At 71.2% G+C, this 112,840-nt stretch carries 111 protein-coding genes, 4 tRNA genes, 2 pseudogenes and 1 riboswitch (1 of these 118 cut by a window edge); of the genes and pseudogenes, 40 read left to right on the top strand and 77 right to left on the bottom strand.

The window, feature by feature from the left end; genetic code table 11:
* The 3 genes from SZ60_RS01055 to SZ60_RS01065 all read left to right on the top strand — a co-directional run.
* Window positions 1-365: YbaK/EbsC family protein (locus SZ60_RS01055; protein WP_043592896.1), on the top strand; the 365-nt coding region annotated here is incomplete at its 5' end.
* Window positions 366-415: 50 nt separating this feature from the next.
* Window positions 416-796: an RNA-binding S4 domain-containing protein gene (locus tag SZ60_RS01060; protein WP_043592898.1), complete on the top strand. Its 381-nt coding sequence runs from the start codon at window positions 416-418 to the stop codon at window positions 794-796.
* Window positions 797-954: 158 nt separating this feature from the next.
* A complete protein-coding gene (locus SZ60_RS01065) occupies window positions 955-1,593 on the top strand; it encodes a hypothetical protein (RefSeq protein ID WP_043592900.1) in 639 nt (212 codons plus the stop codon).
* Window positions 1,594-1,630: 37 nt separating this feature from the next.
* Here SZ60_RS01065 and SZ60_RS01070 read toward each other — a convergent pair whose 3' ends face one another.
* From SZ60_RS01070 to SZ60_RS01080, 3 genes are all read right to left on the bottom strand, one after another.
* Window positions 1,631-3,553: a helicase HerA-like domain-containing protein gene (locus SZ60_RS01070; protein WP_043592902.1), complete on the bottom strand. Its 1,923-nt coding sequence runs from the start codon at window positions 3,551-3,553 to the stop codon at window positions 1,631-1,633.
* A gap of 133 nt (window positions 3,554-3,686) precedes the next feature.
* On the bottom strand, window positions 3,687-4,397 hold the full coding sequence (locus tag SZ60_RS01075) for a phosphatase PAP2 family protein (RefSeq protein WP_043593041.1): 711 nt from the start codon (window positions 4,395-4,397) through the stop codon (window positions 3,687-3,689).
* Between the two features lie 92 nt (window positions 4,398-4,489).
* The gene (locus tag SZ60_RS01080) at window positions 4,490-5,719 is read right to left on the bottom strand and encodes a multidrug effflux MFS transporter (RefSeq protein ID WP_043592904.1); all 1,230 of its coding nucleotides are present in this window, start codon (window positions 5,717-5,719) and stop codon (window positions 4,490-4,492) included.
* A gap of 360 nt (window positions 5,720-6,079) precedes the next feature.
* Here SZ60_RS01080 and SZ60_RS01085 point away from each other — a divergent pair, with 360 nt between their 5' ends.
* Window positions 6,080-6,646 (top strand): TetR/AcrR family transcriptional regulator, encoded by a 567-nt coding sequence (locus tag SZ60_RS01085; protein ID WP_043592905.1) that lies wholly within the window; start codon window positions 6,080-6,082, stop codon window positions 6,644-6,646.
* A 46-nt stretch (window positions 6,647-6,692) separates the two neighbouring features.
* On the opposite strand, the gene SZ60_RS01090 is transcribed toward SZ60_RS01085, so the two are convergent.
* The 8 genes from SZ60_RS01090 to SZ60_RS01125 form a co-directional block, all read right to left on the bottom strand.
* Window positions 6,693-7,250 (bottom strand): MOSC domain-containing protein, encoded by a 558-nt coding sequence (locus SZ60_RS01090; RefSeq protein WP_043592907.1) that lies wholly within the window; start codon window positions 7,248-7,250, stop codon window positions 6,693-6,695.
* A 92-nt stretch (window positions 7,251-7,342) separates the two neighbouring features.
* Window positions 7,343-8,440, bottom strand: coding sequence for a sugar-binding protein (locus SZ60_RS01095; RefSeq protein ID WP_043592909.1), 1,098 nt, complete (start codon window positions 8,438-8,440; stop codon window positions 7,343-7,345).
* A gap of 110 nt (window positions 8,441-8,550) precedes the next feature.
* Window positions 8,551-9,918, bottom strand: coding sequence for a multiple monosaccharide ABC transporter permease (gene mmsB, locus SZ60_RS01100; RefSeq protein WP_043592911.1), 1,368 nt, complete (start codon window positions 9,916-9,918; stop codon window positions 8,551-8,553).
* A complete protein-coding gene (gene mmsA, locus SZ60_RS01105) occupies window positions 9,915-11,465 on the bottom strand; it encodes a multiple monosaccharide ABC transporter ATP-binding protein (protein WP_043592912.1) in 1,551 nt (516 codons plus the stop codon). The genes mmsB and mmsA overlap by 4 nt, the downstream gene beginning before the upstream one ends.
* Before the next feature lie 333 nt (window positions 11,466-11,798).
* The gene (locus SZ60_RS01110; RefSeq protein ID WP_231567019.1) at window positions 11,799-12,818 is read right to left on the bottom strand and encodes a LacI family DNA-binding transcriptional regulator; all 1,020 of its coding nucleotides are present in this window, start codon (window positions 12,816-12,818) and stop codon (window positions 11,799-11,801) included.
* A 166-nt stretch (window positions 12,819-12,984) separates the two neighbouring features.
* Entirely contained in the window at window positions 12,985-14,364 is a 1,380-nt protein-coding gene (locus SZ60_RS01115) for an MFS transporter (protein ID WP_043592913.1), read from the bottom strand.
* A gap of 122 nt (window positions 14,365-14,486) precedes the next feature.
* Window positions 14,487-15,641: a cystathionine gamma-synthase gene (locus SZ60_RS01120; RefSeq protein WP_043592914.1), complete on the bottom strand. Its 1,155-nt coding sequence runs from the start codon at window positions 15,639-15,641 to the stop codon at window positions 14,487-14,489.
* Window positions 15,642-15,735: 94 nt separating this feature from the next.
* Entirely contained in the window at window positions 15,736-17,100 is a 1,365-nt protein-coding gene (locus tag SZ60_RS01125) for a cystathionine beta-synthase (protein WP_043592916.1), read from the bottom strand.
* Between the two features lie 248 nt (window positions 17,101-17,348).
* On the opposite strand from SZ60_RS01125, the gene SZ60_RS01130 reads away from it, so the two are divergent.
* Window positions 17,349-18,008 (top strand): DUF3105 domain-containing protein, encoded by a 660-nt coding sequence (locus SZ60_RS01130; protein WP_052505067.1) that lies wholly within the window; start codon window positions 17,349-17,351, stop codon window positions 18,006-18,008.
* Window positions 18,005-18,742, top strand: a complete 738-nt coding sequence (locus SZ60_RS01135) for a DUF305 domain-containing protein (protein ID WP_052505068.1) — start codon at window positions 18,005-18,007, stop codon at window positions 18,740-18,742. The genes SZ60_RS01130 and SZ60_RS01135 overlap by 4 nt, the downstream gene beginning before the upstream one ends.
* 22 nt (window positions 18,743-18,764) lie before the next feature.
* Here the strand turns inward: SZ60_RS01135 and SZ60_RS01140 are convergent, their stop codons facing one another.
* The gene (locus SZ60_RS01140; protein WP_043592918.1) at window positions 18,765-20,639 is read right to left on the bottom strand and encodes an ABC transporter ATP-binding protein; all 1,875 of its coding nucleotides are present in this window, start codon (window positions 20,637-20,639) and stop codon (window positions 18,765-18,767) included.
* A gap of 290 nt (window positions 20,640-20,929) precedes the next feature.
* Between SZ60_RS01140 and SZ60_RS01145 the strand changes: the two genes are divergently transcribed.
* Together SZ60_RS01145 and SZ60_RS01150 are read left to right on the top strand one after the other, a co-directional pair.
* The gene (locus tag SZ60_RS01145) at window positions 20,930-22,525 is read left to right on the top strand and encodes a LuxR C-terminal-related transcriptional regulator (RefSeq protein WP_043592920.1); all 1,596 of its coding nucleotides are present in this window, start codon (window positions 20,930-20,932) and stop codon (window positions 22,523-22,525) included.
* A gap of 78 nt (window positions 22,526-22,603) precedes the next feature.
* A complete protein-coding gene (locus SZ60_RS01150) occupies window positions 22,604-24,046 on the top strand; it encodes an APC family permease (RefSeq protein WP_043592922.1) in 1,443 nt (480 codons plus the stop codon).
* Window positions 24,047-24,175: 129 nt separating this feature from the next.
* On the opposite strand, the gene rplL is transcribed toward SZ60_RS01150, so the two are convergent.
* From rplL to SZ60_RS01210, 12 genes are all read right to left on the bottom strand, one after another.
* Complete coding sequence (gene rplL / locus SZ60_RS01155; protein ID WP_043592924.1) at window positions 24,176-24,559, bottom strand: 50S ribosomal protein L7/L12; 384 nt, start codon at window positions 24,557-24,559, stop codon at window positions 24,176-24,178.
* A gap of 49 nt (window positions 24,560-24,608) precedes the next feature.
* Window positions 24,609-25,124, bottom strand: a complete 516-nt coding sequence (gene rplJ, locus SZ60_RS01160) for a 50S ribosomal protein L10 (protein WP_043592926.1) — start codon at window positions 25,122-25,124, stop codon at window positions 24,609-24,611.
* Window positions 25,125-25,370: 246 nt separating this feature from the next.
* Complete coding sequence (locus tag SZ60_RS01165) at window positions 25,371-26,978, bottom strand: HAMP domain-containing sensor histidine kinase (RefSeq protein WP_082059754.1); 1,608 nt, start codon at window positions 26,976-26,978, stop codon at window positions 25,371-25,373.
* Window positions 26,975-27,733, bottom strand: coding sequence for a response regulator transcription factor (locus SZ60_RS01170; RefSeq protein WP_056046521.1), 759 nt, complete (start codon window positions 27,731-27,733; stop codon window positions 26,975-26,977). Before SZ60_RS01170 ends, SZ60_RS01165 begins: the two co-directional genes overlap by 4 nt.
* Window positions 27,734-27,844: 111 nt before the next feature.
* On the bottom strand, window positions 27,845-28,810 hold the full coding sequence (locus tag SZ60_RS01175; RefSeq protein WP_043592929.1) for a PD40 domain-containing protein: 966 nt from the start codon (window positions 28,808-28,810) through the stop codon (window positions 27,845-27,847).
* A 15-nt stretch (window positions 28,811-28,825) separates the two neighbouring features.
* Window positions 28,826-29,839, bottom strand: a complete 1,014-nt coding sequence (locus tag SZ60_RS01180; protein WP_043592931.1) for a sugar phosphate isomerase/epimerase — start codon at window positions 29,837-29,839, stop codon at window positions 28,826-28,828.
* Window positions 29,840-29,916: 77 nt separating this feature from the next.
* Entirely contained in the window at window positions 29,917-31,089 is a 1,173-nt protein-coding gene (locus tag SZ60_RS01185) for a Gfo/Idh/MocA family protein (protein WP_369700676.1), read from the bottom strand.
* Window positions 31,086-31,925, bottom strand: coding sequence for a carbohydrate ABC transporter permease (locus SZ60_RS01190; protein ID WP_043592933.1), 840 nt, complete (start codon window positions 31,923-31,925; stop codon window positions 31,086-31,088). Before SZ60_RS01190 ends, SZ60_RS01185 begins: the two co-directional genes overlap by 4 nt.
* The gene (locus SZ60_RS01195) at window positions 31,918-32,913 is read right to left on the bottom strand and encodes a carbohydrate ABC transporter permease (protein WP_082059755.1); all 996 of its coding nucleotides are present in this window, start codon (window positions 32,911-32,913) and stop codon (window positions 31,918-31,920) included. The genes SZ60_RS01190 and SZ60_RS01195 overlap by 8 nt, the downstream gene beginning before the upstream one ends.
* A gap of 78 nt (window positions 32,914-32,991) precedes the next feature.
* Window positions 32,992-34,317 (bottom strand): sugar ABC transporter substrate-binding protein, encoded by a 1,326-nt coding sequence (locus SZ60_RS01200; RefSeq protein WP_043592934.1) that lies wholly within the window; start codon window positions 34,315-34,317, stop codon window positions 32,992-32,994.
* Window positions 34,318-34,506: 189 nt separating this feature from the next.
* Complete coding sequence (locus SZ60_RS01205) at window positions 34,507-35,655, bottom strand: Gfo/Idh/MocA family protein (protein WP_043592936.1); 1,149 nt, start codon at window positions 35,653-35,655, stop codon at window positions 34,507-34,509.
* Window positions 35,652-36,395 carry a sugar phosphate isomerase/epimerase gene (locus SZ60_RS01210; RefSeq protein WP_156155436.1) on the bottom strand — a complete coding sequence of 248 codons (744 nt, stop codon included), beginning with the start codon at window positions 36,393-36,395 and terminating at the stop codon, window positions 35,652-35,654. Before SZ60_RS01210 ends, SZ60_RS01205 begins: the two co-directional genes overlap by 4 nt.
* A 217-nt stretch (window positions 36,396-36,612) precedes the next feature.
* On the opposite strand from SZ60_RS01210, the gene SZ60_RS01215 reads away from it, so the two are divergent.
* Window positions 36,613-37,803: an ROK family transcriptional regulator gene (locus tag SZ60_RS01215; protein WP_043592938.1), complete on the top strand. Its 1,191-nt coding sequence runs from the start codon at window positions 36,613-36,615 to the stop codon at window positions 37,801-37,803.
* Between the two features lie 89 nt (window positions 37,804-37,892).
* Window positions 37,893-38,633, top strand: coding sequence for a YqaJ viral recombinase family protein (locus SZ60_RS01220; RefSeq protein WP_369700677.1), 741 nt, complete (start codon window positions 37,893-37,895; stop codon window positions 38,631-38,633).
* Here the strand turns inward: SZ60_RS01220 and SZ60_RS01225 are convergent.
* Window positions 38,615-39,256, bottom strand: coding sequence for a Pr6Pr family membrane protein (locus tag SZ60_RS01225; RefSeq protein ID WP_043593057.1), 642 nt, complete (start codon window positions 39,254-39,256; stop codon window positions 38,615-38,617). The genes SZ60_RS01220 and SZ60_RS01225 overlap by 19 nt on opposite strands.
* A 129-nt stretch (window positions 39,257-39,385) precedes the next feature.
* On the opposite strand from SZ60_RS01225, the gene SZ60_RS01230 reads away from it, so the two are divergent.
* The gene (locus SZ60_RS01230) at window positions 39,386-40,372 is read left to right on the top strand and encodes an NADP-dependent oxidoreductase (protein ID WP_043592940.1); all 987 of its coding nucleotides are present in this window, start codon (window positions 39,386-39,388) and stop codon (window positions 40,370-40,372) included.
* A 42-nt stretch (window positions 40,373-40,414) separates the two neighbouring features.
* Here SZ60_RS01230 and SZ60_RS01235 read toward each other — a convergent pair whose 3' ends face one another.
* From SZ60_RS01235 to SZ60_RS01260, 6 genes are all read right to left on the bottom strand, one after another.
* Window positions 40,415-40,951: a GNAT family N-acetyltransferase gene (locus tag SZ60_RS01235; RefSeq protein ID WP_043592942.1), complete on the bottom strand. Its 537-nt coding sequence runs from the start codon at window positions 40,949-40,951 to the stop codon at window positions 40,415-40,417.
* Window positions 40,952-41,075: 124 nt separating this feature from the next.
* On the bottom strand, window positions 41,076-41,765 hold the full coding sequence (gene rplA / locus SZ60_RS01240; RefSeq protein ID WP_043592944.1) for a 50S ribosomal protein L1: 690 nt from the start codon (window positions 41,763-41,765) through the stop codon (window positions 41,076-41,078).
* A 100-nt stretch (window positions 41,766-41,865) separates the two neighbouring features.
* Window positions 41,866-42,297 (bottom strand): 50S ribosomal protein L11, encoded by a 432-nt coding sequence (gene rplK / locus SZ60_RS01245; protein ID WP_043592945.1) that lies wholly within the window; start codon window positions 42,295-42,297, stop codon window positions 41,866-41,868.
* Window positions 42,298-42,406: 109 nt separating this feature from the next.
* Entirely contained in the window at window positions 42,407-43,501 is a 1,095-nt protein-coding gene (gene nusG / locus SZ60_RS01250; RefSeq protein WP_043592947.1) for a transcription termination/antitermination protein NusG, read from the bottom strand.
* 95 nt (window positions 43,502-43,596) lie between these two features.
* Window positions 43,597-43,878, bottom strand: coding sequence for a preprotein translocase subunit SecE (secE, locus tag SZ60_RS01255; RefSeq protein ID WP_043592949.1), 282 nt, complete (start codon window positions 43,876-43,878; stop codon window positions 43,597-43,599).
* An 84-nt stretch (window positions 43,879-43,962) separates the two neighbouring features.
* A tRNA-Trp gene (locus tag SZ60_RS01260) sits at window positions 43,963-44,035 on the bottom strand.
* A 230-nt stretch (window positions 44,036-44,265) separates the two neighbouring features.
* On the opposite strand from SZ60_RS01260, the gene SZ60_RS01265 reads away from it, so the two are divergent.
* The 5 genes from SZ60_RS01265 to SZ60_RS01285 all read left to right on the top strand — a co-directional run bounded on the left by SZ60_RS01265 (window position 44,266) and on the right by SZ60_RS01285 (window position 49,294).
* The gene (locus tag SZ60_RS01265) at window positions 44,266-45,468 is read left to right on the top strand and encodes a pyridoxal phosphate-dependent aminotransferase (RefSeq protein WP_197073472.1); all 1,203 of its coding nucleotides are present in this window, start codon (window positions 44,266-44,268) and stop codon (window positions 45,466-45,468) included.
* A gap of 100 nt (window positions 45,469-45,568) precedes the next feature.
* A complete protein-coding gene (locus SZ60_RS01270; RefSeq protein WP_043593060.1) occupies window positions 45,569-46,489 on the top strand; it encodes an ABC transporter ATP-binding protein in 921 nt (306 codons plus the stop codon).
* Window positions 46,486-47,295: an ABC transporter permease gene (locus tag SZ60_RS01275; RefSeq protein ID WP_043592951.1), complete on the top strand. Its 810-nt coding sequence runs from the start codon at window positions 46,486-46,488 to the stop codon at window positions 47,293-47,295. The genes SZ60_RS01270 and SZ60_RS01275 overlap by 4 nt, the downstream gene beginning before the upstream one ends.
* Window positions 47,296-47,369: 74 nt before the next feature.
* Window positions 47,370-48,587: a sensor histidine kinase gene (locus SZ60_RS01280; RefSeq protein WP_052505070.1), complete on the top strand. Its 1,218-nt coding sequence runs from the start codon at window positions 47,370-47,372 to the stop codon at window positions 48,585-48,587.
* Window positions 48,588-48,667: 80 nt separating this feature from the next.
* Window positions 48,668-49,294 carry a response regulator transcription factor gene (locus tag SZ60_RS01285; protein WP_043593064.1) on the top strand — a complete coding sequence of 209 codons (627 nt, stop codon included), beginning with the start codon at window positions 48,668-48,670 and terminating at the stop codon, window positions 49,292-49,294.
* A gap of 22 nt (window positions 49,295-49,316) precedes the next feature.
* Here the strand turns inward: SZ60_RS01285 and SZ60_RS01290 are convergent, their stop codons facing one another.
* From SZ60_RS01290 to SZ60_RS01300, 3 genes are read right to left on the bottom strand one after another with little or no spacing between them, the layout of a single operon-like run.
* The gene (locus tag SZ60_RS01290; RefSeq protein WP_255349697.1) at window positions 49,317-50,408 is read right to left on the bottom strand and encodes a UDP-N-acetylmuramate dehydrogenase; all 1,092 of its coding nucleotides are present in this window, start codon (window positions 50,406-50,408) and stop codon (window positions 49,317-49,319) included.
* Complete coding sequence (locus SZ60_RS01295) at window positions 50,405-50,836, bottom strand: MaoC/PaaZ C-terminal domain-containing protein (protein ID WP_043592953.1); 432 nt, start codon at window positions 50,834-50,836, stop codon at window positions 50,405-50,407. The genes SZ60_RS01290 and SZ60_RS01295 overlap by 4 nt, the downstream gene beginning before the upstream one ends.
* Window positions 50,833-51,291: a MaoC family dehydratase N-terminal domain-containing protein gene (locus SZ60_RS01300; protein ID WP_043592955.1), complete on the bottom strand. Its 459-nt coding sequence runs from the start codon at window positions 51,289-51,291 to the stop codon at window positions 50,833-50,835. Before SZ60_RS01300 ends, SZ60_RS01295 begins: the two co-directional genes overlap by 4 nt.
* A 218-nt stretch (window positions 51,292-51,509) precedes the next feature.
* Here SZ60_RS01300 and SZ60_RS17640 point away from each other — a divergent pair.
* Window positions 51,510-51,725: pseudogene (locus SZ60_RS17640) on the top strand (DUF3072 domain-containing protein); the annotation flags it as partial.
* A 309-nt stretch (window positions 51,726-52,034) separates the two neighbouring features.
* Complete coding sequence (locus SZ60_RS01310; protein WP_082059758.1) at window positions 52,035-52,937, top strand: UbiA family prenyltransferase; 903 nt, start codon at window positions 52,035-52,037, stop codon at window positions 52,935-52,937.
* An 83-nt stretch (window positions 52,938-53,020) separates the two neighbouring features.
* On the opposite strand, the gene SZ60_RS01315 is transcribed toward SZ60_RS01310, so the two are convergent.
* From SZ60_RS01315 to SZ60_RS01335, 5 genes are all read right to left on the bottom strand, one after another.
* Window positions 53,021-54,184 carry an NAD(P)/FAD-dependent oxidoreductase gene (locus SZ60_RS01315; protein ID WP_156155437.1) on the bottom strand — a complete coding sequence of 388 codons (1,164 nt, stop codon included), beginning with the start codon at window positions 54,182-54,184 and terminating at the stop codon, window positions 53,021-53,023.
* Window positions 54,171-54,953 carry a class I SAM-dependent methyltransferase gene (locus SZ60_RS17030; RefSeq protein ID WP_231567020.1) on the bottom strand — a complete coding sequence of 261 codons (783 nt, stop codon included), beginning with the start codon at window positions 54,951-54,953 and terminating at the stop codon, window positions 54,171-54,173. The genes SZ60_RS01315 and SZ60_RS17030 overlap by 14 nt, the downstream gene beginning before the upstream one ends.
* Window positions 54,950-56,068 (bottom strand): type III polyketide synthase, encoded by a 1,119-nt coding sequence (locus SZ60_RS17035; protein ID WP_043592957.1) that lies wholly within the window; start codon window positions 56,066-56,068, stop codon window positions 54,950-54,952. The genes SZ60_RS17030 and SZ60_RS17035 overlap by 4 nt, the downstream gene beginning before the upstream one ends.
* A gap of 129 nt (window positions 56,069-56,197) precedes the next feature.
* Window positions 56,198-56,271 (bottom strand) — tRNA-Met (locus SZ60_RS01330).
* 52 nt (window positions 56,272-56,323) lie between these two features.
* A tRNA-Thr gene (locus SZ60_RS01335) sits at window positions 56,324-56,395 on the bottom strand.
* Between the two features lie 126 nt (window positions 56,396-56,521).
* Here SZ60_RS01335 and SZ60_RS01340 point away from each other — a divergent pair.
* Window positions 56,522-57,124, top strand: coding sequence for a 2'-5' RNA ligase family protein (locus SZ60_RS01340; RefSeq protein ID WP_052505071.1), 603 nt, complete (start codon window positions 56,522-56,524; stop codon window positions 57,122-57,124).
* Here the strand turns inward: SZ60_RS01340 and SZ60_RS01345 are convergent.
* Window positions 57,092-57,940: an aldo/keto reductase gene (locus SZ60_RS01345; RefSeq protein WP_231567021.1), complete on the bottom strand. Its 849-nt coding sequence runs from the start codon at window positions 57,938-57,940 to the stop codon at window positions 57,092-57,094. The two genes, SZ60_RS01340 and SZ60_RS01345, sit on opposite strands and share 33 nt — an antisense overlap.
* 225 nt (window positions 57,941-58,165) lie before the next feature.
* Here SZ60_RS01345 and SZ60_RS01350 point away from each other — a divergent pair, with 225 nt between their 5' ends.
* Window positions 58,166-59,890, top strand: a complete 1,725-nt coding sequence (locus SZ60_RS01350) for a glycoside hydrolase family 13 protein (RefSeq protein WP_082059760.1) — start codon at window positions 58,166-58,168, stop codon at window positions 59,888-59,890.
* A gap of 79 nt (window positions 59,891-59,969) precedes the next feature.
* On the opposite strand, the gene SZ60_RS16230 is transcribed toward SZ60_RS01350, so the two are convergent.
* The 3 genes from SZ60_RS16230 to SZ60_RS01365 form a co-directional block, all read right to left on the bottom strand.
* Window positions 59,970-61,130 carry a M23 family metallopeptidase gene (locus SZ60_RS16230; RefSeq protein ID WP_156155438.1) on the bottom strand — a complete coding sequence of 387 codons (1,161 nt, stop codon included), beginning with the start codon at window positions 61,128-61,130 and terminating at the stop codon, window positions 59,970-59,972.
* A gap of 272 nt (window positions 61,131-61,402) precedes the next feature.
* Window positions 61,403-62,215, bottom strand: coding sequence for an inositol monophosphatase family protein (locus tag SZ60_RS01360; protein ID WP_043592959.1), 813 nt, complete (start codon window positions 62,213-62,215; stop codon window positions 61,403-61,405).
* Between the two features lie 76 nt (window positions 62,216-62,291).
* Window positions 62,292-62,373 (bottom strand) — tRNA-Tyr (locus SZ60_RS01365).
* Between the two features lie 353 nt (window positions 62,374-62,726).
* Between SZ60_RS01365 and SZ60_RS01370 the strand changes: the two genes are divergently transcribed.
* A complete protein-coding gene (locus SZ60_RS01370) occupies window positions 62,727-63,596 on the top strand; it encodes a hypothetical protein (protein WP_043592961.1) in 870 nt (289 codons plus the stop codon).
* A gap of 333 nt (window positions 63,597-63,929) precedes the next feature.
* Here the strand turns inward: SZ60_RS01370 and cls are convergent, their stop codons facing one another.
* From cls to ubiE, 5 genes are all read right to left on the bottom strand, one after another.
* Window positions 63,930-65,396, bottom strand: coding sequence for a cardiolipin synthase (gene cls / locus SZ60_RS01375; RefSeq protein ID WP_043592963.1), 1,467 nt, complete (start codon window positions 65,394-65,396; stop codon window positions 63,930-63,932).
* Window positions 65,397-65,429: 33 nt separating this feature from the next.
* Window positions 65,430-65,918: a YajQ family cyclic di-GMP-binding protein gene (locus tag SZ60_RS01380; RefSeq protein ID WP_043592964.1), complete on the bottom strand. Its 489-nt coding sequence runs from the start codon at window positions 65,916-65,918 to the stop codon at window positions 65,430-65,432.
* A gap of 105 nt (window positions 65,919-66,023) precedes the next feature.
* Window positions 66,024-67,406, bottom strand: a complete 1,383-nt coding sequence (locus SZ60_RS01385; protein WP_043592966.1) for an FAD-dependent oxidoreductase — start codon at window positions 67,404-67,406, stop codon at window positions 66,024-66,026.
* Window positions 67,407-67,497: 91 nt separating this feature from the next.
* Complete coding sequence (locus tag SZ60_RS01390; RefSeq protein ID WP_043592968.1) at window positions 67,498-68,637, bottom strand: polyprenyl synthetase family protein; 1,140 nt, start codon at window positions 68,635-68,637, stop codon at window positions 67,498-67,500.
* Window positions 68,634-69,374 carry a bifunctional demethylmenaquinone methyltransferase/2-methoxy-6-polyprenyl-1,4-benzoquinol methylase UbiE gene (gene ubiE, locus SZ60_RS01395; RefSeq protein WP_231567022.1) on the bottom strand — a complete coding sequence of 247 codons (741 nt, stop codon included), beginning with the start codon at window positions 69,372-69,374 and terminating at the stop codon, window positions 68,634-68,636. The genes SZ60_RS01390 and ubiE overlap by 4 nt, the downstream gene beginning before the upstream one ends.
* A 52-nt stretch (window positions 69,375-69,426) precedes the next feature.
* Between ubiE and SZ60_RS01400 the strand changes: the two genes are divergently transcribed.
* Both SZ60_RS01400 and SZ60_RS01405 read left to right on the top strand, forming a co-directional pair.
* On the top strand, window positions 69,427-70,659 hold the full coding sequence (locus SZ60_RS01400; protein ID WP_043592970.1) for an isochorismate synthase MenF: 1,233 nt from the start codon (window positions 69,427-69,429) through the stop codon (window positions 70,657-70,659).
* A complete protein-coding gene (locus SZ60_RS01405) occupies window positions 70,656-72,065 on the top strand; it encodes an MFS transporter (protein WP_043592971.1) in 1,410 nt (469 codons plus the stop codon). Before SZ60_RS01400 ends, SZ60_RS01405 begins: the two co-directional genes overlap by 4 nt.
* A gap of 29 nt (window positions 72,066-72,094) precedes the next feature.
* On the opposite strand, the gene SZ60_RS01410 is transcribed toward SZ60_RS01405, so the two are convergent.
* Genes SZ60_RS01410 through SZ60_RS01420 form a run of 3 tightly spaced genes read right to left on the bottom strand, consistent with a single transcriptional unit; the run spans window position 72,095 to window position 75,108 of the window.
* Window positions 72,095-72,946: a phosphate--nucleotide phosphotransferase gene (locus SZ60_RS01410; RefSeq protein WP_043592973.1), complete on the bottom strand. Its 852-nt coding sequence runs from the start codon at window positions 72,944-72,946 to the stop codon at window positions 72,095-72,097.
* Between the two features lie 53 nt (window positions 72,947-72,999).
* The gene (menD, locus tag SZ60_RS01415) at window positions 73,000-74,748 is read right to left on the bottom strand and encodes a 2-succinyl-5-enolpyruvyl-6-hydroxy-3-cyclohexene-1-carboxylic-acid synthase (protein ID WP_043592974.1); all 1,749 of its coding nucleotides are present in this window, start codon (window positions 74,746-74,748) and stop codon (window positions 73,000-73,002) included.
* Complete coding sequence (locus tag SZ60_RS01420; RefSeq protein ID WP_043592976.1) at window positions 74,749-75,108, bottom strand: PLD nuclease N-terminal domain-containing protein; 360 nt, start codon at window positions 75,106-75,108, stop codon at window positions 74,749-74,751.
* A gap of 175 nt (window positions 75,109-75,283) precedes the next feature.
* Between SZ60_RS01420 and SZ60_RS01425 the strand changes: the two genes are divergently transcribed.
* On the top strand, window positions 75,284-75,577 hold the full coding sequence (locus SZ60_RS01425; protein WP_043592978.1) for a DUF4229 domain-containing protein: 294 nt from the start codon (window positions 75,284-75,286) through the stop codon (window positions 75,575-75,577).
* A gap of 46 nt (window positions 75,578-75,623) precedes the next feature.
* On the opposite strand, the gene SZ60_RS01430 is transcribed toward SZ60_RS01425, so the two are convergent.
* The 4 genes from SZ60_RS01430 to SZ60_RS01445 all read right to left on the bottom strand — a co-directional run bounded on the left by SZ60_RS01430 (window position 75,624) and on the right by SZ60_RS01445 (window position 79,278).
* Window positions 75,624-76,580 carry a 1,4-dihydroxy-2-naphthoate polyprenyltransferase gene (locus tag SZ60_RS01430; protein ID WP_156155439.1) on the bottom strand — a complete coding sequence of 319 codons (957 nt, stop codon included), beginning with the start codon at window positions 76,578-76,580 and terminating at the stop codon, window positions 75,624-75,626.
* A gap of 28 nt (window positions 76,581-76,608) precedes the next feature.
* Window positions 76,609-77,799 carry an AMP-binding protein gene (locus tag SZ60_RS01435; protein ID WP_043592982.1) on the bottom strand — a complete coding sequence of 397 codons (1,191 nt, stop codon included), beginning with the start codon at window positions 77,797-77,799 and terminating at the stop codon, window positions 76,609-76,611.
* An 82-nt stretch (window positions 77,800-77,881) separates the two neighbouring features.
* On the bottom strand, window positions 77,882-78,790 hold the full coding sequence (locus SZ60_RS01440; protein WP_043592984.1) for a 1,4-dihydroxy-2-naphthoyl-CoA synthase: 909 nt from the start codon (window positions 78,788-78,790) through the stop codon (window positions 77,882-77,884).
* Window positions 78,791-78,843: 53 nt separating this feature from the next.
* Window positions 78,844-79,278, bottom strand: coding sequence for a hypothetical protein (locus tag SZ60_RS01445; RefSeq protein WP_043592986.1), 435 nt, complete (start codon window positions 79,276-79,278; stop codon window positions 78,844-78,846).
* A gap of 42 nt (window positions 79,279-79,320) precedes the next feature.
* Between SZ60_RS01445 and SZ60_RS01450 the strand changes: the two genes are divergently transcribed.
* Window positions 79,321-80,337: an o-succinylbenzoate synthase gene (locus tag SZ60_RS01450; protein ID WP_043592988.1), complete on the top strand. Its 1,017-nt coding sequence runs from the start codon at window positions 79,321-79,323 to the stop codon at window positions 80,335-80,337.
* Window positions 80,338-80,382: 45 nt separating this feature from the next.
* Here SZ60_RS01450 and ccsB read toward each other — a convergent pair whose 3' ends face one another.
* Genes ccsB through SZ60_RS01475 form a run of 5 tightly spaced genes read right to left on the bottom strand, consistent with a single transcriptional unit; the run spans window position 80,383 to window position 85,250 of the window.
* Window positions 80,383-81,396, bottom strand: a complete 1,014-nt coding sequence (ccsB, locus tag SZ60_RS01455) for a c-type cytochrome biogenesis protein CcsB (protein WP_043592990.1) — start codon at window positions 81,394-81,396, stop codon at window positions 80,383-80,385.
* On the bottom strand, window positions 81,396-83,234 hold the full coding sequence (locus SZ60_RS01460) for a cytochrome c biogenesis protein ResB (RefSeq protein WP_082059761.1): 1,839 nt from the start codon (window positions 83,232-83,234) through the stop codon (window positions 81,396-81,398). The genes ccsB and SZ60_RS01460 overlap by 1 nt, the downstream gene beginning before the upstream one ends.
* Window positions 83,218-83,982 carry a cytochrome c biogenesis CcdA family protein gene (locus tag SZ60_RS01465; protein ID WP_043592991.1) on the bottom strand — a complete coding sequence of 255 codons (765 nt, stop codon included), beginning with the start codon at window positions 83,980-83,982 and terminating at the stop codon, window positions 83,218-83,220. The genes SZ60_RS01460 and SZ60_RS01465 overlap by 17 nt, the downstream gene beginning before the upstream one ends.
* Window positions 83,983-84,606 carry a TlpA disulfide reductase family protein gene (locus SZ60_RS01470; RefSeq protein WP_231567023.1) on the bottom strand — a complete coding sequence of 208 codons (624 nt, stop codon included), beginning with the start codon at window positions 84,604-84,606 and terminating at the stop codon, window positions 83,983-83,985.
* On the bottom strand, window positions 84,603-85,250 hold the full coding sequence (locus tag SZ60_RS01475; RefSeq protein WP_043592993.1) for a histidine phosphatase family protein: 648 nt from the start codon (window positions 85,248-85,250) through the stop codon (window positions 84,603-84,605). The genes SZ60_RS01470 and SZ60_RS01475 overlap by 4 nt, the downstream gene beginning before the upstream one ends.
* A 120-nt stretch (window positions 85,251-85,370) precedes the next feature.
* Between SZ60_RS01475 and aspS the strand changes: the two genes are divergently transcribed.
* A complete protein-coding gene (aspS, locus tag SZ60_RS01480; protein WP_043592995.1) occupies window positions 85,371-86,705 on the top strand; it encodes an aspartate--tRNA(Asn) ligase in 1,335 nt (444 codons plus the stop codon).
* Between the two features lie 65 nt (window positions 86,706-86,770).
* Here aspS and SZ60_RS01485 read toward each other — a convergent pair whose 3' ends face one another.
* The 6 genes from SZ60_RS01485 to SZ60_RS01505 form a co-directional block, all read right to left on the bottom strand.
* Complete coding sequence (locus tag SZ60_RS01485) at window positions 86,771-87,118, bottom strand: hypothetical protein (RefSeq protein WP_137847623.1); 348 nt, start codon at window positions 87,116-87,118, stop codon at window positions 86,771-86,773.
* 77 nt (window positions 87,119-87,195) lie between these two features.
* Window positions 87,196-88,047 carry a hypothetical protein gene (locus tag SZ60_RS01490; protein WP_156155440.1) on the bottom strand — a complete coding sequence of 284 codons (852 nt, stop codon included), beginning with the start codon at window positions 88,045-88,047 and terminating at the stop codon, window positions 87,196-87,198.
* A gap of 4 nt (window positions 88,048-88,051) precedes the next feature.
* Complete coding sequence (locus SZ60_RS01495; RefSeq protein ID WP_043593000.1) at window positions 88,052-88,318, bottom strand: glutaredoxin family protein; 267 nt, start codon at window positions 88,316-88,318, stop codon at window positions 88,052-88,054.
* A gap of 89 nt (window positions 88,319-88,407) precedes the next feature.
* Window positions 88,408-88,506 (bottom strand): 30S ribosomal protein bS22, encoded by a 99-nt coding sequence (locus tag SZ60_RS16730; RefSeq protein ID WP_003792170.1) that lies wholly within the window; start codon window positions 88,504-88,506, stop codon window positions 88,408-88,410.
* Between the two features lie 107 nt (window positions 88,507-88,613).
* Window positions 88,614-88,808: a helix-turn-helix domain-containing protein gene (locus SZ60_RS01500; RefSeq protein ID WP_043593002.1), complete on the bottom strand. Its 195-nt coding sequence runs from the start codon at window positions 88,806-88,808 to the stop codon at window positions 88,614-88,616.
* Window positions 88,809-88,922: 114 nt separating this feature from the next.
* A complete protein-coding gene (locus SZ60_RS01505) occupies window positions 88,923-89,459 on the bottom strand; it encodes a helix-turn-helix transcriptional regulator (RefSeq protein WP_082059762.1) in 537 nt (178 codons plus the stop codon).
* A gap of 27 nt (window positions 89,460-89,486) precedes the next feature.
* Between SZ60_RS01505 and SZ60_RS01510 the strand changes: the two genes are divergently transcribed.
* On the top strand, window positions 89,487-90,944 hold the full coding sequence (locus tag SZ60_RS01510; protein ID WP_043593003.1) for a TrkH family potassium uptake protein: 1,458 nt from the start codon (window positions 89,487-89,489) through the stop codon (window positions 90,942-90,944).
* Window positions 90,937-91,608, top strand: a complete 672-nt coding sequence (locus SZ60_RS01515) for a TrkA family potassium uptake protein (protein ID WP_043593005.1) — start codon at window positions 90,937-90,939, stop codon at window positions 91,606-91,608. Before SZ60_RS01510 ends, SZ60_RS01515 begins: the two co-directional genes overlap by 8 nt.
* Window positions 91,609-91,614: 6 nt before the next feature.
* Here the strand turns inward: SZ60_RS01515 and proC are convergent, their stop codons facing one another.
* Window positions 91,615-92,466, bottom strand: a complete 852-nt coding sequence (gene proC / locus SZ60_RS01520) for a pyrroline-5-carboxylate reductase (RefSeq protein WP_043593007.1) — start codon at window positions 92,464-92,466, stop codon at window positions 91,615-91,617.
* 47 nt (window positions 92,467-92,513) lie between these two features.
* Between proC and SZ60_RS01525 the strand changes: the two genes are divergently transcribed.
* Window positions 92,514-93,476 carry a cation diffusion facilitator family transporter gene (locus SZ60_RS01525; RefSeq protein WP_043593009.1) on the top strand — a complete coding sequence of 321 codons (963 nt, stop codon included), beginning with the start codon at window positions 92,514-92,516 and terminating at the stop codon, window positions 93,474-93,476.
* Window positions 93,477-93,515: 39 nt separating this feature from the next.
* On the opposite strand, the gene SZ60_RS01530 is transcribed toward SZ60_RS01525, so the two are convergent.
* Window positions 93,516-93,947, bottom strand: a complete 432-nt coding sequence (locus SZ60_RS01530; RefSeq protein ID WP_043593089.1) for a nucleoside deaminase — start codon at window positions 93,945-93,947, stop codon at window positions 93,516-93,518.
* 93 nt (window positions 93,948-94,040) lie between these two features.
* Between SZ60_RS01530 and upp the strand changes: the two genes are divergently transcribed.
* From upp to SZ60_RS01555, 5 genes are all read left to right on the top strand, one after another.
* Window positions 94,041-94,673 carry a uracil phosphoribosyltransferase gene (upp, locus tag SZ60_RS01535; protein ID WP_043593011.1) on the top strand — a complete coding sequence of 211 codons (633 nt, stop codon included), beginning with the start codon at window positions 94,041-94,043 and terminating at the stop codon, window positions 94,671-94,673.
* Window positions 94,674-95,171: 498 nt separating this feature from the next.
* Entirely contained in the window at window positions 95,172-95,939 is a 768-nt protein-coding gene (locus tag SZ60_RS01540; protein WP_082059763.1) for a winged helix-turn-helix domain-containing protein, read from the top strand.
* Between the two features lie 333 nt (window positions 95,940-96,272).
* The gene (locus tag SZ60_RS01545; protein ID WP_043593012.1) at window positions 96,273-96,725 is read left to right on the top strand and encodes a MarR family winged helix-turn-helix transcriptional regulator; all 453 of its coding nucleotides are present in this window, start codon (window positions 96,273-96,275) and stop codon (window positions 96,723-96,725) included.
* Window positions 96,722-98,095 (top strand): deoxyribodipyrimidine photo-lyase, encoded by a 1,374-nt coding sequence (locus SZ60_RS01550; RefSeq protein ID WP_043593014.1) that lies wholly within the window; start codon window positions 96,722-96,724, stop codon window positions 98,093-98,095. Before SZ60_RS01545 ends, SZ60_RS01550 begins: the two co-directional genes overlap by 4 nt.
* 26 nt (window positions 98,096-98,121) lie before the next feature.
* Window positions 98,122-99,552 (top strand): serine hydrolase, encoded by a 1,431-nt coding sequence (locus SZ60_RS01555; protein ID WP_197073474.1) that lies wholly within the window; start codon window positions 98,122-98,124, stop codon window positions 99,550-99,552.
* Between the two features lie 37 nt (window positions 99,553-99,589).
* Here SZ60_RS01555 and SZ60_RS01560 read toward each other — a convergent pair whose 3' ends face one another.
* Entirely contained in the window at window positions 99,590-100,522 is a 933-nt protein-coding gene (locus SZ60_RS01560; protein WP_156155441.1) for a carbohydrate kinase family protein, read from the bottom strand.
* A 120-nt stretch (window positions 100,523-100,642) separates the two neighbouring features.
* Complete coding sequence (locus tag SZ60_RS01565) at window positions 100,643-101,092, bottom strand: DoxX family protein (RefSeq protein WP_043593016.1); 450 nt, start codon at window positions 101,090-101,092, stop codon at window positions 100,643-100,645.
* A 279-nt stretch (window positions 101,093-101,371) separates the two neighbouring features.
* On the opposite strand from SZ60_RS01565, the gene SZ60_RS01570 reads away from it, so the two are divergent.
* The gene (locus tag SZ60_RS01570) at window positions 101,372-102,157 is read left to right on the top strand and encodes an NAD(P)-dependent oxidoreductase (RefSeq protein ID WP_043593017.1); all 786 of its coding nucleotides are present in this window, start codon (window positions 101,372-101,374) and stop codon (window positions 102,155-102,157) included.
* A 52-nt stretch (window positions 102,158-102,209) separates the two neighbouring features.
* The gene (locus tag SZ60_RS01575; protein WP_043593019.1) at window positions 102,210-102,659 is read left to right on the top strand and encodes a GNAT family N-acetyltransferase; all 450 of its coding nucleotides are present in this window, start codon (window positions 102,210-102,212) and stop codon (window positions 102,657-102,659) included.
* Window positions 102,660-102,705: 46 nt separating this feature from the next.
* Here the strand turns inward: SZ60_RS01575 and SZ60_RS01580 are convergent, their stop codons facing one another.
* Entirely contained in the window at window positions 102,706-103,176 is a 471-nt protein-coding gene (locus tag SZ60_RS01580; protein ID WP_043593020.1) for an Lrp/AsnC family transcriptional regulator, read from the bottom strand.
* Between the two features lie 169 nt (window positions 103,177-103,345).
* On the opposite strand from SZ60_RS01580, the gene ald reads away from it, so the two are divergent.
* The 3 genes from ald to SZ60_RS01595 all read left to right on the top strand — a co-directional run bounded on the left by ald (window position 103,346) and on the right by SZ60_RS01595 (window position 106,012).
* The gene (gene ald / locus SZ60_RS01585; RefSeq protein ID WP_043593022.1) at window positions 103,346-104,455 is read left to right on the top strand and encodes an alanine dehydrogenase; all 1,110 of its coding nucleotides are present in this window, start codon (window positions 103,346-103,348) and stop codon (window positions 104,453-104,455) included.
* A 117-nt stretch (window positions 104,456-104,572) separates the two neighbouring features.
* Window positions 104,573-105,136, top strand: coding sequence for a TetR family transcriptional regulator (locus SZ60_RS01590; RefSeq protein ID WP_043593023.1), 564 nt, complete (start codon window positions 104,573-104,575; stop codon window positions 105,134-105,136).
* A 78-nt stretch (window positions 105,137-105,214) separates the two neighbouring features.
* Window positions 105,215-106,012, top strand: coding sequence for a dienelactone hydrolase family protein (locus SZ60_RS01595; protein ID WP_043593025.1), 798 nt, complete (start codon window positions 105,215-105,217; stop codon window positions 106,010-106,012).
* A 202-nt stretch (window positions 106,013-106,214) separates the two neighbouring features.
* On the opposite strand, the gene ribH is transcribed toward SZ60_RS01595, so the two are convergent.
* The 6 genes and pseudogenes from ribH to SZ60_RS01625 form a co-directional block, all read right to left on the bottom strand.
* Window positions 106,215-106,715, bottom strand: a complete 501-nt coding sequence (ribH, locus tag SZ60_RS01600) for a 6,7-dimethyl-8-ribityllumazine synthase (protein WP_043593026.1) — start codon at window positions 106,713-106,715, stop codon at window positions 106,215-106,217.
* Between the two features lie 41 nt (window positions 106,716-106,756).
* A pseudogene (gene ribB / locus SZ60_RS01605) lies at window positions 106,757-107,431 on the bottom strand (3,4-dihydroxy-2-butanone-4-phosphate synthase); the annotation flags it as partial.
* Window positions 107,432-107,433: 2 nt separating this feature from the next.
* Entirely contained in the window at window positions 107,434-108,123 is a 690-nt protein-coding gene (locus tag SZ60_RS01610; protein ID WP_043593028.1) for a riboflavin synthase, read from the bottom strand.
* 182 nt (window positions 108,124-108,305) lie between these two features.
* A riboswitch (FMN riboswitch) is annotated at window positions 108,306-108,441 on the bottom strand.
* A gap of 90 nt (window positions 108,442-108,531) precedes the next feature.
* Window positions 108,532-109,224, bottom strand: coding sequence for a pentapeptide repeat-containing protein (locus SZ60_RS01615; RefSeq protein ID WP_043593030.1), 693 nt, complete (start codon window positions 109,222-109,224; stop codon window positions 108,532-108,534).
* 68 nt (window positions 109,225-109,292) lie between these two features.
* Window positions 109,293-110,717: an L-serine ammonia-lyase gene (locus SZ60_RS01620; RefSeq protein WP_043593032.1), complete on the bottom strand. Its 1,425-nt coding sequence runs from the start codon at window positions 110,715-110,717 to the stop codon at window positions 109,293-109,295.
* Window positions 110,718-110,804: 87 nt separating this feature from the next.
* Window positions 110,805-111,320, bottom strand: a complete 516-nt coding sequence (locus SZ60_RS01625) for a MarR family winged helix-turn-helix transcriptional regulator (RefSeq protein WP_052505075.1) — start codon at window positions 111,318-111,320, stop codon at window positions 110,805-110,807.
* A gap of 88 nt (window positions 111,321-111,408) precedes the next feature.
* Between SZ60_RS01625 and SZ60_RS01630 the strand changes: the two genes are divergently transcribed.
* Window positions 111,409-112,840: the 5' portion of an MMPL family transporter gene (locus tag SZ60_RS01630; RefSeq protein ID WP_082059766.1), read on the top strand. The gene runs 782 nt beyond the window's last position; only the first 1,432 of its 2,214 coding nucleotides appear in the window; the start codon lies at window positions 111,409-111,411; its stop codon lies beyond the right edge, outside the window.

The raw sequence follows: 112,840 nt of genomic DNA on the forward strand, positions 1-112,840 counted from the left end.
ATGGTCTGCGTGACGGCGCCATCGCCAGCAGCCTGGTGTTCCGCACGGGCGACGAGGCCCTGCTCGTCCTCACGAGCGGGGCCCACCGCGTCGACACCGACCTGGTGGCGTCGACCCTCGGCCACGGTCCGATCATGCGGGCCAACGCCGACCAGGTGAAGCGCGCGACCGGCCAGGTGATCGGCGGCGTCGCCCCGGTGGGCCATCCCAGCCCGGTGCGGACACTCGTCGACACCGCACTGCGGGCCCACGACGTGCTCTGGGCGAGCGCCGGCACCGCCGACACGGTCTTCGCCACCACCTTCGACGAGCTCGTGCGCGTGACCGGCGGCACCCCGGTGCGCGTCGCCGCCGACGACCTCTGAGCCCGGCCCCCACGGTCGTCGACGTCGGCGGCCACCCGTAGCATCGACGCATGCCGCCCCTCACGTCCGCTCGCGTCGACGCCTGGCTCTGGGCCGTCCGGCTCTACAAGACCCGCTCGGCCGCCAACGCCGCCTGCCGCGCCGGTCACGTACGGGTCAACGGCGAGCGTGTGAAGGCCGCCCAGGCCGTGCGTCCCGGTGACGAGGTCCGGGCACGCATCGCGGGCTTCGAGCGCATCGTCGTCGTCAAGACCTGCCTCGTGAAGCGCGTCGGCGCACCGGCCGCGGCCGAGGCGCTGACCGACCTCACTCCCCCGCCACCGCCGCGCGAAGAGGTCGCTGCCGTGCCGGTCCGCGATCGCGGCGCCGGCCGTCCGACCAAGCGCGATCGCCGCGAGATCGAGCGCCTCCGGGACCGCGCCGAGAGCTGACACTCGCTCGACCCACCCGATCGCGGGCTCCCCGCACTGGGGTGGACCGGTCCGGTATCTGTGCGAACGCATCGTCTACGCTGAGGGCACGGCGCTGCCCCGACAGCAGCAGCCTCGGGTCGGGGGACTCGGGGTCACGCCGACCCCAGGGGGACGACATGAACACGACCGACGCGGCGATGCCGACCGAGCGGGGCACCGTGACGGTGCGACCACGGCGCGAACTCGCCCGGGGCGCCACGCTCACCGGCGTCTTCAGCCTGTCACCCGTGCTGATCGCGGTGCTGTGGCTGACCCTGCCGACCGGCCACCAGTGCGGCGTGCTGGCCGTCGCCTGCGGCGTCGTGGTCATGGGACTGCTCATGTACTGGCGCTACCGCCTGTCATACGCGGCGGTCACCCGCACCGAGTTCGTCAAGCGGGGCTGGCTGCCCGGCTTCGTGCGACTGCGCCGCGACGAGATCGACTCGCTCGTGCTCGTCCGCACCTACCGCGACCACTCGACCGAGACCTCCACGCAGTTGCTCGCCCTCGACGGCACGGGTCGCCGCCTGTTCCGCATGCGGGGCACCTACTGGTCCGAGACGTCGGTGGACGCCGTCGTCGACGCGCTCGGCATCCCCACGACCGTCCTGCCCCGCCCGCTGACCCGGCGCGAGTTCTTCGCGGCCTACCCGGACAGCCCGTACTGGTACGAGAGCCGCCCGTGGATCGGCGCCACGATCGCGGGAATCCTCTTCGCCCTGGGCACCGGCACCCTCGTGGTGCTCTTCCGGGTGTTCGGCAGCGGCGCCTGACCTCGTCCACCGGACGCGGGCCCGACCGGCTCGTGATTCAGCGCCGGCGCAGCGTGCCGAAGATGCCCTTCACGACCTCGCGCACGACCGCCTTGCCGGCGCTCGACCCGAGGACCTCGCCGAGCAACCCCCCGGTCGACCCGGCCCGCGACGAGCGGGACCCCGAGGAGGCGCGGGTCGTCGCCCCCCGCCCGGCACGGGCCTTCGCGGCCACCCGCTCGGCCCGCTCGAACTCCTTCTGCTGACGTTCGTACTCGGCCTGCGCGGCCTTCCGCTCGCGTTCGGCGGCGGTGACGGCCTTCGCATCCGCCCTCTCGCGGGCCGCGGCCTCCTTCAGCTGGGCGTCGATCGTGGCCTGCCGCGCCGCGGCGTCGGTTCGCTCCCGCTCGTCGAGCGCGGCGGCCTCGAGCTTGCGGGCCAGCATCTCGCGGGCCGAGTCACGGTCGATCGACGCCCCGTAGGCGGCGGTGAGCGGCGACGCGGCGACCGCAGCCGTCATGACGTCGACGGGCGTCGGCGCCATCGAGCCGCGCGGGGCGCGGAGGCGCGTCCACGCGACCGGGCTGGGAGCCCCCTTCTCGTTCATGACCGTCACCACCGCCTCCCCGGTGGCGAGGCCGGTGAGCACCGCGGCGAGGTCGTAGTCGCTCGTCGGGTACGTCGACACCGTCGCCCGCAGCGCCTTCGCGTCGTCGGGCGTGAAGGCGCGGAGCTGGTGTTGGACGCGCGAGCCGAGCTGGGCGAGCACCTCGCCCGGGACGTCCTTGGGGGTCTGGGTGACGAAGACGATGCCCACGCCCTTGGACCGGATGAGCCGGACGGTCTGCGTGATCTGCGCCAGGAACTCCTTCGAGGCGTCGGCGAACAGCAGATGGGCTTCGTCGAAGAAGAAGACGAGCTTCGGTTTGTCGAGGTCGCCCACCTCGGGCAGGTCGTTGTAGAGGTCGGCGAGCAGCCACATCAGGAACGTCGAGAACAGGGCCGGCTGGTCGTGCACCCCGGGCACCTCGAGGAGGCTCACGACGCCCCGACCGTCCTCGGCCGTGCGGAGGAACTCGGCCGTGTCGATCTCGGGCTCGCCGAAGAACGCGTCGGCCCCGCGGTCGGCGAAGGTGATCAGCTCGCGCAGGATGACCCCGACGGTCTGCTTGCTCAACCCGCCGAGTCCCTCGAGTTCACCCTTGCCCTCGTCGCTGGTCAACCAGGTCAGCACGGCCCGCAGGTCGGAGAGGTCGAGCAGCGGCAGCCCGGCCTGCTCGGCGTAGTGGAACACCAGGCCGAGGCTGCTCTCCTGCGTGTCGTTGAGGCCGAGCACCTTGCTGAGCAGCAGCGACCCGAAACCGCTCACCGTGGCGCGGACCGGCACGCCGGTGCCCTTGCCGCCCAGGGCGAAGTACTCGGTCGGTGCGGCCTGCGGCGACCAGTCCTGGCCGATGCCCCGCGTGCGGGCCAGCAGCTTCTCGTTCGCCTCGCCCGGCGTCGCGATGCCCGAGAGGTCGCCCTTGACGTCGTCCGCGAACACCGGCACCCCGGCCGCCGAGAGCTGCTCGGCGAGCACCTGAAGGGTCTTGGTCTTGCCCGTGCCGGTCGCCCCGGCCACGAGGCCGTGCCGGTTCAGCATCGCGAGCGGGATGCGCACGGGCACGTCCACCCGCGCCTCGCCGTTCACGAGGGCACCGAGCTCGAGGGCGGGACCGTCGAAGCCGTAGCCCGCGCGGATCACGTCGACCGCCGCCTCGTCGAGCGGCCCGCCGAGCGGGGTGGGGAGGCCCTCGACCGGGGCACCCGCGACCGGCTCGGGTTCGGTGAGCCCGGCGTCGGCCGCGGCGTCGGCGACGTCCGCCTCGGCGGCGAGCTGCTCTGCCCGCGCGAGTGCCGCCTCCGCGTCCTGCTTCGCCTTCTCGGCGGCGGCGACCGCTGCGGCGGCCTCCGCCCTGGCCTGCTCGAGCGCGTCCGTCATGCGGCCAGCCTAGGCACCCTGCGCGCTGCGGTCCGGGCGAGTTCGGCGACACCGGGCGACGCCGAACGCCCGCCTCGCACGGACTCGACCGGGATCGACGGCGCGAGCGGGACCGACCGGGCGAGCGACACCGTCAGGCCGGACGACCCTGCCAGATCCAGCCGCGACCGCGCACGCGCTCCTGCTCGTCGAGCAAGCGATGCGCGACCGGGGCCCAGAGCACCACCGCGACCCCGGCGCCGATCAGCAGCCCGCCGATCGTGTCGGTCAGCCAGTGCGCGCCGAGGTACGTGCGGCTGAGCAGCATCAGCACCGTGTAGACCACACCGGCGACCCACACCCAGACGCGTCGCAGGATCACCCCGAGCACGACGGCCAGCGTCGCGGCGTTGGACGTGTGCCCCGAGGGGAACGAGCCGTAGTCGCTCACCACGAGGATGTCCTCGGGGCGGGCACGGCCGAACGTGTGCTTGACGACCTGGACGACCCCGGCACTGACCGCGCAGGCGGCGATCCAGTAGAGCGCGGCCCACGGGCGACGGCGCAACAGGAACACCGCGGTGACGCCCAGCGGGACGACGAAGACGCCGACCACCCCGGCACCGATCGAGTTGAAGATCAACGAGGGCACGTCCCAGAACGGGCTGCGGTGCTCGACCAGTTCGCCCATGAACCGCTCGTCGACGCCGATCACCCCCGACCGGGCCGTGATCACGACGCCGAGCAGCAGCACGACGCCGATGGCGCCGAGCGCGCTGAACACCCACCAGCGGCGCTGCACGCGCCGGGCCACCCGCTCTTCGGACGGCGAGGCGGGCTTCGGGGCGAGCGGGTCGGTGCGCATCCCCAGACGGTACCGGGAGGCGCGGGTCGGCGACCGGGAGGCACCGGTCGTCGACGCACGACGGTCGTGGACGGACGACCAGGAGGCGCGGGTCAGCGACCCAGCGCCGGCACCGTCCGCGGGCGCACCAGCAGCCACAGGCTCGCGATGGCCACGCACGAGGTGGCGACCATGACGCTGCCCATCGGCACGGCGGACCCGATGCCGAGGAACCCGACCACCGGCGAGATGAGTCCCGCCAGGCCGAAGTTCAGCGCACCGAGCAACGACGCCGCCGTCCCTGCCTCCTTGCCGTGGTTGGCGAGCCCGAGCACCTGGACCTGCGGGAACGAGAAGCCGCAGGCCGCGATGAAGAACCACAGCGGCACGAGGATGCCCACGAGCCCGGCCCCGAGCGAGTCGAGCACGACGATCGACGCGGCGGCGAGCAACAGGACGACCGTCGAGCAGGCGAGGATCCACTGCGGCCCGACCCGCCGGGCCAGCCGCGAGCTGATCTGGACGCCGGCGACGATCCCGAGCGAGTTGATCGCGAACAGGTAGCCGTACTGCTGGGCGTTCAGGCCATACACCTCTTGGAAGAGGAACGACGAGGCCGAGAGGTACGAGAACAGGCCCGAGAAGACCATCGCCCCGATCAGGGCGACGCCGACGAAGATCCGGTCGCTGAAGAGCACCTTGTAGCGCTGTCCGAGGGTCGTGTGCCCGGCCTCGTGCCGCCGCGCGGGCGGCAGGGTCTCGACGATCAGGAAGATCGCTGCGATGATCACGAACGCGCCGTAGGCCACGAGGAACACGAAGATGCCGCGCCAGCTGGTGAAGGCCAGCAGCTGCGAGCCGATGACGGGCGCGACGATGGGGGCGAGCCCGTTCACCAGGGCGAGACGCGACAGCATGCGCACGAGCGGCAGCCCACCGAACAGGTCGCGCACCGTCGCCATGGCGACGACGCCCCCGGCGGCGGCACCCATGCCCTGCAGCACCCGGAAGACGGCGAGCAGCTCGATGGTCGGCGCGCTGGCGGCACCGATGCTGGCGAGGATGTGCACGGCGGTCGCGACGATCAGCGGCGTGCGACGGCCGACCTTGTCGCTCCACGGCCCGACCAGCAGCTGCCCCACCCCGAAGCCGATCGTCGTCGCCGTCAGCGTCAGCTGGATGACGCCGCTGTCGACGGAGAAGTCCCGGCTGAGTTCGGGGAACGCCGGCAGGTAGAGGTCGATCGTGAACGGCCCGAGCGCGGTGAGGGCGCCGAGCACGACGACGTAGACGAGCCGCTGGCGGCGGGTCAGGGAGTCACCCGGGTGGACGACGGTGGTCACGAGGCAGGTCCTGTCTGGGGGGTCGCGGAGGGGCGGTCACGGAGGAGGGGCACGGGGCGGTCACGGATCGGGGCACGCGAGGAGGCGCGGCCGGGACGACCGGGTCGGCTCGCGGCTCGAATCGATGCGACCGAACCATTGAGCACGACCACCACGGGATCGGAGGGGGTGGGAGAAGGGAGGGGAACGGCGTCGCTGCACGACACCCGTCGGTTCTCAGCCTAACCCTGCCGTGGACCCCCGCGACAGCCCTTCCGCCTCGGCGGCTCGCGCCGTGCCGTGTCGGCGCGTCGGCCCGGTCTAGGCTCGACCTGGCCTCGGACGCGATCGTCCCGTCCGGGTCCCCGAGGAGGAACGTCCATGGTCGACGCGCGCATAGTCCAGACCACGAAGGCACTGCACGCCGCCGTCGTCGAGCTCGCCTCGACCCGGCCCGTGTCGAGCATCTCGGTCGCCGACGTCACCCGGGCCGCGGGGATCAACCGCGCCACGTTCTACAGCCACGCGACCTCGCCCGGCAGCCTGCTCACCGCGGTGCTCACCCCCGAACTCGACGCGATCCGTGACGAGGACCACGCGCTGCGGCTCGACGGCCGGGCCGACGGCCCCGACGCGACGCGGCGCGCGATGGAGAAGGTCGTCGACCACGTCGTGCGGTACCGCGAGATCTACCGTCTCGCCCTGCCCGACCCGCTCGACGCCTCGATCCACCAGGCGCTGGCCCGCCACTTCGAGGAGTCGAGCGTTCAGCACCTCGCCGGACTGCCCGCCGGCAGCCTCCCCGAGGGGCTCGCGGTGCACATCGCCGCCGGCCACCTGGCACACGGGCTCGTGGGCGCCGTCGAGGCCTGGCTCGGCGGCAAGCGGACGAGCCGACGCGCCCTGCTCGACACCATGAACCTCATGCTGCCCACCTGGTGGGGTTGACCCGGAGCGCTCCCCGTTCCGACGGGTCGGCGGGACGCCCGACCGCCTAGGAGGCGCGCAGCAGTCCCGGCCCCACGCGCAGCACCCCGTCGGTGAGCGGTTCGCAGCGGACTCCCCCGCGTCCTCGCAGGGCGCGGAACGCCCCTGTACCGAAGACCACGTCCATCCACGCGCACGGGTTCGCCGCCCGTGTCGCGCGGAACGACACCGGGCCGTCGCCCGTGTCGAGGTCGAACTCGTACCCCACGAGGGCATCGACGTCGACACCCCTCACGACCACGTTGCGCCGCGCCAGGGCGGCGTCGAGCCGGGCCCCCGGGGGCAGGCCGAGCTCGCGGGCGACGTGCTCCAGCTGCTCGGCCGCGAAGAGGGTGACCGAGGCGCCGCGGTGCGCCGGAGCGTTGAAGTAGCGGTCGCCCACGATGCCGAGGTGGGCCCGCACGGTGACGTCGTCGTGCGACTCGTGCCCCGTGGTCGGCACCGGGGCCGGGCCGTCGGCGGGGCGGCCGACGTAGCGGGACCGGGGCGACGCGAGCAGCAGCTCGACCGTGACCGGCGTGGTCGACGCGGCCCGCGCCTCCTGCGCTCGTCGGTCGGTGTCCACGGACGCACGATACCGCCCACCGACGACGACGGCCGGACACCCCGTGCGGGGTGCCCGGCCGGTGCCGGTGCTGCCCGAGGGCAGCGGGAGTGCTACTTGGTGAGCGGCTCGAGCGTCGTGTCGTTGGCGTACGCCTCGGCGGCGTTGTCCTTGGTCACGATCTGCGGGGGCAGCAGATAGGCCGGGACGACCTTGCTGCCGTTGTCGTACGACTTGTCGTCGTTCGTCTCGGCCTTGTCGCCCTTGCTGAGCGAGCTGACCATCGCGACGGCCTGCTTCACGAGGTTGCGGGTGTCCTTGTTGATGGTCGAGTACTGCTCGCCGGCCATGATCGACTTGACCGACTCGACCTCGGAGTCCTGACCGGTGACGGTCGGGATGTCCTTGCCGGCCTGCTTCACCGAGGTGATGATGGCGCGGGCCAGGGTGTCGTTCGGGCTCAGGACGCCGTCGAGCTCCTTGTCACCGTAGGTGCTGGTGAGCAGCGAGTCCATGCGACGCTGAGCGTTCTCGGGCTTCCAGCCGTCGGTCGCCGTCTGCTTGATGTCGGTCTGGCCCGAGGCGACGACGAGGGTGCCGTCGTCGATCTTCGGCTGCAGGACGCTCATCGCGCCGTCGAAGAAGACCTTCGAGTTGGCGTCGTCCGACGAGCCGGAGAACAGCTCGACGTTGTAGGGGCCGTCGGCCTTCTTCGCGGCCATGCCGTCGAGCAGGGCCTGGCCCTGGAGCTCGCCGACCTTGAAGTTGTCGTACGCGACGTAGTAGTCGACGTCCTCGGTGTTGAGGATCAGGCGGTCGTAGGCGATGACCACGGCGCCGGCGTCGTGGGCGGCCTTGACCTGGGTGCCGAGCTGGCCACCGTCGGCGGCACCGATGATGATGACCTTGGCGCCCTTGGTGACCATGGACTGGATCTCGTCCTGCTGGTTCGCGACGGTGCCGCTGGCGGCCGCGTACTGCACGTCGGGCTTGAACCCGGCGTCCGTGAGGTCCTTGGTGAACAGGTCACCGGCGAGGACCCAGTTCTCGCTCGTCTTGGCGGGCAGGGCCACGCCGATGGTCGAGCCGGACTCGAAGCCCGAGGCCGCGTCGCCCGAACCCGCGTCGGTGCGGGCCGAGTTCGAGCAGCCGCTCAGGATCAGCGTCGTTGCTGCGGCGACCGCGAAGGTCGTCAGCGCGAGTTTGCGCATGCTGTGTCTACTTTCTCGTTGTGAGGGGTGATGCCGTGTGGTCGCCCGCGGTGCGGACTCCCGGTGGAGGCGCGCCCGGCCGTCGATGGACGGGCGCGCGGGTGGTGGGTCTAGTTGGGCGTCGTGGCCTTGGGACGCTGCACGTCCGAGATGTCGCCGTTCGGGGTGAGGGCGGGCTCGGTCGTCTCGGCGTCGCGACCGACGCCGTTCTGGGCGCCCGGGGGCAGGTCGGAGGCCGCGATGCCGTTCTTGTCGCGACGCAGGCCCCGGGTGAGGAACCCGGTGATGGAAGGACGACCCTGGCTCTTGTTGTAGACGTCGACCGCGACCGCGATCAGGAGCACGAGGCCCTTGATCATCTGCACCTTGTCGGAGCCGACGCCCATGAGCTGCAGGCCGTTGTTCAGCACGGCGATGACGAAACCACCGACGATCGAGCCGGTCACCGTGCCGATGCCGCCGGCGACGGCGGCACCACCGATGAAGACCGAGGCGATGGCGTCGAGCTCCCAGTTGAGGCCGTCCTGCGGGCCGGAGGCACCGGCACGGGCGACGTAGATCATGCCGGCCAGAGCGGCGAGCACGGACATGTTCATCATGACGAAGAAGTTGATGCGCTTCGCCTTGACGCCCGAGAGCTCGGCGGCGTGAGAGTTGCCACCCACCGCGTAGATGTGCCGACCGAAGATCGTGTTCTGCGTGACGAAGCCGTAGACCAGGACGAGCACGCCGAGGATGATGCCCGAGATCGGGAACGACGTCCCGACGCGGCCGCCGGCGAACAGCGTCGCGGCGTAGGCGATGATCGCGACCAGCACGACCAGCTTGACGGCGCTGACCCAGAGGGGAGCCCGCTCGGAGCCCATCTTCTGCTGGATGCGACGCAGACGGAACTCGTTGTAGACCACGGCGACGATGATGACGAGGCCGAGCAGCAGGGTCGCGTTGTTGTAGCCGGTGTTCGGACCGAACTCGGGGAGGTAACCCGCGCCGATGACCGTGAAGCCCTCGGGGACCGGGATGGTGTCGGCGTTGCCGACGAACTGGTTGGCACCGCGGAAGAGCAGCATGCCGGCCAGCGTCACGATGAAGGCGGGGACGCCGACGTAGGCGACCCAGAAGCCCTGCCAGGCACCGATGACCACGCCGACCACGAGGCCGAGCAGGATCGCGGCACCCCACGGAAGACCCCAGCTGTCCATCGCCTTGGCGACGACGATGCCGCTGAAGGCGGCGACCGAACCGACCGAGAGGTCGATGTGACCGGCCACGATGACCATCACCATGCCGATGGCGAGGATCAGGATGTACGAGTACTGGCTGACCAGGGCGATGAGGTTCGTGGGCTGCAGGGTGAGCCCGTCGGTCAGCACCTGGAAGATCAGGATGGCCACGACGAGCGTCGCGATCATGCCGAACTGGCGCGCGTTCGACGTGTTGCCGCCGAACACCTTCTTCAGGTCTTTGATGCCACTCATGCGGCTTGCTCCTTCTTCTTCGAGGTCATGGTTCGCATGAGCGTCTCGGCGTCGGCCTCGGAGGCCTCGATCTCGTTCGTGACGGAACCCTCGAAGATCGTGTAGATGCGATCGGAGAGCCCCAGCAGCTCGGGCAGTTCGGACGAGATGACGATCACGCCTTTGCCCTGGGCCGCGAGCTGGTTGATGATGTTGTAGATCTCGAACTTGGCGCCCACGTCGATGCCTCGCGTGGGCTCGTCGAGGATGAGCAGGTCGGGGTCGGTGAACATCCACTTCGCCAGGACGACCTTCTGCTGGTTGCCGCCGGACAGCTTGGCGACCCCTTCGTCGACCGTGGGGGTCTTGACGCGCAGGCTCTTGCGGTAGTCCTCGGCGATCGAGTGCTCTTCGTAGGTGTTGACCACGGAGGCCTTCGAGATCTTGGTGAGCTTGGCCGCGACCGTCGAGCGCTTGATGTCGTCGAGCAGGTTGAGCCCCAGCACCTTCCGGTCTTCGGAGACGTAGGCCAGGCCGTTGTCGATCGCGTCCGAGACGTTCTTGATCTCGATCTTCTCGCCGTCCTTGACGATCTCGCCCGAGACGAACTGACCGTACGAGCGACCGAAGATGCTCATCGCGAGCTCGGTGCGACCGGCGCCCATGAGGCCGGCCAGGCCGACGATCTCGCCCTTGCGGACGGTGATGGACGAGCCCTTGCAGACGAAGCGCTCGGCGGTCTGCGGGTGGCGCACCCACCAGTCCTTGACCTCGAAGAAGACCTCGCCGATCTTCGGCGTGCGGTCGGGGAACCGGCTGGCCAGGTTGCGGCCGACCATGCCGCGGATGATGCGGTCCTCGTTGACGCCGTCTTCTTTCACGTCGAGCGTCTCGATGGTCTTGCCGTCACGGATGATCGTGATGGAGTCGGCGATGGCCTCGATCTCGTTGAGCTTGTGGCTGATCATGATCGACGAGATGCCGCGACCCTTGAGGCCCCGGATCAGGTCGAGCAGGTGCTGCGAGTCGGCCTCGTTCAGGGCGGCGGTCGGCTCGTCGAGGATCAGCAGCTTGACGTTCTTGTTGAGCGCCTTGGCGATCTCGACGAGCTGCTGCTTGCCCACGCCGAGGTTCTTGATGGCGGTGTCGGGGTCGTCCTTGAGGCCCACGCGGGCGAGCAGGTCGATCGCCTTCGTCTTGGCCGCGCGCCAGTCGATGGCCCCGAAGCGGGTCGGCTCGTTGCCGAGGAAGATGTTCTCGGTGATGGAGAGCTCGGGGATCAGCGCCAGCTCTTGGTGGATGATCACGATGCCCTGCGACTCGCTCGAGCGGATGTCGCGGAAGCGCATCTCGGCCCCCTGGTAGACGATGTCGCCCGTGTAGGTGCCGAACGGGTAGACGCCCGAGAGGACCTTCATCAGCGTCGACTTGCCGGCGCCGTTCTCGCCGCAGATCGCGTGCACCTCACCGGCGCGGACCTGCATCGACACGTCGTCGAGCGCCTTGACGCCCGGGAACTCCTTCGTGATGGAGCGCATCTCGAGGATGACGGGAGAATCAACGCCCATGCGGGGCACCCCCGGGGATGTGGCTGCTCGCGAGCTGTTCGCTCTGCGTCACGGCACTGGGCACGTCGTCCTCGACCTTCGACCTCGTCGTCGTCCGTCGGTGATGTGCACCGACGGGCATCCTGTGATTCGTCGCCGCCGTGCCGGGCCGTTCGTCGAGCCTGGCGAAGGGGCCGGACCCGCCGAATGTGACCGTTCACACTGCGACTGGAGCAAAGCTAATCCCGAGAGGGGATGCTGTCAAATGCCGATGCCGATCCGTTATGGAACGCAGGCCGGCCGACGCGCGCCGCACCTCCTGAGGGCTCGTCCCGCCGTGTGGCGCCGGGCCGGTCAGAGGAACCAGGGGCGCGAGGTCGAGCCGCGCACCACCAGTTCCGGAGGGATCAACGTGCGGTCGACGACCGTGCCGCCCTCGAGCTCGGCCACGACGAGTTCGACGGCGCGCCGGCCGATCAGGGCGAAGTCCTGACGCACGGTCGTGAGCGGCGGCCACAGGTGCGGCGCGGTCGGCGAGTCGTCGAAACCGACGACGCTGACCTCGCGGGGCACGTCGACGTCGGCCTCGCGGAAGGCGTGCAACAAGCCCACGGCCATCAGGTCGTTGGCCGAGAAGACGGCGGTGAAGTCGCGGCGACGCAGCAGTTCTTGCCCGGCCGTGTAGCCGAAGTCGGCGGTCAGGTCGCCGAGGATGGGCGGCTCGATCGACAACTCGGCCTCGCCCATCTCGAAGAGGAAGCCCTGCATCCGCTCGTCGGCCTCGATCCAGTCCTGAGGGCCGGCGACGTGCACGATGTGCCGATGGCCGAGGTCGATCAGGTGCCGGGTGGCGAGGCGCGCCCCTTCGAACTGGTCGACCGAGAGGCTGTGCGCCCGGGCCCGCTGCGTCGAGTCGAGAGCGACGATGGGCACGTCGAGGTCGAGCTCGTCGATCACGTCGAAGAACTTGCGTTGCGGAGCGATGACGATGATCGCCTCGACCGCCTGGGCGGTCAGCAGCTGCAGACTCGCCCGGACGTCGTCCGACACCGTGGTCGTGCTCGCGATGCTCAGCCGATAGCCGGCGGTGCGGGCCGCGACCTCGATGGCGTTGACGATCGTCTGCGGCCCGAAGTGGACGTTCTGCAGGGTGAGCACGCCGATCGCCTTCGACCGGCTGGTGACCAGGGCCCGCGCGGCCTGGTTCGGCCGGTAGCCGATCTCGTCGATGACGTCGAGCACCTTCTGCCGGGTGCTCGGCCGGATGCTGGGGCTGTCGTTGAGCACGCGCGAGACGGTCTGGTACGAGACCCCCGCGAGGGCGGCGACGTCGCGGATGTTGGGAGCACGCACCTTGTCGATGTCAGGCTTCACCGTCGCTCCGTCGCTCTGTGACCGGATGATGTGACCGTACACATCGTCGTCCGGAGACCATTATGCATTCCCCGGAGGCCGCCCAAGACCCGTCCGGGGGTCACCACCGCGTCATGCCCTCCACTCGCCGGTCGAGCGCCGGCGCCGTCGGCCGGAGGAGGCGCGGTCACCGACCGCGGGGCACCGCCCGGCCGCTGAGGGCGAGCGCCAGCACCGCCACGCCCGTGCCGACCGTGAAGCAGGCGACGAAGGCGATCGGGCTGGACGCCCCGCCGAGCAGCCCGAAGGCGGCCCCGGTCAGCGCCAGCGCGACGGCCGAGCCGGTGGAGTCGGCGATGGTCAGCGCCGAGCTGTTGAACCCGCGCGCGGACTCGGTCGAGAGGGCGAGGACGAGCACCGAGAAGCGCGGGTACATGAACCCCATGCCGAACCCCGCGACGGCCCAGGTCGCGATGAGGAAGGCCGGTGGCAGGTGGAACAGGGGGGTCAGCGCCGCGACGACGACGCCGATCAGCACCAGGACGATGCCGATGCGGATGCCGTCGCGCTGGGCCACCCGGTCGCCGAGCCGCCCCTGCACCCAGCTGGCGAACGCCCAGCCGAGCGCCCCGAGGGTCAGGGTGACCCCCGAGGCCGAGGCGCTGAAGTCGTATTCGGCCGAGAGCATGTACGGGATGTACACCTCGCTGCCGAGGAACGCCGCCCCGACCAGGCCGCGCAGCAGCACCAGGGTGGGCAGCCCCGGGGTCGCGCGCAACGTGCCGGGCGGCAGCAGGGGCCTCAGGGCCACGGCGAGCACGACGACCGCCAGGACGATGACGACGACGGTGAGCCAGGTCGGGAACTCGGACACGAGGTTCAGGGCCAGCACGCCGAGGGCCGCGCCGATCGACCAGAGGATGCGGCCGATGCTCCACGGGACGCGCTGCCCGCCCTCGGCCACCACGGGCGGAGGGACGCGACGCAGGCTCGGCAGGACGGCGAAGAACGCCGGCACGGCGAGGCCCAGCGCCCCGAGGAAGACCCAGTGCCAGCCCACCGTCTCGGCCACGACGCCGGCGACGAGCGGCCCGACCAGCCCCGGCACGACCCAGGCCGCGGCGAAGCCCGCGAAGATCGAGGGGTGCAGACCCGGCGGGTAGAGCCGGGCGACCATGACGTAGAGCCCGACGATGACCGCGCCCGAGCCGACGCCCTGGACCAGGCGGCCGAGCAGCAGCACGACCATGTCGGGCGCGGTGCCGACGACGAGCAGCCCGACGGCGAACAGCAGCATCGACGCGATGACGACGACGCGGGGCCCGCTGCGGTCGGCCCAGTTGCCCGCCACCACCATGCCGACCAGGCCCGAGGCGAGGGGCGCGGCGAAGCTGAGCGAGTAGAGCGCCTCGCCGTCGAGCTCGCGGCTGATGATCGGCATGATCGTCGTGACCGCGAGCGACTCGAAGGCCGCGATGCCGATCAACGCGCACATGCCCAGCGTGGCGAGCCGGTACCGACCGCTGAGCACGCCCTCGGGGCGGGTGCTCACGGCGGCGTCGGACATGCGACGAGCCTAGGCCGAGCCGCCGACACGACGCGACGGCGAGGGACGGGACGCGACGACCCGAGGAGGCGCGGTGAAGGACTCCCCCGCACCGCGCCTCCTCGGGTCGTGTCGCGAGCCGCCTAGGCGTCGAGGCGCGAGAGCGCCTGCGTGACGTCGCCGAGCAGGTCGTCGACGTCCTCGATGCCGACCGACAGCCGCACGATCGAGTCGGGCACCTCGAGCTCGGTGCCGCGCACCGAGGCGTGGGTCATCTCGCTCGGGTAGCCGATCAGCGACTCGACGCCGCCGAGCGACTCGGCCAGCTGGAACAGCTCGGTCGACTCGGCGAACCGCCGGGCCGCCGCGGCACCCGCGGTCAACTGGACCGAGAGCATGCCGCCGAACGCCCGCATCTGCCGGGCGGCGAGCTCGTGCCCCGGGTGCGACTCGAGCCCCGGGTAGTAGACGCGCTCGACGGCCGGGTGGCCCTCGAGTGCGTGGGCGATCGCCAGCGCGTTGGACGAGTGGCGGTCGACGCGCACGCCGAGCGTCTTGATGCCGCGCACCGTCAGCCAGGCCTCCATCGGCGCCGACACGGCTCCGACGCCGAACTGGATGAAACCGACCTTCGCGGCGAGCTCGTCGTCGCGCACGACCACGGCCCCGCCGACGACGTCCGAGTGGCCGCCGATGTACTTCGTCGTCGAGTGCACGACCGCGTCGGCCCCGAGCGCCAGGGGCTGCTGCAGGTACGGCGACGCGAAGGTGTTGTCGACGACGACGACGGCTCCGGCCGCGTGACCGATCTCGGCGAGCGCCGCGATGTCGCTGATCTTCATCAGCGGGTTGCTGGGCGTCTCGACCCAGAGGACGGCCGTCGGGGCGGCCTGGACGGCGGCGCGCACGGCGTCGAGGTCGCTCATCTCGACCGTGTCGAGCGTGACTCCCCAGGGCACCCAGACCCGGTTGACGAGGCGGTGCGTGCCGCCGTAGACGTCGTTGCCCATGACGATGCGCGTGCCGGGCGCCAGGACCGAGCGCAGCAGCGCGTCCTCGGCCGACAGCCCCGACGCGAAGCTGAACGCCGCGGCGCCGCCCTCGAGGTCGGCGAGCAGGGTCTGCAGCGAGTCGCGCGTCGGGTTCGCCGACCGGGCGTACTCGTAGCCGCCGCGGAACCCGCCGATGCCGTCCTGCACGAAGGTGGACGACTGGTAGATCGGGGGGACGACGGCACCGGTGGTGGGGTCGAACTCCTGGCCGGCGTGGATCGCCCGGGTCGAGAAACCGTGGGTCATGGGGTGTCCTTTCGAGGGGGACGGGTGGTGCGCAGACGGAGGGGGACGAGGAGGCTCGGGTCGGGTCACCGGATCACGGTGCCGATCCGGCCGCTCAGGAGGAGAGGAAGGAGAGGACGTCCTGGCGGGTGACGACGCCGACCGGGCGGCCGTCGTCGGTGACGAGCAGGGCGTCGACCGACTCGAGCGCGGACCGGGCCGCCGAGACGGGCTCGTTCACGCCGATCAACGGCAGCGGGTCGCCGAGGTACGCCGAGACGGCGTCGCCCATGGTCGCGCCGCCGCGGAAGATCGCCTCGAGCAGCGCCTTCTCTTCGATGGCGCCGACGACCTCGCCGATCACGACCGGGGGCTCGGCCGAGAGCACCGGCATCTGCGAGACGCCGTAGGTCTTCATGATGCCGATCACGTCGTGGACGGTGTCGGACGGGTGGGCGTGGACGAGGTCGGGCAGCTGGCCCGTCTTCGACGCGATCAGGTCGCGGACCGACCGCTCGTCGTGACTGACGCCGAAGCCGTACGAGCGCATCCACGCGTCGTTGAAGATCTTGCCGAGGTAGCCGCGCCCGCTGTCGGGCAGCAGGGCGACGACGACGTCGTCCGGGCCGAGCTCGCGGGCCACGTCGAGGGCGGCCGCGACGGCCAGGCCGGACGAGCCGCCGACCAGCAGGCCCTCTTCGCGGGCGAGGCGTCGGGTCAGCTCGAACGAGCGGGCGTCGTCCGCGGCGATGATGCGGTCGACGACCGAGGGGTCGTAGGCGGCCGGCCAGAAGTCCTCGCCGACGCCCTCGAGCAGATAGGGGCGACCGGTGCCGCCGCTGTAGACGCTGCCCTCGGGGTCGGCGCCGACGACCTGCACCGCGCCTCCGGAGACCTCTTTGAGGTAGCGGCCCGTGCCGCTGATGGTGCCGCCGGTGCCGACGCCCGCGACGAAGTGCGTGATGCGGCCGTCGGTGTCGCGCCAGATCTCGGGGCCGGTCGTCTCGTAATGGCTGAGCGGGCCGTTGGGGTTGGCGTACTGGTTCGGCTTGAACGCCCCGGGGATCTCGCGCGCCAGGCGGTCGGAGACGCTGTAGTACGACTCGGGGCTGGTCGGTTCGACGGCGGTCGGCGTGACGACGATCTCGGCACCGTAGGCCTTGAGCACGTTGCGCTTGTCCTCGCCGACCTTGTCGGGCAGGACGAAGACGCAGCGGTAGCCGCGCTGTTGGGCGACCAGGGCCAGGCCCACGCCGGTGTTGCCGCTGGTCGGCTCGACGATCGTGCCGCCGGGCTTCAGGAGGCCCTCGCGTTCGGCCGCGTCGATGATGCGCGTCGCGATGCGGTCCTTCGACGAGCCGCCCGGGTTGACGTACTCGACCTTGACGAGCACCGTCGCCGTGATGCCCTCGGTCACCTTGTTCAGCTTGACGAGCGGCGTGTCACCGATCAGGTCGAGGACGGTCTCGGCGTACTTCACGGGTGCTCCGGTTTCTGCGCGGCCTCGTGGGGCGCGAATCGGGTGACGGGAGGGGCGGTGTCGGGTGACGACGCCGTCGGCCGAGTCTAACGACGCGCCCTGGTGTGTTACGGGGCGGGACGAGCCATCCCGCGTGCAGATCGTGCAGGATATTACGGACCTCCCAGTAATCCGTGAGACAACTGGTGACGCATCCCCGATCTCGACCGATCCCCGCGATCGATCCCCCGGACGACAGGACTCCCCACGTGGCCGACGACAAGCCCACCGTCAAGCAGCAGCGCGACGCCCGACGCCAGGAGAAGGTCGCCGAGCTCAAAAGGCAGCAGGCCCGGGCGAAGCGCAACCGCACCATCGGCATCGTCACCGCCTCCGTCGCGGGCGCGGCGGCGATCGCGCTGGTCGTCACCTTCGTCGTGACGAGCGGCCAGCCGCGGCAAGACCCTCAGGCCATCGAGATCGACGGCGTGAAGACCTACTCCGACCTCACCGCCAACCACGTCGGCGGCAGCGTCGACTACGCGATGACCCCTCCCGCGGGCGGCGACCACAACCAGATCTGGCTGAACTGCGGTGTCTACACCGAGCCCGTGCCGAACGAGAACGCCGTCCACGACCTCGAGCACGGCGCCGTCTGGTTCACCTACGACCCCGAGCAGGTCAGCGAGAGCGAGATCGAGGCGCTGCGCGACTTCGCCCCCGACACCTACGCGGTCGTCTCGCCCTACGAGGGTCTCGACTCCCCCATGTACGTCTCGGCCTGGGGCGCCCAGCTGCCCTTCGCGAACGTCACGGACGACGAGGCCACCGTGTCGGACTTCGTCACCAAGTACTGGAAGTCCACGAACGCCCCCGAGCCCGGCGCGCCCTGCACCGGCGGCGTGGACGGCACCGGCAAGATCGCGTGACCGCACCGGGGCGTGACGACGCCGACGTGACCGACGGGGCGGGGCCGCACCGCGCCTCCTCGGGTCGTCGGCTGCGGCTGGTGATCGCGGGGGTCCTGACCGTGGCGATCGTGCTGCTGGTCGGCATCGCACTCGGCCGGCTCAGCTCGCCGAACCCGGTCACGCCCGGGACGGACAGCGTCGAGGCAGGGTTCTCGCGGGACATGCAGGTGCACCACGAGCAGGCCGTGCAGATGGCGATGATGGTCCGCGATCGGACCGACGACCCCGAGGTGCGCTCGATGGCCTACGACATGGCCCTCACGCAGTCGCAGCAGGCCGGCCAGATGTACGCCTGGCTCGAGCTGTGGCGCGTGCCGCAGGCACCGTCCGAGCCGACCATGACCTGGATGACCCGCCCGACGCTCGACGGCGACTACGGCAGCCACCACATGACCGGCGACGGAGGCGCGAGCGGCTCGGCCACGCCCGTCGCCACCCACGAACCCGGCGGCCGCATGCCCGGGCTGGCCACCGACGAGCAGCTCGCGGCCCTCGACTCCGCCCGCGGCGTGGAGGCCGAGCGGCACTTCCTGACGCTGATGATCGCCCACCACGAGGGCGGCATCGAGATGGCCGACGCGATCCTGGCACGCAGCGAGGTGACGCAGGTGCGCGCCTTCGCCTCGGGCATGGTGCAGACGCAGCAGAGCGAGATCGACGCCATGCAGGCGATGCTCGCCGAGCGCAGCTGAGGGACGCCCGGCCCGCTACGGCCTACGCCGAGACCTGCTGCCCGTAGAGCTCGGCGTAGACCCCGCCCAGCGCGAGCAGCTCGTCGTGCGTGCCGCGCTCGACGACGTGGCCGGCCACGACCACGAAGACGACGTCGGCGTCGCGGACCGTCGAGAGGCGGTGCGCGATCGCGATCGTCGTCCGACCGCGGGTCGCCGTGTCGAGAGCCTCTTGGACGACGCGCTCGGACACCGTGTCGAGGGCGCTCGTCGCCTCGTCGAGGACCATCACCGCCGGGTCTTTCAGCAGGACGCGGGCGATGGCGATGCGTTGTTTCTCGCCACCCGAGAGGCGATAGCCCCGCTCGCCGACGATCGTGTCGTAGCCGTCGGGGAACGACGCGATGGTCTCGTGGATGTTGGCCTGCCGGGCCGCGTCGACCAGTTGCTCGTCGGTCGCGTCGGGTCGCGCGTAGCGGAGGTTGTCGCCGATGCTGGCGTGGAACAGATAGGTCTCTTGGCTGACGATGCCGATGTTGCCGACCAGTGATTCTTGGTCGAGCCGCCGGACGTCGGTGCCTGCGAAGCGGACCGCACCGCCGGACGCCTCGTAGAACCGCGGGATCAGGTACGACACGGTCGTCTTGCCGGCACCGCTCGGGCCGACGAACGCGGCGAACTGCCCGGGGGCGATGTCGAACGAGACGCCGTCGAGGGTCTTCTGCCCGGGCTCGGCGTCGGGATACGAGAACGAGACGTCGTCGAACTCGACCCGACCGAGCTGCGCCTCGTCGACGGCCTCGGCCGACGGGTCGTTCGTGATGGCCGGGTGGAGGTCGAGGTACTCGAAGATGCGAGCGAAGAGCGCCCCGGAGGTCTGCAGGTCGAGGGCCACCCGCAGCAAGCCCATGAGCGGGAAGGTCAACCGGGCCTGCACCGTCGTGAAGGCCACGATCGTGCCCGCGGTCACCGGCACGTCCCGGAGGATCAACCAGGCCGCGACCAGGTAGATGAGGGCGGGGATGACCGAGAGGAAGATCTGGACGACGGCGAAGAACCATTGCCCGCTCATCTGCTGACGCACCTGCAGCCCGATCTGGGTGCGGTTCTCGGCGGCGTAGCGCTCGACCTCTGAGTGCTGCTGGTTGAAGCTCTTGGCGAGCAGGATGCCGCTGACGCTCAACGCCTCTTGCGTGATGGCGGTCATGTCGCTGAGGGACTCCTGCGTCTTGGTGGCGATGCGGGCACGCACCTGCCCCACCCGGCGCTGGGCCACCACGAGCAGCGGCAGCAGGATCACCGTGACGACGGTCATCTGCCAGCTGAGGACGAGCATGGACACGAAGGCCGCGATGACCGTGACCGTGTTGCCGAGGACGCTCGAGATGGTGTTGCTGAGCACGTTCGCGACGCCACCGACGTCGTTCTGCAACCGGGACTGGATGACGCCGGTCTTGGTGCGGGTGAAGAACGCGAGCTCCATGCGCTGCAGGTGCCCGAAGAGGCGGATGCGCAACGCCCCCATGACCTTGTTGCCGACCGTGGCCGTCAGGTAGGTCTGCCAGACGCCGATGCCGGCCGACAGCACCCAGAGCCCCACCATGGCACCCACCAGCTCGAGCAGCACGGGCACGTCGGGGCCGCCCGGCGGGAACAGCCCCCGGTCGAACGCCTGCTTGGTGAGCAACGGCGGAGCCACGCTGACGGCGGCGCCGATCAGGACCAGCACCACGGTGACGACGAGTGCCCGCTTGTGCGGGACGAACAGATCGCGGATGCGACCGAGCAGGTCGGGGATGCGCGGCGCCGTGGCGTTCGCTGCACGCTGGGCGTCGGCGTCGCCGCTCGACACCCGACCGGAACCACCCGGACGGCCCCCGCCACGGGGACCGCCTGCAGGGGCGTGCATCGAGCTCATCCGGTCAGCGTAGGCCTGACCACCGTCACGGGTGGCCCGCCGCCGGGGTGCGGGGTTCGGGGTGCGAGGCGACGCCCGCAAGAAATCGCCATGGGACCGTCGAGACACGCCGCGACACGCCGTAGAACGACCGTTCGTCCCCCAGTTGTGGGCGCAATGCCCGACAGACCATACGACGGAATGAACACTCAGTTTAGTATGGCGGTGTCGGTGCACCTGACCAGGCTCCGGCAGCCGCGCTCCCCCTACCCGACGGGCGAGCCTCCCGAAGCGGCGGAGCTAGGACCATCGTGAACACGTCGAACCCCACGGCCGTCGAACCACCGAGTGCCGAACTGCAGCCCGCCGACCACCGGGCTGCTCTCGATGCCATCGAACAGGGCTGGACCCAGATCGCCCCCCTTCAGGGAGCGCGTCTGCGCGAAGCCATCCGCTCGACCCCCGAGGAGGAATGGCGTGGACGACCCCGCATCCTGCTCGCCCTGGCCGCGAGCCACCGCTCGGTCGGCTCCCGCTCGCGCAGTGCCGCCCTGCCCTGGTTCCGAGGCGTGGCCAAGGCGCTCGACGCCGACCCCGACCTGCCGCTCGACATCCGGGCGGGCTACCACGTCCACCTCGGTGCGTCCCTGCGCACCCTCGGCAACTTCGTGGTGGCCCACGAGCACCTCGAGGTCGCCCGCACCCTCATCGAGAACGACCTGGCCGAGTCGATCAGCGTGCGCATCTCGCTCAGCGCCTCCTTCTCACTGCAGCTCGGCCTCATCCGCCTGCACTACGGCGAGATCGACCAGGCCCGCTTCGCCCTGAGCCTCGCGAACGGTCTCGGCGAGGACCACCTCAGCACCGCCGAGCGCGTGGAGTGCCTCTCGGCCCTCGCCTTCGTCGCGATGTTGATCGGCGACTTCGACCTCGCCGACCGCCACGTCGACCTCGCCCGCGAGCTCGCCGACGGCACCGACCTGTTGGGCAGCTCGTTCGGCGCACTGACCCAGATCACGCGCGTCCACCTCGCCCTCGAACGCGGTGAGGCCGTCGGGGGCCACGAGAGCCTGCTCGCCGACGTCCGCCAGGCGTCACGCGGCAGCGACTGGGAGGCGCTCGGCCTGTTCGCCGAGGCGCACGTGCTGCTGGCCGAGAGCCGGCACATCGAGGTGCTCGACCTGCTGGCCAGGATCGCCCGCACCATCGACGGCTTCACCGGGCACAGCGCCCTGACCGAGTCGGCGACCGTGATGCGGGCCGAGACCATGCGCCTGCTCGGCCAGCCCCACGAGGCCCGTCGTCTGGCCTCGTCGGTGACCTCGTCGCACCACCACATCCGCTGTCCCGCTCGCGTGCTCGCCCTCGTGCACCTCGCCGCCGGCGAGCCCGAGGACGCCCTCGAGGCGCTCGAGCAGTGCCTCGCCATCGGGGACCTGCACAGCGAGCGCACGATGGGCCAGGTGCACGCGATCCAGGCCGCTGCACACCTCGCACTCGGCGACGGCCCGCACAGCGACATCGCTTTCGACCGGGCCCTGTTGAGCGCCGGCCACAACGGGTCGATCTGGCTCTTCGCCACGCTGCCCGAGGACGTCCTCGAGCACCTCGTGCAGCGCGCGGTCGGGCGCCGTCAGCCGCCCACCATCGTCGGGGTGCTCGACCGCCTGCGGGGCACCTCGGCGGACGTCGTGCCGCAACTCGCCGAGCCACTGAGCGACCGTGAGCTCGTCATCGTCCAGCACCTGGCCACCGGCCAGACCCTGGGCCAGATCGGCAGCCAGCTGTTCATCTCGGTGAACACGGTGAAGAGCCACGTCCGCAGCATCTACCGCAAGCTCCAGGCCTCGTCCCGGCGCGAGGCGATGACCCGTGTCAAGCAGCTCGGCCTCGACCTCGACGAGTAGTCCCCGGGAGGCACGGCGTCCCGAGGAGGCACGGCGCCCCGAGGAGGCACGGCGCCCGCCGTACGGTAGCCTCTCGCGGTGCCCCACGAGTCCCGCGTCACGTCCCGCCCCTCCCTCGTCGCCCAGCTGAGGGCGCGCAAACCCCTCGAGGCGTACGTCGCCGAGAGCGAGGCCACCGCCGACGGCGGACCCCGCCTGCGCCGCACCCTGGGCGTCTGGCACCTCACGGCGATCAGCATCGGTGCGACCCTCGGCACGGGCATCCTGGTCGTGCTCGGCACGGCCGTCCCGCTGGCCGGTCCCGCGGTCTGGATCTCGTTCGTCCTCGCGGGCGTCGCGGCCCTGCTGTCGGCCCTGTCCTACGCCGAGATGGCGGGCAGCGTGCCCGTGTCGGGCTCGAGCTACTCGTACGCGTACGCGACGCTCGGCGAGGGCATCGCCTGGGTCTGCGGGTGGTGTCTCGTCCTCGAGTACGCCGTCTCGGTCGCGGCCGTCGCCGTCGGCGCGGGCCAGTACGTCAACGAGGCCCTCGACGTGTTCGGGCTGGCCCTGCCGGCCGCGATCGCCGAGCCCCCGGGTGCCGGTGGCGTGCTGAACCTGCCCGCGGCGGTGCTCGTCCTGCTCGCCACCCTCGTGCTGGTGCCGGGCGCCCGCGAGAGCGCCTGGGTCAACACGCTGCTCGTCGTCGTCAAGGTGGCGCTCCTCGTGTTCTTCGTCGCCGTCGCCTTCACGGCCTTCAGCGCCGGCAACTTCGAGCCGTTGGCACCGATGGGCGCGGCCGGCGTCTCGGCCGCCGCCTCCCGGCTGTTCTTCTCGTACATCGGCTTCGACGCGGCGTCCACGGCGGGCGAGGAGGCCCGCGACGCGAAGCGAGACCTGCCGCGCGCCATCATCGCCTCGATCCTGATCATCACGGTGCTGTACATCCTCGTGGCCGTCGCCGCGATCGGCGCGCGTCCCTGGACGACCTTCACCGACGGCGAGGCGACCCTCGTCACCATCGTCGCCGACATCACGGGCCAGCCGTGGGTCGCCTTCCTCTTCGCCGTCACCGCCGTGGCGGCGATCGCGAGCGTCGTGCTGACGGTGCTCTACGGTCAGACGCGCATCTTCGTCTCGATGGCCCGCGACGGGCTCGTCCCCCGCGTCCTCGGTCGTGTCTCGGCGCGGACGCAGACCCCCGTCGCCGGCACCCTGATCGTCGGCGGAGCGGTGGCCGTGGCCGCCGCGGTGATCCCCCTGGGCGCCCTCGCCGACGCGACGAGCATCGGCACGCTCTTCGCCTTCGCCCTGGTCAACGTGTCGGTCATCTGGCTTCGCCGCAACCGGCCCGAACTCGACCGGACCTACAAGGTGCCGCTGTACCCGGTGACCCCGATCCTCGGCTGCGCCTTCTGCGTGCTGCTGATGGTGACGCTCGGCTGGGTCACCTGGGCGGCCTTCGCCGTCTGGATGGCCGTGGGCACCGCGGTGTACCTCGGGTACGGTCGGCGACACTCGGTCCTGGCCCGCGCCTCCTGACCCGGCCCTCCGTGTGGTCGGCGCGCACCACCGGCGACGACGAAAGGCGCCACCCCGAGGGGTGGCGCCTTCCGTGTGGTGCTGAGCAGACGTGCCGCTCAAGCGCAGAGGGCCGCGGGGGCCCGCCGACTACTTGAGGGTGATCGTCGCGCCGGCGGCCTCGAGCTGAGCCTTGGCCTTGTCGGCGGCTTCCTTCGAGGCGCCCTCGAGGACGGTGCTGGGGGCACCGTCGACGACGGCCTTGGCCTCGCCGAGACCGAGGCTCGTGAGAGCGCGGACCTCTTTGATGACCTGGATCTTCTTGTCGCCGGCAGCCTCGAGCACGACGTCGAAGGCGGTCTGCTCTTCGACCTCTTCGGCGGCGGCGGCGGGGCCGGCGGCACCGGCAGCGGCCACGGGGGCAGCAGCGGTGACCTCGAAGACCTCTTCGAACTTCTTCACGAAGTCGCTGAGCTCGATGAGCGTGAGCTCCTTGAAGGCCTCGATCAGTTCGTCCTGCGTGAGCTTCGCCATGGTGTTCTCCTTATGGGTTTTCTAAAGTGTGGGTTGGTACGACAGCTTTTTAGCTGTCGGCTTCCTGCTTGGCACGCAGCGCCTCGACCGTGCGAACGGCCTGGGACAGCGGTGCCTGGAACAGGTAGGCAGCACCGAACAGCGAAGCCTTGAAGGCGCCGGCCAGTTTGCCCAGCAGCACCTCTCGGGACTCGAGATCGGCGAGCTGCTTGACCTCGTCTGCCGTGAGCGGGTTACCGTCGAAGTAACCGTTCTTCACGATCAGAGCGGGGTGTGCCTTGGCGAAGTCACGCAGGCTCTTGGCGACGGCGACAGGGTCACCGTGCACGAAGGCGATCGCAGACGGTCCGACGAGTTCGTCGTCGAACGAGCTGATTCCGGCGTTGTTGGCCGCGATCTTGCTGAGCGTGTTCTTCACCACGGCGTACGTCGCGTCTGCACTGATGGACTTGCGGAGCTCTTTCAGCTCGGCAACAGTGAGACCGCGGTACTCGGTGAGCAGGACGGCGGTCGAGTCACGGAAGTTGTCCGTGAGCTCGGCGACCGATGCTTCCTTGTTCGCCATGGCTCTCCTAAAACGTGGGTGTGCCGGCAGCCCCCGGGCGCTCGACTCGGCCGCACCGAGACCGGTGCCGCACCAATGAAAAAAGCTCCGGCGCAAGCGCACGGAGCTGGATCTCTTCGAGAAGAGGAACGACTTCACACACCTGCGCTGGTCGCTCTCTCTCGAGAACCTTCGGCACCCGTCTGCGAGCAGACGACTACAACCGGCGGTCTTGGGCTTCGCCAAGGATAGACGCAGGAGGCGCGCTCACGCAAGTCGCGCCTCCTCGGCGTCCCGCTCGGGGGCGACGACGGACGTCGCGAGCGGCAGGCGGACGGTGAAGGTCGCCCCGTCGTCCGAACTGGCGACGTCGACGGTCCCCCCGTGGGAGTGCACGACGGCCTGGACGATCGCGAGGCCGAGGCCCGTCGAGCCGGCCTTCCGCGACCGCGAGCTGTCGGCCCGCGCGAACCGTTCGAACAGCACCGGCAGCACGGCCGGGTCGATGCCCGGTCCGTCGTCGGCGACCGAGACGACCGCCTGACCGGACGCGTCGTCGACCGTCAGCGAGACGTGCACGTGCGTGCCGTCGGGCGTGTGGGTGCGCACGTTGGTCAACAGGTTCGCGACGATCTGGTGCAGGCGCATGGCGTCGCCCGACACGGTCACCGACTCGTCGGGCACGTACACGTCGACGTCGTGCGTGGGTCCGGCCACGTGGGCGTCGTTGACCGTGTCGAGCACGACCCTGGTCAGGTCGACGTCGCCCGTGACGAGGTCGCGACCCTCGTCGAGGCGGGCGAGCAGCAGGAGGTCCTCGACGAGCGAGGTCATGCGCAACGACTCCGACTCGATGCGGCCCATGGCGTACACCACGTCGTCGGGCAGTCCGGTGTTCATGCGGCGGGTCAGCTCGGCGTAGCCGCGGACCGACGCGAGCGGGGTCCGCAGCTCGTGCGAGGCGTCGGCGACGAACTGCCGCACCTTGTTCTCGCTCTGCTGACGGGCCTCGAGGGCCCCCGCCACATGGCCCAGCATGCGGTTCAGCGAGGCGCCGACGCGGCCGACCTCGGTGCGGGTGTCGGCGTCGGCCTCGTCGACGCGTTCGGCCAGCGCGACCTCGCCGCGGTCCAGCGGCAGCTCGGCGACCCGCAGCGCCGTGTCGGACATGCGCTCGAGCGGTCGCAGGGCGCTGCGCACCACCCCGTAGGCCACGGCGATGGCGATCGCGAGGCCGATGAGGGTCACGGCGAGGATGGTGATCACCATGACCGTGATGGTGCGGTCGACGCTGCTCGTCGGCAGACCCACGACGAGGTAGGCCGGCGTCGTGGCGACCGAGCCCGACGTGGTCGTCGTCTGGTAGCCGACCGCGAGGGACTCCACCCGGTACGAGCCCAGTGCCGCCCCGAGCGAGACGGTCTCGGGTGTCGTCGAGCCGGCGACCGTCGTCACGACCGAGGTCAGGTCGTCGGTCAGGCGCGGCCGGACGACCTGACCCGACTGCTCGACCCGGTACGCCGCCACGACCGACCCGTTCACGACGACGGCCGTGAAGGTGCCGGGCGACTGCCGCGGCCCCGAGAGGTCGTCGCCGTCGGGCGTCAGGTACGGCCGGCTCGTCGAGCCCTGGGCGTTCACCATGGGCACCGAGCGACCGGTCGCCCCGTCGAGTTCGTCGTCGAGCTGACGCATCAGCGACGCCTGCAGCACGAACACGCTGACCGAGCCGATCACGATGGTCAGCAGCACCACGAGTGCGACGATGCTGAGGATCAGGCGGTTGCGCAGCGTGAGCGGCCCGGCGAGGCCGGGCGCCCGGCCCACGACACGGCGGAGGCGCGAGCCCACCCGGGCGGGGAGGGCATCGCTCACGACGTGGGCTTGATCACGTAACCCACGCCACGCACGGTGTGGATCATCGGCTCTTCACCGACGTCGATCTTCTTGCGCAGGTACGAGATGTAGATCTCGACGACGCTGGACTTGCCGCCGAAGTCGTAGCTCCAGACCCGGTCGAGGATCTGCGCCTTGCTCAGCACGCGGCGCGGGTTGCGCATCAGGAAGCGCAGCAGTTCGAACTCGGTCGCGGTCAGCTCGATCTCGCGACCGGCCCGCGTCACCTCGTAGCTCTCCTCGTCGAGCACGAGGTCGCCCACGACGATGCGCGAGTCACCCGCCTCGCTGATGGCCGAGGCCGACCGGCGGATCAGGCCACGCAGGCGGGCGACGACCTCTTCGAGGGAGAACGGCTTGGTGACGTAGTCGTCGCCCCCGGCGGTGAGACCCGACACGCGGTCCTCGACGCTGTCCTTCGCGGTGAGGAACAGGATCGGGGTGTCGTCACCGCTCGACCGCAGTCGCCCCAGCACCTGGATGCCGTCGATGTCGGGCAGCATCCAGTCGAGCACGATCGCGTCGGGCTTGAACTCGCGCGCCGTGGCGAGGGCCGCCTGACCGTCGGAGGCCGCCTTGACGTCCCACCCCTCGTAGCGGAGGGCCATCGAGAGCAGGTCGGTGAGACTGTTCTCGTCGTCGACGACGAGGACTCGGAGGGGCGTTCCGTCGGCACGGGTGAGGCGGGGGGCCGAGGCGGTGGCGGGGGTCGTTGTGGTCACCTCTCCAAGTATCGAGCGGTTCCTATGAACCGACTGTGATCCATCGATGAGCAGGCTGCGCATCGTCCACAGGTGGCCCACAGCGAGTCCATCGGTTCGGGACGGCCAGGCCGAGGGCAGGCTTCAGGCCAGCGGGTAGTCGGCGCAGGCGAAGCGGGTCGAGTCGGGGGCCCAGCAGGGCACGTTGACGGTGCCCTGCCCGCCGAAGAGGGCGAGCACGTCGTTCGGCGTCCGGCCCGGCACGGGCAGGCCGTCGGGACCGAGGGGCAGGGTGCGCAGCACCACGTCGCGGTTCTCGGGGTGGCCGAGGGTGCCGGGCTCGAACGACACCCAGAGCAGCGTCGAGGCGTCGGGCGAGACGTGCGGGAACCAGTTCACCCGCTCGTCGTCGGTCACCTGCACGACGTCCGCGCCGTCGAGGCTGCTCCGGAACAGCTGCGCGTGGCCGGCGACCCCCGCGGAGGCGCGTTCCGAGTTCGCCCACAGCCAGGCGCCGTCCGGCGAGAACTCGGCCCCGTCGTCGGGGTGCTCGTCGTCGGTCACCGGCGTGGTCGCGCCGTCGGCGAGCGAGACCAGGGCGACGTCCGTGCGCCAGCCGGCCCGCGCCTCCTCGTCGTCCGGGTCGTCGACCGGGGCCGGCAAGGCGCCGACGATGACGCTGAGCGTCGCGCCGTCGGGCGAGACGCCGTGCAGGTAGTTCTTGTGGTTGCGCCCCGCGGGATGGTCGCGCGTCACGCGGCGGGCGGTGCCCCCCGGGGTGACCCCGTCCCACGGCACCTCGTACAGGTGGCCGTCGCGGGCGCTCACGATCACGGCCCCCTGGTCGGGCACGATCACGTGGTCGTTGTTGATCTCGGGCACGTCACCCATCGGCACCGGCTCGAGCGCCGTCTCGTCGACCCCACGGGCGTCGGCGGGCACCCGCCAGAGCAGGCCGTCGCCGTTGACGACGAGCCAGCGACCGTCGGGGCTCCAGTTCGGGGCCTCGACGAGCACGCGGGTGCTCTCGAGGACGACCTCGACGTCGCCGGTCGCGGGGTCGACGACGAGCAGGCGGCTCCGTTGGCCGGGCAGCAGGGTTCTGGGCACGGGATCAGTCTGCCGTTACTGGTTCGAGAAGGCGGCGTCGAAGGAGGCGCTCGGCCGCTTCCAGAGGAGCGACCGGATGTAGGCCAACGCCTCGGGGGCGCCGTGCAGCCGGTCCATGCCGGCGTCCTCCCACTCGATCGAGATCGGGCCGTCGTAACCGATGGCGTCGAGGGCGCGGAAGGCGTCCTCCCAGTCCATGTCGCCGTGGCCGGTCGAGACGAAGTCCCAGCCGCGGCGGGGGTCGCCCCAGGGCAGGTGCGAGCCGAGCACGCCCGACCGCCCCGTGGGGGGCTTGATGCGGGTGTCCTTGCAGTCGACGTGGAAGATCCGGTCGGCGAAGTCGGTGATGAACGACACCGTGTCGACCCCCTGCCAGAGCATGTGCGAGGGGTCCCAGTTGAACCCGAAGGCCGAACGGTGCTCGATGGCCTCGAGCGCCCGGACGCTCGTCCAGTGGTCGTAGGCGATCTCGCTCGGGTGCACCTCGTGGGCGAAGCGGACTCCCTCGGCGTCGAACACGTCGAGGATGGGGTTCCAGCGGTCGGCGAAGTCCTGGTAGCCGGCGTCGATCACGGCGGCGGGAACCGGCGGGAACATCGCGACGTACGGCCAGATCTTCGAGCCGGTGAAGCCGACCACGGTGTCGACGCCCATCTTGCGGGCCACCCGTGCCGCGCGTTTCATGTCCTCGGCCGCACGCTGACGGACGCCCTCGGGGTCGCCGTCGCCCCAGGTGGACGGCCGGACGATCGCCTGGTGCCGGAAGTCGATCGGGTCGTCGCAGACCGCCTGGCCGGTCAGGTGGTTCGAGATGGCCCAGACCCCCAGCCCGTGCCGCTCGAGCACGTCGAGCCGCGACCGCAGGTACGCGTCGTCCTGGTCGGCCCGCTCGAGGTCGAGGTGGTCGCCCGACGCCGCGATCTCGAGACCGTCGTAACCCCAGCCGGCCGCGAGCGCCGCGACCTCCTCGAAGGGCAGGTCGGCCCACTGACCGGTGAACAGGGTGACGGGGCGGGAGCTCTCGGCCATGGGTTCCTTCTCGGGTGCGACGGGGCTGCGGACGGACGACGGGACGGTGGGACGGAACGGTGCGGACGGACGACGGATCAGGGCACGTCGACCCAGCGGCGCGACGCGGCGGAGGCGAGGACCGCCTCGGTCACCCGCACGGCGCGCAGGCCGTCGACGAAGGTGGGCAGCCCCTCGGGGGTTCCGCCTCGGACGGCGTCGTGGGCGTCGCGCACGAACCCGGCGAACGCGTCGACGTAGCCCATCGGGTGCCCGGCGGGGACGGTCGACAGGCGGGCGGCGTCGGGCGTGAGCACGGCGGCGTCCCGCGCCACGAGCTGCGTGCCCGACCGGCGGCCGACCCACAGCGTCTCGGGCTCCTCTTGTGAGAACTCGAGGCTCTCGGCGGTGCCCGACAGATCGAGCAGGAGGCGGTTCTTGCGACCCGGCGCGACCTGCGAGACGAAGAGGGTGCCGATCGCCCCCCGGGTCGTCTCGAACACGACGGCCGCCTCGTCCTCGGTGTCGACCGACGAGCCGCCACGGTGGGCGTGGGCCGTGTTGGTCGTCGAGGTCAACCGCGCCAACCGGTCGCCCAGGACGAACTCGAGCAGGTCGACCAGGTGGCTGCCGATGTCGGCGAAGGCCCTCGAGGGGCCGCCGGCCGCCGAGTCGACCCGCCAGTCGACGTCGTCGCTGTCGAGCAACCAGTCCTGCAGGTACGACCCCCGGACGCTCAGCACGCGGCCGACCTCGCCCGCGGCGACCCGGGCCCGGGCCTCGCGCACCATCGGGTGGTAGCGGTAGACGAAGGGCACGGCGCCGACGAGCCGCCCGGCCCGGGCGGCCTCGACCAGGGCCTCGGCCTCGGCGCCCGAGGTCGCGAGCGGCTTCTCGCAGACGATGTGCTTGCCGGCGGCGAGCGCCGCCAGCGCGACCGGTGCGTGCGTGGCGTTGGGCGAGCAGACGTGCACGACGTCCACGTCCGGGTCGGTCACGAGGTCGTCGACGCTCTCGTGCGCCGTGTCGACGCCGAGCGACGTCGCGGCCCGGGCCGCGCTGGCGGGGCTCGACGAGGCCAGGGCGACCACTCGGGCGCCGGCGGACCGCGCGGCTCCGGCGTGCACGCGGGCCATGAAGCCGCCGCCCACGATGCCGACGCGGAGCGGTTCGACCGGCACCGCGCCTCCTCGGCTCGGCTCGGCCCGCCCGGCCGGGCCGGCGGTGACGCCCACCGGCCCCACCGCCGTGGCCACGGCCGGGTCGGTCACTTCACGGCCCCCGACGACAGACCGGTGATCAAGTGTTTCTGCACGAGCATGAAGCCTATGAGCACGGGCAGCGAGACGACGACCGAGGCGGCCATGAGCTGGTTCCAGTAGACGTCCTGCTGCGAGGCGTAGGCACGGAGGCCGATCGAGAGCGTGCGCGTGTCCTTGCTCGTGAGCACCGAGGCGAAGAGCACCTCGCCCCAGGCCGTGATGAAGGCGTAGACCGCGACGGCGATGATGCCCGGTTTGGCCACCGGGATGATGACGCGGAACAGGGCGCCGAGGCGACCCGTGCCGTCGATCATCGACGCCTCCTCGAGCTCTTTCGGGATCGAGGCGAAGTACCCCGTCAGCATCCAGATCGAGAACGGCAGCGAGAAGGTCATGTACGTGATGATCAGGCCGAGGTAGCTGCCGGTCAGCTGCACGCCGACCGTGCGCTGGATCTGCACGAAGATCAGGAACAGCGGCAGCAGGAACAGGATGCCCGGGAACATCTGCGTCGACAGCACGACCAGGCTGAAGCTGCGCTGCCCCTTGAACCGCAGGCGGGCCAGCGAGTACGCCGCGAGCACGGCCATGGCCACCGAGAGCACCGTCGCCGAGATCGTGACGATCAGGCTGTTCTTGAAGTACGACGCCAACGGCACCGTCTGCCAGATCTGCACGTACGGCTCGAGGGTCACCCGGCTGGGGATCCAGGTGAACAGGCCCTGCACGTCGGCGAGCGGCTTGATCGAGGTGGTCAGCACCACGTAGAGCGGCACCACCACCACGAGCGACAGGAAGGCCAGCCCGAAGAAGCGGAAGACCTTGAACCCACGGGTCTCAATCATCGTGTTGTCCCTTCGGCAGAACCATGCGGATGTAGAACGCGGACGCGATCAGCAGCACGACCAGGAGCATCACGCTCATGGCACCGCCGAGGCCGAAGTTCCAGTTGTTGAACGACTGCTGGTAGATCAACGGCGAGATGAGCGTCGCCTGCTCGGGCGATGCCGGGCCGAAGAGCACGTAGGGCACGTTGAACTGGTTGAAGATCCACAGGCTCATGATCAGCAGCAGCACGGCGTTGGCCGGCTTGACCATGGGCAGGGTGATCAACGTGAACTGCTTCCAGAGGCTCGCGCCGTCGAGGCTCGCGGCCTCGTAGACGTCCCCCGGGATGTTCTGCAGTGCGGCGAGCAGCATCAGGAAGGCGAACGGCCAGAACTGCCAGGCCGTCACGATGACGATCGCCCAGAACGAGTTGCCGCCGAGCAGCCAGAACGGGCGGTCCTGCAGGATGCCCAGGTCGTCCACCAGGAAGCGGTTGATGGCCCCGTCGCGCTGGTTGAACATGAAGGCCCAGGCGATGGTGCCGACGTACGACGGCAGGGCGTAGGGCACGAGGAAGAGCGTGCGCAGGATGCCGCGGCCCTTGAACGAGCTGGTCAGCAGCACGGCACCCAGCATGCCCATGCTCCAGGCGATGGCCACCACGATGACGGTGAACATCAGCGTGCGGCCCAGGGCTCCGTAGAGCTGTCCGGCGATGGGCGAGGACGGGTCGAGGGCGGTGACGAAGTTCTTCAGGCCGACGAAGGGTGCGTTGACCCAGTTCGCGATGCTGAGCTGGTTGAGCGTGATGAACGCGATCCAGATGCCGAGCACCATGGGGACGATGTGGACGAGCAGCTCGGCCAGGGCGGCCGGCGCCACCAGGAAGTAGGCGAGCGGCGAGCGGTGCTTCTTGCGCTTGGCGGGCTCGAGCGGCGCCTGCTGGTGCGGATCGGGCGGGAGGTCCTTCTCGGCGGTGGCGGGGGGCAGGACGTTGACGGTCATGAGGGTCCTCTCGGGGCCTGGGCGGCGGGGGCGGTCGGTCGACGGACCGGCCGCCCCCGTCACGGGCGGTGGGACGGGCTACTGACCCGAGCTCATCTGGCTGTTCGCGTCCTCGAGGGCCGACTTGACGTCGGACTCGCTGACGGAACCGCCCTGGGCTGCGGTGGCGAGGAGGTTCTTGATCGCGGTGCCGACCAAGGTCTCCATCTGTCCCTCGGAGGGGTAGAGGGGCATGGGCTGGGCGTGGTCCTCGAGGATCTCCTGCTTCAGCTTGATCGTGTCGGACTGGAACGCCGGGTCGTCGTAGGCACCGGTCACGACGGGCAGCGAGCTGAACGACTTGTTCAGGTACACCTGCTCGTCGTCACTCGTGAGGTGCTTGACGAAGTCGATCGCCGCCTCCTTGTTGTCCGAGTTCTCGAACACGCTGACGTTGATCCCGGCGACGTGGCTCTGGGTGCCCAACAGTCCGGTGGCGTCGGCCGACTCCATGGGCACCGGTGCCACCGCGTACCCGGTGAAGTCCCGTGCGGCGAGGTTGGCGTCCGGGGCCTGGTCGAAGAACATCGCGGCTCCACCGTCGGCGAAGGTCGCGGCCATGTCCGAACCGTTCACGCTCTCGGCGTCCGAGGGCGAGACCACCTTGTCGACGGCCATCAGGTCGACCCACTGCTTGACGCCGGTGACGACGCCGTCGTTGCCGAAGTCGGGGTTGCCCTCGTCGTCGTAGAGCGAGCCGCCGTTCTGCAGTCCCCGGACGAACGCCTGGTGGGCGTTGTTCGAGATGCTCGACCCGGCCATGGTGACGCCCCACTGGTCGATCGTGCCGTCGCCGTCGGTGTCGACCGTCAGCTTCTTGGCGTCCTCGACGAACTCGTCCCAGGTGGCGGGCGGCGTGGTGATGCCGGCGGCCTCGAACATGGCGGTGTTGTAGTACAGCGAGTACGACAGGCCGTAGATCGGCACGGACGTCGGGGCCTGGCCCTCGGCACCGCCGGTCGCGAAGCTCGACTGGACGAAGCGGTCCTTGCCGCCGATCGCCTCGAGGGCGTCGCCCTCCCACGGCACGAACGCGCCGCTGGACTGCAGCGACACCGCCCAGGTGTTGCCGATGTTGAGGACGTCGGGGCCCTCACCGCTCGAGACGGCGGTGAGGATGCGGTTGTAGAGGTCGGACCACGGGATGACCTCGAGGTCGACCTTGACGCCGGTCTCCTCCGTGTAGCGGTCGATGCTCTCTTGCAGGATCTCGGCATCCTTCTCGACCGTCGGAGCCTGGTTGCTGGCCCAGTAGGTGATCGTGTCGGAGTCGCCGCTGCCGCCCGAGGCGCTGCAGGCGGTCATCGATCCGACCGAGAGGGCTCCGACCGCGAGTGCGGCGAGCCAACGGAACTTCGTTTGCATGACTTCTCCTGGTGTCTCTTCTTCGAGATTTCTCTTCATCGAGTGAGGGAAGGGGTGGTGCAGGGGGTTCGTGGTGCTGTGGTGACTCGGGTGGTGCGGGTGGTGCGGGTGGTGCGGGTGGTGCGCTCGGGGGTGGACGGGTCAGGAGGCGCGGTGCCGGCGTCGAGGAGGCGCCGGCACCGCACCGGGTCAGCCCAGGGTCGGGACGGAGGGGTCCCAGTTCTCGGGCAGCTCGGGCGTCGGCTCGAGGGTCGAGTCGACGCGGACGCTCTCGTCGCGTTCGGCGGACTCGGCGAGCGAGACCATGACGTCGAGGACGTGGAAGGCGAGCTCGCCGGGCACGCGCTCACGGCGTCCCTCGCGGATCGCCTGGGCGAGTTCGGCGACGCCGGTGCCGCGGGTGAACGTCGAGCCCGTGGCCGCGACGACCGCCGGCTCGTCGGTGCCGGTGTGGACGGTCGTGTCGCCCTCGAACTCGTTCGGGTCGGGGAACACGGCCGTGCCCTCGGTGCCGGCGATCTCGACGAAGCCGGCACGCGCCAGCTTCGAGTCGAAGCTGAAGACGGCCTGCGCGCTGGCACCGCTCTCGAACTGCAGCAGGGCGCTGACGTGCGTGGGCACCTCGACGGGGAAGACCGTGCCGGCCTTGGGCCCCGAGCCGATGACGCGGCTGTCGCGCGCCTTCGACGCCGTGGCCGTGACCTTCGCCACGGGTCCGAACACCTGCACGAGCGTGGTCAGGTAGTACGGGCCGACGTCGAACATCGGACCGGCACCGTACGCGAAGAGGAACTCGGGGCTCGGGTGCCACGACTCGGGCCCGGGGACCTGGAACAGCGCGAGACCGGTCAGGGGCGTGCCGATGTCACCGCGCTTCACGACCCGGAGGCCGGTCTGCAGACCGGCGCCGAGGAACGTGTCGGGGGCGACGGCCACGCGGACGCCGGCCTCCTTGGCGGCTGCGAGCAGCCGGGCGCCGCTCTCGCGGTCGAGCGCGTAGGGCTTCTCGCCCCAGACGTGCTTGCCGGCGGCGACGGCCTGCAGGGCCACGTCCACGTGGGCCGCCGGGATCGTCAGGTTCACGACGATCTCGACGTCGTCGAGGGCGAGCAGCTCGTCGACCGTGCCGCTGGCGGGGACGCCCCACTTCTCGGCCTGGGCCGCGGCGCGGTCCTGGTCGATGTCGGCGACGAAGAGGACCTTCAGGTCGGGGAACTGCGTGAGGTTGCCGAGGTACTGGTCGCTGATCACGCCGGCGCCGATGACCCCGACGCCGACCGGGCCGGTCTTGCCGTCGGAGGCGACGGCGGGGCGCGAGGCGGTGGTCACGTCGCTCATGCGCGGACCCCCTGCAGGAACTCGAGGCTGTCGGCGAGGGCGGTGAACACGTCACCGGCGTGGTCGTCGAGCTCGACGACGGGCGTGGCCTGGCGGGCCGCCTGCAGGATGTCGCGGACGGGCATGGAGCCGCGACCGACGGCGACCTGCTCGACGTCGTTCTTGTTCTTCGGACCGTCCTTCACGTGGAGGAACCGGACCTTGTCACCCAGGCGGGCGAGCAGCTCGGCGGCGTCGACGCCGCCGACCTCGACCCAGTAGGTGTCGATCTCGAGCACGACGTTCGCGGGCAGGGCCGCGGCGAACACCTCGAGGGCGGGGGTGCCGTCGATCAGGTTCTCCAGCTCGAAGGCGTGGTTGTGGTAGCCGATGGTGAGGTCGTGGGCCGCGGCCGCGTCGGCGATCTCGCCGAGCTCCTTCGCGATCGCCTCGACGTCCTCGCGGGTGACCCAGCGGGTCTCGTCGATGTGCGGGTCGATGATCGTGCCGACCCCGAGACGGGTGGCGGCGGCGAAGATGGGCTCGAGGTCCTTGCCGATCAGGCCGACGTGGGCGCTGGGCGCGGTGAGCCCGGCGGCCGGGAGGGCCTCGGCGTACTCGTCGACGCGGTCGACGAACGCGTAGGGCTCGACCTGGGTGTAGCCGAGGTCGGCGATGCGCTTCAGGGTGCCGGGCAGGTCGGCGGCGATGGCGTCTCTGACCGTGTAGAGCTGGACCGAGATCGGGCTTGCGGTGGTCACCAGGGGTGTCTCCTCTTCCGAGTGGATGTGCGACGGCGACGGGCACCGTCGGGGACTCTCAGCGGTCGAGCCGTCGACCGGTCACCCCCGGAAGAGTGGCGGTCGGCGTCGACCGAGACTCACCATAGGACCGCTTCTGTCGACCCGCAAGCAAAAGTCGACGTTTTTTCGGCGAGGTTCTCTCGGCCGTCGTCGAGGCCTGTGGTTTACTGCTGCCATGTCCGACACGACGCGGTCGTCCGCCCTCGGCAGCACGGGAGCCAGCGAGATCTTCCAGCTGCTCCGCGACGGCGCACCGCGCACCCGGGCCGAACTCGCGGCGATGACCGGCCTCGCCCGGTCGACCATCGGTCTGCGACTCGACGTCCTCGCCGAGCTCGGTCTCGTCGGCCCCTACGCCGACGCCGTCTCGACCGGCGGCCGCCCGCCCTCGCGCGTGGCCCTCGTCCCCTCGGCCCGCGTCGTCCTGGCCGCCGACTTCGGAGCGGGCCACGTCAACCTCGCCCTGACCGACCTGATGGGCGTCGAACTGACCAGCGACCGTCGCCTGATCGACATCGCCGACGGGCCCGAGACGACCCTCGGCGGCATGGTCACCGGGGCCGATGCCCTCCTCGACCGGCTCGGTCGCACCCGCGACGACCTGATCGGCGTGGGCATCGGCCTGCCCGGCCCCGTGCAGTTCAGCACGGGACGACCGGTCAACCCGCCGATCATGCCCGGTTGGGACGGCTTCGACGTGCCGGGGTGGGTCAGACGCCACCTCGACGTGCCCGTCCTCGTCGACAACGACGTCAACATCATGGCCCTCGGCGAGCGCAGCCACGCGTGGCCGGGCACCGACCACTTCCTGTTCGTCAAGGTCGCCACCGGCATCGGCTCGGGCATCATCTCCGGTGGTCGCCTGCAGCGCGGTGCCCAGGGCATCGCGGGCGACATCGGCCACGTGCAGATCCCGCGGGGGGCCGGCGTCGTCTGCCACTGCGGCAACGTCGGCTGTCTCGAGGCCGTCGCCTCGGGCCCGGCCCTCGCCCGCTCGCTGCGAGCCCTCGGCCACGACTGCGAGGGGGGCCGCCAGGTCGTCGAACTCGTCCGGGCCGGCAACGTCGACGCGGTGCAGGCCGTGCGGCAGGCGGGTCGCGACCTCGGCGAGGTGCTGACCGCCTGCGTCAACATGATCAACCCCTCGGTCATCGCGATCGGCGGCTCGATGGCGCAGGCCGGCGAGCACCTGCTGGCGGGCGTGCGCGAGGTCGTCTACCAGCGCTCGATGCCGCTCGCGACCGAGCACCTGAGCATCGTGCCGTCCCGGGCGGGCGACCGGGCGGGGCTCATGGGGGCGAGCATGCTCGCCATCCACCACGCCCTCTCCCCCGCCGCCATCGACGAACTCGCCGCCGCCGTCTGACCTCCCGCACGCGGCGCGCGCCTCCTGGTCCGCGACACGAGGAGGCGCGGGTGTCGTCCCCACGCCCGTCGCGAGGGACAATGGTCACCATGACCGTCGTCCAACCCATGCTCGCCCTGTGGGACGACGACGAGCCGGCGACCCCCGCCGCGCCTCCTGCGCACCTGACGCGCGTGCTGGCCGACTCGTCGGACCGCATCGCGTGGCTCCGCGCCCGCAGCCAGGGCATCACGGCCACCGACGTCGCCCGACTGTCGAGCCCGCGAGCCGTGCAGGCCGTCGTGCTCGACAAGCTCTACGGCAACGGCTTCGGCGGCAACGCCTACACCGACCACGGGCGGGCGCGGGAGCCCGAGATCGCCCGGTGGGTGCTGCAGCGGCACGGCATCGAGTCCAGCCAGAAGCTCTTCCACGCCGCCGGTCAGCGCCGCCACCTGGCCACTCCCGACGGCGTGACCGTCCGAACCGACGGGACCGTCGAGCTCTGCGAGATCAAGACGACGAAGAAAGCGTGGTCGTCGATCCCCCGCTCGTACCTGCGTCAGGTCGCGTGGCAGCAGTACGTGCTCGGTGCCGAGCGCACCCTCGTGGTGTGGGAGCAGCACACCGACTTCGTTCCCGTGCACGGCGACCCGCAGTGCCGCTGGGTCGAGCGCGACGAGGACGAGATCCACCGGCTCGTTGCCCTGGCCGACCAGGTGCTCGACACCCTCGCGCGGCAGGCGCCGGTCGACCCCTTCGCCCCGGGTGGCAGGGCCTCGGCGCCGCCACCTGATGCCTACGGGGCCTACGAGGCCTACGAACCGCCGCCCTACGACCCGCTGCGCTGAGGCACGGGCCGATCCGGGTCGAGCAGGCGCAGCCGTGACGCCGTCACGACGAGCGCTCCGATCGCCGTGACCGAGACGGCGATGCCCGCGCACCAGAGGGCCACGACACCCCCGCCGAGCGTCGCCACGTCGAGGAACGGGTACGGCACGAAATCGGCACCACGGGCCAGCACGACGACCACCCAGACGAGCGGGAAGGCCAGGAACTGCCACACCCGCCGCCAGGGCTGACGGCCACGGTCCGCGAAGACGAGCCAGTCGAGCACCACGTAGAGCGGGATCACCCGGTGGAAGACGTCGCTCGCCCACCCCACCGTGTAGGGGTCGTCCGAGGGCAACCCGGCGAGCAGCAGGTTGAAGACCAGCCCGGTCAGCGCGATGTAGGTCGTGGCGCCGGCCCGCAGCGCGACCGTCCATCGGGGCGGCGTCGCGCGACGCAGGACCGTGGACGCGCCGACCAGCAGGGCGAACAGCACGATCAGGTTGCTCTGGATCGTGAAGTACCCGAAGAAGTCGACGAAGCGGTACCCCGGGTCGCGCAGGCTGTTCTCCCACTGGGCCACGACGGCGACGAGGACCGCGACCGCGGCCGCGACGCGCAGGACGGCGACCGATGCTCTCATGCCCACACCGTACCCATCATCGTTTCCCTCTCGGTGACACCCGCGAAACACGGGTGACTCATCCGTCCCGTTGACTGACGTGACCACCGCGCCGGAGCCACGGCGCACACGAGCCGACAGGGGCCGCCGATGGAGACGACGACGCAGACGACGATGCGGGCGATGGTGATCGAGCGGACGGGCGGGCCCGAGCAGCTCGTCGCCGCCGACGTGCCCTACCCGCGACGGGTCAACGCCGAGGTGCTCGTGCGCGTCGTCGCCGCCGGCGTCAACCGCTTCGACCTGGAGACCCGGGCCGGTCGCGGCGACAGCGACGCCATCCCGGCGTTCCCGGCCGTGCTGGGCCACGACTTCAGCGGCGTCGTCGTCGAGACGCCGTACGCGGCCCACCCCTTGAGTCCGGGTGACGCCGTCTACGGCATGGCCCCGTGCCCGCGCTCCGGTGGCAGCTACGCCGAGTACATCAGCGTCCCCTCGCTGTCGGTGTCCCGGAAGCCCGCAGCCCTGTCACACCTCGAGGCCGCCGCCGTGCCGCTCGCGGCGCTCACGGCCTGGGGGATGGTTGTGGACGTGGCCAAGGCCCACGAGGGCCAGCGCCTCCTGATCAACGCCGGGGCGGGTGGGGTGGGGCACTTCGCCGTGCAGTTCGCCTCGTACTTCGGCGCGCACGTCGTCGCGACCGGCTCGCAGGGCAACTCGGCCTGGCTGCGCGAGCTCGGCGCCGCCGAGGTCGTCGACTACGGCGCGGCCGACGTCGACCGCAGCGTCCGCCAGGTCGACGTCGTGATCAACCTGGTCGACGACGACGTCGAGGCCGATCGATCGCTGAGACTGCTCCGCCCCGGAGGACTCGCCGTCCACGCGCCGCTCTCCTCGGGCCCCGCCTTCGCCGAGAAGGCCGCCCAGGCCGGCATCCGGTCGACCGGGTTCGCCGTCTCCCCCGACGGAGCCACGCTGGCGGTCATCTCACGACTGCTCGACTCGGGTGACGTGCGGGTCTACGTCGACGAGGTCTACGACCTGGTCGACGCCCGTGACGCCCACACGCGCCTCGAACGCTCGCACACCCGCGGCAAGCTCGTGCTGCGTGTCGCCGACGACACCGAGGCCGCCTGACCCGGCTCCTGGAGGGGACGCCGAGGCCCGGCGTGGACGGGCCTAGATCCGACGCTCGAGGACGAAGTCCTGCTGCAGGTCGTCGCCGAGGGCGAAGGTCTTCGTCCCGACCCGCACGAGTCCGTGCTTGGCGTAGAAGCGCAGCGCGCGCTCGTTCTGCTGGTTGACGCCGAGCCACACCGAGGAGGCGCCGGTCGCGCGGGCTGCCTCGAGGGTCGCCGCCATCAGGGTCGAGGCCGCCCCCGTGCCGTGACCCTGCGGCATGACGTAGAACTTGCTCAGCTCGACGGTCGGGCGGGACGAGACGGTCGCCGCGACGTCGGCGTCGTCCGGATCCCCCGCGACCATCATGCTGTAGCCGAGGGCGCCTTGGGCCGTGGGGTCCACGGCCAACAGGACGATGCGGGTGACGTCGGCGAGGTACCTCGTGAAGGCCTCCTCCGACAGAACCGTGGTGACGACCCGGGCGATGTCGGCGAGGTCCGACCCGGGCGGGCAGGCGAGCGGGAAGGTCACCGCGGCGACCTCGGCGAGCAGGGCGGCGTCGGTCGGGAGGGCGGGGCGCACGGTGACGGTCATCTGCCCATGGTGCCCCACCCTCGCCTCCTCACCCGACCACCGGCCGGATGACGACGACGAAGGCCGCCCCACTCGAGAGTGGGACGGCCTTCGGGCGACGCGAGGTCTTCGAGGTCGGGTGGACCTAGAAGACGTTGATGTCGAGGGGGATGCCCGGACCGAAGGTCGTCGAGAGCGTGCCCTTGGTGATGTAGCGGCCCTTGGACGAGGACGGCTTCAGACGGACGACCTCTTCGAGGGCGGCGTCGAGGTTGGTGTTCAGCTGCTCTTCCGAGAAGCCGGCCTTGCCGATGACGAAGTGCACGTTGCTGTGCTTGTCGACACGGAACTCGATCTTTCCGCCCTTGATGTCGTTGACGGCCTGCGCGACGTTGGGGGTCACGGTGCCGGTCTTCGGGTTGGGCATGAGGCCACGGGGGCCGAGCACCTTGCCGAGACGACCGACCTTGCCCATGAGCTCGGGGGTCGAGACGGCCGAGTCGAACGACGTGTAGCCGCCGGCGACCTTCTCGATGAGCTCGTCGCCACCGACCTCGTCGGCGCCTGCCGCGATGGCGGCCTCGGCGGCCGCACCCGTCGCGAAGACGATGACGCGGGCGGTCTTGCCCGTGCCGTGCGGCAGGATGACGGTGCCGCGCACCATCTGGTCGGCCTTGCGGGGGTCGACGCCGAGCTTCAACGCGACCTCGACGGTCGAGTCGAACTTCTTCGAACCGGTCTCACGAGCGACGGCGACGGCCTCGCTGGTGCTGTAGAACTTGCCTGCCTCGATCTTCTCGGCAGCGGCGCGGTACGCCTTGGACTTCTGAGCCATGTTGGACCTCTTCGTACTGGGGACGTGGTTGCGAGCCTGGCCGGCTCTCCCACTGATGTCAGGGTCGTGCAGGCGGGTCGCCTGCACGAAGGGGTGCTGCTTAGGCGTCGACCGTGATGCCCATGGAACGGGCGGTGCCGGCGATGATCTTCGCCGCGGCGTCGATGTCGTTGGCGTTGAGGTCGGCCTGCTTGGTCGTCGCGATCTCGCGCACCTGGTCCATGGTCAGCTTGCCGACCTTGGTGGTGTGCGGGGTACCCGAACCCTTGGCGACGCCGGCAGCCTTCTTGATGAGCTCGGCGGCGGGCGGGGTCTTCAGGATGAACGTGAACGAACGGTCTTCGTAGACCGTGATCTCGACGGGGACGACGTTGCCGCGCTGCGACTCGGTCGCCGCGTTGTACGCCTTGCAGAACTCCATGATGTTCACGCCGTGCTGACCCAGGGCCGGGCCGATGGGCGGGGCGGGGTTCGCGGCGCCGGCGTTGATCTGAAGCTTGATCAGACCCGTGACCTTCTTTTTCGGTGCCATTGTTCTTTTCCTTCTTGTGGGGTTCGAGCAGATCGCGGTCGCGAACTGCTCTCCCGGTGGCCCGCGGCGCGGACTCCGGTGATCTGAAAACTTGGGGGGTGTGTGCCTGTCAGAGCTTCGTGACCTGGTCGAAGCTGAGCTCGACCGGCGTCTCGCGCTCGAACAGCGAGACGAGCACGGTGAGCTTGCCGCTCTCGGGCTTGATCTCGTTGATCGTACCGGGAAGTCCGGCGAAGGACCCCTCTTTGATCGTGATCGTCTCGCCGATCTCGAAGTCGACCTCGGCGGGGATGACCCGCTGGGCCTGCTTCCCGCCCTTGACGCCGCCCTTGGCGGGGGCCGGGGTCGTGTCGACCTGGACGAGGCTCTTCAGCATGTTGAAGGCCTCTTCGAAACGCAGCGGCGTCGGGTTGTGGGCGTTGCCCACGAATCCGGTGACGCCGGGGGTGTGCCGGACGACGGACCAGCTGTCCTCGTTGAGGTCGAGACGCACGAGCACGTAGCCGGGGATGCGGACGCGGGTGACGAGCTTGCGCTGGCCGTTCTTGATCTCGACCACGTCTTCCATCGGGACCTCTACCTGGTAGATGTAGTCCTCCATGGTCATCGAGACCATGCGGTTCTCGATGTTCTGCTTCACGCGACGCTCGAAGCCGGCGTACGAGTGGATGACGTACCACTTGCCGGGCTTGCCACGCAGCTCGTAGCGGAAGGCCTCGTAGGGGTCGACCTCGGCGGGCTCGTCGTCCTCGACCTCGGTGGCGGACACGTCGACGTCGACGTCGTCGTGCGCGATCTCGGCGTCGGCGTCCTGGACGGACTGCTCGGCCTCGGCGATGACGGCGTTCGCCGCGGGGGCGTCACCCTCGTCGGCGGCCTGCTCGGCCTCGGAGTCGGCCTCGTCGTCGGTCGCCTCGACGGCGGCCTCGGCCTCGAAGGCGTCGTCGATGTCGAGGGCGTCGTCGACGACGGCGTCGGCCTCGGGGTCGCGCGCCTCGGCCAGCGTGTCGAGGAGTCCGTCGAGGTCGCTCGTGTCGGTCGAACCGGCGTCGCCCTCGTCGACGACCGAGAGGGCCTCGGACTCGGCGGGCTCGACGGCGTCCTCGTCGGCGGCCAGGGTGCCGCCCTCTTGGGCCTCTTCGACCTCGGAGGACTGCTCGGCAGCGGTGGCGAGGTCGATGTCGTCGCGCTCGTTGTCAGGCAAGGGTTCTTCTTTCGATCGGGGTTGTCGGGTGCACGTGCTCGAGGGCACGGGACCCGCTCACGTGGTGCTCGGGGAGTCGGCCGGAGGGTGGCGTGTCAGCTGCCGGTGGGGCCGTTGCCGAAGACGTAGCCGACGCCGGTGCCGAACACCAGGTCGAGCAGGGACACCAGGGCCATCATGATGACCACGAAGACCAGCACGACACCGGTGTAGCTGAGCAGCTCTTTGCGGGTCGGGGTGACGACTTTCTTGAGCTCGGCGATCACCTGGCGGATGAACAACGCGATGCGGGCGAAGGGGCTGCGGCGCGTCGCACCGTCGCTCTTCGCCTTCTCGACGACGTCTTCACTGGGGACGTCAACGTCTTTTCTCGCCACTGTTCCGACCTTCCGAGCTCGGCCCGAGGGCCTGTGTCCGTATCTGTGTGTGATCACCGTGTCATGAAGAACACAGCCGGGCTGCAGGGCGGACAGGACTCGAACCTGCAACCTGCGGTTTTGGAGACCGCTGCTCTACCAATTGAGCCACCGCCCTATGGGATCGACGCCGTTCAGATGACCTCTCGGCCGGACCCGGAGGCCCTGCCTCTCGTAGCCGGCTGTTGGTGAACCGGACTGCAGAGGCGCGCTGAAGCTTGGCGCATTCGATCGCCTCGTCAAGTGTAGGCGAAGCGGGGGGCGCGTGCAAAGCCGGGCCGAACCGCACCCCGAGCCCCGGTCCGGACGGCCCTGTCCGGCCCGATGGCACCCCGCTAGGCTGGCCGCGTGACCCCGACCGTGCGCCGTCTCTCGTCCCGTATCTCGTCGATCGCCGAATCGGCCACGTTGGCCGTCGACGCGAAGGCCAAGTCCCTGCTGGCCCAGGGCCGACCGATCATCAGCTACGGCCCGGGCGAGCCCAACTTCCCGACGCCCGACCACATCGTCGAGGCGGCCGTCGTCGCCGCCCGCGACCCGCGCAACCACCGCTACTCGGCGGCGGCCGGCCTGCTCGAACTGCGCGAGGCGATCGTCGAGAAGACCCGGCGCGACAGCGGCACGACGGTGTCGACCTCGCAGGTGATCGTCACGAACGGTGGCAAACAGGCCGTCTACCAGGCTTTCCAGGCGCTGCTCGACGACGGCGACGAGGCCCTCCTGCCCGCGCCCTACTGGACGACCTACCCCGAGGCCATCGCGCTGGCCGGCGGCGTGACCGTCGAGGTCTTCGCCGGTGCCGACCAGGGCTACAAGGTCACGGTCGACCAACTCGAGGCAGCCCGCACCGAGCGCACCAAGGTGTTGCTGTTCTGCTCGCCGTCGAACCCGACCGGTGCGGTCTACTCGCGCGACGAGGTCGAGGCGATCGGTCGATGGGCCCTCGAGGCCGGCGTCTGGGTGATCACCGACGAGATCTACCAGAACCTCACCTACGACGGCGTGACGGCCACCTCGATCACCGAGGCCGTGCCCGAACTGGCGGACCAGGCGATCCTCGTCAACGGCGTCGCCAAGACCTACGCCATGACCGGGTGGCGCGTCGGCTGGATGATCGGCCCCACCGACGTGATCAAGGGGGCCGCGAACCTCCAGTCACACCTCACCTCGAACGTCTCGAACGTGTCGCAGCGCGCGGCCCTGGCGGCGCTCACCGGTTCCCAGGACGAGGTCGAGGCCATGCGCGTCTCCTTCGACGCCCGTCGCGGCACGATCGTGCGCGAGCTCAACCGGATCGAGGGCGTCGTCACCCCGACTCCCGAGGGCGCCTTCTACGTCTACCCCGACGTGCAGGGCCTGCTCGGTCGCGAGTGGGGCGGGGTGACGCCCACGACGTCGCTCGAGCTGGCCGACCTCATCCTCGAACAGGCCGACGTCGCCACCGTGCCCGGCGAGGCCTTCGGCCCCAGCGGCTACCTCCGCCTGTCGTACGCGCTCGGCGACGACGAACTGCTCGAGGGCGTCCGTCGCCTGCAGCGCCTGTTCGCCTGACCCCACCCGCGCCACCCCGAGGCCGGGTCCACCGAACGGTGGACCCGGCCTCGACCGGTCGGGCCTGGTGCCCGGCGTCGCCACGGCGCACGCTGGTCACATGACCCCCGAACCCGTCGTGCGCGTGCACGACCTCACCAAGACCTACGGCACCGCCACGGCACTGCACGGCATCTCGTTCGAGGTCGCCGCGGGCGAGACCCTCGGCCTGCTCGGCCCCAACGGCGCCGGCAAGTCCACCACCATCGAGATCCTCGAGGGCTACCGCGACCGGTCCGGCGGCGAGGTGTCGGTGCTGGGCGCCGACCCGCGACACGGCGGTCTCGACTGGAAGGCACGCCTCGGCATCGTGCTGCAGACGTCCGGCGAACAGGGGACGGCCACGGTGCGCGAGCAGATCGCGCACTTCGCGGGCTTCTACCCGAACCCGCGCGACGTCGACGAGGTCATCGCGGCGGTCGGCCTCGAGGCGAAGGCGGGCGCCCGCATCCGGTCGTTGTCCGGCGGGCAGCGGCGCCGCGTCGACGTGGCGCTGGGCGTCGTGGGTGGTCCCGAACTGCTCTTCCTCGACGAGCCGACGACGGGTTTCGACCCCGAGGCCCGGCGACAGTTCTGGCAGCTGATCCGGTCGCTGTCGGACGACGGCACGAGCATCGTCCTCACCACGCACTACCTCGACGAGGCCGCTCAGTTGAGCGACCGCGTCGCGGTGATCGCCCAGGGCCGGCTCGTCGCCCAAGGGCGACCCGACGAGCTCGGGGACGAGGAGGCGCGCACGCCTCACGTCACCTGGGTCGACGAACACGGACGGCACGACGTCCGCACCACCGAACCGGGCGCCCTGGTCGCCGACCTGCACACCCGCGGAGGTGAACCCCGCTCGCTCGAGGTGATCCGGCCGTCGTTGGAGGACGTGTACCTGGGACTGGTCGCGACCGCCGAGCGGGCAGCGGACGGGACCCCGGACGCGACGGTCGCCGGGAACGGGCACCGCGCCTCCTCGTCCGAGGTGATCTCGTGAGGACCCTCGCGCTCGGCCTGAGCCGCACCCGGTACGAGGTCCGGGGGTACTTCCGGGCCGGCGACACCGTCTTCTTCACGTTCCTGTTCCCGGTGGTGATGCTCGCGATCTTCTCGACGGCGTTCAGCGCGTCGGGTTCGTTCGGCACCCGGCCGGACGGCTCCGAGGTGGGGGCCGCCGCCTTCTACCTGCCGGGCATGATCGCGGCCGGCATCCTGCTGTCGGGCGTGCAGAACCTCGCCGTGGACATCGCCCTCGAGCGCGGCGACGGCACCCTGAAACGACTCTCGGGGACTCCCCTGCCGGTCGGGTCGTACTTCGTGGGCAAGTTCGGCCAGGTGCTCGTCACGAGCCTGCTGCAGGTGGCGCTGCTCGTGCTGGTCGCGCGCGTGGTGTTCGGCGTGCCGTTGCCGACCGATGCCGGGTCGTGGCTGACGCTCGCCTGGGTCTACCTGCTCGGCATCGCGACCTCGGCACTGGTCGGCATCGCCCTCTCCCGCGTGCCCCGCAGCGGCAAGAGCGCCACGGCCGTGATCGTCCCGATCACGCTGGTGCTGCAGTTCATCTCGGGCGTCTACCTGCCGTTCACCCAGCTGCCCGACTGGCTGCAGTCGGTGGCCTCGGTCTTCCCGTTGAAGTGGTTGGCCCAGGGCATGCGCAGCGTGTTCCTGCCCGACACGTTCTCGGCCGGCGAGGCCGGCGGCTCGTGGGACCTGCCCGGTGTCGCCCTCTGGCTGGCGGTCTGGCTCGTCGCCGGTGCCGTCGCCTCACTGCTGACCTTCCGGTGGATCAGGAAGGACACGTGACCCGGGGACCGGCACCGATCCCCGCCGACCGGAGTCGGTCCCGACGAGCGCGGCCTGCCGCTAGCGTGAGCGACATGGACGACACCGGCGAGCGGGCCGAGACCGGGGCATCCGCCCGGTCGGGCACCGCGATCTCGATGCGCTGGTGGGACGCCGGCCTCGCGGTCACCGTGATCGTGATGGTCGTGCTCGCCACGACCTCGTCGAGCGGACGGGTGACGGCGTCCTTCGTCGCCGTCGGTCTGCTGACGGTCGTCTGGTTCGCCCTGGCCCGACCCGCGGTCCGTCGCGACGACGACCTCCTGTCGCTCCCGACCGTCGCCGCGGTCGCCGCCGTCGTGACCGTGGGTGGCCTCGCCGTCGCCGCCACCCCCGAGCTCGCGGTCGTCCAGGCCTTCCTGATGCCGCTGATCTGGACGCTGCTGCCCGGCACCCGGTCCGCGATCGTCGCCAACGTCTGCCTGTGCGTCGCCATCTCGGTCGGGTTCGTCGTCAGCCTGGGGTGGTCGGCCGAGTCCCTCGCGACGGCGGCCACCAGCGAGGGCCTCTCGCTCGTGTTCAGCATCGCGCTCGGGCTCTGGATCACCACGATCGCCCGTGTCGGGGCCGAACGCGGCCGCCTGCTCGACGAGCTGCGCGAGGCCCAGGCCGAACTCGCCGCCCGCCACCGCGACGCCGGCACGAGCGCCGAACGCGAACGGCTCGCCCGCGAGATCCACGACACGATCGCCCAAAGCCTGACCGGGGTCGTCATGCTCGCCCAACAGACACGGGGCGCCCTCGCGGCCGGCGACCTGGTGACGACCCGCGAACGGCTCGACGTGATCGAGACCGCCGCCCGCGAGGCCCTCACGGAGGCCCGCACCCTCGTCGCGGCGACCGCGTCCGCCGGCCCGGCCGGCACCGACGTCGCGGCGGCCCTGCGCCGCCTCGGCCAGCGCTTCGAGCGCGAGAGCGGCATCGACGTGACGGTCGACGCCGCCGAGGTCGAGCTGCCCCGCGACCTGCAGGTCGTGCTGGTGCGGTGCACCCAGGAGGCGCTGGCCAACGTCCGCAAGCACAGCGCCTCGACGGCCGCTCGGGTCACGCTCACGGCCGCGGACGGGACGGCCGTGCTGGTCGTGGCCGACGACGGCACCGGGTTCGACACGGCGGTCGCCTCGACCGGGTTCGGCCTCGACGGTCTCCGCGAGCGGCTCCACCTCTCGGGCGGCCGGCTCGACGTCTCGTCCGGTGCCGACGGTACGATCGTCACCGCGCAGGTGCCCCGGGCGGCGGTGACGGCCTCGTGACCGACGGGCACGCGCACGACGACGCGACGCCGGAGGTCGACAGGACCCCGCCGGCGGGGTCGCCCGTCCACCGCACCCTCGTGGCCGACGACCACCCGATCGTGCGGCAGGGCATCGCCGCGCTCCTCGCGACGACGGACGACTTCGTCGTGGTCGGACAGGCGAGCGACGGCCACGAGGCCGTCGCCCTGGCCGAGTCGCTCGAGCCCGACCTCATCGTGATGGACCTCCGCATGCCCGGACTCGACGGGGTCGAGGCGACCGAGGCCGTCCTGGCGCTACGCCCCTCCACCCGCGTCGTCGTGCTCACCACCTACGAGTCCGACGACAGCATCCTGCGGGCGATCGAGGTGGGGGCGAGCGGCTACCTGCTCAAGGCCTCACCCGAGGACGAGCTGTTGGCGGGTCTCCGGGCCGTGGCCGCGGGACAGGTGGCCCTCGCCCCCGCGATGGCCGCCCGACTGGTCGGCCGCGCGCGCACCGGCGGAGAGCCCGCTCCGCGCGTGAGCCCGCTGAGTCCCCGCGAGACCGAGGTGCTCGCCCTCGTCGCCGAGGGGTGCTCGAACCGCGAGATCGGACGTCGACTCTTCGTCGGCGAGGCGACGGTCAAGACGCACCTGCTGCACGTGTTCGAGAAGCTCGGCGTCAACGACCGGACGCGCGCCGTCACGCTGGCCCTCGAGCTCGGCCACCTGCCACGCGGCTGACGTGCCGCGCGCGACGGCGCGGCTAGAGCGAGAGGCCGAGGAGGACGGGCTCGGGGTGCAGCAGCACGCCGAACTCGGACTGCACGCGCTGCTGCACGTAGCGGGCGAGCTCGGCGACCTCGTCGCCCGTGGCGCCACCACGGTTGGTCAGGGCCAGGGTGTGCTTGGACGAGACGGCGGCTCGGGAGCCGGGCAGTCGGAAGCCCTTGGCGATGCCGGCGTGCTCGATCAGCCAGGCCGCGCTGAGCTTGACCTCGGCGGGCGCCCGGGGTGCGGGGGCGGCCGGCTCCTCGCCGAGCGGCACGACCCGACGCTCGGGTTCGGGGCCGGTCTGCCACCGCGGTGCGTCGGCGGGCAGGGTCGACGCATCGGCCCGCGACACGATCGGGTTCGTGAAGAACGAGCCGCTGGACGCGGTGTCACGGTCGTCGGGGTCGAGCACCATGCCCTTGGCGGCCCGCAGGGCCAGAACGCTCGACCGCACGCCGGCCACCGAGACCCGGGCCCCGAGTTCGACGTCGAGGGCCTTCGCGAGCTGCGGGTACGCCACCTGCTCGCTCGCGCCTCCGTGGTCCGTCAGGGCGAACTCGACCGCCGTGACGACGCCCCGGCGACCCTGTTTGAAGACGCTCGTGCGATAGCCGAGGTCGAGATTGGCCGCGGGGATGCGGACGAACTCGCCGGAGTCGTCGTCGAGGAAGTCGACGGCGACCAGCGTCGAGGCGACCTCTTGACCGTAGGCACCGATGTTCTGGATCGGCGAGGCGCCCGTCGAGCCGGGGATGCCGCTCAGCGCCTCGAGCCCCGACCAGCCCTGCTCGACCGTGTACGCGACGAGGTCGTCCCAGGGCTCGCCGGCGGCGACGCGCAGGTGGACGCGGTCGTCGTCGGAGTCGACGCGCTCGACGCCGCGCGTGGCCACGCGGACGACCGTGCCGTCGAACGGCTCGTCGGAGGCGACCGTGTTCGAGCCGCCGCCCAGGACGAACCAGGGGTCGTCGCCGAGCGACGCCTCGCGGACGGCCGCCAGCAGTTCGTCGGTCGTCGTCGCCTCGACCAGTCGGGCGGGCTCGCCGCCCACCTGCATCGTCGTGAGCTCGGCGAAGGTCGTCACGCCAGCGTCACCACGACCTGGGCCTTGCCCAGCACCGTCTGGCCGCCGGAGGAGACGGTCAGGTCGATGCGCGCCGTGCCGGCCTCGTCGTCGAGCTTGCCCACCTTCGCGACGACGACGATCTCGGCCCCGGCGGTCGGGTCGACCACGACGGGACGCGTGAAGCGCACCTGGTAGTCGGACACCCAGCCGAGCACGCCGGCGTCGTCGCCCGCGCCCTCGAGCCATTCGACGACCGGCTGGACGGCGGTGCCCATCGTGAGCATGCCGTGGGCCAGGACGCCGGGCAGACCGACCTCGGCCGCCACGTCGTCGCGGTAGTGGATCGGGTTGAAGTCGCCCGACGCCCCGGCGTACCGCACCAGCGAGTCGCGCGTCAGCGGGTAGGTCTTCTCGGCCACGACCCGGCCGACCTCGAGGGCGCTCATGCGGCTGCCTCGTCGTCGGCGCGGACGACGAGCGTCGACACCGCGGTGACCACGTGTCGCCCCTCGACGTCGCGCATGTCGGAGGACGCCGTGACCATCGCGTTGCCGCCCAGGGTCTTGACGCTCGTGACGGTCAGGGTCGCCGTGAGCTCGTCCCCCGCGACGATCGGACGGGAGAGCGAGAAGCGCTGCTCGCCGTGGACGACGCGGGAGAAGTCGATGCCCGCGTCGGGTTCGGCGAGCAACTGGGCGAGGGTGGCCTCTTGCACGACGACGGCGAAGGTCGGCGGGGCGACGAGGTCGCCGTGGCCGGCCGCGCGGGCCGCCTCGACGTCGAGCGACAGGGGGCTCGTCGAGCCGGTGGCGCGGGCGAACTCGCGCACCTTCTCGCGGCCCACGAGGTAGGGCGGGGCCGGCGGGAAGACCCGCCCTTGCAGATCAGGGTTCACGGACACGCCGTCGAGTCTAACCAGCGGGGTACGACGCCCGGCCCGGTGTCGGGGGCACGGCGTACGGTCACGTCATGAGCGACGCGAACATCGACCCCGACATCACCCCCGTCGACCCGGCAGCGGCCGAGTCCGACGAGACGACGACCACCGACACGACGAGCACCGAGCAGACCGACCAGGCCGCCACGGCCCGCGAAGAGAACTCGAGCCCCGCACACGGCGAGACCCTCGGCGGCGCCCGCCCCGACGCCGGCAGCACGGCCTCCAAGGACCCCGACGACTGGGTGACCGGCGACGAGCCCATCACGGGCCCGCAGAAGAGCTACCTCGACACCCTCGCCCGCGAGGCCGGTGAAGAGTTGCCCGCCGACATGACCAAGGCCGAGGCCAGCGAGCACATCGACCGCCTCCAGCAGAAGACCGGCCGGGGGGCCTGACGCCGCACGACCCGACGGGGCCCGGGCCGATCCGCGAAAGACGGCTCCGGGCCCCTTCCGATCCACCCGGCGCGGTCGTACACTCCAGTCACGTCTGGGATGGTAACTCGACGTGGGCACCCTCTTTCGGCGCGTGCCGGTACTGATCCACCTGCACCTCGAGCGCCGAGGGTGCGACGAGGTGCATCCGAGTCCTCCCCCGACTCGGGTGCACCTCTTCACGTTCCCGGCCTTCCGCCCGTGGCCGACCGCGGCCGGGGCCGGGGCCGGGGCCGGGGCCGACGGCCCTCGCCCGTCTAGGGTGAGCGGATGACCTCCCCCGAGCCCACGGTCCCCCTCGCCGGCTCCGGACGCCGCGAGGGACCGGCCTCGAGGACCGTCGCCCTGCTGGGGTCCACGCACCCGGGACCGACGGTCGTGGTGACCCTCCTCGCGGTCGTGCTCGGCGCCTCCTCGGGGCTGCCCCTCGGTCGGCTCGTGGTGCTCGCCCTCGCGGTGCTGCTCGGACAGGCCTCGATCGGCTTCGCCAACGACTGGCTCGACGCCGGACGCGACCGCGCCGTGGGGCGCACCGACAAGCCGGTCGCCCAGGGCCGCGTGAGCGTGTCGGCCGTCCGCACCGCCGCGGTGGTCTGCGGAGTCCTGATGCTCGTGCCGTCGTACGCGTTGGGGCCGGCCGCCGGCACGGCGCACCTCGTGCTCGTCGCCTCGGGGTGGGCGTACGACCTCGGGCTCAAACGCACGCCGATCTCGGTGGTGCCGTTCGTCGTCAGCTTCGGCCTGCTGTCGGCCGTCGCGACCCTCGCCGCCGCCCCGCCCGCGCCGCCCGCCGCCTGGGCCCTGGCGGTCGGAGCCGTGTTCGGCGTGGCGATCCACTTCACCAACGTGCTGCCCGACCTCGACGACGACGCGCGCACCGGCATCGTGGGGCTGCCGCATCGCCTCGGACGCACGGTGTCGGGAATCACCGCGTTCGCGGCCCTGGCCGTCGCGGCCGTCCTGCTGCTCTCGGGCCAGCTGGGCGGGGGTTCGTCGACGCCGGGCCTCGCGGCCGCGGTCGTCGGCACCGTCGCGACCCTCGGCATCGCCGCCGTCGGCGTGCGCCTCGTCGTCGCGGGACGCGTCGACCGGACCCTCTTCCGGCTGATCATGGTCGCGGCCGTGCTGCTCGTGGTGCAGCTCGCCCTCAGCGGCGGCACGATCGTCGCCTGAGACCCGCGCGTCGGGGCGGGCCGGGTGGCGTCGGATCGGGGCGGGTCCGGTCGGGTCCGGTCGAGACGGCCGGGTCGGACGGTTCAGGCCCAGCGCATCGCGTAGACCGACGCGAGGACGTGCCGACTCGGAGCCCGCAGCACGGCCCTGAGCCCCAGGTCGCGGGCTCGAGCCGTGCCCCCACCGACGGGCCGACCGAGGGCGGTGTTCCACTCGGCCTGTCGGGCGGCCCGGACGGCGGCGCGGGCGCGGCCTGCCTCGAAGCGGGCGAACGTCGTCGGGTCGAGCACCCGGCCACCCCTCCGCTTGACCGCCACGGCGATCTCCGTCTCGAGCGCGTGCCCGTCGAGCCAGCCGAGGTTCATGCCCTGGCCGCCGATGGGGCTGATCTCGTGGGCGGCGTCGCCGATCAGCACGACCCGGCCGACGACCGTCCGGGTGGCCAGCCGTCGCCGGACGCCGAACGCGCTCGTCATGGTCGAGGTCGTCGCGTCGACGGGCGATCCGGTGCGATCCGACACCAGCCGCGCGACGACGTCCGCGGTCACCGGGGCGGTCGACATGCGCTCCGACCCGGCGTGCACCACGAACCGTCGCCGCCCAGCGGGCAACGGGAACGACTCGACCACTCCGGTGCGCTCCAGGTGGATCACCGCGTCGGAGCCGTGGCCGGTCGTGTCGGCGAAATCGCCCATCACGTAGCGGTCGGGCAGGTCTCGGGCCCTGGTGTCGACGCCCAGGGCGGCACGGACGGCGCTGCGCGTGCCGTCCGCCCCGACGACGAACCGGGCGGCGACGACCACCGGGCCCTCGTCGCCGACCCCCTGGACGACCACGTCCTCGTCGCGTTGCTCGAGTCCGACGAACCGCACACCCCTGCGCAGGGCGTCCTCCCGCCGCCTGGCGAGCCCCGTCCGCAACACGGACTCGGTGCGGTCCTGTGGCACGGCGGCGACGAACGGCCACCGGGACGACGCCCGGTCGAACGGCACGACGCCCATCGTCCGGGTCCCGCTCCGGGCGATCCCCCGCCGGATGCGGACGGCGTCGGCGAGCAGGTCGTCCGCGAGGCCGAGCCGGTCGAACAGGTCGATCGAGGGCGGGTGCACGCCGAGGGCGCGAGAGTGCGCCGGGTCGTCGACCCGCGCCTCCCAGACGACGGCGTCGAGGCCGCGATCGGCCAGCGCGACGGCGAGCATCACCCCGACGGGTCCGCCACCGACGATCAGGACGTCATGCGTCCGCACGGCCGGCACCTCCGGCGCCGTCGGTGCCGGTCTCACGGACGAGCAACAGACGGAAGGGCCACTGCCGGACGACGCGCCACCCCCGGGGAGCCACGTCGACCAGCTCGTCGGCGGTGAAGCTCCGGCGGATCGACAGGAGCCCGTCGACGTGGACGAACGACCGGGTCCGCCACGGCCAGGTCGCGGCCCGGTAGGCGAGGTACGCCCCGCGGGCCCGCTCGATGTCGGCGTGCAGCACGAGACGCGTGGCCAGGCGGGAACTGTCGTCGAGCACGGCCGCCCGGGCCTCGTCGTCGAGGTGGTGCAGGACGTGGTTCGACACGACCACGTCGAAGGTCTCGCCCGCCGCGACGAGCTCGGTGCTCGACGCCCGCCGGAACTCGACACCGGGCGGGACGGGGCGCGACACCGCGAAGGCGTGGGCCCGGTCGTCGGGGTCGACGGCCACGACCTCGAGCGCGAGGCCGTCCCGGCGGGCCCAGTCGGAGAGGGCTCGGGCCAGGTCACCCCCGCCGGACCCGAGGTCGAGCAGACGCGTCACCTTCTCGGCGGACAACACGGGGCGCAGGCGGCGGAGGTACACCCGACGCCATCCCGCGACGAGACCGTTGACGACGGGGAACGCTCGGTAGGTGGCGTTGAGCAGCCCGAGGTCGCATCCCGGGTCGTCCATCAGCTCGACGAGGTCGACCCCGCGTCGCGACAGGTCGGGCCACCAGGGCGGCCGCACCGCGATCGACGCAGCCGAGGAGGTGCGGATCGCGCTCACGAGACCGCGCGTCGTGTCATCAGCGCGGTCTCGACGGTCAGCCCGGGGCCGAACGCCATGGCGCCCACGCGCTGCGTCGGCGCGGCGGGCCCGCCCAGGAGCTCGGCGAGGATGAACAGGACGGTCGCGCTCGACATGTTGCCGTAGTCGCGCAGCACATCGCGTGAGGGCGCCAGGTGGGCGTCGGTGAGCCCGAGCTGCTGTTGCACACGGTCGAGGATGCTGCGCCCGCCCGGGTGGACGGCCCAGAGGTCGACGTCGCCGACGCCGACGCCGCCGGCCTCGAAGAGCGGTGCCAGGGCCGAGTCGATGTGCAGCTCGATGATCTGCGGCACGTAGCTGCTGAGCACCATGTCGAAGCCCAGGTCGCCGATGGTCCACGCCATGTCGGTCTCGCCGACCGGGGTGAGCACGGTCTCGAGCACGTCGAGGTCGAGCACGACGGAACCCGACGGCGCCGGGCGCGCGGTCACCACCGCGGCGGCCGCGCCGTCGGCGAACACGGACGAGGCCACGATCGAGTCGGGGTCGTCGGAACTGCGCAGGTGCAGCGTGCAGAGCTCGGCGCAGACGACGAGCACGACCGCCTCCGGGTCGGCGAGGCAGAAGTCCCGTGCCGCGGCGAGGGCCGGGAAGGCGCCGTAGCAGCCCATGAAGCCCAGGTGGTGGCGACGGGTCGACGGCGACAGTCCGAGGCCCCGCACGAGCAGGTAGTCGGGCCCGGGGGCGAAGAAGCCGGTGCACGACACGCTGATCACGTGCGTGACGTCCTCCGGCCCGAGGTCGGGCGCCCCCGCGAGGGCGGCACGAGCGGCGTCGAGGAAGAGCTCGGGCGACCGGTCCACGTAGACCTGGTTGCGCGCGCCCGTGCCGGGTCGGAGGATCTCGTTCGACGCGGCGTCGTAGAACGTCGGCTCGCCCTCGCGCGGTCGCCGGTCGAGCTCGTCGACGACGGTGTGCCGGGTCTCGATGGCCGAGGCGCCGAACGCGGCCCCGACGATGCGCTGCCCGAGACGGCCGAGGCCGGGCTGGGTCGCGAAGATCTCGCGCACGTCGTCTTGTCGGATGATGGTCGGGGGCACCGCGGTGCCGATGCTGCGGATGCTCACGGCCATGCCTCATCGTAGGCCCGGCACCTGGGCGCAGCGCACCGGTCGCGTCGCGATGGACGAGGACGATCGGGGGGCGACCACCGAGGGTACGGACGACGAAGGCCCGAACTCGTGAGAGATCCGGGCCTGCGGTAGCGAGGGCGGGACTTGAACCCGCGACACCACGATTATGAGCCGTGTGCTCTAACCAACTGAGCTACCCCGCCGCAAGCTGCGGGCCCTGCCGGCATCACACCGGGACGGGACCGAGACAGCCAGAGCCCCGAGTCAGGATTGAACTGACGACCCCTTCCTTACCATGGAAGTGCTCTACCACTGAGCTATCGGGGCGTGACCACCAGGCAAGCGACCGGGGCCGCTGCCGATTGGCACCAGACAAGGGTAGCAGAGCGAACGGGGTGCTGACGCCACGTGCCGACCCGGCCCCGCGAGGCGCGTCCGGGGCAGGATCGACGGGTGCACAGCCTCGAACTCCTGCTCGACCCGACCTCCGACGAGGCCGTCCGTGGCGAATGGCGCGTGTTGTCCGCGGCGGGGCTTCCGTCGCAGGGCGACCACGCCGGGACGTCGAACGCGCCGCACGTCACGCTGGTGGCACGACCCGGCCTCGACCCGGCAGCCGACGCGCGCCTCCTGCCCCTGACGGCGGCGCTGCCGCTGCCGGCCGAACTCGGCGGGCTGCTGCTCTTCGGCGCGCCTCCGCGCGGGCTCGTGCTGGTGCGGCCGATGGTCGTGACCGGCGAGCTGCTGGACCTCCACGCCCGGGTGCACGAAAGCCTGGGAGGCGCGGGGGACGTCCCGCACACCGTCCCCGGTCGATGGACGCCCCACGTCACGCTCGCGTCGCGCCTGACTCCCGACCAGGTGGCCCGGGCAGTCGACGCCCTCGCCGACGCCGACATCCCGTCGACCCGGCCGGTCGTGCTGTCGCAGCTGCGACGCTGGGACCCGAGCACGGGCGCGATCATCGCCCTGGGCCCCGTCACCGCGGACGAGGGGGACGGTGCCGGACGTCGACCTCGGAGATCAGGCGAACGGACGCGAGACGGCCTCGAGTGACGCCAGATCACCCTCGGTCAGCTCGACCCGGGCGGCGTCGAGCAGGCCCTCGAGCTGCCGAGGGGTGCGGGCGCTGCCGAGTGCGCCGATGACGTTGTCGCGTGAGGCCAGCCAGGCCACGGCGACGGCACCCGGTTCGACGTCGAGCCGCTCGGCGATCTCGACGACGACCTCGAGGGTGCCCTGGTTCTGCGGCGTGACGTAGCTGAGGGCGCGGCCGCCCCGGGGAGAGTCCCCGCGACCGGCCTCGTGACGGTACTTGCCCGTCAGGAACCCGCTGGCCAGCGACGAATGCGGCAGCACGGCGAGGTCGTAGTGGTCGACGATCGCCGCGACGTCGCTCTCGTACTCCCCGCGACGCACCAGGTTGTACGCGACCTGGACCAACCGGAACGGGTGCAGCCCGTCGCGATCGGCGATCGCGAGGGCCTGACGGAGGCGCGCGCCGGTGTAGTTGGACGCCCCGGCGCAGAGGATCTTGCCTTCGTCGACGAGCTCGCTCAGCGCACCCACGGTCTCGTCCAGCGGCGTCTCGTCGTCGTCGAAGTGCGTGAAGTAGAAGTCGACGTGGTCGGTGCGCAGGCGGCGCAGCGACGCCTCGACCGCCGTGCGGATGCTGGCGCGCGACAGGCCGGGGGCGTCGGGGTGCTGCCCGCACTTGGTGCTCAGCACGACCCGGTCGCGGTTGCCCGGCCGGGCGAGCCAACGACCGATGATCGCCTCGGACTCGCCTCCGGAGTTTCCCGGCAGCCACGCCGAGTAGACGTCGGCCGTGTCGACGACGCGGCCGCCGTCGTCGGCGAAGAGGTCGAGCACCTCGAGGGCGGTGGGGGCGCCGACCGTCCAGCCGAAGACGTTGGTTCCGAGCGCGAGCGGGAACGGCCGGGTGCCGGCGGGCAGGTCGGCCGTGACGAGATCGGTCGCAGGGTTCAGGATCGTGCCAATCGTGTCGCGGGTGTTCGTCCCGGAGGTCCCCCTCCGGGGTGTTCTGACGACGACCGTAGCCGATGCCGCGTCCGAGGCCTGCCGTATCGTGGCCGCATGTCCACACGAGATCCGGCCGAGACCGACACGCTGACCCCGACCTCCCCCCTCGAGGGCACCGCGACGACCGACGACCAGGGCCACGAATGGTGGCGCACCGCCGTCATCTACCAGGTCTACCCGAGGTCGTTCGCCGACGGCGACGGCGACGGCGTCGGCGACCTCCCCGGCATCACGTCGCGCCTCGACGCCCTCGGCGAGCTCGGCGTCGACGCCGTCTGGCTGTCGCCCTTCTACACCTCGCCCCAGCGCGACGCGGGCTACGACGTGGCCGACTACCGCGACGTCGACCCGCTGTTCGGCACCTTGGACGACTTCGACGCCCTCCGCGCCCGGGCCACCGAGCTGGGCCTGCGGGTCATCGTCGACGTCGTGCCGAACCACACCTCGAGCGACCACGCGTGGTTCCGCGAGGCCCTCGCCTCGCCAGCCGGTTCGGCCGCTCGCGGTCGCTACCTGTTCCGTGACGGCCGCGGCCCCGACGGCGACCTGCCGCCGAACAACTGGCAGTCGGTCTTCGGCGGCCCGGCATGGTCCCGCGTGACCGAGGCCGACGGCCGGCCGGGCCAGTGGTACCTCCACCTGTTCGACTCGTCGCAACCCGACCTCGACTGGACGAACCGCCGCGTGCGCGACGAGTTCGTCGACGTGCTGCGCTTCTGGCTCGACCGCGGAGTCGACGGGTTCCGGGTCGACGTCGCACACGGCATGGTCAAGGCCGAGGGCCTGCCCGACTACACGCCCCCCGCCGAGTCCGGCAGCATGGGCGGCGGCCAGGGCGAGTCCGCTCCCCCGCCCTACTGGGGCCAGGAGGGCGTCCACGAGATCTACCGCGAGTGGCACAGCGTCCTCGCCGAGTACCCGGGTGACCGGGTGCTCGTCGCCGAGGCCTGGGTCGAACCGCTCTCGCGACTGGCCGACTGGGTACGCCCCGACGAGATGCACCAGGCGTTCAACTTCGCCTACCTCGAGACCGGGTGGTCAGCCCCGGCCGTCCGTCAGGTCGTCGACGCGTCGATCCAGACCTTCTCGAGCGTCGGGGCCCCGAGCACCTGGGTGCTGAGCAACCACGACGTCGTCCGGCACGCCAGCCGACTCGCCCTCACGGCCGAGAACCCCCAGGGATACGGCATCGGCCCGAGGAGCGAGGGGCTTCCCGTCCCCGAGCTCGGACTGGCCAGGGCCCGAGCCGCGTCGGCGCTCATGCTGGCCCTCCCCGGCAGCGCCTACGTCTATCAGGGCGAAGAGCTCGGCCTGCCCGAGGCGATCGACCTGCCCGACGAATCCCGGCAGGACCCCACGTGGTTCCGCACCGAGGGGGAACGCTACGGCCGGGACGGCTGCCGCGTGCCGCTGCCCTGGTCCGCGACCGAGCCGGCCTTCGGGTTCAACGCGACCGGCGCCTCCTGGTTGCCCCAGCCCGCCGACTGGTCGACCTACGCCCGCGACGAGCAGCGGGGCGTCGCCGGGTCGACGCTCGAGCTCTACACGCGGGCACTGCGCCTCCGGGCCGACCACGAGCTCGGTGCGGGCACGCTGACCTGGCTCGACGGCTTCGGACCCGACGTGGTCGCGTTCCGCAGCCAGGGCGTCACCGTCGTGACCAACATGGGCGACGTCCCCGTCGAGTTGCCCGTGGCCGAGGTGCTGCTGTCCACCATGGTCGTCGAGGGGCCGGCCCTGCCGCCCAACGCGACGGTGTGGCTCGCGACCACGTCGTAGGCACGCGACAGCGGAAGAGCCCCACCTGGCATCAGGTGGGGCTCTTCTCGTGCGCACCGCGGTCGCGGAGGCCTGTGGCTCAGTTCGTGTTGGCCTGGAGCCAGGGATACGGGTCGACGGGCACGCCGCCGATCACGATCTCGAAGTGCAGGTGGGCCCCGGTGCTGTTGCCCGTGCTGCCGACCTTGCCGATGATGGTGCCGACGGTGACGGTCTCGCCCTCGCGGACCTCGACCGAACCGGTCTGCATGTGCGCGTAGACGCTGGTGACCTTCTGGCCGTTGACGACGTGGTCGATCCAGACGTTGTTGCCCAGGGCACCGGAGGGACCGTCGACCTTGCTGACGACGCCGTCGGCGATCGACTGGATCGGCGAACCGGCTCCGGGGACGAAGTCGAGACCCTGGTGGAACGTCGAGCAGAAGCCGCAGTTGGCGACCTGGCGGGCGCCGAAGCCGCTGCTGATCGGCACGCCCGTCTGGAACGGCCACTGCACCGTGCCGTTGACGTCGTTGGAGAACGTGCTGGCACTCGTCGAGGCGTACTCGGAGACGGCCTTCATCTCGGTGACCGAGTAGCCGTCGCGCGAGACGCCGGCCGCGCCGTCCGCCGAGGGTGCCGCCGCCGTGTAGCTCTGCGAGTCGGCGGCCTTCTTGGCAGCCGTCTGCGTGGGGGTGTCGACGAAGAACGCGTTGGCGGGAACCGAGGTGGCGACGAGCATCGACCCGGCGAAGAGCATCGCTCCGACGACGGTGACCCGCTTGGTGTTGCGACGGAACGTCGCCCCGGCGGTGCGGGGTGCGCGGACCGGCGCCGCGCGTCGAGCCGCAGGACGCTGTGCTCGGGCCGCCTTGCTGCGTCCGGCTGCGGCGGGACGGGTGCCGGACTCGGCGGCGAGCCGCGCGGCCCGTCGCGGCGAGACGGACTCGCTGGCCGCGGAGGGGGCGGTCGGGGACGTCGGCGTCGGGGCCTCGGCGGCGAGCGCGGGATCGATGACGCTGGCCGCAGGAGTCGACACGGCGGGGGCCGTAGCCGCTAGCGGGACCGTCGTCGCGGAGACCTGGGCGGCGCGACGCTCGGCCTCGCGGGCTTCACGACGGGTGAGGTGGACGGGGGCGTCGGCCACGACGGGGAAGGTCGGAGCGACGCTCGGCGAACCGGTGCCCGTGAGGTCGTCGGTGGCGCGACGCGACGGGGTTCCGTCGCCGTCGGGCTCGGCGATCTGCTGGTACTTCGTCACGTGTGATGGGTCCTCGGGGTGATCGGGATCGGACGGTGGGTGCACCGTCGTCTTCACGGCCGTCACTGGCGATCGCGGCACCGTCTCGACCCGGGCCCGTCAGAGGCCGTCGAGAAGTGCGTCACGCTGTGATCACGGATCAGTAACGACCTCACCAGGGTAGCCGGTCGATGAACGAATGGCTACCCGCGTTCGGGTGTCGACGCGGACATGTCGAGTTGACACTCGGCATGACAACGCGACACGACGGTGACGGGACGGGGTCGTCCCCGTCAGATGCCGGCCTCGACGACGAGGGTCGCGAGGTCGTGGGCGATGCTGGGAGCCGCGACGAAGGTCATCGATTCGCTGGGTGCCTCACCGACCTCACCTCGGACGACGGCGCCTGCCTCGACGGCCACGAGCGCACCCGCCGCGTGGTCCCACGGCTTGAGTCCTCGCTCGACGTAGGCGTCCACCCGTCCCGCCGCGACGGCGCAGAGGTCGAGCGAGGCAGCCCCCAGGCGCCTCAGGTCACGGACGCGTCCGACCACCCGGACCAGCGCCTCCGCGTGTTCGACACGGCGGGCGGCGTCGTACGAGAACCCGGTCGCCAGCAGGGCCTGTTCGAGGGAAACCGGCGCGGCGACCCCGAGACGACGCCCGTCCAGCCACGCACCGCCGCCGGCCGACGCCGTGAAGGTCTCGCCCGACATCGGGTTGGCGACGACCGCCGCGAGGGCGCGCCAGGCGAGCGGATCGGGACCACCCTCGACGACGGCGATGCTGACGGCCCACTGCGGGATGCCGTAGAGGAAGTTGACGGTGCCGTCGATGGGGTCGACGACCCAGGTGAGACCCGTGGTCGAGTCGTCGGGTTCGCCTTCTTCGCCGAAGAAGCCGTCGCCGGGACGCAGCTCGGCCAGACGACCCCGGACGTACGTCTCGACCTCACGGTCGGTGTGCGTCACGACGTCGACGGCACTGCTCTTGGTCTCGGCGACCTCGACCCCCTCGGATCGGCGACGGGCCGCCAGCGCGGCGGCCTCACGCGCGACGACGACGGCGATCTCGAGCAACTCGGCGGGGGTCGGGGTGACGGACACGGGTCCTCCTGGGGGTGAGGCGCCCGGAAACGCAAGAACGGACTCGACGAGCGAGTCCGTTCTTGAGGGGCAACCGTGGCAAGTGAGGGATTCGAACCCCCGAAGGCTACGCCGGCTGATTTACAGTCAGATCCCTTTGGCCGCTTGGGTAACTTGCCATGCACGCCCAGCCCGTGTGATCACCGACCGGAGGCGCCAGACAAATATACAGCCTCCCGAGCCCCCTCACGACCACTGCCCCGCAGCGCCCCACCCCGCCGCCCCACCCCGGTGTGCAAATCGCGACGACGAGCCGCCGACCCGCCGCTGTTCGGTGGTGCGACAGGCCATTCCGCAACCGGATGGTCGGGTTCGGCACCCCGTGAGCGGTTCGGGAGGTCGGGTTCGGCCCGCACCCCCAGCCAGGGCGCAGACACCTTTTCGTCTCCCCCACAGCGGTCTCGACGTTCTCGTCCTCCACATCGACCGTCGCGCAGCATTTCGGCTCTGCCGTCACGACGAAGCTGCTCACATGACTCCCCTCGTCGCGGCCACCGTACGGCGCCTGGGCTCCCTGGCCCATCGGCGGGAACTGCTCGCGACCGGACTGACCCGACGCCAGGTGGAGTCCTCCTGGCGCGCCGGCGAGATCCTTCGCATCCGGCACGGGCTGTACGGGCTCGTCGACCTACCCGTCGACGTCATCCGGGCTGCACGGGTAGGAGGCGCGTTGGCGGGAGCCTCGTCGCTCACGCACCGAGGCGCATGGGTCCCCCCTGGACCACGATTGGTCGTTTCCGTCGACCACAACGCCCGCGACCTCAGGGACCCGGACGATGCCGGCTCGCGACTCGATCGTGACCGCGACGACGTGCTCGTCCTCCGCGACCTGTCCCGGTTCGATCGCCGGACGGAACGGCTGCTGGCATCCCCGAGCAGGGCGGCGGCCCAGGTCCTGCTCCACGAACCAGCTGAGCACGCGGCAGCCATGGTCGACTCCGCCCTCCGGCTGGCCCCGATGCAGCGACCCGACCTCGACGAGGTCTCACGCCTCGTGGCGACGCGACGCTCGGCTCAAGGCCTCGTGACCATGATCGACCCCAGGGCCGAGTCCGGGACCGAGTCCATGGCGCGCCTCCTTCTCGCTCGTGACGGCATCCATGCCGAGCCTCAGGTGTGGGTCGACGATCACACCCGCGTCGATCTGTTGATCGACGGTTGGTTCGTGCTCGAATGCGTGAGCAAAGAACACCATTCCTCGCCTGCTCATTACAACCGGGACCGTGAACGGATCGTCCACATCACCGGCCTCGGCTTCGTCGTCCTCGAGGTCACGTACCCGCAGGTGCTGTTCGATTGGCCTGCGGTTCGCCAGGCCGTCCGAATGACCCTGGGGCGTTAGCCCGGTCGACCTCTCTCGTCTCGTCCGTCGGCGCGTCCCCCGTCGTCGACGCGACGGGCGCAGCTGCGGCGCCACCCTCCGTGCGGGCCGAGCCCCACCCCGCCCCCTCACCGAGGCAGGTCGAACCCGACCCCGGCCGCACCGAGTCGGTCCGAACCCGACCCCGCCGGCCCACCGGGGCGGGCCAATCCCGACCTCACCTACTCGGCGCGCCGAGCCAAACCCGACATGTCTCGGCCTCGCACCACGCCGGACCACGACCTGCCGGCGTGTCGACGCGCAACTGTCGCGATTTGCACACGGGCAGAGGGGGGGCGGGCGGGGGGCGTGCGGCTACTGGACGGCGGAGGTGAGGCGTGCGACGTTGTCGAGGACCTTCGAGCGGAAGGGGCGCACCAGCCAGTCGTCGAGGAACAGTTCGCGGCTCGCGTCGCGGTAGGTCTGCTCGACCTCGCGCAGCCGGTCGACGAACTCGCGTCCGCGCACCATGACCGAGATCTCGAGGTTGAGGCTGAAGGACCGCATGTCCATGTTGCTGGAACCGATGACCGCGACCTCGTCGTCGATCGAGAAGTGCTTCGCGTGCAAGACGGTCGGCGAGCGGTAGAGGAAGATGCGAACCCCCGACCGCAGCAGGGCCTCGTAGTAGGAACGTTGCGCGTGGTACACCACCGGTTGGTCGCCGATCTCGCTGACGAAGAGCTGCACGTCGAGCCCCCGCTGGGCCGCCGTCGTGACGGCGTAGAGCATCGACTCGTCGGGCACGAAGTAGGGGCTCGTGATGATGATGCGCTCCTGCGCGCTGTAGAGCAGCGAATTGAACAGCCGCAGGTTGTTCTCGCCGTCGAAACCCGGCCCGCTCGGCACCACCTGGCAGTCGATCGTCTCGAGCCGGTCGGCCGTGTGCACGGGGTCGGCCTCGCGCAGCAGCAACTCGTCGGTCTCGCTGTACCAGTCGGTGACGAACAGGGCGTTGATGCCGGCGACGATGGGGCCCTCGAAGCGGACCATGAAGTCTTTCCACTCGAGGCCGCGGCGCTTGTTCTTGCGTTTCTGGTAGCTCCTGTCGACCATGTTCTGCGAACCCGTGAAGGCCACCCGACCGTCGATCACGAGCAGCTTGCGGTGGTTGCGCAGATCGGGCCGCTGGTACTTGCCCCGCAGCGGCAGCACGGGCAGCATGAGCCGCCACTGCACGCCCATCGCGTCCAGTCGCCGTCGGGCCTTGCGGTACCCGGGGTATCCCCGGCTGGCGATGTGGTCCATCAGCACACGGACGGTGACGCCCCGTCGACGGGCGTTCTCGAGTGCCAGGAAGAACGGCTCGGTCGTGCGGTCGAGGCTCGTGATGTAGAACTCGGCGTGGACGTAGCGGTGCGCGCCGTCGACCGCCTCGACCATGGCCGCCATGGACTCGTCGTAGTCGGTGTGCATCTCACCGGTGTTGCCGCCGACCAGCGGCATCGCCCCGAGCGTTCGGTTGAGTTCGACCACAGAGTCGAGCCAGGCCGGCCACGGGTGGTCGCGCTTGACGCGCTCCATGCCCTCGGTCGTCTCGATGATGTACTTATTGATCTCACTCTGCTTCTCACGACGACGCGCGGGCAGCTTGGTGCTGCCGATCAACAAGAAGAGGACGAACCCGACGTAGGGGATCAGGAAGATCGCGAGCAACCATGCGGTGGCCGTCTGGGGCCGCCGGTTGATCGGGACGTAGACGATGGCGAACACACGGATCGCGATGTCGAGCACGATGCCGAGCACGGCGATCGTCGGCGCCACCCAGGCGGGTTCGACCATGGACGGGGCCTCTGAACCGTGAGCCGCGGGTGACTAGCGGAAGTTGACGAACTGCAGGTCGACGTCGAGGTCGGCCTTCTTCAACAGCGCCATGGTCGCCTGCAGGTCGTCGCGACTCTTGGACTGAACGCGCAGTTCGTCGCCCTGGATCTGGCTCTTGACGCTCTTGGGTGCCTCGTCGCGGATGATCTTGCCGATCTTCTTCGCCGCGTCCTGCTCGATGCCCTGCTTGAGGGACGCCTCGATGCGGTACTCCTTGCCGCTGGCGAAGGGCTCGCCGACGTCGAGGTGCTTGAGGCTGATGCTGCGCTTGATGAACTTCGACTCGAGCACGTCGAGCACGGCCTTGACGCGTTCTTCGGTGGCCGCCTTGAGCAGCAGCTTCTCACCGCTCCAGTCGACCGAAGCACCGACGCCCTTGAAGTCGTAGCGCTGCTCGATCTCTTTCTGGGCCTGGTGGAGGGCGTTGTCGGCCTCCATCTTGTCGACCTTGCTGACCACGTCGAAGGAACTGTCTGCCATGGGGACCACCCTACCGACGACCGACGAGCTCGGTGACGACCGCGCGCCTCCTCGGTTCCGCCGTGGAGGGGAGCCGAGGAGGCGCGGTGCGGGCGAGCGGGGAGGTCAGGCCGGCGTCGACTCCGTTTCGACGGCGCGCGAGACGCGCACCATCTCGTCGCGCTCCACGACCTTGACCCGGGCACGCTCGTGCTCGTGGGCCCCGCCGAGGGCGATCTCGTGCTCGTCGAGCCGGTGCCAGCCCTCGAGGTCGGTGTACTCGACCCCGCGCTGCTCGAGCAGGGCCGGGACGGCCTCGTCGGACGGGTCGACCGGTTGCCACCAGCTGGCCTGGTCGTTGATGAGGTGCTTGACGGTCTCCATCGCGTCGGACTTCGTGTGACCGATGAGGCCGACGGGGCCCCGCTTGATCCACCCGGTGGCGTAGACGCCGGGGACGATCTGGTTCTCGTCGTCCATGACCTGGCCCTCGTGGTTCGGGATCACGCCGCGGCGCTCGTCGAACGGGATGCCGTCGAGCGGCGAGCCGAAGTAGCCGACCGCGCGGTAGATGGCCTGGATCGGCACGTCGCGGAGTTCGCCCGTTCCCTCGACGCCACCCTGGCCGTCCGGCCGGGTGCGCTCGTACCGGAAGGCCGCGACACGACCGTCGGCGTCGCCGACGACCTCGACCGGCTTGGCGTAGAAGTGCAGGTGCAGGCGACGCGACGCCGTGCCGACCTCGCGCTGCCGCCACTGGTTCAGCACCTTGTCGATGACGAAGACCTGCTTGTTGGTCGCGATGGCCGTCTTCGACGCCTCGTCGTGGTCGAAGTCCTCGTCGTACACGATCATGTCGACGTCGCGCACCTCGCCGAGTTCGCGCAGTTCGAGCGGCGTGAACTTGACCTGTGCGGGACCCCGGCGACCGAAGACGTGGACGTCGGTGATCGAGGACTGCCTGAGACCCGCGTAGACGTTGTCGGGGATCTCGGTGGGCAGCAGGTCGTCGGCGTGCTTCGCCAGGATGCGCGAGACGTCGAGGGCGACGTTGCCGACACCGACGACGGCGACCGACGTCGCGTCGAGCGGCCAGGTGCGGGGGAAGTCCGGGTGGCCGTCGAACCAGCTGACGAAGTCTGCCGCGCCGTAGCTGCCCTCGAGGTCGATGCCGGGGATGTCGAGGTCGGCGTCCTTGATGGCACCGGTCGAGAAGATGACGGCGTTGTAGTGCTTGCGCAGGTCGTCGAGCCCGATGTCGACGCCGTAGCGGACGTTGCCGAAGACCCGGATGTCACCGCTGTCGAGCACGTCGCGCAGGGCGTTGACGATGCCCTTGATGCGGGGGTGGTCGGGCGCCACGCCGTAGCGCACGAGACCGTAGGGCGCCGGCAGCTGCTCGAAGAGGTCGATCGAGACGTCGAAGGCCTTCTCGGCCTTCGCGAGGATGTCGGCGGCGTAGATGCCGGCCGGTCCGGCGCCGACGATGGCCAGTCGCAAGGTGGTCACGGGTTCTCCCTAGATCTGGGGTGGCTCGGCGAGGCCGGCCGGTTGGACGATGGTGCTCGAGGACGAGACGGACGAGGAGGCGCGGTGCCGGTCAGGCGGACCGCTCGACCACGCGGTCGGCGAAGCGGGTGAGCGCCTTCTTGACGGGCCCGTCGGGCAGCGGCGCCAGGGCGTCGAGGGCCTCTCGGGCCCAGCGGTGGGCCTCGACCCGGGTGCGTTCGGTGACCTCGTGCTCGCGGACCCGTCGGACCAGGTCGGCGAACTCGTCGTCGAGGTGGGCCGTCGCGTCGGCGAGCGGTGCCGACGAGCCGCCCTCGGTGGTCGGTTCGACACCCGACCGCTGCGCCGCCGCACGCGTGGCGTCGACGATCCGGTCGATCTCGGACAAGAGCGACGACGCCTCGAGGTCGGTCTGCGCCAGCTGACGCAGGTACAGCACCGGGAGCGTGACGACGCCCGCCCGCAGGTCGGTGCCGGCCTTCTTGCCGGTCTCGGCGGGCTGGTCGGACAGGTCGATGACGTCGTCGATCAGCTGGAACGCGATGCCGATCTTCTCACCGAACTCGGCGACGGGAGCGAGGTACTCACGCGGTGCACCGCTGAACATGACGCCGGCGCGGGCGGCGGTCGAGATGAGCGACCCCGTCTTGTCGGCGAGCACGTCGATGTAGTGGGCGATCGGGTCGTCCCCCTCGCGCGGGCCGACCGTCTCGTGCAGCTGACCGAGGCAGAGCCGTTCGAAGGTCTCGGCCTGCAGCAGGATGGCCTCTTGGCCGAGCCCCGACACGATCGTGCTGGCCCGGGCGAACAGCAGGTCGCCGGCGAGGATCGCCACGTTGTTGCCCCACACGGTCTGGGCGCTCGGGACGCCCCGACGCATCTGCGCCTCGTCCATGACGTCGTCGTGGTACAGCGAGGCGAGGTGGGTGATCTCGGTGGCCTGCGCCGAGGCGACGATGCCGGGCGTCGCGCCGTCGCCCAGCTGGGCGATGAGCAGCGTCAGCGTCGGACGGACGCGCTTGCCGCCGGCGGCGAGGAGGTACCGCGTCGTGGCGTCGGCGATGTCGTCGGCGAAGGCGATCTCGCGCAGCAACCCCTCTTCGACGAGCTCGAGGCCGTCGTCGACCGCGGCCACGAAACGACGCTCGGTCGGCGTGGCGAACAGCTTCTCACCGAGGCCGAGCGAACGGCCCAACGAGTTGCGCTGTGCCGGAGGGGCGCCGGCGTTCACGACGTGGCCCGCTTCGACCGCGAGGAGGAGCGCGCGGCACCCGACGCCGGCTTGCGACCGCGGTGCAGGGCGACGATGCCGAAGCTGAGGTCGCGGTGGGCGACCCGGGTGAACCCGGCGCCGCGGATCCACTGACTGAGGACCTGCTGCTCCGGCCACTGCTCGATGGACTCGGCCAGGTACGAGTAGGCCGGCCCGTTGCTGCTGGTGAACTTGGCCACGAGGGGCATGCCGTACTTGAGGTAGGCCCGGTACGCGGCGCGCAGCAGACCGAACGGCGGCGTGGAGAACTCGCAGACGACGAGCCGGCCACCGGGCTTGAGCACGCGGTTCATCTCGGCGAGCGCGACCTTGGGCCGGTTGACGTTGCGCAGCCCGAACGAGATGGTGACGGCGTCGAACGTGTCGTCGTCGAAGGGCAGCGACTCGGCGTTTCCCTCGACGAACTCGAGCTCGGGGTGGCGTTCGCGACCGACCTCGACCATGCCCTTCGAGAAGTCGAGCGCGACGACCTCGGCACCTCGCTGAGCGATGGCCGCCGAGCTGGTGCCCGTGCCCGCTGCGATGTCGAGGACCTTGTCGGCCGGACCGGCGCCGATCGCCTTGACGGTGGCGATGCGCCACAGGACGGCGTTGCCCGCCGAGAGCACGTCGTTCGTGCGGTCGTAGTGGCGCGCGACGCCGTCGAACATCGAGGCGACCTCGTCGGGTTGCTTGTTCATGTCGGCCTTGGTCACGATGGTGGATCCTACCGTCAAGCACTGGGGGTGTCCCGAGTAGGGTCGACGAGTGAAGTCCCCCGCGTCCCGCGTTCCGTCACTCGCCGTCCGCACCACGCGCATCGACCACGTCAGCCCGTTGCTCGACGTCGTCGACCGGTCACGTCCGCTGGTCTTCGTCCGAGGCGGGGCGGGCATGGCGGGCGTCGGCGAGGCCCTCCGCCTCGAGTTCTCCGGGCCCCACCGCATGACCGAGGCCGCCGACGCCTGGCGTGCCGTCGCGGCCGCCGCCACGGTGCACGACGAGGTCGGCGTGCCCGGCACCGGATTGGTCGCGTTCGGCTCGTTCGCGTTCGACGACGAGTCCGCCGAGAAGAGCGTGCTGATCGTCCCGAGCATCGTCATCGGACGGCGCGACGGGGTCGCCTGGATCACGCGGGTGGACGGCGCCGAGCTGCCCCCCGGGAAGCCGGTCGGCGCCTCCGTCCGTCTCTCGCTGGTCGACGGCGCCCTCGGTGCCGACGGCTACGCCCAGGCCGTGGCCCGGGCCGTCGACGCCATCGGCGACGGCCGCGTCAGCAAGGTCGTCCTGGCCCGTGACCTCGTCGGCACGTTGCCACCCGAGGCCGACCTGCGCCTCGTCGCCGCCACCCTGTTGACCGCCTACCCCGACTGCTACGCCTTCGCCGTCGACGGGTTGATCGGGGCCAGCCCCGAGACGCTCGTCAAGTCCGAACGCGGCGAGGTGTCGGCCCGGGTGCTCGCCGGCAGCGCGGCGCGCGGCGTCGACTCGACGACCGACGAGCAGGCCGCCCTCTCGCTGGCGACGTCCCCGAAGGACCTCGACGAGCACGCCTTCGCCCTGCGCAGCCTGCTGCTCTCGCTCGGGCCGCACGCCCGCGACGTCGTGACCGGCGAGCAGCCCTTCACCCTGCGCCTCCCGAATCTCTGGCACCTCGCGAGCGACGTCCGCGGCCGCCTCACCGACGGCTCGAGCTCGCTCGACCTGATCGCCTCGCTGCACCCGACGGCGGCCGTCGCCGGCACCCCGACGCAGGAGGCGCTGGCCCTGATCCGAGAGCTCGAACCGTTCGACCGTGGTCGCTACGCGGGCCCGGTCGGCTGGGTCGGTGCCGACGGCGACGGCGAGTGGGCGATCGCACTGCGCTGCGCCCAGGTCGATCGGGACGGCTCGGTGCGGGCGTTCGCGGGGGCCGGCGTCGTCGCCGAGTCCGTGCCCGAGCGCGAAGTCGCCGAGACGGCGATGAAGTTCCGCCCCGTGGTCGACGCCTTCAGCCGATGACCGCCCCCGCGCCTGCGACGACGTGGTCGCGTCCGGTCGCCCTCGTCGTGGCGGCCGCGTTCTTCATGGAGAACCTCGACGCCACCATCCTCTCGACGGCGACCGCCACGATCGCGACCGACTTCGGCGTCCAGCCCGCGCAACTCGGACTGGCCGTGACCGGCTACCTCGTCGCCGTGGCGGCGTTCATCCCGCTGGGCGCCTGGCTCGCCGAACGCTGGGGCGCCCGCCGCGTGTTCCTCGCGGCCGTCGTGCTCTTCGTCCTCGCCTCGGTCGCCTGTGCCGCGAGCACCGACCTGGTCGCCCTCACGGCCTCCCGGGTCGTGCAGGGCTTCGCGGGAAGCATGATGGTGCCCATCGGTCGTCTGATCGTCCTGCGCAGCACCGAGAAGTCCGAGCTGATCCGAGCGATCGCCTACCTCACCTGGCCCGCGCTCGTGGCACCCGTCGTGGCGCCGCTGCTCGGAGGACTGCTCACCGAGCACCTCGGGTGGCAGTGGGTGTTCCTGGTCAACGTCCCGGTCGGCCTCGCGCTGCTCGTGGTCGCCTGGAGGGTCGTCCCCTCTCCCGAGGTCGGTGACCGCCAGCCGCTCGACCTGGTCGGTCTGGTGCTCGTGGCGGGATCGATCGTGGCGCTGGTGCTCGCGTTCGAGCTGCTCGGCGAGCCCACGACGCTCGTACCCGGCGTGCTGCTGGCCGTGCTGGCGGTGGTGCTCGGCCTCGTGGCCGTGCGGTGGTTCCGTCGGGCGGCGCACCCGTTGCTCGACCTCACGGCCTTCCGCATCGGGTCGTTCCGCGTGACGAACCTCAGCGGATCGCTCTACCGGGCCGTCGTGAACGGCATCCCCTTCGTCGTCCCGCTGCTGCTGCAGGACGGTTTCGGCTGGTCGCCGGTCGAGGCGGGCCTCATGCTCATGTGGGTGTTCGTCGGCAACCTGGCCGTCAAACCGTTCACCACGCCACTGCTGAAGCGGTTCCGCGTCGTCCCGATCATCGTCGTCGCGACGGTGGCCCTCGCGGCGACCTTCGTCGCGGCCGCGCTGGTCGGCCCCGACACCTCGCCGGTCGTCGTGGCGGGGGTCCTGCTGCTCAGCGGCGTCTTCCGGTCCGTCGGCTTCACGGCCTACAACACCCTGCAGTTCGCCGACGTCCCGGCCGAGATGATCGGCCCGGCGAACGCCATCGCGTCCATCACGAGCCAGCTCGCCGTGGGGCTCGGCGTCGCCGCGACGGCCCTCGCCGTCCGCGTGGCCGACCTCGTGGCGTCGGCCGACGGCCCGGCACCCGCGGCGTCCGGGTACCAGGCCGCGTTGATCGTCCTGGCCGTGCTGGCCCTGCTCAGCCTGATCGAGGGGCTGCGGCTGCCCACGGGGACGGGCGACGCGTTGCGGACCCGCGCCTCCTAGCCTCCTGACCTCGTCGGCCGGTGCGCCGGCTACGAGGTGGCGAGCTTGGTCTTCTCGAGCTCGACGTCGAACTGCGCGACGGGCCAGTCGAGCCCGCGCGACGCGAGGGCGTCGGTCAGCAGCTTCTGCACGGCGATCCGGGCGTACCACTTGCGGTCGGCCGGGACGACGAACCACGGGGCGGTCTCGGTCGAGGTGCGACGGATCGCCGTCTCGTAGGCGTCCTGGTAGTCGTTCCAGACGAGACGCTCCTCCAGGTCGCCGGGGTTGTACTTCCAGTGCTTGTCGGGGCGGTCGAGCCGGTCGGCGAGGCGTTCCTTCTGCTCTTCGGACGAGATGTGCAGCATCACCTTGACCAGGGTGGTGCCGTTCGCGACGAACTCGTCCTCGAACGCGACGATGTCGGCGTACCGCTGCTCGATGTCTTCGGGCGGGGCCAGCCGACGGACCTTGCCGATCAGCACGTCCTCGTAGTGCGAGCGGTCGAACACCCCGATCATGCCGGGGCCGGGCAGCTCGCGCCGCACCCGCCACAGGAAGTCGTGCGCGAGCTCGTCGGGGGTCGGTGCCTTGAACGCGTGGTGGGCGACGCCCTGGGGGTCGACGGCCCCGACGACGTGTCGGACGATGCCGCCCTTGCCCGCGGTGTCCATCGCCTGCAGGACGAGCAGCACGTTGCCGGTGCTGCCCCCGCTGCGGCTCTGTGCGAAGAGCTTCTCTTGCAGCTCGCCCAGGGTCTCGCGGCCCGACTCGAGCGCCTGCTGCGCATACGCCTTGTCACCCGCGAAACCCGGGGTGGACGAGGTGTCGACGTCGGCGAGCACGAAGCCCTCACCGGCTCGGAGGGACTGGGAGGGAGGGGTCGTCCACGTCTTGGCCATGCCCCCGACCCTACGGCCGAGCGACCCGATCCGCCCCGTCGTGGGGTGGACGGTCAGCGAGAGAGGGGGACCTCGATCACCACCGGGCCGTCGTACCGGGCGACGAGAGCCTGGTCGAGCTCTGCCCGCGTGGCCGCCTCGACGTACCGCCAGCCGTAGGCGAGTGCGAGAGCCGCGAGGTCGACCTCGTGCGGGGTGAACTGCACACGGGTCATCGCCTCGGGCGACGCCGTGGCCGCGACCTCGAGTCCGTCGAAGATCGTGCCGCCCCCGTCGTTGCCGACGACCACCTGCAGCCGGGGCCTGGTCTCACCGAGGCCGAGGAGCATCGAGCCGACGTCGTGCAGCAACGTCAGGTCGCCGACGAGCACCCGGGTGGTGCCGGCTGCGGGGTCGTCGCGCTGGCTGGCGAGAGCGATGCCCGTGGCGGTCGCGATCGTGCCGTCGATGCCCGCGAGCCCCCGGTTGGCGTGCACGGGGATCTTCTTGCCCGGCACGACCTGGTCGAGCTCGCGGATCAACCTCGACGCCCCCAGCACGAGTCGGTCGTGCGGCCAACTGACGCGCCAGAGGGCCTCGGCCAGGGCTCGACGCGTGACCGGCCGCCGCAGCAGCTGGACCTCGCGACGCAGGAACTCGGCCTGCTCGGCCGCTTCGCTCCGATCGGACGCTCCCTCGACCGTGGTGGCGTCGGTCTGGTCGGGGTCCTGCCGGGCGGCCTCGGCCTCGGCCTCGAGCAGCCGACGACCGGTGTGGACCCAGCGCCCCACCCACGCACGGTGGACGGCATCGTCGGTCGAACCGGCCCCCGAGGAGGCGCGGCTCACCTCGACGGCCTCGACCACGCGGGCCGAGCGACTCGGGTCGTAGGCCTCGGCCCCCGCCGCACGGACGACGACGACCTCGATACCGTCGCGGGTGAGCAGCGAGGGGATCTGACGGCTGAGGGTGGGGTGCCCGAAGACCACCACCCGACGGACGCGACCGCCGAAGTCGGGGTCGTCGAGCAGGGCACGGTACGACGAGACCAGGTGCGGCCCGAAGCGTGCCCCGCTCGAGACCTCGGCCACGAGCGGGGCGCCCAGTGCCCGGGCGACGGCCTCGGCCTCGGGCCCGGCGGCGTGCCCGGCGACGACCAGGGTCGCGGGGTCGGTGTCGACCTCGAGGGCGGTCGGTGCCGCGGTGGGCGCGAGCTCGATCGGCTCGGGGCGGGCGGCGGGCAACGACTGCTCGCCGGACGACAGGGGCTCTCGGAACGCGACGTTCAGCTGGACCGGGCCGCGTGACCGCCCGAGGGCGCCGTGGGAGTCGCCGCCGAGGGCCTCGGCGACGGCCTCTCGGGCGAGGGTGCGGACGGCTTCGTGGTCGATCGGACCGGAGCGCGGTGCCTCGACGTCGCGCACCCAGCCGACGGCGCTCGCGAAGAGACCCGGTTGCACCGTGGTCTGGTTCGCGCCGATCCCGCGCATCTCGAGGGGACGGTCGGCGCTCAGCACGATCAGCGGCACACCCGAGTGGTGTGCCTCGAGCACGGCAGGGTGGAGGTTCGCCACGGCGGTGCCCGACGTGGTGATCACGACGCTCGGGACGCCCGTCTCGGCGGCGAGGCCGAGTGCGAGGAACCCACCCGAGCGCTCGTCGATGCGGACGTGGACCGTCAGCCGACCGGCCGTCTCGAACTCGGCGGCGGCGAGGGCCAGGGCCTGGCTGCGGGAGCCGGGGCTGAGCACCACGTCACGGACCCCGGCATCGGCGAGGGACGCGAGCAGCGACAGGGCGTACTCGGTCGACGGGCTGGTCACTTACTGCTTGCCGGTCTTGTCGTCGTTGTCGAGGTCGAGCAGCTCTTGCTCGAGTCGACGGATGCGCTCGTCGGTCGTCTCGCGGTCGAGGTCGCTCGTGGTGCGCCAGGACGTCCCGGAGAACTCGGGGTCGTCGTCGGGTGCCACGGTGCGCGTCGTGGCGGGGCGACCGCTCTTGCGCGCCCGCCCGAGCACGAACCACAGCACGGCCCCGATGACGGGGAGGAGGACGATGATGACGGCCCAGAGCGGCTTGTTGAGTGCCCGGAACCGTGAGGCGTCGGCGAACAGGCAGTCGATGAGCGCGAAGATGACGAATGCCGCCGCGGCGACGATGCCCACGATGAAGAGCCTGACCATGGACCGAGCCTAGTTCTCGATCCGGTGCAACGCCTGATGGTCGGTCGGCCGTTGCGGAGCTGTGACGTACGGCTCCCGGGGTGCTGCACCGCGCCTCCTCGGCCGGCGGTCCGGGTTCGCGCGGGCCGTCCGCCGCGCGGCGGGCGCACACCTCGCGGACCGTAGACTCCTCGTCGTGAAACCCTGGCTCAAGTACTCGATCGTCCGCCTCGGCCTGTTCGCCGTCGTGCTGGGCCTCCTGCTGGTGCTGAGGTTCGACCCCTTCTGGGCCACGCTGATCGCGGCGGTCGTCGGGTTCTGCGTCTCGTACCTGTTCTTCGCACCCCTGCGCCGCAAGGTCGCCCTCGACCTCGCCGACCGCCGGTCGCGCCCGGCGAAGCTCGACGACGACTCGGTCGCCGAGGACGAGGCGATCGCCGAGGACGCGGGCGACGGCGATCGCGCGCGCCGCCTCGACGGTCAGTCCTGATCCTCTCGGGCCGAACGCCCGGGGCAGATCCTGGAAGAGCAGACCCCTAGAAGAAGAGGGCGGCCGACAGGGCCAGGGCCCAGACCAGTGCCGTCAACGACGACAGCTGTAGGGCGAGGATGAGCTCCCGCGGGGTCTTGCCCGTGACGCCGATGACCGCGGCGGGCACCGCGACGACGAGCGTGAAATAGACGTAGGGCGCGTGCAGGTACAGGAAAGCGAAGTACACGAGGATGAAGAACGGCAGCAGCAGGAAGAGCGCGTAGAGCGCCCGGGCCACCGGGTCGCCGACGACGACCGCGAGGGTGCGCTTGCCGGCGGCGGTGTCTTGCGGGATGTCGCGCACGTTGTTGATCATCAGGACCGCGCAGGCGAACAGCCCGGCGGCGACCCCGGCCACCCAGGCGTCGAACGGGAACTCTCGCAGCTGCACGAACGTCGTGCCCGCGGTCGCGACGAGCCCGAAGAACACGAAGACGAAGAGCTCGCCCAGGGCGTTGTAGCCGTAGGGCCGTTTCCCGCCCGTGTAGAACCACGCGGCGACGACCGCGGCGGCACCGACGGCGAGCAGCCACCAGATCTGGGTGATGACGACGACGACGACACCGGCGACGGCCGCGAGGGCGAAGAACGCGAGCGCCACCTTCAGCACGGTCTTCGGGCGGACGCTGCCCGAACCGGTCAGGCGTGAGGGCCCGACCCGGAAGTCGTCGGTGCCGCGGATGCCGTCCGAGTAGTCGTTCGAGTAGTTGACGCCGACCTGCAAGAACACCGCGACGGCGAGGCAGAGCAGCGCCAGGGTGAGGTCCCAGCCGCCGTTCGCCCGAGCGACGCCGGTGCCGAGGGCGACCGGGGCGATGCCCAAGGGCAGGGTGCGCAGGCGCGCACCGCCGATCCAGTCGCCGGCGGTCACTCGACGGGCCGGCTGCTTGCCGGGCCGCCCGCCGGGTCGGCCACCGGGGCGGCCGCTGCGCTTGGGGGTCGGGGTCTTCGTCTTCGCCACGGGGTCGAGTCTAGTTCGCAGCCGGCTATCAGCTTGCCGCGAGATCGGCGACGAGGCGGGTCAGGGCCACCCGGTCCGGCTTGCCGCTCGCGAGCAAGGGCACCGTGTCGACCCGGACGATGCGGTCGGGTGCCGCGGCACGACCGGCGACGGCCGCCACCGCGGACCGCAAGGCCGCGAGGTCGTCGGCCGCCGGGTCGTCGGCCGCCAGGTCGTCGGCCGCAGTCAGCACGGGAGGCGCGGCGTCGGTGACCACGACGGGCACCTCGCCCCACCGGGCGTGCGCCGCGCGGACGACCACGGCGTCGGCGAGCCCCGGCTGCTCGCGCACGACCCGCTCGACGACGCCGAGCGACACCTTCTCACCGCCCGAGACGATCACGTCGTCGAGCCGGCCGCTGACGGTCAGCACCCCGTCGGGCGACACCGTGCCCGCGTCGCCCGTGCGGTACCACCGCAGGCCGTCGCGCGTGACGAAGGCCGCGGCCGTGCGCTCGGGATCGTCGAGGTACCCCTCGGCCAGCGACGGCCCGCTCAGCTCGACCTGGCCGTCGACGACCTCGACACGGGTGCGGCCCACGGGCACGCCGTCGTACACGCACCCGCCGCTGGTCTCGCTCGACCCGTAGGTGCGCACGACGGTGACGCCCAGCCGGCGAGCCCGCTCCACGAGGGCTGCGGGGGTCGCCTGGCCGCCCACCAGCAGGGCGTCGAAGCGGCGCAGCACGTCCGCCACGGCACGATCGGCCTCGGCGGCGTCGAGCGCCGTCGAGAGTTGGGCCGGCACGAGGGACGAGTACCGCACGGCGTGATCGAGCCGCTCGGCGGCGGCGACGAAGGCACCGATGTCGAAGTGCCCCGGCGCGAGCAGGGCCGGCTCGGTCCCGGCGGCGAGCGAACGGACCAGCACGTTCAGGCCCGCGACGTAGTGCGCCGGCAGGGCGAGCACCCACTGCCCCGGCCCGGCCAGGGCGCCGTCGGCCGCGGCGGCACCGGCGAGCACGGCGTCGGAGGACAGCGCCACGCGCTTGGGGCGTCCGCTCGAGCCGCTGGTCTCGACGACCAGCGACACCGCCTGCGGCACGACCCCGGGCAGGTCCACGGGCACTCGGTCGTCGGTCCGGGGCGCCACGGCGGGGCCACCGTCGAGCGCGACCCGGAGCGCGTCGAGCACGGCACCGGGGTCACGCGCGTCGACGGGGAGCAGGGGGCGGGTCACGCGCCGCACCTCTGAAAGGACCGTCGGAGGCGACGCGAACGGTCGCCCGGCCCTGACGGGCTCGCCACCGCGGACGCGGACATCAGTACTGCCAGGGGAAGGGCGACCAGTCGGGCGCGCGCTTCTCGAGGAACGAGTCGCGCCCCTCGACGGCCTCGTCGGTGCCGTAGGCCAGACGGGTCGCCTCGCCCGCGAAGACCTGCTGACCGACGATGCCGTCGTCGGTCGCGTTGAAGGCGAACTTGAGCATGCGGATGGCGGTCGGGGACTTGGTCAGGATGGTCCGGGCCATCTCGAGCGCCTCGCGTTCGAGGTCGGCGTGCGGCACGACGCGGTTCACGGCCCCCATCTGGTAGGCGCGATCGGCGCTGTACTCTTCGGCGAGGAAGAACACCTCGCGTGCGAACTTCTGCCCGATCTGCTTGGCGAAGTAGGCGCTGCCGTACCCCGCGTCGAACGAGCCCACGTCGGCGTCGGTCTGCTTGAACCTGCCGTGCTCGCGACTGGCGATCGTCAGGTCGCAGACGACGTGCAGCGAGTGGCCGCCACCCGCCGCCCACCCGGGCACCACGGCGATGACGACCTTGGGCATGAACCGGATCAGACGCTGCACCTCGAGGATGTGCAATCGACCGGCCGACGCCGGGTCGGGCACGTTCGCCTGGTCACCCTCGGCCTTGTAGCCGTCACGACCACGGATGCGCTGGTCCCCGCCGCTGCAGAACGCCCAGCCGCCGTCCTTCGCGCTGGGACCGTTGCCGGTGAGCAGGACGACCCCGATGCGGCTGTTCATGCGGGCGTCGTCGAGCACCCGGTAGAGCTCGTCGACCGTGTGCGGCCGGAACGCGTTGCGCACCTCGGGACGGTCGAAGGCCACGCGGGCCACGCGGCCGTCGACGCTGTGGTGGTAGGTGACGTCGGTCAGGGCGTCGAAGCCCTCGACGCTGCGCCACTCGGTCGGATCGAACAGGTCGGACACCTCGGAAGCCATGTCGCCAGCCTACCGACGGGGTCCGACGTCGCCCCGACCGCGGTGGCCCGCGATCAGACCCTCGAGACGAACCGACCGATCAGCCAGACGAGCACGAACGGGTTCGACAGCGAACTGAGGACCACCGCGGCCACACCCCACCAGCGGCCGCGGCGCATGACGACGGCCATCAGCCCGACGACCCCGACGACGATCGAGGCCAGCAGGGTGACGAGGGCGAGGACGGCGGCGGGGCTCACGGCGTCCGCGGCGAGGAGGCCCAGGGCCAGCCCGTCCAGGGCGAGCAGCACGACCGCCAGGACGAACGTGACGACGCCCAGCCGTCGGCTGCGCGGAGGCCGGTCGACCACGTCGTGACCGGGGCCGTCGAAGACCTGGAGCCCGTCCGACTGCGACGCGGCGGAGCCGTCGCCGTCACGCCCACGGGTGGGGAGCTCGTCGTCCGACCACTCCGGTTCTCGGGCGGGTACGGGTTCGCGGTCGACCATGACGCACGACCTTACCGGGGTCGCCGGTGCGACACTGAACGGATGCCGACCGTCGACCGCGCACCGTCCACCACTCCCCCGCTGCCTCCCCTGGCCGAACTGGTCGAGGGTGCCCACGTCGTCCGCCTCCCCCTCCGCACGCGGTTCCGCGGGCTCGACGAGCGCGAGGCCCTGCTGGTCGAGGGCCCGTCGGGCTGGACCGAGTTCAGCCCCTTCCTCGAGTACGGGCCGGCCGAGTCGGCAGCCTGGCTCGCGGCCACGATCGACTTCGGCTGGGGCCGACTCCCCGACATGGGTGTCCGACGGGTGGCGGTCAACGCCACCCTGCCGGCGGTCGCCGCCGACCGGGTGCCCGACGTGCTCGCCCGCTACCGGGGCTGCCGGACGGTCAAGGTCAAGGTCGCCGAACGCGGACAGACCCTCGCGGACGACATCGCCCGCGTCGCCGCGGCCCGCGAGTGGGTCGGCCCCGAGGGCCGCGTCCGCGTCGACGCCAACGGGGGCTGGTCGGTCGAGTCGGCCGAGGAGGCGCTGGTCGGCCTGGCACCGTACGCCCTGGAATACGCGGAACAGCCGTGCGCCACGGTGCCCGAGCTCGCCGAGCTGCGACGCCGCGTCTCGGGTCTGGGCGTCCCCGTCGCGGCCGACGAGAGCGTCCGGAAGGCCGACGACCCGTTGGCCGTCGCCCGGGCCGGTGCCGCGGACCTGCTCGTGATCAAGGCTCAACCGCTCGGTGGCGTCACCGCCGCGCTCCGGATCGTCGCCGCGGCCGGGCTGCCCGTCGTCGTCTCGAGCGCCCTCGACACGTCGGTCGGGCTCAGCATGGGCGCGCACCTCGCCGCCGCCGTGCCGGACCTCCGCCACGACTGCGGTCTCGGCACGGCCGCCCTGCTCGGGGCCGACGTGACGCGCGATCCCCTGCTACCCGTCGACGGGGAGGTCGACGTGCGCCGTGTCGACGTCGACCTCGACCTGCTCCGCCGTCACGCGGTGGACGACGACCGACGGGGGATGTGGCTGGACCGGCTTCGCGCCTCCTACGCGGTGCTCGCCGACTGACGTCGGTCCACGCGGCTCATCGGGCGACGCCGAGGCGCCGGTCGATCAGAGACCCGAGTAGGCGTGCAGACCCTTGAAGAAGACGTTGACGACCGAGAAGTTGAACATGACGGCGGCGAAGCCGATGATCGACAACCACGACGAGCGGGCCCCACGCCACCCACGGGTCGCCCGCGCGTGGATGTACCCGGCGTAGAGCACCCAGATGATGAAGGTCCAGACCTCTTTGGTGTCCCAGCCCCAGTAGCGGCCCCAAGCCCGCTCGGCCCAGATGGCACCGGCGATAAGGGTGAAGGTCCAGAGAACGAAGCCGACCAGGGCGATGCGGTAGGCCAGGTCTTCGAGGCGCTCGGCACCCGGGAGGGTGTCGAGGAAGCGCAGACCGGCGAGCTTGGACTGCTCACGCTTCGTCTGCACGAGCTGGGCGGCCGAGAGCCCGGCGGCGATGGCGAAGAACGCGGTGCCGAGGATGGCCACGAAGACGTGGATCACCAGCCACGCCGACTGGAGCGCCGGCGGCAGAGGCGAGACCGCCACGTAGTAGTTGACGGTGCCGATCGCGAGCAGCACCAGGTTGAGGCCCATGACGTACGCGCCGAGGAACCGCAGGTTGACCACCAGCTGCACGGCCAGGTAGACGCCGACGATGATCGCGGTGCCGGTGAGGGAGAACTCGAACATGTTGGCCCACGGCACGCGACCGGCGGCGAGGCCGCGCAGCACGACCGAGGCGACGTGCACGACGAACCCGAGCAGCATCATCGCGATGGCGACGCGCTCGAAGCTCGACGCCTTGGCGGGCGCACCGGTGGAGGCGGAGGCCGCCCCGCCCGCACCGCGTGACGGCCGGTCGAGGACGACGGTGCTGCCACCCGCTGCCGAACGTGAGACGGACGCCGTCGCGAGGGCTTCGGCCTTGGCGGCACGGGCCGCCGCCTGCTGGGCGTCACCGGACCGCTTCGCCAGGTCGAGGGCGAAGGCCACGAACGAGATCGTGTAGATGGCCATCGCCGAGTACACGGCGACGAGCGAGTAGTAGGCGAGGTCGGCGGTCACCATCAGATCTTACGTCCGCGTCCGCCCGCGTCGGGGCCGGGTTTCTCGACGTCGTGACGGGCCGGGTCGTCGGCCACCTCGCGGGCCACGTCGGCCGGGACGCCCAGACCGCCGAGGTGCGCCTTGGCGATGTCGCCGACGGCACGTCCGAGCGTGGGGTCCTCGCCGCGGGCGAGCCCGGCGTACTCGAGCCGGACGCCCCCGTCGGTCTCGGTCGCCTTGACCCAGACCCGGCGGCGCGGCACGAACAGCGCGGTCAGCAGACCGGCGAACGAGAGCCCGGCGAAGAGCAGCACCCAGACCTGTGACGGGTCGTGGTGGATGTCGAACGAGGCGAACCGTTTGACGCCGTCGAAGGTGATCGTGCCCAGACCGTCGGGGATCGTCGCCGTCTCGCCCGGGGTCAGCTGGACGGCCTTCTCCTGCGCGTCGTCGTCGGTGCCCGCCAACGGGGTCAGACCGTCGGTGTCGAGCGTGTAGACCGACGTCGGCACGCCCGCGTCGAGTCCGAGGTCGCCCGAGTAGACGTTCAGGCTGAGCACGGGGTTCGTCGTGTCCGGGTCGGTGGACGTCAGGGCCCCCGTGCCGTTGTCCGCCGCCGTGGGGTAGAAGAACCCGATCATGCCGAGCTGCTCGGGCAGGGCGTCGGGCACCTTGATGACGCCGAGCGAGGTCAGGTTCGTGTCCTGCGGCAGGAACGGCACCGTGTCGCGGAACGCGACGTTGCCCTCGCCGTCGCGCACCGTCACGTCGACCGCGTAACCGTTGCCCAGCAGGTAGACGTTCGAACCGCCGATCGACAGGGGCGAGTTGACCTTGATCTGCGTCTTCTCGGCGTCGCCGCCCCGCGCCTGGGCGGTGACGTCGGCCGTGAAGTCGGTGGCCATGCCGGCACCGCCGGCCGTGTCGGGCGCGTACTCGGTCGAGAACTCGTCGAGTGCGATCGAGAACGGCGAGAGCTGCGTCTCGTCGAACCAGCGTCCCGGGTTGAAGGAGTCGTACGAGCCGAGCACGTTCGAGAAGGTCTGCCCCTCGACGACCACACGCTGGCCCGAGTAGCCGAACCCGCCGCCGACCCCGACGGTGAGCAGCACTCCGACGAGTGCCGAGTGGAAGACCAGGTTGCCGGTCTCGCGCAGGTAGCCGCGCTCGGCACTGACGGAGTCGCCGAAGACCTGTGTGCGGTAGCCGGAGCGCTTCAGCTGGGCACGGGCCGCGTCGACGGCACGGGCGGCCGTGATCGCGTCGTCACCCGCGCCTCCTGCGGTCTCGAGGGTGATCGACCGGTAGCCGGCCAGGCGCGACAGCCGCGCGGGGGTCTTCGGCGGGCGGGCCCGCAGCGCCTCGAAGTGATGCCGCGTGCGCGGGATGATGCAGCCGATCAACGAGATGAAGAGCAGCAGGTAGACGGCGGAGAACCAGGGCGACGAATAGGTGTCGAAGACACCGAGCTTGTCGAGCACGGGGAACAGGTCGGGGTGGTCGGTGCGGTACTGGACGACGCCGTTGGGGTCGGAGGTGCGCTGAGGCACGAGCGAGCCGGGGATCGCCGCGACGGCGAGCAGCATCAGCAGGAAGAGCGCCGTCTTCATGCTGGTCAGCTGCCGCCAGAAGAAACGCAGGTAGCCCAGGGGCCCGAGCTTGGGCTGCGTGATGCCCGCACCGTCGGAAGGCCCCGGGCGGACCGAGTCGATGTGGTCGCTCGGACGCAACGGGTCGCCGCCGACGTCGGTCGCGTCGGCGTCGGTCAGCCCGGTGTCGGTCACCCCTGTGTCGGCGCCGGCGGCGGCCGAGGAGGCGCGGGTCGCGTCGCCCCCGTCGCGGTCAGACGATCGTGCCATAGGTCGCGATCACCGCCCCGACGTGCGACATGAGGCTGGACCAGAGGCCCGTGACCATGAGCAGACCGATGAGCACGAGCAGTGACCCTCCGACGATGTTGACGACGCGGATGTGCCGCTTGACGAACGAGATGGACCGTGAGGCCCAGCCGAAGCCGAGCGCGACGAGCAGGAAAGGCACCCCGAGGCCGATGCAGTAGAAGGCCCCGAGCAGGACACCTTGCCAGGCCGAGCCCGAGCCCAGGGCGAGCACCTGCACGGCGGCCAGGGTCGGGCCGATGCACGGCGTCCACCCGATGCCGAAGACGATGCCGAGCAGCGGTGCCCCGGCGAGGCCCGTCTTCGGGAGGAACCCGGGCTTCAGGGTGCGCTGCAGGAACGTGAACTGTCCGATGAAGACGAGGCCGAGCAGGATCACCACGACGCCCATGACCCGCGTGACGACCTCGCGCCACTGGATCAGCCAGAACCCGGCCGAGGCGAAGGCGAGCGAGGTGCCGACGAAGACGACCGAGAAGCCGAGGATGAACAGGACGACACCGAACACGAGCCGGCGGCGGTCGCGCCGCTTGGCCCCTGCCTCGGTCGCGCCGGTGGTCAGGCCGCCGACGTAACCGAGGTACCCCGGCACGAGCGGCAGCACGCAGGGCGACAGGAACGAGATGAGCCCCGCCAGCAGGGCGACCGGCAGGCCGACGGCGAGCTGACCGCCCACGACCGCGTCGAAGAAGGGATTGCCCTGGTACACCTAGGACGTCTCGGCGAGGGTGTCGGAGATCAGGGTGTCGAGGATGCTCGGCCCGTCGAGACCGCCCAGGATGCGCGCGGCGATGCGGCCCTGCTTGTCGAGGACGATCGTGGTCGGCACGGCGTTGGGTGCGATCGTGCCCGCGAGGGCGAGCTGGACGGCCCCGTCGTTGGCGTCGACGACCGACGGATAGGTGACGTCGAAGGTCCGCGCGAATGCCAGGGAGGTGTCGGCCTGGTCGCGCACGTTGACGCCGAGGAACTCGACGCCCTTGTCGGCGTACGACTTGTTGAGCTTCTCGAGCTCGGGGGCTTCGAGACGGCAGGGCGGGCACGCGGCGTACCAGAAGTTGAGGACGACGACCTCGCCGTCGTGGTCGGACCGCGAGACGGTCTCGCCGGCGTCGGTCTCGGCCGTGAACGCGACCGGGTCGGTGCGGTCCTCGGGCGCGATCTCGGTGACGGTGCCGTTGCCCGAGATGTAGTTCTCGGTCGTGCCGTTGCCGTACTGCGTCGCGAGGTCGTCGGCGGTCGAGCACCCCGTGGCGACGAGGGCGACCACGCCGGCCAGGGCGAGGCCGCGGGCCATGAGACGGGCTCGGGTCGGGCGGATGGTCTGGCTCACACTGCTCCCAGGTCGACGGCGGACTGGTTCAAGTGTGCAGCGGGTTCCTGGTAGCCGACCTCGACGAAGCCCCCCTCGCGACGCTCGAGCGTGGTGATGCTCGAGAGCGTGCAGCGGCGGCGGCGCGGATCGTGGAACAGGCGGGCACCGGTGACGCTGCGGTGGACCATCCAGATGGGCAGCTGGTGGCTGACGAGCACGACGTCTCCGTCGTCGACGCTCGACCAGGCCTCGTCGATCGCCGAGAGCATGCGGGCGGCGATGCTCACGTAGGCCTCGCCCCAGCTGGGCTTCAGGGGGTTGACGATCCACGGCCACTCGGCCGGCACCTTGAGCTGCTTGGCGATGCTGAAGTCGCTCCGCCGACCCTGGTACTTGTTGGTCGGTTCGATCAATCGCTCGTCGACCTGCGTCTCGAGCCCGAAGGCCGACGACCACGGCGCCGCACTCTCGCGGGTGCGCTGCAACGGTGAGGCGAAGACGGCACGGACCGGAACCCCCTGCTCGTGGAAGGCCTCGGCCGAGGCAGCCGCCATCCGGTGGCCGAGATCGCTCAGGCCGAACCCGTCGAGGCGGCCGTAGAGCACGTGCTCGGGATTGTGCACCTCACCGTGCCGGACGAGATGGATCTGCTGCGCGGGCATGCGGACGAGTCTAGGTCGGGACCGCCTGCACACCTCCCACACGGGAAGCCCCAAGCTCGCCGCGGCACGGACGAGCGGTGCGGCGGGCCGCGGGAGGCGGTGACTGTAAACTCGGGCCTCGTGATCGAACGCACCCTCATCAAAGACCTGTCCGCGCTGCCCGACGGACCCGTGACCGTGACCGGCTGGGTCGAGACGGTGCGTGATCAGAAGAAGGTGCAGTTCGTCGTCCTGCGCGACGAGACCGGTGCCCTCCAGCTGGTCCGCCCCCGTACGGCCGCCGACGTGCTCGAAGCCGCGGGCGAGACCGACGACGTCGCGGACGCCATCTCGTCGCTGTCGCAGGGCAGCTTCGTCACCGTCACGGGCGAACTCAAGCACGACGAGCGCGTCAAGCTCGGCGGCATCGAGGTCAAGGTCGAGACGCTCGTCGTCGACTCGCTGGCCGACCCAGAGACCCCGATCGCCGCCGACAGCAGCATCGACAAGCGACTCGACTACCGCTTCCTCGACCTGCGCGTGCCGCGCAACGCCCTCGTCTTCCGCGTGCAGACGACGTTCGAGCACGCTCTGCGCACCTGGTGGATCGAGCGCGACTTCGTCGAGATCCACACGCCGAAGCTCATGGCCACGGCGAGCGAGTCGAACGCCGAGCTGTTCAAGGTCGACTACTTCGAGGGCGCCGCCTACCTGGCGCAGAGCCCCCAGTTCTTCAAGCAGATGGCGCAGACGTCCGGCTTCGGCAAGATCTTCGAGATCGCGCCGGTGTTCCGCGCCGACCCGTCGTTCACCTCGCGTCACGCGACCGAGTTCACCAGCGTCGACTCCGAGATCAGCTACGTGGACAGCCACGAAGACGTCATGCGCATGCACGAAGAACTGCTCGTGGCCGCGTTCTCGGCCGTGAAGGAGAAGCACGGCGACGAGATCAAGGCGCTCTTCGACGTCGAGGTCACCGTCCCCGTGACGCCGTTCCCCCGCATCCCCCTCGCCGAGGCGAAGCGCATCGTCGCCGAGCGCGGCTACGAGGTGCCCCGTGCCGACGCCGACATGGACCCCGAGGGCGAGCGCCGCATCTCGGAGTACGTGCGAGAGCAGTTCGGCCACGAGTTCGTCTTCCTGACCGACTACGACATCTCGATCCGCCCGTTCTATCACATGCGTCATGAGGACGACCCGCAGCTGACCAAGAGCTACGACCTGATCTTCAACGGCACCGAGATCTCGACCGGCGCCCAGCGCGAGCACCGCATCGAGGTGCTCGAGCAGCAGATCCGCGAGAAGGGCCTCAAGCCCGAAGAACTCGGCGGCTACCTCGACTTCTTCCGCTACGGCGCCCCGTCGCACGGTGGCTTCGGCATGGGCCTCGCCCGCGTGCTGATGCTCATGCTGCACCAGGCCAACCTGCGCGAGGTGACCTTCCTCTTCCGCGGCCCCACGCGCCTCCAGCCGTAGCTCCTCGCCACGGATCGGTTGATTGGCGGTCCGGTCTCGAATGAGACCGGACCGCCAACTTTTCGTCAGCCCTGACTTGTACGGCGAACAGGACCGACGGCGACGGCCCTCGAACAAGAGACGAAGGTCAGGACACCCAGCACCACCAGAGCCGCGACGGCCGGCACGGGCGACGACATCGATTCAGTCAATGAGACGGCTGTGATCGTCACGAGAAGGCCCAGACCGTAGACAACCGCCGCCGGGACTTCCTTTGCTCGCGTCCGCCACCACCCGCTGCCACTGGCGACTACTCGCGGCAAGCCGCCGATGAGCACCAAGAACACCAGCAGCACCACCGTTTGATCGAACCGCCCCAGCACGCCCGTGAAGTGCAACTCAAGCCCGCCGGCCATCATGACGATGGCGATCAACAGCCCTCCACGAGTCGAAGGGGCATAGCTGACCGTCATTGACCGACGAGGAACGACACGGTCACTTCCTCGCTGTTTCATTGACGGCAATTCTCGATGACGGGCCACGTGACCAGGCTTGGCAACGACGTGCGCCTGATACCCACGCACCGCCCCTGGGCCACCGCCGAATTGGCAGTCTGCACCATCGCCGCCGTCGCGATTCCGCAGGCCCATCCGACAGGCCCACACGCTGCGGCGATGAGTGCTGCCACAAGACCTGAATTGGTAAGCTGGCGCGTCTCGTTCCGGCTGTACATGACGGTACAGAATTGAAAGTTGCACTCGAGTCGCGCCATGATCGTCACGGGGAACGTCGCGGGAACATCGTCCAAGCGCTGCCGAACAGTGTTGCCGGCTATCTCGTAGGACGAGCGAAGATCTCGTCCGTCCGCGTCGACGGCCACGGGTGGCGCGAGCGAGTTGATGGCAGATCCGTTGTCGTCCAAGATCCGCACGCCTCCCCGTTCGTCGAGTTCGAGACGAGCCGGACGCCCGTCGATCAGGACCGAGAAACCAAAGTCGACTAGCTCCTGCTCAGTGAGTACGCGAATGTACTGCCCGTCCGCGCCTGCCTCCGCATTGCCCAGACCTTGACGCGTTCGGGGCGAGGACGACGGCCCTCGCGGGGTTTCGCCCGACACGAAAGAAACCGTGTGCCCCTGGCTCTGAACGGCCATGACGGCCTCTGCGTCGTCGGGCTGGTCAGCAGCGAATGCCCCACTCCCTGTTCCAGCAATCGACATCGTCACGAGCATGAGCACTACAGCAATCGATGGTGCGGTCGTCCTGTTCTTCCCGATCATGTCCTCCTCCAATCTGTGCAACTCTGCACTCAGGAAGAGCGTGCCATCTGAAACGATTAATTGGAAGAATAAATATTGGAGCAATTGGTCATGCGAAAGCCGCGCGGAGCGCCGTCCGCAGGCGCTCGGGCTCGACCCGCCAGATGGTGTGGACGCGACCGTCGATCAGCACCACGGGGATCTCTTCCGCGTACTCGGCGGTGAGCTCGGCGTCGTCGAGGATGTTCTTCTCGTCGACGGGAAGGACGGCATCGGCGAACTCGGCCTCGGCCAGCACGTCGTGGAGCGCGGACCGGGCGTCGTCGCACAGGTGACAGCCCGGTTTGGTCAGGAGGGTGATCTGCGGTTCGGCCATGCCCCAAGGGTAGCGAGGGCCGAATGGCGCCCGGGCACGACGAAGGCCCCCGGCGACCGGTGGTCGGCGGGGGCCTTCGTGTCGAGCGACTACTTCTTGTTGCGACGCTGGTGACGAGTCTTGCGAAGCAGCTTGCGGTGCTTCTTCTTCGCCATGCGCTTGCGACGCTTCTTGATGACAGAACCCATAGAGGACCTCACTGATTTCTGGATTGGACCGACCGGGTCCGAAACAGAACCGCGGAAAAATGCCTCGGGTCAGTCTACTAGGACGGCCCGAGAAAGTCGAAGTGGGCCTACCCGACGTCGGCGATGCCGATTCGCAACACGGCCGCGACGGCCGATTCCGGCACGCGGAAGGACCGCCCGAAGCGGATCGCCGGCAGCTCGCCCGAGTGGACCATGCGGTAGACCGTCATCTTCGACACGCGCATCATGTCGGCCACCTCGGCGACCGTGAGGAACCGCACATCCGACAGATCCTGCGACATGACCCTGCCTCGACTCGGGCCCCGGGGCGGGGCTGTGGAGCAGACGGGTGTTTCCCGTGTGCCTGGGGGCAACTCTAGGGGCGCGTGTGACTCGGTGTAAAGGTGCCCGGGTCGCTACTGTCCGGTGCGTCCCCACCGCTTGCGGACGGGGTCGATGACGCGCTCGTCCAGGGCACCGAGCGCGCTCTGCGCGTCGTGCAGGGCCGAGGAGGCGCGGTGTTGGGCTCCGGCCGCGTAGCGACCCAGCGTGCTCCCGACGTCCTCGGCATCGGGCAGGTTCTCGGCCGCCCGCCGGAGCGGGGCGGGGACGGTGGCTCCGGCCCAGGCCGCGAAGGGCGTGCTGGCCAGCGCCTCGGAGGTCAACGAGTCCGCGCTGACGAACGGGATCAACCAGTCCTCGACGACCTCGAGCGGCCCCGGCTCGAGCGAGTAGTAGCGGTGCTGCCCTTCTTCACGGACCCGCACGAGACCCGCCTCGCGCAGCACCCGCAGATGCTTCGAGACCGTCGGCTGGCTGACGCCGAGCGACGTGACCATCTCGCCCACGCTGATGTCGGCATTGGCGGAGTCGGTCGACACCGAGGCGTCGAGCAGCACCTTGAGGAGGTCTCGGCGGGTGGCGTCGGCGATCACGGCGAAGATGTCCGGCATGCGACCAGCGTAGTGACCCGGGATAGCATGACCGTCGTGACTCGCGCCCCCGTCGCCGGTCGACGCCGCCCCTCGGACCCCGGCCGCTCGCCCTGGCGCACACTCAGCGACGCGATCGACGACATCGGTCGCAAGTCGCCCGCGCGCTTCGCCATCCTGATCTTCACCGGTCTGATCGTCGTCTTCACCCTGCTGTTCTCGCTGCCCATCTCGTCGGCCGACCGGACGATCACCCCGTTGGCCGACTCCGTCTTCACGGCCGTCTCGGTCATCTGCGTGACCGGCCTCGCGACGGTGGACATGGCCACCCACTGGTCCCTGTTCGGCCACGTCGTCATCTTCGTCGGCGTGCAGATCGGGGCGATCGGCGTGCTCACGTTGGCCTCGATCATGGGTCTCGTCGTCTCACGGAAAATCGGCCTGCGCGCTCGACTGATGGCGGCCGGCGACCAGAACCCGCTGCGGGTGCACGCCGGCCCCGTTCCCGAGGGTCAGGCGGTGCGGCTCGGCGAGATCGGTGGCCTGCTCACGACGGTGGCGCTCAGCTCGTTCGTGATCCAGCTGGTCATCGCGGTGCTGATGATCCCCCGCATGCTCATCGACGGCATCCCCGTCGGCGACGCCGTGCTCGACAGCTTCTACTACTCGGCCATGGCCTTCACGAACACCGGGTTCACGCCGAACGCCGAGGGACTCGCCGCGTTCGAGAACGACTACTGGTTCCTGAGCCTGATCATGGTGGGGGTGTTCCTCGGCAGCATCGGGTTCCCGGTGATCTACGCCCTGGCCCGCAACCCACGCAACCCCCGGCGCTGGTCGGTCCACGTCAAGTTGACCCTGCTGACGACGGCGATCCTCATCGTGTTCGGCATGGTGCTCTACATCGTCCTCGAGTTCGACAACCCGAAGACGTTCGGCGGCATCGAGGCCGGCCCGACGGTGTTCCAGTCGCTCTTCCTCAGCATGATGACGAGGTCGGGCGGCTTCTCGACGATCCAGATCTCCGACCTGAACGGGTCGTCCCTGCTCGTCACCGACATGCTCATGTTCATCGGCGGCGGGTCGGCATCGACCGCCGGAGGCATCAAGGTGACGACGCTCGCGGTGCTCTTCCTGGCGGCCTTCGCCGAGGCGCGCGGTCAGCGGTCGATGGAAGCCTTCGGCCGCCGCATCCCGAGCGACGTCCTGCGCCTGGCCGTCAGCGTCGTCCTCTGGGGTGCGACGATCGTCGCCGTGTCGAGCATCCTGATCATGCACATCACGAAGGAGCCCCTCGACCACGTGCTGTTCGAGTCCATCTCGGCGTTCGCCACCTCGGGGCTCAGCACCGGTCTGACCGACCGCCTCCCGGACTCGGCCAAGTACATCCTGGCGGTCACGATGTGGATGGGCCGCGTTGGTACAGTGACACTCTCCGTCGCCCTGGCCGCCAGCCAGCGACGCCAGCTGTTCACCCGAGCCGAGGAGCGACCGATCGTTGGTTGACAAGATCAAGCACGACGCCCCGGTGCTCGTCATCGGCCTCGGGCGGTTCGGCGCCGCGACCGCCGGACAACTCGAACGGCAAGACCGTGACGTGCTGGCCGTCGACACCGACGCCGGGCTCGTCCAGAAATGGGCCGACCGCGTGACGCACGCGGTGCAGGCCGACGCCCGCAGCATCGACGCACTCAAGCAGATCGGTGCGCAGGACTTCTCGATCGCGGTCGTCGCCGTCGGCTCGTCGATCGAGGCCAGCGTGCTCATCACGGCCAACCTGGTCGACCTGAAGGTGCCGCAGATCTGGGCGAAGGCGATCAGCCAGTCGCACGGCAAGATCCTCGCCCGCATCGGTGCCAACCACGTCATCTACCCCGAGCGGGAGGCCGGCGAGCGCGTCGCACACCTCGTGTCGGGTCGCATGCTCGACTACATCGAGTTCGACGACGCCTTCGCCATCGTCAAGATGTACCCGCCGAAGCCCGTCCGCGGTGCCTCGCTGGCCGCGTCGAACATCCGGAAGAAGTACGGCATCACGATCGTCGGCGTGAAGAGCCCGGGGGGTGCGTTCGTCGAGGCCACCCCCGAGACGGTCATCAGCAACCACGACCTGATCATCGTGTCGGGCGACAGCCGTGCGATCGAACGTTTCGCCGCCCTCGAGGGCTGACCGCGGCTAGCGGCCTTCGGCGATCTCGCGGTTGCGGGCGAGGGCGGCCTGGGTGGCCCGCTCGAACAGCTCGAGCAGGCCACCGTCGGCGAGCTCGGCGACGGCGCGCTCGGTCGTGCCGCCGGGGCTGGTGACCCGACGACGCAACTCGGCCGGCGCGGCGTCGGCCGGCAGGACGTCACTCGTCGCGAGGAGCTCGCTCGCGCCGCGGAACGTGCCCTGGACCATGGTGGCGGCCTGCGCACGCGTGAAGCCCAAGGCGACCGCCGCCTCCTGCAGTTGCTCGATCAGGTAGAAGACGTAGGCGGGGCCCGAACCCGAGATCGTGCTGAGCGCGTCGATCTGCGACTCGGGGACGACGACGACGTCACCGACCACCGCGAAGAGCGACCGGGCCAGGTCGAGGTCGGCGTCGGTCGAGCGCGAGCCCGCGCTGAGCCCGGTCACGCCGAGACCGACGTGCGACGGCGTGTTGGGCATGGAGCGCAGCACCGAGACCGACTCGGGGAGGGCGGCCTCCATCGTGGCGGTCGTGACTCCCGCGGCGAGGCTCACCACGAGGGCACCCGCGTCGAGCACCGGACCGATCTCGTGCAGGAGGTCGACCACCATGTGCGGCTTCACGCCGATCAGGACCAGCCGCGCACCGACGACCGCCGAGGAGTTGGCGCTCGGGTCGGTCTCGGTCGCGAGCGAGGTGACGGCGCCGTGCCGCAGCGCCCGGGCCTTGACCTCGGTGCGGTTCGTGACCCGCACGCCCCCGTCGACGGACACCTGGGGGCGCAGCAGGCCCTGCAGGATCGCGCCGCCCATCGAGCCGGCTCCGAGAATCGCTGTGGTGGGGAGGGTGGTGACCATCCGGCCATCCTAGGATCGACCAGGACCACACGAGGGGATCGGAACCGATGAGCAGTCACGGCGGCAACAAGGCGATCATCGCCGCACTCAGCGCGAACCTGGGCATCGCGGTGACGAAGTTCATCGCCTGGGCCTTCTCGGGATCGTCGTCGATGCTCGCCGAGGGCGTCCACTCGCTGGCCGACTCGGGCAACCAGGTGTTGCTGCTGCTGGGCGGCCGCAAGTCCAAGAAGGCGGCCGACGCCGAGCACCCGTTCGGCTACGGACGGGAGCGTTACGTCTACGCCTTCGTCGTGTCGATCATCCTGTTCAGCGTCGGCGGGGTCTTCTCGCTCTACGAGGGCATCGAGAAGCTGCGCGAGCCGCACCCGCTCGAGGTGCCCTGGCTGCCGGTGCTCGTGCTCGCCATCTCGCTCGCCCTCGAGGGCTTCTCGCTGCGCACGGCGATCCGCGAGTCCCGACCGAGCAAGGGGCAGCAGAGCTGGGTGTCGTTCGTGCGCCGTGCCAAGGCCCCCGAACTGCCGGTCGTGCTGCTCGAGGACGCCGCCGCCCTGCTGGGCCTCTCGTTCGCCATGGTCGGCGTCGTGCTGACCTGGATCACCGGTGACGGCGTGTTCGACGCGATCGGCACCCTCGCCATCGGCGTGCTGCTCGTCGCCGTCGCGATCATCCTCGGCATCGAGACGAAGAGCCTGCTCGTCGGCGAGGGCGCCTCGGCCGACGACGTCGCGAAGATCCGCGCAGCCGTCACCGGCGGCCCCGAGGTCGAGTCGATCATCCACATGAAGACGCTCTACCTCGGCCCCGACGAGCTGCTCGTCGGCGTCAAGGTCGCGATGCCGGGCCGCACCGTGCTGGCCGACGTCGCCAGCGCCATCAACGCCGTCGAGTCGCGCATACGCGAAGCCGTGCCGATCGCCCGCGTCATCTACGTCGAACCCGACGTCTGGGTGAAGCCGGGCCAGGTCGACCCGCCGACCGACGCGATCGTCATCCGCGCCGCCGACTGACCCCGAGGAGGCGCGGGTCGGCCACCGGCGGTGGTCGGTTCAGCGTCGCTCGGCGAAGAACGCGTCGAGCTGCGCCCGGCACTCCGCCTCGCGCACGCCGGCGTAGACCTCGGCGCGGTGCGGGAGCCTGCGGTCGCGGACGATGTCGTAGACGCTGCCCGCGCCTCCTGCCTTGTCGTCCCAGGCGCCGTAGACGAGCCGCGGCACGCGCGCGGCGAGCAGGGCCCCGGCGCACATGGGGCACGGTTCGAGGGTGACCACGAGGGTCGTACCCGTGAGGTGCCAGTCACCCGTGTGCTCTGCGGCGGCCCGGAGGGCGATCACCTCGGCGTGGGCCGTCGGGTCCTGGCGCAGTTCGCGTTCGTTCCGGCCCGTCGCGATCACCACACCGTCGGCGTCGACCACGACGGCACCCACCGGCACGTCGGCCGAGACGCGGCAGGCGTCGGCCTCGGCGAGGGCGAGGGACATCCAGTCGTCGAACTCGGGCGGGACGGCGATCACGGGGCCTCTGCGGGGTCGGGACGGCTCGCGGAACCGGCCGACTCCGCTACCGTTGAGCCTATGCGAGTGCACGTAGCGGACCACCCCCTGATTACCCACAAGCTGACCGTGCTCCGCGACAAGAGCACGCCCTCCCCCACCTTCCGGGCGCTGACCGAAGAGCTCGTCACGCTGCTGGCCTACGAGGCCACGCGCGACGTGCGCACGAGCCCCGTCGACATCGAGACCCCGGTCGGCCCGACCACGGGCCTCGAGATCAGCCAGCCGCGACCGCTCGTCGTGCCGATCCTGCGCGCCGGCCTCGGCATGCTCGAGGGCATGACCAAGCTCGTCCCCACGGCCGAGGTGGGCTTCCTCGGCATGGTGCGCGACGAAGAGACCCTGCAGCCCACGACCTACGCCGAGCGTCTGCCCGACGACCTGTCGAACCGTCAGTGCTTCGTGCTCGACCCGATGCTCGCCACCGGCGGTTCGCTCATCGCGGCGATCGACTACCTGCTCGACCGCGGCGCCGTCGACGTCACGGCGGTCTGCATCCTGGCCGCGCCCGAGGGCCTCGCCGCCGTCGAGAAGGCGATGGAGGGCCGCGACGTCCACGTCGTGCTGGGCGCCGTCGACGAGAAGCTCAACGAGCAGGGCTACATCGTGCCGGGCCTCGGCGACGCGGGCGACCGCCTCTACGGGCTCGCCTGACCCCCGTCGCCCCAACGCCCCGGGCCGCGCCTCCTCGACCGCAGGAGGCGCGGTTCGGCGTTTCCGGACCACCCACGCCGCCGGAACGCGAACGTCGCTTGACATCGGGACGCAGGGTGTAACAAGATCGACCCCATGACTAACAGCGTGCTCGCCCCGACCTCTCGTGAGGCCCTCGGGAGCACCGGCATGATGATGCCGATGCACGCTGTCATGTGTCGAATGTGTGCCTGATCCGGTCACACACCTCGCCGAGTCGAAGCTGCTGACACCGCCAGCTGAGCTCGTGGCCCCACCCGGTCACTGAGCCACCGACTCCAGGATGCTCCGCGTCGCCACCCTCGACGCGCATCCCGAACGGTGCATCGCACCGACTGCTCGTGACGTACGGCACCATCGCCGGCGGGATCGAGCACCGACACACATCGAGCAGTCCCTCCGTCCCCGGCGACCCGTCGGCCGAGGGACCGCCGCCGTCACGCAAGGACCCCGCCTGTCATGTCCCTCATCCTCGACCGCCCCGTCACCGCCACCCGCACCGTCTCGCCCGCCCGCTCCGCCGCCCCCACGTCCCTCCGCGAGATCGCGCCCTCCCGCTCGGCCGCCCCGACCGCCGCGCCCGTCGCCACGGCTCCCGCGGCACCCCGGCCCCGCGCCGTACCCGAAGGCACCGAGGCCCGCGGCTTCGTCCTCTACGTCGGACTCGACGAACTGAAGGCCGCCGCCGACGGCACCTCGCTCGGCGACGTCGTCTCTCAGATCAAAGAACTCGTCGGTCGGATCGCCCCGTCGGCCGAGACGCACGCCGCCGTGGCACTGGCTCCCGAGGGCGCCGGCGGCCGCGACGTCGACGTGGTCCGTCTGGCCCTGCAGGACCCGGCCGCCCTGGCGAAGCGCCGGCAGGTCGCCGAGGACGACGAGCCCGGCGCCCGTGGTGGCGTCGTCGTCGACATCTCGCGCAAGCGCCTGCTGCTGGACGGCGACGTGGCCCCGCTGACGTACAAGGAGTTCGAGCTGCTGCAGTACCTCGTCCTGCGCGAGGGCCGCACCATCGAACGAACCGAACTGATCTCGAGCCTGTGGGCCGACGGCGACGACGAGGTGCCGAACGAACGCACCATCGACGTGCACGTCCGTCGACTGCGGTCGAAGCTCGGCGCCTTCGAGGACATCGTCCGCACCGTCCGCGGTGTCGGCTACCGCTTCGACCGCCACGCGGACGTCTCGATCCGCCACGCGTCGACGCCGTCGCCCGACGTGTTCTGAGCCCTGCTCGCATCACACGGCGGCCGCGGTGCCGGCTCGGTCCGAGTTCCCAGGAACTGCTCGGGTTCACCCCTGGACCACCGTTACCGATCCGTTATAGATTGTGTCTCGCCGACGTCGTTTGCTGTGGCGACCGAGGCGGAATGTGATTGCAGGACACTCCTGGTGCAAGGGAAGAGGGCCGGTCGCCATCGGGCGACCGGCCCTCTGTCGTGTGCCCCGACGACCTGTCGTGTGCCCCGACCCTGCGGTGCGCGCGTCTCGCGCCCACCCGTGTCGGCCCGAGGACGGTGGCCTTTCGTAGACTCGTCCTCGACGAACGTGAGGTACGACATGAGCGAGACATCGATGGCCGTGGGGGCCTGGGAAGCCCTGTTCCGGGCCCAGGTCAGCGTCATGCGTGAACTGACCGAGTGCTTTCCGACCAGCGAGATCTCGTTCAACGAGTACGACGTGCTGTTCAACCTGTCGAACCAGCCCGATCGTCGGGCTCGCATCCGCGACCTCACCCGCCACCTGTTGCTCACGCAGCCGAGCATCAGCCGCCTCGTCGACCGACTCGCCTCGAAGGGCATCGTCGAGAAGACCTCCGACCCCGGCGACGGACGAGGCATCATCGTGACCATGACGGACGAGGGCTACGACCTGTACCGACGCACGGCGATCAGCCACGCCGAGGCGATCCGCCGGCGGGTGGGCGGGGCGCTCGACGACGACGAACTGGCCTCCCTGGCCGAGCTGTGCACCAAGCTGCGCCTCGGCTCGCCGGTCGGGGCCGACGCATGACGTCGCCCTCGATCGTCTGGCTGCGCGACGACCTGCGCCTCGCCGACAACCCGGCCCTGGTGGCCGCCGTCGAGAAGGGCGAACCGGTCGTCGTCCTCTTCCTGCTCGACGACGAGACCGACGGCATCCGCCCCCTCGGCGGCGCCTCGCGCTGGTGGCTGCACCACAGCCTCGCCGCTCTCGCCGAGTCGCTCCGGGCCATCGGCGGCCGACTGACCCTGCGCCGGGGCCCCCAGGCCCGCGAACTGCCCCGCCTCGTCGACGAGACAGGCGCCGGTGCCGTCTTCTGGAACCGCCGGTACGGCCTCGCCGCCCGCGACGCGGACGCCGACCTCAAGTCGTCGCTTCGCGAGCGTGGGCTCGACGTGCGCAGCTTCCAGGCGAACCTCCTGTTCGAACCGTGGACGATCCAGACCGGGCAGGGCCAACCGTTCAAGGTCTTCACACCGTTCTGGCGCGCATGCCTCGACCGGCCCGAGCCGCGCCACCCCGAGGCGGCCCCCGACGAACTGCACGGGCCCCGTACGGCGCCCGACAGCGACGACCTCGACTCGTGGTCCCTCCTGCCCACGGCACCCGACTGGGCCGGGGGACTCCGCGACTCGTGGACCCCGGGCGAAGCCTCCGCCCTCGACACGCTCGAACGCTTCGCCACGGGACACCTGGCCGACTACGGTCTCCGTGACGAACCTGCTCAAGAGGCGACGAGTCACCTCTCGCCCCACCTCCGGTTCGGCGAGGTCAGCCCGTTCCAGGTCTGGCACCGCATGCGGGGCGACCTCACGCCCGACGCCCGCGAGCAGGCCTCGGGCTTCCTGCGCGAACTCGTCTGGCGCGAGTTCAACCACACGGTCCTCTTCGCGAACCCGCACCTGGCCACGAAGAACTACCGGCCCGAGTTCGACGAGTTCCCGTGGCACGACCTCGAGCCGGGCGAACTCGAGGCGTGGCAGCAGGGCACGACCGGCATCCCGCTGGTCGACGCCGGCATGCGCGAACTGTGGACCACCGGCTACATGCACAACCGGGTGCGCATGGTCACGGCGAGCTTCCTCGTCAAGAATCTGCTGGCCGACTGGCGGGTCGGCGAGCAGTGGTTCTGGGACACCCTGGTCGACGCGGACGAGGCGAACAACCCCGCCAACTGGCAGTGGACGGCCGGCTCGGGCGCCGACGCGGCCCCCTACTTCCGGGTGTTCAACCCCGTGCTGCAGGCCGACAAGTTCGACAAGCACCGCGACTACGTGCGCCGCTGGGTTCCCGAGGTCGACGACGACTCGTACCCCGAGCCCATGGTCGACCTCAAGGCCTCGCGCCGGGCCGCGCTCGACGCCTACGAGGCGATGCGCCGCACCACCCGTACCGAATGACCCCGCCCCCCGAGAGGACCACCTCCGTGACGACGTCATCACACCCCGCCCGCACCGGCCCACCCACGGGAATCGACGCCGTGTTCGCCGCTCGTGCGCCCGAGCGTCGCGGACCGAGCGCCGTCTGGGCGACCTTCGACCGCACGGGCCTCACGCACGACGGCTCGTACGGCGAGATCGCCCCCGGCACCACACCCGGCGTCGACACGGCCTACCGCATCGCCTCGTGCACGAAGAGCTTCACCGCGACGGCCCTGCTCGCCCAACGCGACGCCGGGCTCGTGTCGCTCGACGCACCGATCACCGACGTCGTGCCGGCGTTCGGCGAGGTGGCCCTCCCGACGGCCGACTCCCCCGTACCGACCCTGCGCATGCTCCTGACCATGTCGGCCGGCTTCCCCACCGACGATCCGTGGGGCGATCGACAGGAGTCCCTCACCGACGACGAACTCGACGCCCTGCTGCGGGCCGGGCTGAGCTTCGACAGCGTGCCGGGCACGACCTTCGCCTACTCCAACCTCGGCTTCGCCCTCGTGGGCCGGGCGATCGCGGCCGTCGCCGGGAGGCCCTACCGCGAGGTCGTCGAGTCGACCGTCCTCGAGCCGCTCGGTCTGACGAGCACCGGGTTCGAGGCGACCGTCCCGGCCACCGGCGGAGTCGCGATCGGCCACCGCCGCGCCTCCGACGGGGGCGACGCCCTGCCGTTCTCGGGCCCGGGCGCGTTCTCGCCGATCGGCGGGTTGTTCAGCACCGTGACCGACCTCACGCGCTGGGCGCGCTGGCTCGGCTCGGCGTTCGACCCCGAGGGTCAGGGCGACCTCGACGGCATCCTCTCGCGCGCCTCCCGGCGCGAGATGCAGCAGGTGCAACGGTTCGTCCCCTCCCGGGCCGGGCACCCCGGTGGCTACGGGTTCGGCCTGTTCGTCGAGCACTATCCCGACCACGGCCCCGTCGTGTCGCACAGCGGGGGCTACCCCGGGTTCTCGGCCCACATGCGCTGGCAGACCGCGACCGGCCTCGGCGCCGTCGGGTTCGAGAACGCGACCTACTCGAAGGTCTCCGAACCGATCGGGCTCGCACTCGACGGCATGATGGCCGACCGCGCCGACGCCCGTGTCGTCGTCCGCCCGTGGCCCGAGACGTCGACGGCCCGGGACGCGGTCGAGGCCGTGGTCCGCGGCGGGTCCGTCCCCGACGGGTTGTTCAGCGAGAACGTCGAACTGGACCTCCCGTTCGACCGGCGCCGCGCCTCCTGGGCCGCTCTCGTCGAGTCCGTGGGGGGCTGGGACGACTCCGGCGACGGTGACCTGCTCGCGGCCGACGAGTCGTCGTCACCGTCGCACCTGGTCTGGCGTCGGCGCGGTGCCCGCAGCGTCGTCCGGTTCGAGATCCGGCTGACCCCCGAGCGCCCGCCCCGGGTCCAGACGGTGCTGGTGAGCGCCGAGAGTCCGCGCTGACCCAGGGGCCGTCGGGCGTTCGTCGGGTCCGACGCCGTCAGGCGGGTGGCCGCCCTCCGGCCACCCCGGCGGCCCGGGCGGCGGCGCGGGCACCGCTGCGTCCTGCGACCCCCAGGCTGCGCGAGGTCGCCCACGTGGCGATGAACCCGGCCGAGAACGCGTCCACGAGACCCACCGAGTCGACCCAGCGCGAGACGACCCCGTCGACCACGACCGGTGGCTGCCCCCGCGAGACCACGACGGCTCCCCCGTCATCGGCGACGAGGGCCACCACGCCGACGTGTTCGGCCAGGGCCGTCGCCGAGGCGATCGGCTCGTCCAGCCCGGTCAGCTCGCGAGCCGTCTCGTCCGACGGGAAGAACAGGTCGGCCCCGTGGACGGCCGCGAGGAAAGCCGACACCCCGAACCGGCGGACGATCGAGGCGCTGCCCGGGGCGACCGAGACGAGCGCCCCGGCCTGCCGAGCCCGGCCCACCAGGCGTCGGAGGGCGACGGGGCTGCGGGACTGGGTGACCGTGTAGCCCGTGAAGTGCACGAGACCGGCCTCGGCGACGAGGTCGTCCGGCACGTCGTCGGGGCCCAGCGAGGCGCCCGCCCCCCGATCGGTGAACATGGTGCGGGACGAGCCGTCGACGGTGATGACGACCGTGCCCGTCGGATCGTGCGCGTCGTAGGCCAGACGGGTCACGACCCCCGCGTTGGCGAGCAGTTGCGAGTGGCGTTGCAGGTCGGCCGTGCCCACCCGACCGACGAACGAGACGTCGACCCCCAAGGACCCCAGCCATGCCGCCGTGTTCGCCGCCGAGCCGCCGGCCCGGTGCCTGATGGTGGCCACCGTCTCCGTTCCGGGGGCGCCGCCCGTCCGGGGGCTGACGATGATGTCGTCGAGGACGTCCCCGAAGACGAGGACGGGCGACCCGGTCCGGGGTCGGGCGCCCGGGGGGCGGGGGCGGTCGGCGGAGACGGTCATCGACGTCCACCCGACCACGGATCGAGGGCCGGAACGGGACGAGGAGGCGCAAATCACCCTCGTGAGCACGTCACGTTCACCCGTCCCGGCCTCGCCGACGGGCCGGGTCCGGGTCGTCGGTCAGGCGGCGGCGGGCTGAGCGACCGGGACCTCGCGACGGGCACGCCGGCCGCGGACGACCAGGGCGTCGAGAGCGAAGCGGCCCGGTCCGGTGAGCACGATCGCGATCGAGGCGACCGCGAGGACGAGGACGTACTCGAAGCCGCCGGTCGTCGAGTAGAAGCCGTTCGGCAGGTGGACGGCGACCAGGGCGACGACCGCCGTGACCGCCAGGAGGGCGGCGGCGACCCGCGTGGCGAAGCCGACGACCAGCGCGACACCGGCCGCGAGCTCGGTGACGGCCGCGACCGGGGCCGCGACCTCGGCGAGCGGGATGCCCATGCCGCCGAAGGCCCCCTGCGTCGCGGCGAGGCCGTCGACGGCGAGCTTCTGCCACCCGTGGGCGACGAAGACGACCCCGAGGACGACGCGGACCAGGAGGAGTCCGAAGGACGAGAGAGCTGACGACATGGAGGTGCCTTTCGGTCGGGGACGGGATCGAGGCACGTCGTCGGGCCCTCCGTCACGGTACGAGGTGACGCGTCACCGACCGCGGCCGTGGAGCGCCCTGCCAGGCCTTCGTCAGAGCCCTGCCAGGCTCGGGTGGGGCATCCGGAGGACGCGGGGACGCCTCGCGCGGGCCGTTCGCCGGACGTCGGACGTGCCCCGGGGGACGGTGTCGGTGGTCCCGGGCAGGATCGAGGCGGACCACGAGACGGGCCGAAGGGCCCACGACGAGAGGCGGCACACATGGCGACCATCGCGATCACGGGGGGCTCGGGGCGCATCGCGACCTGGGTCCGCCCCCTGCTGCTCGAGGCCGGCCACGACCTGCGGCTGCTCGACGTGGTCACGCCGCCCGACGACCTCCGAGCGCACGAGACGTTCGAACACGTCGGCGTGACCGACCTCGAGTCCCTCACGGTGGCGCTCGGCGGGGCCGACCTGGTCGTCCACCTCGCGTCCCACGCCAGCGAGCGCACGTGGCACGAGATCCGCGACCTCAACGTCGAGAGCGCGTACGTCGTGCACGAGGCCGCCCGTCGCGCCGGCGTGACCCGCCTGCTCGCGGCCAGTTCGGTGCACGCCGTGGGGTTCGAACCCGGCTCGAGTGCGGCCGACCACGACGTCCCCGCGCCACGCCCCGACTCGTTCTACGGCGTCAGCAAGGTGCTGCTCGAGGCCGTCGGCAGCCTGTACGCCGACCGCTTCGGCTCGACCGTGGTGTCGGCGCGCATCATGACGGCCGAGGTCGAGCCGCACGACGTCCGCAGCCTCGGCACGTGGCTGTCACCGGCCGACGCGACCCGGTTGATCCTGGCCACCCTGTCGACGGCCCCGTCCGGTCACCACGTCGTCTGGGGCGTCAGCCGCAACACCCGTCGCGTCGTGTCGCTGGCGGCGGGAGAGGCCATCGGGTACCACCCCGAGGACGACGCCGAGGCGTTCGCCGACCGTTTCGCCGGGCAGGTGCAACCGCCCAACGCACCCGTCGGCGGCACCTTCACGACCATGCCCCTGGGCGAGGCGTGGTGACCGGCCCGGCGACGGCATCCGGCCACGACCGCGAGGCCGGTACCGTGGCTGCGTGAACCCCACCTTGCACTCGTCGTCCGTCGCCGAGATCGACCCCGTCGTCCTCTACGAGATCCTCCGCCTCCGGGTCGACGTCTTCGTCGTCGAACAGGAGTGCCCCTACCCCGAGCTCGACGGGCGCGACCTCGAACCGACCGCGCGCCTCCTCTGGTTCGCCGACGGCGACGCCGACGCCCGGGTCCTGGCGACGCTCCGGGTGCTGCACGACGGCGACGACCGTCGGATCGGCCGGGTGGCGACGGCGGCGGCGGCCCGTGGCCGTGGGCTCGCAGCCGACCTGATGCGGGCGGCCGTCGACGGGTGCGAGGGGCGACTGATCCGGCTCGACGCCCAGGCCCACCTCTCTGGCTGGTACGCACGGTTCGGCTTCGTGGTCGACGGTGACGAGTTCCTCGAGGACGGCATCCCCCACCTGCCGATGGCGCTCGCCGCCACGCGCTGAGGTCGGCTCGGCGCGTCGGCGCGTCGGCGCGTCGTCGACCGGTCGATCAGACGGTCGGGCCGGGGTGGTGGTGCTCGAAGACGAGACTGGTGCGGGTCGAAGCGACGGCCGGATGCGCCGAGAGGTGGTCGAGCACGAACTCGCGCACGTCGTTCGTGTCACGGACGGCCAGATGGATGATGAAGTCCTCGGACCCACCCAGGAAGAACAGCTGCACCACCTGCGGCAGGGCCCGGATCTCGGACGAGAAGGCGGCGATGCGCTGCCGGGCCGAGGCGAGGATCGTCACGCTGATCAGCGCCTGCAGGTCGAGCCCGAGTGCCGACAAGTCGATGTCGGCACCGAAACCGGCGACGACGCCGCGCTCGACGAGCGACCGGAGGCGCGCGAGACACGTCGACGGAGCGATCCCCACCTGCGCGGCCAGGGTGGCGTTCGGGGTGCGGCTGTTCGCGACCAGCAGGCGCACGAGCTGCCGGTCGATCTCGTCGAGCCGAACGTCGTTCGTCGCAACCATGCCTCGCCACACCTCTCGTCGTCGATCGTGCGGCGACAAGGGCCCCGCACAGAATCTCGTGCGGAAAGCTTGGCACGCATCGGCACGAAACAGCACACTGACCTCAGTTCGGCGAACAGAGGCGTGCACCGGCCGCCCGTCGTCGAGGCCACTCCCGAGAGGACGAACCATGCGCGTCGGCATCCCCACCGAGATCAAGAACAACGAGAACCGCGTCGCCGCGACTCCGGCCGGCGTGCACGAGTTCTCCCGCCGCGGTCACGACGTGGTCGTGCAGGCGGGTGCCGGACGGGGGTCGGGGTTCTCCGACGCCGAGTTCGTCGCCGCGGGCGCGACGGTGGTGGACGACGCGGCCACCGTCTGGGGCGAGTCCGACCTGCTGATGAAGGTCAAGGAGCCGATCGCGGCCGAGTACCCGTTGATGCGGGCCGACCAGACCCTCTTCACCTACCTGCACCTCGCGGCGTCGCCCGAGTGCACCGAGGCCGTCCTCGCCTCCGGCACGACCGCGATCGCGTACGAGACGGTCCAGCGGGACGACCGCAGCCTGCCGCTGCTCTCGCCGATGAGCGAGGTCGCCGGCCGCCTGTCCACGATGGTCGGTGCCTACCACCTCATGAAGCCCATCGGCGGCACGGGCGTGCTGCTCGGTGGCGTCCCCGGCACCCCGAAGGCGAAGGTGGTCGTGATCGGCGGTGGCGTCGCCGGCGAGCACGCCGCCGCGAACGCCCTCGGCCTCGGCGCCGACGTGACCGTCATCGACGTGTCGCTGCCGCGCCTCCGTGCCCTCGAGGTGCAGTTCGGCGGCCGGGTGCAGACCCGCGCCTCGACGGCCTACGAGATCGGCGCCCAGGTCGCGGCGGCCGACCTGGTGATCGGCTCGGTGCTGATCCCCGGTGCCCAGGCCCCCAAGCTCGTCACCGACGACATGGTGGCGTCGATGCGTCCCGGGTCGGTGCTCGTCGACATCGCCATCGACCAGGGCGGCTGCTTCGAGGGCTCGCACGCGACCACGCACGACGACCCGACCTTCGCCGTCCACGACAGCGTCTACTACTGCGTCGCCAACATGCCCGGCGCCGTCCCCCAGACCTCGACCCGGGCCCTGACCAACGCGACCATGCCCTACGCGCTGGCCCTCGCCGACCGGGGGTGGCGTGACGCCATCGCGGCCGACGCGTCGCTGGCCCGGGGCGTCAACGCGGTCGCCGGGCGCATCACCAACGCCGGCGTCGCGACCGCGGCCGGCGTCGACCTGGCGGATGCCCGCACCCTCTGACCCGTCCGACGGTCCGACGGCGCCCGCCAGGACGCAGAGCGAAGCGGTCGGTCCGGCAAGCGAAGACCTCGATCCGAACAGGGTGGTCCGGTGGGATCGAACCCCTATGCTCTGGGCATGGCACGACGACCCACCCCACCACGGGAACGGCTGCTCGAGGCAGCGAGGACCGAGTTCGCCGCCCGCGGCCTCGCCGGGGCGCGCGTCGACACGATCGCGCGGGACGCCGAGGCGAGCAAAGAGCGCCTCTACGCCCACTTCTCGACCAAGCGCGACCTCTTCGACGCCGCGCTCGGCGAGAGCATCGGGCGCTGGGTCACCGTCGTCCCCTTCGACGCCCACGACCTGCCCGGCTGGGCGAGTGCACTCTACGACCACCTGGCCTCGAACCCCGACGACGCCCGGCTGCTGCTCTGGGGTCAGATCGAGGGCGTCGCGCTGCCCAGCCCCGGCGTGCTCGACCACGGCCAGCTCGAGGCGCGCCGCGACTCGGTGCGCGCGGCGCAGGACGCCGGCGACATCTCGTCCGGCTGGGATGCCGACGAGTTGCTGACCATGGTCTTCGGCGTCGTGCTGGCCTGGTTCGTCACGCCCGAGGCCACCAACCTGCACACCGGCCCGCAACAGAGGCGTTGCGACGTCGTGCGACAGGCGGTGGCCCGGATCGTCGCCCCGGGCTGAGACCCCGCCCGGGTTCCGGGACGAGACCCGGTCGCGACCGGTCGGCACCGTCCGACCCGCCGGGAGTAGCGTCCCCGTGTGACCACGACCGAACCCACTCCCGCCCTCTCCCCCGACCTGCAGCGCGTCCTCGACAGCGTGCCCGACCCGGGCGGCGTCACGACGTCGGACGCGGTGTACGCGGCGACCGACGTCGATCTCGAGGGGTTCCTCGCGACGCCGGCCCGCGCCTCCTCGTCCGAGCTCGTGCCCGGCGTGCTCGTGCTGCACGACTGGTTCGGCGTCGTCGACCACGTCAAGGTGCGCGCGCAGATGCTCGCGCGGCTCGGCTACGTGGCGCTGGCCGGCGACGTCTACGGGCAGGGCGTGCGCCCGTCGCCGCAGGACGCCGCCGGCGAGGCGGGCAAGTACTACGGCGACGTCGCACTGTTCCGGTCGCGCCTGCTGGCGAACCTCGAGCGCCTCCGGGCCGAGCCCGGCGTCGACCCGTCCCGGATCGCCGTGATGGGCTACTGCTTCGGCGGCTCGGGAGCCCTCGAGCTGGCCCGCGCGGGTGCCGACGTCGCCGGCGTCGTGTCGTTCCACGGTGGTCTCGGCACCGGCATGCCCGCCGAGAAGGGTGCCGTGACGGCCCCGCTGCTCGTGATGACCGGCGCGGCCGACCCGGTGGTGCCCGACGAGGCGGTCGTCGCGTTCGAGGACGAGATGCGCGCCGCCGAGGCACCCGACTGGCAGGTGCTGAGCTACAGCGGTGTCCTGCACGCCTTCGCCGTGCCCGGCACCGACTCGCCCGACCACGGTGCGCAGTACGACGCCCGCGCGGACCGTCGCTCGTGGCAGCAGCTCGAGACGTTCCTGTCCGAGGTCTTCGCCTGACCGGTCGCCCCGCCCGGGGTGTGCACTTCGCGACATCGACCGCCCGACACGCCGCTCCCCTCTCGAGGTGAACGGCGTGTCGTCGTCCGGCTGTCGGGTTCGGCACGGTCGACGCGGCCGGAGAGGTCGCGAACGGCCCGGCAGGAGGCGCGGGTCGTCGACCCGAGGAGGCGCGGGTCGGGGGACCAGCGCAGCGCAGGTCCTAGAAGCCGGCGACTCGGGCCGTGCCGGCCCGGGCCAGGTCGCGCAGCTGGACGGCCGTCGCGACGGCGGCGTGGGCCGCCTCGGCGCCCTTGTCCTCTTTCGAGCCGGGCAGGCCGGCGCGGTCGAGGCCCTGCTGCTCGTCGTCCAGGGTGAGCACGCCGAACCCGACGGGCTTGCCCGTGTCGAGGGTCACCCGCAGCAGGCCCGAGGTCGCGGCGTCGGACACGTACTCGAAGTGCGGCGTCCCGCCGCGGATGATCACGCCGAGGGCGACGACCGCGTCGGCCCCCGCCTCGAGGGCGGCCTTGGCCACGACGGGCAGCTCGAAACTGCCCGGCACGCGGACGACCGTCGCGGTCGCGCCGAGGCGCTCGACCGTCGACAGCGCGCCGGCCAGCAGGCCGTCGGTGATCGTCTCGTGCCAGGTGCCGGCCACGATCGTGACACGGATCCCCGTGCCGTCGACGTCGAGGTCGGTGGGTGCGCCTTCTCCGCTCATGCGGGATCTCCTTCGGTGGTGCGGGTGATGGTGTCGGTGGTCGGTGCCTCTGGTGCCGGGACGGGCTCGTCGAGGTCGCGGTCGCCCAACCAGGTGACGAGATCGGCGATCGTCACGACCGGGACCCCCTCACGGGCGCCGAAGTCGAGCAGGGCGCGCAGGCGCATCATCTCGCCGTCGTCGCCCACGATCTCGCTGATCACGGCGACGGGTCGCAGTCCCGCGGCCTTCATCAGGTCGACGGAGGCCTCGGTGTGGCCGTCGCGCTCACGCACTCCGCCGTCGCGGGCCCGCAACGGCAGGACGTGCCCGGGGCGGTGGAGGTCGTCGCGCACGCTCGTCGGCGACGCGAGCGTGCGGAGGGTCGTCGCGCGGTCGGAAGCGCTGATGCCCGTCGTGACACCCGCGGCCGCGTCGACGCTCACCGTGTAGGCCGTGCCCCGGGCGTCCTCGTTGCGGGCGACCATCGGCGGCAGGTCGAGTCGGTCGGCGATCTCGTTCGTCATCGGCGCGCAGACGAAGCCCGACGAGACCCGCACCGTCCAGGCGATCCACTCGGGCGAGGCCAGCTCGGCGGCCAGGACGACGTCGCCCTCGTTCTCGCGGGACTCGTCGTCGACCACCACGACGGGTCGGCCCCGGCGCAGGTGTTCGAGGGCGAGCTCGATCGGTGCGAGGCGCGAGTCGACCCGCGCCTCCTCGGCAGGTGTCGACACGGTCACGGGCGACCCGCCGCGGCGGCGTCGAACGGGTCCGCGGCGTCGACCGGTGCGGTCGCGTCCCGGGGCCGATCGGCGTCGAGCGCGTCCAACCGGAGCATGCGGCGCACGTGGCGGGCGAGCACGTCGGTCTCGACGTTGACCCGGTCGCCGACGGCTTTGCCGCCGAGGGTCGTCACGGCGAGCGTCTCGGGGATGAGGCTGACCTCGAACCAGCCCGGCGCCTCGCCGGGGTCGCTGATCGCGCTGACCGTGAGGCTCACGCCGTCGAGCGTGACCGAGCCCTTGTCGACGAGCAGGGGCGCGAGGTCGTCGGCGAGGTCGAACCGGACCCGACGCCAGGCGTCGCCCTCCTCGATCTCGACGACCGTGGCCGTGCCGTCGACGTGGCCCTGCACGATGTGGCCGCCGAGGCGGTCGCCGACGCGGGCGGCGCGTTCGAGGTTGACCGGCGTGCCGGGGCCGAACGCCCCGACCGTGCTCATGGCCAGCGTCTGACGCATGACGTCGGCCGTGAACGTGTCACCCTGCCGCGCGACCACCGTGAGGCAGACGCCGCTGACCGAGATGGAGTCGCCGTGCGCGGCGTCGGTGAGCACGGCCGGGCCGTGGACCGTGAGGCGGACGCTGTCGCCCTGGTCGTCGACGCGCGCGACGCGTCCGAGTTCTTCGACGAGACCGGTGAACATCAGCGCACCGCCGTGCTCGTCGCGTCGACGGGTCGACGCGTCCGTGCGTCGGTCCCGTGGGGCGTGGTGGCCTGCGTCGTCATGTCGTCCTCCGGTCTGCCTGGCTGTGTGCCGAGGGCTCTCCGGGGGTGCGCGACGCGAGGGTCGGCATCGGCCAGGGGTCCGCGGACGGACGACCGGGCCCGCGCCACCTCTCATCCGGACTATGACCGTCGGTACCGGAGTTCCACCGGTTCAACCGGGCCCTCACCTCTCGGTGACGACACGGGTCGCGGACTGTGACCGCCGGCTCAGATTTTCACTGACCCCGGAGCGCGTTGCTCTGTCGGTGACGATAGCACCGCCGCCTCGTGCCGCCCCGACGTGTTCGACCAGGGCGTAGCCGGGCGCAACACGGGCGGCCCGGGCTCAGCCGACCACGAGCCCGAGGTGAGCCGCCATCGTCGGGGCGAAGGTCGCCAGCTGCAGCTCGTCGATGGTCGCGCCGCGAAGCCCTTCGAAACCGTCGATGCGCGAGAAGTCGCTCGTGCGCAGGTCGGTGTGCGACAAGGAGGCGCGGGTCACGTCGAGCGTGCCGATGCGGCAGTCGACCAGCGCGACCCGCAGGGCCTGCACGCCCCCGAGGTCGAGTTCGCCGATCGTGCACCCCGCGATCACGACGTCGGTGAGCCGTGCCCCGCGCAGGTTGAGGAAGTCGATCTTGCCGCCGACCAGGCGCACCGACCGCAGCTCGGCGTCGAACAGCTCGGCCGACCCCCACCGGGGCCGCTCGACGCGGACGTCACGCCAGGTGCTGCGCGCGGCGGCCAGCTCGGGGGCGAACGAGTCGGCCAGCACCGACTCGACCAGGCGCGCACCGCGCAGTCGGGCCGAGCCGAGCCGGGGCGCTTCGAAGACGCACTCGGTGAACTCGGCCCCCTCGAGGTCGCGGTCGGTCAGGTCGGCGTCGACGTAGCGCTCGAGCTCACGGCTGTCGCGCGGTCCCAGCAGGTCGGTGCCGAGGTCGACGAGTCCCTGTGGATCGACGGGATCGAGCCGCGGGGCGTCGGTGCCGCCCGGGGTCGCGGGGCGGGACGGCGTGGGGCGGCGCGGCGGGGTCATGCGACGAGGCTAGCGGCGACGTCCGACACGACCCGCGCCTCCTCGGGTCGGCCGCCCGCCACCCGTGGTCAGCACTCGATGACGTTGACGGCGAGCCCGGCGCGGCTGGTCTCTTTGTAGCTGTCCTTCATGTCGCGACCGGTCTGACGCATGGTCTCGATGACGGTGTCGAGGCTGACGACGTGGCTGCCGTCGCCGAGCAGGGCCATGCGCGTCGCGGCGACGGCCGTGCCCGCGGCGATGGCGTTGCGCTCGATGCAGGGCACCTGGACGAAACCACCCACGGGGTCGCAGGTGAGACCGAGGTGGTGCTCCATCGCGATCTCGGCGGCGTTCTCGACCTGGCGGGGCGTTCCGCCGAGGAGCGCGGTCAACGCCCCCGCGGCCATCGATGCGGCCGAGCCGACCTCGCCCTGGCAGCCGGCCTCGGCCCCCGAGATCGAGGCGTTGCGCTTGTAGAGCGAACCGATCGCCGCGGCCGTCAGCAGGTAGGTGCGGGCCAGCTCGTCCGCTGTGGCACCGTGGAAGCGCATCGCGTAGTAGCCCACGGCCGGGATGATGCCGGCAGCCCCGTTGGTCGGTGCCGTGACCACGCGGCCGCCGCCCGCGTTCTCTTCGTTGACGGCCATCGCGTAGGCCTGCAGCCACTGGGCCGGCAGGTCGGAGGCCAGCAGCGAGGAGGCGCGGCCCTGGTCGATCGCGGAGCCGCCGAGTGCGAAGGCGGTCGCCCTCTCGTCTTGCTGGCGCAGCATGGTCGCGAACTGGCGGGCGCGCCGCGGCACCTTCATCCAGCCCGGCAGGACGCCCGTGGCCGCGAGACCGGCGTCGACGCAGGCCCGCATCGCGGCCCAGCGGGCGTCGAGGCCCGCGGCGGCGTCGGCCTCGCCGTGCAGCGCGACCTCGTTGCGCCAGGCGAGCTCGGCGATCGACACGCCCTCGGCGTCGCAGAGGCGCAGCAGGTCGTCGGCGTCGGCGAACGCGAACGGCGCCTCGGCGGTGGGGACGGCCCGCTCGTCGTCGCCGTCGCGCACGACGAAGCCGCCACCGACCGAGAAGTAGACCTCGCGCGCGAGGGTCACGCCGTCGACGTCCAGGGCCTCGACGCTCATCGCGTTGGGGTGCCGCGGCATGCGCGTCAGCGGAGCCATCCGCAGGTCGTTGGGGGCGAAGGCGATCTGGTGGCGCCCGAGCAGCCGCAGGCCGCCGCCCTGCTCGACCGCCTGCTGCATGCCCGAGACGACGGCGGGGTCGCAGGTCTCGGGCTGCATGCCCGCGAGACCGGCGAGGACGGCCGAGGGCGTGCCGTGGCCGAGGCCGGTCGCGGCGAGCGAGCCGTAGAGCACGGCCTCGACCCGGGCCACGTCGGCCAACCGGCCGTCGGCCTCGACGCCGAGGAGGAACTCGCGGGCGGCACGCATGGGGCCGACGGTGTGCGAGCTCGACGGGCCGATGCCGATCGAGAAGAGATCGAGGGCCGAGACGTGATCGGTCACGTGCCACCTGCCTTCCGGGGTCACGACGACGTTACCCGCTGCCGCCGACGGCCAGGGGCCCGGGGCGCCGAGTAGGCACGGGTCGCCTCAGTCGGGACGCCCCACCTCGCGGGCCCGCTCGGCCATCGCGCCCGACATGCCCTCGAGGAACCGCCGGACGGTCTCGAGCTCGGCCTCGTCGAAGTCGGCCATGACCCGGTCGCTCATCGCGCCGAGCGGCCCGAAGAACGCCCCCGCGACCTCGCGGGCGCGATCGGAGTAGCGGACGAGCACCCGGCGTCGGTCGGCGTCGTCCCGGCTGCGCTGAACGTGCCCGACCTTCTCGAGGCGGTCGATGACCCCCGTGGCCGCCCCCGAGGTGACGCCCAGCAGCTCGCCGAGCCCGCCGGCGGTCACGGGGTCGCCGTCGCGCTCGGCCTGCATGACGTGCAGCAGCGCCTCGAGGTCGATGTGGCCGAGTCCGTGCCGAGTGGCGAAGGCCTGGGCGACCTTCTGCGACTCGGTGGTCAACCGTTGCATGTGGGTGACGATCTCGTCGGCCTGCGGCGAGCGCGGCGGACGGGTCGACGGCGCCGTGGGGGCCGGGTCTGTCGGGGTGGGCATGGAACCTCCTGCGTGACGAGTCTGGTCGATGCTCCTGTGATCTGCAATACTCTTAGTAACTAAGACATTCAGCGACTGAAGGATCATCATGCGCACCCTCGCCCGCATCGTCAGCGGCCACCGCACCGCCTGGGCCGTGCTCGCCGCGACGGCCGTCGCCGTCGCCCTGCTCTTCGCCGTCCTGCCGACGAGCGAGGGCGACGCCGCCCCACCGTCGGGCGTGCCCGACACGAGCCAGTCGGCCGAGGTGACCGAGATCCTCGCGTCGTTCCCGAGCGCCGAGACGACGGTGGGCATCCTGGTCTTCAGCCACGGGGGCGACCGACTCGACGCCGCCGACCTCGCCGCGGTCGACGCCCGGGCCGCGTCCCTCGCCGAGCTCTCGACGACCCCGCAGGCCGTCAGGCCGCAGATCAGCGACGACGGCACCGCGGCGATCGTCGCCGTCCCGCTCGACGCCGCGACGGCGGACGCCGACGTCGCGGGCACGGCCACGAGCCTGCGTGACGCGGCCTCGACCGACCTGCCCGCCGGACTGGACGCCCTGCTCACCGGTCCGATCGGGTTCCAGGACGACATCGCGAACGCCTTCGCCGGGGCGGACGTCCGGCTCCTGCTGGTCACGGTGATCGTCGTGGCCGTCCTGCTGATCGTCACCTATCGCAGCCCGGTGCTGTGGATCGTGCCGCTGGCCGTCGTCGGTGCCGCCGACGCCCTGGCCGGCCGGGTCGCGGCCGCCGTCGCCGAACCGCTGGGCATCCCGCTCGACGCCTCGATCTCGGGCATCCTCTCGGTCCTCGTCTTCGGCGCGGGCACCAACTACGCCCTGCTGCTCGTCGCGCGCTACCGCGAAGAGCTCCTGCGCCAGCCCGACCGTCACCGCGCCATGCGCACGGCCGTGACGAGCGCCGGCCCCGCCATCGCGGCGAGCGGCGGCACGGTCGCGCTGAGCCTCCTGACCCTGCTGCTCGCGTCGCTCACGGGCAACCGGGCCCTCGGTCTCGCCTGCGCGGTCGGCGTCGTCGTGGCGATCGTCTTCGCCCTCGTGGCGCTGCCCGCGGCACTGGTGGTCTGCGGTCGCGGACTGTTCTGGCCCTTCGTGCCCCGCGCCTCCTCGTCCGACGCGACCGACGCGACCGACGCGACCGACGCGACCGTCGCGACCGTCGCGACCCGCACGGACGACCGGACCGCAGGAGGCGCGGCGCACCACGCGGCACCGCGACGCGGCTTCTGGGACCGTCTCGGGCGCGGCGTCCGACGCCGTCCGGCCGTCGTGGCCGTCGCGTCCGTCGCGGGCATCGGCGTCCTCTGCCTCGGGCTGAGCGGCTACGCCGTCGGCCTGTCGCAGACCGACCAGCTGCTCGGCGACCCCGATTCGGTCACCGCGCAACGGGTGATCGACGAGTCGTTCTCGGCGGGGCTGACCAGCCGCACCACCGTGGTCGTCCCGTCGACGGTCGCCGACGAGGCCACCGCGCTCGCGTCCGGCACGGACGGCGTCGACACGGCGACGACCG

It is taken from the genome of Frigoribacterium sp. MEB024, from assembly GCF_000878135.1.
Classification (GTDB): domain Bacteria; phylum Actinomycetota; class Actinomycetes; order Actinomycetales; family Microbacteriaceae; genus Frigoribacterium.

Bases quoted from the DNA above. Each gene is read 5' to 3' on its own strand.
- SZ60_RS01060 (WP_043592898.1), top strand. From the start codon at position 416: ATGCCGCCCCTCACGTCCGCTCGCGTCGACGCCTGGCTCTGGGCCGTC.
- SZ60_RS01065 (WP_043592900.1), top strand. From the start codon at position 955: ATGAACACGACCGACGCGGCGATGCCGACCGAGCGGGGCACCGTGACG.
- SZ60_RS01070 (WP_043592902.1), bottom strand. From the start codon at position 3,553: ATGACGGACGCGCTCGAGCAGGCCAGGGCGGAGGCCGCCGCAGCGGTC.
- SZ60_RS01075 (WP_043593041.1), bottom strand. From the start codon at position 4,397: ATGCGCACCGACCCGCTCGCCCCGAAGCCCGCCTCGCCGTCCGAAGAG.
- SZ60_RS01085 (WP_043592905.1), top strand. From the start codon at position 6,080: ATGGTCGACGCGCGCATAGTCCAGACCACGAAGGCACTGCACGCCGCC.
- SZ60_RS01095 (WP_043592909.1), bottom strand. From the start codon at position 8,440: ATGCGCAAACTCGCGCTGACGACCTTCGCGGTCGCCGCAGCAACGACG.
- mmsB (WP_043592911.1), bottom strand. From the start codon at position 9,918: ATGAGTGGCATCAAAGACCTGAAGAAGGTGTTCGGCGGCAACACGTCG.
- mmsA (WP_043592912.1), bottom strand. From the start codon at position 11,465: ATGGGCGTTGATTCTCCCGTCATCCTCGAGATGCGCTCCATCACGAAG.
- SZ60_RS01115 (WP_043592913.1), bottom strand. From the start codon at position 14,364: ATGTCCGACGCCGCCGTGAGCACCCGCCCCGAGGGCGTGCTCAGCGGT.
- SZ60_RS01120 (WP_043592914.1), bottom strand. From the start codon at position 15,641: ATGACCCACGGTTTCTCGACCCGGGCGATCCACGCCGGCCAGGAGTTC.
- SZ60_RS01140 (WP_043592918.1), bottom strand. From the start codon at position 20,639: ATGAGCTCGATGCACGCCCCTGCAGGCGGTCCCCGTGGCGGGGGCCGT.
- rplL (WP_043592924.1), bottom strand. From the start codon at position 24,559: ATGGCGAAGCTCACGCAGGACGAACTGATCGAGGCCTTCAAGGAGCTC.
- rplJ (WP_043592926.1), bottom strand. From the start codon at position 25,124: ATGGCGAACAAGGAAGCATCGGTCGCCGAGCTCACGGACAACTTCCGT.
- SZ60_RS01180 (WP_043592931.1), bottom strand. From the start codon at position 29,839: ATGGCCGAGAGCTCCCGCCCCGTCACCCTGTTCACCGGTCAGTGGGCC.
- SZ60_RS01190 (WP_043592933.1), bottom strand. From the start codon at position 31,925: ATGATTGAGACCCGTGGGTTCAAGGTCTTCCGCTTCTTCGGGCTGGCC.
- SZ60_RS01195 (WP_082059755.1), bottom strand. From the start codon at position 32,913: ATGACCGTCAACGTCCTGCCCCCCGCCACCGCCGAGAAGGACCTCCCG.
- SZ60_RS01200 (WP_043592934.1), bottom strand. From the start codon at position 34,317: ATGCAAACGAAGTTCCGTTGGCTCGCCGCACTCGCGGTCGGAGCCCTC.
- SZ60_RS01205 (WP_043592936.1), bottom strand. From the start codon at position 35,655: ATGAGCGACGTGACCACCGCCTCGCGCCCCGCCGTCGCCTCCGACGGC.
- SZ60_RS01215 (WP_043592938.1), top strand. From the start codon at position 36,613: ATGTCCGACACGACGCGGTCGTCCGCCCTCGGCAGCACGGGAGCCAGC.
- SZ60_RS01220 (WP_369700677.1), top strand. From the start codon at position 37,893: ATGACCGTCGTCCAACCCATGCTCGCCCTGTGGGACGACGACGAGCCG.
- SZ60_RS01225 (WP_043593057.1), bottom strand. From the start codon at position 39,256: ATGAGAGCATCGGTCGCCGTCCTGCGCGTCGCGGCCGCGGTCGCGGTC.
- SZ60_RS01230 (WP_043592940.1), top strand. From the start codon at position 39,386: ATGGAGACGACGACGCAGACGACGATGCGGGCGATGGTGATCGAGCGG.
- SZ60_RS01235 (WP_043592942.1), bottom strand. From the start codon at position 40,951: ATGACCGTCACCGTGCGCCCCGCCCTCCCGACCGACGCCGCCCTGCTC.
- rplA (WP_043592944.1), bottom strand. From the start codon at position 41,765: ATGGCTCAGAAGTCCAAGGCGTACCGCGCCGCTGCCGAGAAGATCGAG.
- rplK (WP_043592945.1), bottom strand. From the start codon at position 42,297: ATGGCACCGAAAAAGAAGGTCACGGGTCTGATCAAGCTTCAGATCAAC.
- SZ60_RS01270 (WP_043593060.1), top strand. From the start codon at position 45,569: ATGACCCCCGAACCCGTCGTGCGCGTGCACGACCTCACCAAGACCTAC.
- SZ60_RS01280 (WP_052505070.1), top strand. From the start codon at position 47,370: ATGGACGACACCGGCGAGCGGGCCGAGACCGGGGCATCCGCCCGGTCG.
- SZ60_RS01295 (WP_043592953.1), bottom strand. From the start codon at position 50,836: ATGAGCGCCCTCGAGGTCGGCCGGGTCGTGGCCGAGAAGACCTACCCG.
- SZ60_RS01310 (WP_082059758.1), top strand. From the start codon at position 52,035: ATGACCTCCCCCGAGCCCACGGTCCCCCTCGCCGGCTCCGGACGCCGC.
- SZ60_RS17035 (WP_043592957.1), bottom strand. From the start codon at position 56,068: ATGGCCGTGAGCATCCGCAGCATCGGCACCGCGGTGCCCCCGACCATC.
- SZ60_RS01350 (WP_082059760.1), top strand. From the start codon at position 58,166: ATGTCCACACGAGATCCGGCCGAGACCGACACGCTGACCCCGACCTCC.
- SZ60_RS01370 (WP_043592961.1), top strand. From the start codon at position 62,727: ATGACTCCCCTCGTCGCGGCCACCGTACGGCGCCTGGGCTCCCTGGCC.
- cls (WP_043592963.1), bottom strand. From the start codon at position 65,396: ATGGTCGAACCCGCCTGGGTGGCGCCGACGATCGCCGTGCTCGGCATC.
- SZ60_RS01380 (WP_043592964.1), bottom strand. From the start codon at position 65,918: ATGGCAGACAGTTCCTTCGACGTGGTCAGCAAGGTCGACAAGATGGAG.
- SZ60_RS01405 (WP_043592971.1), top strand. From the start codon at position 70,656: ATGACCGCCCCCGCGCCTGCGACGACGTGGTCGCGTCCGGTCGCCCTC.
- SZ60_RS01410 (WP_043592973.1), bottom strand. From the start codon at position 72,946: ATGGCCAAGACGTGGACGACCCCTCCCTCCCAGTCCCTCCGAGCCGGT.
- SZ60_RS01420 (WP_043592976.1), bottom strand. From the start codon at position 75,108: ATGGTCAGGCTCTTCATCGTGGGCATCGTCGCCGCGGCGGCATTCGTC.
- SZ60_RS01440 (WP_043592984.1), bottom strand. From the start codon at position 78,790: ATGGCTTCCGAGGTGTCCGACCTGTTCGATCCGACCGAGTGGCGCAGC.
- SZ60_RS01445 (WP_043592986.1), bottom strand. From the start codon at position 79,278: ATGGTCGACCGCGAACCCGTACCCGCCCGAGAACCGGAGTGGTCGGAC.
- SZ60_RS01450 (WP_043592988.1), top strand. From the start codon at position 79,321: ATGCCGACCGTCGACCGCGCACCGTCCACCACTCCCCCGCTGCCTCCC.
- ccsB (WP_043592990.1), bottom strand. From the start codon at position 81,396: ATGGTGACCGCCGACCTCGCCTACTACTCGCTCGTCGCCGTGTACTCG.
- SZ60_RS01460 (WP_082059761.1), bottom strand. From the start codon at position 83,234: ATGGCACGATCGTCTGACCGCGACGGGGGCGACGCGACCCGCGCCTCC.
- SZ60_RS01475 (WP_043592993.1), bottom strand. From the start codon at position 85,250: ATGCCCGCGCAGCAGATCCATCTCGTCCGGCACGGTGAGGTGCACAAT.
- SZ60_RS01495 (WP_043593000.1), bottom strand. From the start codon at position 88,318: ATGGCCGAACCGCAGATCACCCTCCTGACCAAACCGGGCTGTCACCTG.
- SZ60_RS16730 (WP_003792170.1), bottom strand. From the start codon at position 88,506: ATGGGTTCTGTCATCAAGAAGCGTCGCAAGCGCATGGCGAAGAAGAAG.
- SZ60_RS01500 (WP_043593002.1), bottom strand. From the start codon at position 88,808: ATGTCGCAGGATCTGTCGGATGTGCGGTTCCTCACGGTCGCCGAGGTG.
- SZ60_RS01505 (WP_082059762.1), bottom strand. From the start codon at position 89,459: ATGCCGGACATCTTCGCCGTGATCGCCGACGCCACCCGCCGAGACCTC.
- SZ60_RS01510 (WP_043593003.1), top strand. From the start codon at position 89,487: ATGACCGTCGTGACTCGCGCCCCCGTCGCCGGTCGACGCCGCCCCTCG.
- proC (WP_043593007.1), bottom strand. From the start codon at position 92,466: ATGGTCACCACCCTCCCCACCACAGCGATTCTCGGAGCCGGCTCGATG.
- SZ60_RS01525 (WP_043593009.1), top strand. From the start codon at position 92,514: ATGAGCAGTCACGGCGGCAACAAGGCGATCATCGCCGCACTCAGCGCG.
- SZ60_RS01530 (WP_043593089.1), bottom strand. From the start codon at position 93,947: ATGTCCCTCGCCCTCGCCGAGGCCGACGCCTGCCGCGTCTCGGCCGAC.
- upp (WP_043593011.1), top strand. From the start codon at position 94,041: ATGCGAGTGCACGTAGCGGACCACCCCCTGATTACCCACAAGCTGACC.
- SZ60_RS01540 (WP_082059763.1), top strand. From the start codon at position 95,172: ATGTCCCTCATCCTCGACCGCCCCGTCACCGCCACCCGCACCGTCTCG.
- SZ60_RS01545 (WP_043593012.1), top strand. From the start codon at position 96,273: ATGAGCGAGACATCGATGGCCGTGGGGGCCTGGGAAGCCCTGTTCCGG.
- SZ60_RS01550 (WP_043593014.1), top strand. From the start codon at position 96,722: ATGACGTCGCCCTCGATCGTCTGGCTGCGCGACGACCTGCGCCTCGCC.
- SZ60_RS01560 (WP_156155441.1), bottom strand. From the start codon at position 100,522: ATGACCGTCTCCGCCGACCGCCCCCGCCCCCCGGGCGCCCGACCCCGG.
- SZ60_RS01565 (WP_043593016.1), bottom strand. From the start codon at position 101,092: ATGTCGTCAGCTCTCTCGTCCTTCGGACTCCTCCTGGTCCGCGTCGTC.
- SZ60_RS01570 (WP_043593017.1), top strand. From the start codon at position 101,372: ATGGCGACCATCGCGATCACGGGGGGCTCGGGGCGCATCGCGACCTGG.
- SZ60_RS01580 (WP_043593020.1), bottom strand. From the start codon at position 103,176: ATGGTTGCGACGAACGACGTTCGGCTCGACGAGATCGACCGGCAGCTC.
- ald (WP_043593022.1), top strand. From the start codon at position 103,346: ATGCGCGTCGGCATCCCCACCGAGATCAAGAACAACGAGAACCGCGTC.
- SZ60_RS01590 (WP_043593023.1), top strand. From the start codon at position 104,573: ATGGCACGACGACCCACCCCACCACGGGAACGGCTGCTCGAGGCAGCG.
- ribH (WP_043593026.1), bottom strand. From the start codon at position 106,715: ATGAGCGGAGAAGGCGCACCCACCGACCTCGACGTCGACGGCACGGGG.
- SZ60_RS01610 (WP_043593028.1), bottom strand. From the start codon at position 108,123: ATGTTCACCGGTCTCGTCGAAGAACTCGGACGCGTCGCGCGCGTCGAC.
- SZ60_RS01615 (WP_043593030.1), bottom strand. From the start codon at position 109,224: ATGACCCCGCCGCGCCGCCCCACGCCGTCCCGCCCCGCGACCCCGGGC.
- SZ60_RS01625 (WP_052505075.1), bottom strand. From the start codon at position 111,320: ATGCCCACCCCGACAGACCCGGCCCCCACGGCGCCGTCGACCCGTCCG.